The organism is Bacillus sp. VT 712, assembly GCF_001614195.1.
Taxonomy (GTDB): Bacteria; Bacillota; Bacilli; order Bacillales; family Bacillaceae_H; genus Priestia; species Priestia flexa.
Map to the genome: position 1 here is coordinate 1 of NZ_LWBK01000002.1, position 115,343 is coordinate 115,343.

General features: G+C 38.5%; 107 protein-coding genes and 3 pseudogenes (1 of these 110 running past the window's edge). 2 read left to right on the top strand and 108 right to left on the bottom strand.

Going from position 1 to position 115,343, the window contains the following annotated elements:
• Nucleotides 1-38 precede the first annotated feature (38 nt).
• Nucleotides 39-1,208: an IS701 family transposase gene (locus A2U94_RS00745; RefSeq protein ID WP_062954391.1), complete on the bottom strand. Its 1,170-nt coding sequence runs from the start codon at nt 1,206-1,208 to the stop codon at nt 39-41.
• A 250-nt stretch (nt 1,209-1,458) separates the two neighbouring features.
• Here A2U94_RS00745 and A2U94_RS00750 point away from each other — a divergent pair, with 250 nt between their 5' ends.
• Nucleotides 1,459-2,070: a trimeric intracellular cation channel family protein gene (locus tag A2U94_RS00750; RefSeq protein ID WP_025908615.1), complete on the top strand. Its 612-nt coding sequence runs from the start codon at nt 1,459-1,461 to the stop codon at nt 2,068-2,070.
• 30 nt (nt 2,071-2,100) lie between these two features.
• Here the strand turns inward: A2U94_RS00750 and spoVK are convergent, their stop codons facing one another.
• The 3 genes from spoVK to miaA form a co-directional block, all read right to left on the bottom strand.
• Complete coding sequence (gene spoVK / locus A2U94_RS00755) at nt 2,101-3,036, bottom strand: stage V sporulation protein K (RefSeq protein WP_025908614.1); 936 nt, start codon at nt 3,034-3,036, stop codon at nt 2,101-2,103.
• Nucleotides 3,037-3,291: 255 nt separating this feature from the next.
• Nucleotides 3,292-3,516, bottom strand: coding sequence for an RNA chaperone Hfq (gene hfq / locus A2U94_RS00760; RefSeq protein WP_025908613.1), 225 nt, complete (start codon nt 3,514-3,516; stop codon nt 3,292-3,294).
• A 34-nt stretch (nt 3,517-3,550) separates the two neighbouring features.
• Nucleotides 3,551-4,501, bottom strand: a complete 951-nt coding sequence (gene miaA / locus A2U94_RS00765) for a tRNA (adenosine(37)-N6)-dimethylallyltransferase MiaA (RefSeq protein ID WP_025908612.1) — start codon at nt 4,499-4,501, stop codon at nt 3,551-3,553.
• On the opposite strand from miaA, the pseudogene A2U94_RS22275 reads away from it, so the two are divergent.
• Nucleotides 4,431-4,808 (top strand): annotated as a pseudogene (locus tag A2U94_RS22275) (hypothetical protein). The gene miaA and the pseudogene A2U94_RS22275 overlap by 71 nt on opposite strands.
• A gap of 135 nt (nt 4,809-4,943) precedes the next feature.
• Here A2U94_RS22275 and A2U94_RS00770 read toward each other — a convergent pair.
• The 104 genes and pseudogenes from A2U94_RS00770 to sucC form a co-directional block, all read right to left on the bottom strand.
• Nucleotides 4,944-5,462, bottom strand: a complete 519-nt coding sequence (locus tag A2U94_RS00770; protein ID WP_156482207.1) for a hypothetical protein — start codon at nt 5,460-5,462, stop codon at nt 4,944-4,946.
• 238 nt (nt 5,463-5,700) lie between these two features.
• Nucleotides 5,701-7,602 (bottom strand): DNA mismatch repair endonuclease MutL, encoded by a 1,902-nt coding sequence (mutL, locus tag A2U94_RS00775; protein ID WP_025908610.1) that lies wholly within the window; start codon nt 7,600-7,602, stop codon nt 5,701-5,703.
• Between the two features lie 19 nt (nt 7,603-7,621).
• Nucleotides 7,622-10,270: a DNA mismatch repair protein MutS gene (gene mutS / locus A2U94_RS00780; RefSeq protein WP_025908609.1), complete on the bottom strand. Its 2,649-nt coding sequence runs from the start codon at nt 10,268-10,270 to the stop codon at nt 7,622-7,624.
• 136 nt (nt 10,271-10,406) lie between these two features.
• Entirely contained in the window at nt 10,407-10,952 is a 546-nt protein-coding gene (locus A2U94_RS00785) for an outer spore coat protein CotE (RefSeq protein WP_025908608.1), read from the bottom strand.
• A gap of 201 nt (nt 10,953-11,153) precedes the next feature.
• Nucleotides 11,154-11,585: a YlbF/YmcA family competence regulator gene (locus A2U94_RS00790; RefSeq protein WP_025908607.1), complete on the bottom strand. Its 432-nt coding sequence runs from the start codon at nt 11,583-11,585 to the stop codon at nt 11,154-11,156.
• Between the two features lies 1 nt (nt 11,586).
• Nucleotides 11,587-13,116, bottom strand: a complete 1,530-nt coding sequence (gene miaB, locus A2U94_RS00795) for a tRNA (N6-isopentenyl adenosine(37)-C2)-methylthiotransferase MiaB (RefSeq protein ID WP_025908606.1) — start codon at nt 13,114-13,116, stop codon at nt 11,587-11,589.
• A gap of 229 nt (nt 13,117-13,345) precedes the next feature.
• Nucleotides 13,346-14,524 (bottom strand): glycine C-acetyltransferase, encoded by a 1,179-nt coding sequence (locus A2U94_RS00800; protein ID WP_025908605.1) that lies wholly within the window; start codon nt 14,522-14,524, stop codon nt 13,346-13,348.
• 19 nt (nt 14,525-14,543) lie between these two features.
• The gene (tdh, locus tag A2U94_RS00805; RefSeq protein WP_025908604.1) at nt 14,544-15,587 is read right to left on the bottom strand and encodes an L-threonine 3-dehydrogenase; all 1,044 of its coding nucleotides are present in this window, start codon (nt 15,585-15,587) and stop codon (nt 14,544-14,546) included.
• Between the two features lie 449 nt (nt 15,588-16,036).
• Nucleotides 16,037-16,903, bottom strand: coding sequence for a 2-oxoacid:ferredoxin oxidoreductase subunit beta (locus A2U94_RS00810; RefSeq protein WP_025908602.1), 867 nt, complete (start codon nt 16,901-16,903; stop codon nt 16,037-16,039).
• Entirely contained in the window at nt 16,890-18,647 is a 1,758-nt protein-coding gene (locus A2U94_RS00815) for a 2-oxoacid:acceptor oxidoreductase subunit alpha (RefSeq protein ID WP_025908601.1), read from the bottom strand. Before A2U94_RS00815 ends, A2U94_RS00810 begins: the two co-directional genes overlap by 14 nt.
• 179 nt (nt 18,648-18,826) lie before the next feature.
• Nucleotides 18,827-19,741, bottom strand: coding sequence for a dipeptidase (locus A2U94_RS00820; RefSeq protein ID WP_025908600.1), 915 nt, complete (start codon nt 19,739-19,741; stop codon nt 18,827-18,829).
• Between the two features lie 78 nt (nt 19,742-19,819).
• Nucleotides 19,820-20,080 (bottom strand): stage V sporulation protein SpoVS, encoded by a 261-nt coding sequence (spoVS, locus tag A2U94_RS00825; protein ID WP_003181955.1) that lies wholly within the window; start codon nt 20,078-20,080, stop codon nt 19,820-19,822.
• A gap of 234 nt (nt 20,081-20,314) precedes the next feature.
• Nucleotides 20,315-21,112 (bottom strand): 2',3'-cyclic-nucleotide 2'-phosphodiesterase, encoded by a 798-nt coding sequence (gene ymdB, locus A2U94_RS00830; protein WP_025908599.1) that lies wholly within the window; start codon nt 21,110-21,112, stop codon nt 20,315-20,317.
• Nucleotides 21,113-21,171: 59 nt separating this feature from the next.
• Nucleotides 21,172-22,734: a ribonuclease Y gene (gene rny / locus A2U94_RS00835; RefSeq protein WP_163070847.1), complete on the bottom strand. Its 1,563-nt coding sequence runs from the start codon at nt 22,732-22,734 to the stop codon at nt 21,172-21,174.
• 278 nt (nt 22,735-23,012) lie between these two features.
• Complete coding sequence (gene recA, locus A2U94_RS00840) at nt 23,013-24,050, bottom strand: recombinase RecA (RefSeq protein ID WP_025908597.1); 1,038 nt, start codon at nt 24,048-24,050, stop codon at nt 23,013-23,015.
• Between the two features lie 252 nt (nt 24,051-24,302).
• Complete coding sequence (locus A2U94_RS00845) at nt 24,303-25,541, bottom strand: competence/damage-inducible protein A (RefSeq protein ID WP_025908596.1); 1,239 nt, start codon at nt 25,539-25,541, stop codon at nt 24,303-24,305.
• Between the two features lie 13 nt (nt 25,542-25,554).
• Nucleotides 25,555-26,139, bottom strand: a complete 585-nt coding sequence (gene pgsA / locus A2U94_RS00850) for a CDP-diacylglycerol--glycerol-3-phosphate 3-phosphatidyltransferase (RefSeq protein ID WP_025908595.1) — start codon at nt 26,137-26,139, stop codon at nt 25,555-25,557.
• 87 nt (nt 26,140-26,226) lie between these two features.
• Entirely contained in the window at nt 26,227-27,174 is a 948-nt protein-coding gene (locus tag A2U94_RS00855; RefSeq protein ID WP_225002363.1) for a helix-turn-helix domain-containing protein, read from the bottom strand.
• A gap of 12 nt (nt 27,175-27,186) precedes the next feature.
• Complete coding sequence (locus tag A2U94_RS00860; RefSeq protein ID WP_035320247.1) at nt 27,187-27,978, bottom strand: DUF3388 domain-containing protein; 792 nt, start codon at nt 27,976-27,978, stop codon at nt 27,187-27,189.
• Nucleotides 27,979-28,372: 394 nt separating this feature from the next.
• Nucleotides 28,373-28,633: a DUF3243 domain-containing protein gene (locus A2U94_RS00865; RefSeq protein WP_025908592.1), complete on the bottom strand. Its 261-nt coding sequence runs from the start codon at nt 28,631-28,633 to the stop codon at nt 28,373-28,375.
• A 66-nt stretch (nt 28,634-28,699) separates the two neighbouring features.
• Nucleotides 28,700-29,425, bottom strand: coding sequence for an elongation factor P 5-aminopentanone reductase (gene ymfI, locus A2U94_RS00870; RefSeq protein ID WP_025908591.1), 726 nt, complete (start codon nt 29,423-29,425; stop codon nt 28,700-28,702).
• A 70-nt stretch (nt 29,426-29,495) separates the two neighbouring features.
• Nucleotides 29,496-30,779 (bottom strand): EF-P 5-aminopentanol modification-associated protein YfmH, encoded by a 1,284-nt coding sequence (yfmH, locus tag A2U94_RS00875; RefSeq protein WP_025908590.1) that lies wholly within the window; start codon nt 30,777-30,779, stop codon nt 29,496-29,498.
• A complete protein-coding gene (yfmF, locus tag A2U94_RS00880; protein ID WP_025908589.1) occupies nt 30,766-32,061 on the bottom strand; it encodes an EF-P 5-aminopentanol modification-associated protein YfmF in 1,296 nt (431 codons plus the stop codon). Before yfmF ends, yfmH begins: the two co-directional genes overlap by 14 nt.
• Nucleotides 32,062-32,684: 623 nt before the next feature.
• Nucleotides 32,685-33,644 (bottom strand): ABC transporter permease, encoded by a 960-nt coding sequence (locus A2U94_RS00885; protein WP_025908588.1) that lies wholly within the window; start codon nt 33,642-33,644, stop codon nt 32,685-32,687.
• The gene (locus A2U94_RS00890; RefSeq protein ID WP_025908587.1) at nt 33,641-34,702 is read right to left on the bottom strand and encodes an ABC transporter permease; all 1,062 of its coding nucleotides are present in this window, start codon (nt 34,700-34,702) and stop codon (nt 33,641-33,643) included. Before A2U94_RS00890 ends, A2U94_RS00885 begins: the two co-directional genes overlap by 4 nt.
• A complete protein-coding gene (locus A2U94_RS00895) occupies nt 34,696-36,225 on the bottom strand; it encodes an ABC transporter ATP-binding protein (RefSeq protein ID WP_025908586.1) in 1,530 nt (509 codons plus the stop codon). The genes A2U94_RS00890 and A2U94_RS00895 overlap by 7 nt, the downstream gene beginning before the upstream one ends.
• A gap of 128 nt (nt 36,226-36,353) precedes the next feature.
• Nucleotides 36,354-37,433, bottom strand: a complete 1,080-nt coding sequence (locus tag A2U94_RS00900) for a BMP family lipoprotein (RefSeq protein ID WP_025908585.1) — start codon at nt 37,431-37,433, stop codon at nt 36,354-36,356.
• Between the two features lie 128 nt (nt 37,434-37,561).
• Entirely contained in the window at nt 37,562-38,287 is a 726-nt protein-coding gene (locus A2U94_RS00905) for a GntR family transcriptional regulator (RefSeq protein ID WP_025908584.1), read from the bottom strand.
• A gap of 367 nt (nt 38,288-38,654) precedes the next feature.
• Nucleotides 38,655-41,009 carry an FtsK/SpoIIIE family DNA translocase gene (locus A2U94_RS00910; RefSeq protein WP_025908583.1) on the bottom strand — a complete coding sequence of 785 codons (2,355 nt, stop codon included), beginning with the start codon at nt 41,007-41,009 and terminating at the stop codon, nt 38,655-38,657.
• A gap of 137 nt (nt 41,010-41,146) precedes the next feature.
• On the bottom strand, nt 41,147-41,356 hold the full coding sequence (locus A2U94_RS00915; RefSeq protein ID WP_025908582.1) for a YlzJ-like family protein: 210 nt from the start codon (nt 41,354-41,356) through the stop codon (nt 41,147-41,149).
• Nucleotides 41,353-42,096 carry a ClpP family protease gene (locus A2U94_RS00920; RefSeq protein ID WP_174521202.1) on the bottom strand — a complete coding sequence of 248 codons (744 nt, stop codon included), beginning with the start codon at nt 42,094-42,096 and terminating at the stop codon, nt 41,353-41,355. The genes A2U94_RS00915 and A2U94_RS00920 overlap by 4 nt, the downstream gene beginning before the upstream one ends.
• A 324-nt stretch (nt 42,097-42,420) precedes the next feature.
• Nucleotides 42,421-44,082 carry a ribonuclease J gene (locus A2U94_RS00925; RefSeq protein ID WP_025908580.1) on the bottom strand — a complete coding sequence of 554 codons (1,662 nt, stop codon included), beginning with the start codon at nt 44,080-44,082 and terminating at the stop codon, nt 42,421-42,423.
• Nucleotides 44,083-44,234: 152 nt separating this feature from the next.
• Nucleotides 44,235-45,107: a 4-hydroxy-tetrahydrodipicolinate synthase gene (gene dapA / locus A2U94_RS00930; protein ID WP_025910557.1), complete on the bottom strand. Its 873-nt coding sequence runs from the start codon at nt 45,105-45,107 to the stop codon at nt 44,235-44,237.
• Nucleotides 45,108-45,187: 80 nt separating this feature from the next.
• Nucleotides 45,188-46,414 (bottom strand): aspartate kinase, encoded by a 1,227-nt coding sequence (gene dapG, locus A2U94_RS00935; protein ID WP_061784559.1) that lies wholly within the window; start codon nt 46,412-46,414, stop codon nt 45,188-45,190.
• Nucleotides 46,415-46,454: 40 nt separating this feature from the next.
• Entirely contained in the window at nt 46,455-47,498 is a 1,044-nt protein-coding gene (asd, locus tag A2U94_RS00940) for an aspartate-semialdehyde dehydrogenase (protein ID WP_061784560.1), read from the bottom strand.
• Between the two features lie 185 nt (nt 47,499-47,683).
• Entirely contained in the window at nt 47,684-48,277 is a 594-nt protein-coding gene (locus A2U94_RS00945) for a dipicolinate synthase subunit B (RefSeq protein WP_025910560.1), read from the bottom strand.
• Nucleotides 48,277-49,176 (bottom strand): dipicolinic acid synthetase subunit A, encoded by a 900-nt coding sequence (gene dpaA / locus A2U94_RS00950; RefSeq protein WP_025910561.1) that lies wholly within the window; start codon nt 49,174-49,176, stop codon nt 48,277-48,279. The genes A2U94_RS00945 and dpaA overlap by 1 nt, the downstream gene beginning before the upstream one ends.
• Before the next feature lie 230 nt (nt 49,177-49,406).
• Nucleotides 49,407-49,640, bottom strand: a complete 234-nt coding sequence (locus A2U94_RS00955; protein ID WP_035320336.1) for a YlmC/YmxH family sporulation protein — start codon at nt 49,638-49,640, stop codon at nt 49,407-49,409.
• A gap of 390 nt (nt 49,641-50,030) precedes the next feature.
• Entirely contained in the window at nt 50,031-51,275 is a 1,245-nt protein-coding gene (locus A2U94_RS00960; protein WP_025908935.1) for a M16 family metallopeptidase, read from the bottom strand.
• Nucleotides 51,276-51,346: 71 nt separating this feature from the next.
• Entirely contained in the window at nt 51,347-52,318 is a 972-nt protein-coding gene (locus A2U94_RS00965; protein WP_025908936.1) for a polysaccharide deacetylase family protein, read from the bottom strand.
• A 120-nt stretch (nt 52,319-52,438) separates the two neighbouring features.
• Nucleotides 52,439-54,565 carry a polyribonucleotide nucleotidyltransferase gene (gene pnp, locus A2U94_RS00970; protein WP_025908937.1) on the bottom strand — a complete coding sequence of 709 codons (2,127 nt, stop codon included), beginning with the start codon at nt 54,563-54,565 and terminating at the stop codon, nt 52,439-52,441.
• Nucleotides 54,566-54,736: 171 nt separating this feature from the next.
• Complete coding sequence (gene rpsO / locus A2U94_RS00975) at nt 54,737-55,006, bottom strand: 30S ribosomal protein S15 (protein WP_025908938.1); 270 nt, start codon at nt 55,004-55,006, stop codon at nt 54,737-54,739.
• A 146-nt stretch (nt 55,007-55,152) separates the two neighbouring features.
• Entirely contained in the window at nt 55,153-56,109 is a 957-nt protein-coding gene (gene ribF / locus A2U94_RS00980) for a bifunctional riboflavin kinase/FAD synthetase (RefSeq protein ID WP_025908939.1), read from the bottom strand.
• Between the two features lie 28 nt (nt 56,110-56,137).
• Nucleotides 56,138-57,052, bottom strand: coding sequence for a tRNA pseudouridine(55) synthase TruB (gene truB / locus A2U94_RS00985; protein ID WP_025908940.1), 915 nt, complete (start codon nt 57,050-57,052; stop codon nt 56,138-56,140).
• A 101-nt stretch (nt 57,053-57,153) separates the two neighbouring features.
• Complete coding sequence (gene rbfA, locus A2U94_RS00990; protein WP_025908941.1) at nt 57,154-57,519, bottom strand: 30S ribosome-binding factor RbfA; 366 nt, start codon at nt 57,517-57,519, stop codon at nt 57,154-57,156.
• Nucleotides 57,520-57,634: 115 nt separating this feature from the next.
• A complete protein-coding gene (locus tag A2U94_RS00995) occupies nt 57,635-57,913 on the bottom strand; it encodes a DUF503 domain-containing protein (RefSeq protein WP_025908942.1) in 279 nt (92 codons plus the stop codon).
• Nucleotides 57,910-59,952 (bottom strand): translation initiation factor IF-2, encoded by a 2,043-nt coding sequence (infB, locus tag A2U94_RS01000; protein ID WP_025908943.1) that lies wholly within the window; start codon nt 59,950-59,952, stop codon nt 57,910-57,912. Before infB ends, A2U94_RS00995 begins: the two co-directional genes overlap by 4 nt.
• Nucleotides 59,953-59,972: 20 nt before the next feature.
• Nucleotides 59,973-60,281 (bottom strand): YlxQ family RNA-binding protein, encoded by a 309-nt coding sequence (locus A2U94_RS01005; protein ID WP_078989371.1) that lies wholly within the window; start codon nt 60,279-60,281, stop codon nt 59,973-59,975.
• Entirely contained in the window at nt 60,278-60,553 is a 276-nt protein-coding gene (gene rnpM, locus A2U94_RS01010) for an RNase P modulator RnpM (RefSeq protein ID WP_025908945.1), read from the bottom strand. Before rnpM ends, A2U94_RS01005 begins: the two co-directional genes overlap by 4 nt.
• Before the next feature lie 12 nt (nt 60,554-60,565).
• Nucleotides 60,566-61,681 carry a transcription termination factor NusA gene (gene nusA, locus A2U94_RS01015; protein WP_025908946.1) on the bottom strand — a complete coding sequence of 372 codons (1,116 nt, stop codon included), beginning with the start codon at nt 61,679-61,681 and terminating at the stop codon, nt 60,566-60,568.
• A 41-nt stretch (nt 61,682-61,722) separates the two neighbouring features.
• Complete coding sequence (rimP, locus tag A2U94_RS01020; protein ID WP_025908947.1) at nt 61,723-62,193, bottom strand: ribosome maturation factor RimP; 471 nt, start codon at nt 62,191-62,193, stop codon at nt 61,723-61,725.
• A 393-nt stretch (nt 62,194-62,586) separates the two neighbouring features.
• A pseudogene (locus tag A2U94_RS01025) lies at nt 62,587-63,990 on the bottom strand (PolC-type DNA polymerase III); the annotation flags it as partial.
• A gap of 112 nt (nt 63,991-64,102) precedes the next feature.
• On the bottom strand, nt 64,103-65,926 hold the full coding sequence (gene ltrA / locus A2U94_RS01030; RefSeq protein ID WP_062954392.1) for a group II intron reverse transcriptase/maturase: 1,824 nt from the start codon (nt 65,924-65,926) through the stop codon (nt 64,103-64,105).
• A gap of 726 nt (nt 65,927-66,652) precedes the next feature.
• Nucleotides 66,653-69,565: pseudogene (locus tag A2U94_RS01035) on the bottom strand (PolC-type DNA polymerase III); the annotation flags it as partial.
• A gap of 154 nt (nt 69,566-69,719) precedes the next feature.
• On the bottom strand, nt 69,720-71,420 hold the full coding sequence (locus A2U94_RS01040) for a proline--tRNA ligase (protein ID WP_062686202.1): 1,701 nt from the start codon (nt 71,418-71,420) through the stop codon (nt 69,720-69,722).
• Nucleotides 71,421-71,537: 117 nt separating this feature from the next.
• A complete protein-coding gene (gene rseP / locus A2U94_RS01045) occupies nt 71,538-72,797 on the bottom strand; it encodes an RIP metalloprotease RseP (protein WP_025908953.1) in 1,260 nt (419 codons plus the stop codon).
• A gap of 76 nt (nt 72,798-72,873) precedes the next feature.
• Nucleotides 72,874-74,025 (bottom strand): 1-deoxy-D-xylulose-5-phosphate reductoisomerase, encoded by a 1,152-nt coding sequence (gene dxr, locus A2U94_RS01050; RefSeq protein ID WP_025908954.1) that lies wholly within the window; start codon nt 74,023-74,025, stop codon nt 72,874-72,876.
• A 77-nt stretch (nt 74,026-74,102) separates the two neighbouring features.
• Entirely contained in the window at nt 74,103-74,894 is a 792-nt protein-coding gene (locus A2U94_RS01055; RefSeq protein ID WP_025908955.1) for a phosphatidate cytidylyltransferase, read from the bottom strand.
• 17 nt (nt 74,895-74,911) lie between these two features.
• Nucleotides 74,912-75,694, bottom strand: a complete 783-nt coding sequence (gene uppS / locus A2U94_RS01060) for an undecaprenyl pyrophosphate synthase (RefSeq protein WP_025908956.1) — start codon at nt 75,692-75,694, stop codon at nt 74,912-74,914.
• A gap of 139 nt (nt 75,695-75,833) precedes the next feature.
• Nucleotides 75,834-76,391, bottom strand: a complete 558-nt coding sequence (gene frr, locus A2U94_RS01065) for a ribosome recycling factor (RefSeq protein WP_025908957.1) — start codon at nt 76,389-76,391, stop codon at nt 75,834-75,836.
• Nucleotides 76,392-76,393: 2 nt separating this feature from the next.
• On the bottom strand, nt 76,394-77,116 hold the full coding sequence (gene pyrH / locus A2U94_RS01070) for a UMP kinase (protein WP_025908958.1): 723 nt from the start codon (nt 77,114-77,116) through the stop codon (nt 76,394-76,396).
• A gap of 78 nt (nt 77,117-77,194) precedes the next feature.
• Entirely contained in the window at nt 77,195-78,076 is an 882-nt protein-coding gene (gene tsf / locus A2U94_RS01075) for a translation elongation factor Ts (RefSeq protein ID WP_025908959.1), read from the bottom strand.
• 103 nt (nt 78,077-78,179) lie between these two features.
• Nucleotides 78,180-78,899, bottom strand: a complete 720-nt coding sequence (gene rpsB / locus A2U94_RS01080) for a 30S ribosomal protein S2 (protein ID WP_025908960.1) — start codon at nt 78,897-78,899, stop codon at nt 78,180-78,182.
• A gap of 158 nt (nt 78,900-79,057) precedes the next feature.
• Complete coding sequence (locus A2U94_RS01085; RefSeq protein WP_025908961.1) at nt 79,058-79,597, bottom strand: hypothetical protein; 540 nt, start codon at nt 79,595-79,597, stop codon at nt 79,058-79,060.
• 17 nt (nt 79,598-79,614) lie between these two features.
• Nucleotides 79,615-80,379, bottom strand: a complete 765-nt coding sequence (locus A2U94_RS01090) for a FliA/WhiG family RNA polymerase sigma factor (protein ID WP_025908962.1) — start codon at nt 80,377-80,379, stop codon at nt 79,615-79,617.
• A 55-nt stretch (nt 80,380-80,434) separates the two neighbouring features.
• A complete protein-coding gene (locus tag A2U94_RS01095) occupies nt 80,435-80,923 on the bottom strand; it encodes a chemotaxis protein CheD (RefSeq protein ID WP_025908963.1) in 489 nt (162 codons plus the stop codon).
• Nucleotides 80,916-81,575: a chemotaxis protein CheC gene (locus A2U94_RS01100; RefSeq protein WP_025908964.1), complete on the bottom strand. Its 660-nt coding sequence runs from the start codon at nt 81,573-81,575 to the stop codon at nt 80,916-80,918. Before A2U94_RS01100 ends, A2U94_RS01095 begins: the two co-directional genes overlap by 8 nt.
• Nucleotides 81,562-81,993 carry a chemotaxis protein CheW gene (locus A2U94_RS01105; protein ID WP_025908965.1) on the bottom strand — a complete coding sequence of 144 codons (432 nt, stop codon included), beginning with the start codon at nt 81,991-81,993 and terminating at the stop codon, nt 81,562-81,564. The genes A2U94_RS01100 and A2U94_RS01105 overlap by 14 nt, the downstream gene beginning before the upstream one ends.
• A 47-nt stretch (nt 81,994-82,040) precedes the next feature.
• Nucleotides 82,041-84,041, bottom strand: coding sequence for a chemotaxis protein CheA (locus A2U94_RS01110; protein ID WP_025908966.1), 2,001 nt, complete (start codon nt 84,039-84,041; stop codon nt 82,041-82,043).
• Nucleotides 84,042-84,053: 12 nt separating this feature from the next.
• A complete protein-coding gene (locus A2U94_RS01115; RefSeq protein WP_025908967.1) occupies nt 84,054-85,106 on the bottom strand; it encodes a protein-glutamate methylesterase/protein-glutamine glutaminase in 1,053 nt (350 codons plus the stop codon).
• 10 nt (nt 85,107-85,116) lie between these two features.
• Nucleotides 85,117-85,986 (bottom strand): MinD/ParA family protein, encoded by an 870-nt coding sequence (locus A2U94_RS01120; protein WP_025908968.1) that lies wholly within the window; start codon nt 85,984-85,986, stop codon nt 85,117-85,119.
• Entirely contained in the window at nt 85,979-87,058 is a 1,080-nt protein-coding gene (locus A2U94_RS01125) for a flagellar biosynthesis protein FlhF (protein ID WP_025908969.1), read from the bottom strand. The genes A2U94_RS01120 and A2U94_RS01125 overlap by 8 nt, the downstream gene beginning before the upstream one ends.
• Nucleotides 87,055-89,094, bottom strand: coding sequence for a flagellar biosynthesis protein FlhA (gene flhA, locus A2U94_RS01130; RefSeq protein ID WP_025908970.1), 2,040 nt, complete (start codon nt 89,092-89,094; stop codon nt 87,055-87,057). Before flhA ends, A2U94_RS01125 begins: the two co-directional genes overlap by 4 nt.
• Nucleotides 89,095-89,132: 38 nt before the next feature.
• Nucleotides 89,133-90,215: a flagellar biosynthesis protein FlhB gene (gene flhB, locus A2U94_RS01135; protein WP_025908971.1), complete on the bottom strand. Its 1,083-nt coding sequence runs from the start codon at nt 90,213-90,215 to the stop codon at nt 89,133-89,135.
• A 2-nt stretch (nt 90,216-90,217) separates the two neighbouring features.
• Nucleotides 90,218-90,994 (bottom strand): flagellar biosynthetic protein FliR, encoded by a 777-nt coding sequence (fliR, locus tag A2U94_RS01140; protein ID WP_025908972.1) that lies wholly within the window; start codon nt 90,992-90,994, stop codon nt 90,218-90,220.
• A gap of 2 nt (nt 90,995-90,996) precedes the next feature.
• Nucleotides 90,997-91,266 (bottom strand): flagellar biosynthesis protein FliQ, encoded by a 270-nt coding sequence (gene fliQ, locus A2U94_RS01145; protein WP_025908973.1) that lies wholly within the window; start codon nt 91,264-91,266, stop codon nt 90,997-90,999.
• A 9-nt stretch (nt 91,267-91,275) separates the two neighbouring features.
• The gene (gene fliP / locus A2U94_RS01150) at nt 91,276-91,944 is read right to left on the bottom strand and encodes a flagellar type III secretion system pore protein FliP (protein WP_025908974.1); all 669 of its coding nucleotides are present in this window, start codon (nt 91,942-91,944) and stop codon (nt 91,276-91,278) included.
• Nucleotides 91,937-92,569: a flagellar biosynthetic protein FliO gene (locus A2U94_RS01155; RefSeq protein ID WP_025908975.1), complete on the bottom strand. Its 633-nt coding sequence runs from the start codon at nt 92,567-92,569 to the stop codon at nt 91,937-91,939. The genes fliP and A2U94_RS01155 overlap by 8 nt, the downstream gene beginning before the upstream one ends.
• Nucleotides 92,570-92,633: 64 nt before the next feature.
• Nucleotides 92,634-92,996, bottom strand: a complete 363-nt coding sequence (locus tag A2U94_RS01160; RefSeq protein ID WP_025908976.1) for a response regulator — start codon at nt 92,994-92,996, stop codon at nt 92,634-92,636.
• Between the two features lie 22 nt (nt 92,997-93,018).
• Nucleotides 93,019-94,146, bottom strand: coding sequence for a flagellar motor switch phosphatase FliY (fliY, locus tag A2U94_RS01165; RefSeq protein ID WP_025908977.1), 1,128 nt, complete (start codon nt 94,144-94,146; stop codon nt 93,019-93,021).
• Nucleotides 94,143-95,138 carry a flagellar motor switch protein FliM gene (fliM, locus tag A2U94_RS01170; RefSeq protein ID WP_025908978.1) on the bottom strand — a complete coding sequence of 332 codons (996 nt, stop codon included), beginning with the start codon at nt 95,136-95,138 and terminating at the stop codon, nt 94,143-94,145. Before fliM ends, fliY begins: the two co-directional genes overlap by 4 nt.
• Before the next feature lie 30 nt (nt 95,139-95,168).
• Complete coding sequence (fliL, locus tag A2U94_RS01175; protein ID WP_025908979.1) at nt 95,169-95,600, bottom strand: flagellar basal body-associated protein FliL; 432 nt, start codon at nt 95,598-95,600, stop codon at nt 95,169-95,171.
• A gap of 3 nt (nt 95,601-95,603) precedes the next feature.
• Nucleotides 95,604-95,813: a flagellar FlbD family protein gene (locus A2U94_RS01180; RefSeq protein WP_025908980.1), complete on the bottom strand. Its 210-nt coding sequence runs from the start codon at nt 95,811-95,813 to the stop codon at nt 95,604-95,606.
• A 55-nt stretch (nt 95,814-95,868) separates the two neighbouring features.
• On the bottom strand, nt 95,869-96,732 hold the full coding sequence (flgG, locus tag A2U94_RS01185) for a flagellar basal body rod protein FlgG (protein WP_025908981.1): 864 nt from the start codon (nt 96,730-96,732) through the stop codon (nt 95,869-95,871).
• Between the two features lie 25 nt (nt 96,733-96,757).
• Nucleotides 96,758-97,189 (bottom strand): flagellar hook assembly protein FlgD, encoded by a 432-nt coding sequence (gene flgD / locus A2U94_RS01190; RefSeq protein WP_025908982.1) that lies wholly within the window; start codon nt 97,187-97,189, stop codon nt 96,758-96,760.
• Between the two features lie 9 nt (nt 97,190-97,198).
• Nucleotides 97,199-98,386: a flagellar hook-length control protein FliK gene (locus A2U94_RS01195; RefSeq protein ID WP_025908983.1), complete on the bottom strand. Its 1,188-nt coding sequence runs from the start codon at nt 98,384-98,386 to the stop codon at nt 97,199-97,201.
• A 13-nt stretch (nt 98,387-98,399) separates the two neighbouring features.
• Nucleotides 98,400-99,020: a MotE family protein gene (locus A2U94_RS01200; RefSeq protein ID WP_025908984.1), complete on the bottom strand. Its 621-nt coding sequence runs from the start codon at nt 99,018-99,020 to the stop codon at nt 98,400-98,402.
• Nucleotides 99,021-99,028: 8 nt separating this feature from the next.
• Entirely contained in the window at nt 99,029-99,472 is a 444-nt protein-coding gene (fliJ, locus tag A2U94_RS01205) for a flagellar export protein FliJ (protein ID WP_025908985.1), read from the bottom strand.
• The gene (gene fliI, locus A2U94_RS01210; protein ID WP_025908986.1) at nt 99,469-100,788 is read right to left on the bottom strand and encodes a flagellar protein export ATPase FliI; all 1,320 of its coding nucleotides are present in this window, start codon (nt 100,786-100,788) and stop codon (nt 99,469-99,471) included. The genes fliJ and fliI overlap by 4 nt, the downstream gene beginning before the upstream one ends.
• Entirely contained in the window at nt 100,763-101,557 is a 795-nt protein-coding gene (gene fliH / locus A2U94_RS01215; RefSeq protein ID WP_025908987.1) for a flagellar assembly protein FliH, read from the bottom strand. Before fliH ends, fliI begins: the two co-directional genes overlap by 26 nt.
• The gene (fliG, locus tag A2U94_RS01220) at nt 101,550-102,560 is read right to left on the bottom strand and encodes a flagellar motor switch protein FliG (RefSeq protein ID WP_373688722.1); all 1,011 of its coding nucleotides are present in this window, start codon (nt 102,558-102,560) and stop codon (nt 101,550-101,552) included. The genes fliH and fliG overlap by 8 nt, the downstream gene beginning before the upstream one ends.
• A gap of 20 nt (nt 102,561-102,580) precedes the next feature.
• Nucleotides 102,581-104,170, bottom strand: coding sequence for a flagellar basal-body MS-ring/collar protein FliF (gene fliF / locus A2U94_RS01225; protein WP_025908989.1), 1,590 nt, complete (start codon nt 104,168-104,170; stop codon nt 102,581-102,583).
• Between the two features lie 70 nt (nt 104,171-104,240).
• Nucleotides 104,241-104,537, bottom strand: coding sequence for a flagellar hook-basal body complex protein FliE (gene fliE / locus A2U94_RS01230; protein ID WP_025908990.1), 297 nt, complete (start codon nt 104,535-104,537; stop codon nt 104,241-104,243).
• A gap of 11 nt (nt 104,538-104,548) precedes the next feature.
• Nucleotides 104,549-104,998 carry a flagellar basal body rod protein FlgC gene (flgC, locus tag A2U94_RS01235; protein ID WP_025908991.1) on the bottom strand — a complete coding sequence of 150 codons (450 nt, stop codon included), beginning with the start codon at nt 104,996-104,998 and terminating at the stop codon, nt 104,549-104,551.
• Between the two features lie 2 nt (nt 104,999-105,000).
• Nucleotides 105,001-105,393 carry a flagellar basal body rod protein FlgB gene (gene flgB / locus A2U94_RS01240; protein WP_025908992.1) on the bottom strand — a complete coding sequence of 131 codons (393 nt, stop codon included), beginning with the start codon at nt 105,391-105,393 and terminating at the stop codon, nt 105,001-105,003.
• A gap of 479 nt (nt 105,394-105,872) precedes the next feature.
• Complete coding sequence (codY, locus tag A2U94_RS01245; protein ID WP_025908993.1) at nt 105,873-106,652, bottom strand: GTP-sensing pleiotropic transcriptional regulator CodY; 780 nt, start codon at nt 106,650-106,652, stop codon at nt 105,873-105,875.
• Nucleotides 106,653-106,686: 34 nt separating this feature from the next.
• On the bottom strand, nt 106,687-108,087 hold the full coding sequence (gene hslU, locus A2U94_RS01250; RefSeq protein WP_025908994.1) for an ATP-dependent protease ATPase subunit HslU: 1,401 nt from the start codon (nt 108,085-108,087) through the stop codon (nt 106,687-106,689).
• Nucleotides 108,088-108,102: 15 nt separating this feature from the next.
• Nucleotides 108,103-108,645 (bottom strand): ATP-dependent protease subunit HslV, encoded by a 543-nt coding sequence (gene hslV, locus A2U94_RS01255; protein WP_025908995.1) that lies wholly within the window; start codon nt 108,643-108,645, stop codon nt 108,103-108,105.
• Nucleotides 108,646-108,663: 18 nt separating this feature from the next.
• Entirely contained in the window at nt 108,664-109,566 is a 903-nt protein-coding gene (gene xerC, locus A2U94_RS01260; RefSeq protein ID WP_025908996.1) for a tyrosine recombinase XerC, read from the bottom strand.
• Between the two features lie 64 nt (nt 109,567-109,630).
• A complete protein-coding gene (gene trmFO / locus A2U94_RS01265) occupies nt 109,631-110,935 on the bottom strand; it encodes an FADH(2)-oxidizing methylenetetrahydrofolate--tRNA-(uracil(54)-C(5))-methyltransferase TrmFO (protein WP_025908997.1) in 1,305 nt (434 codons plus the stop codon).
• Nucleotides 110,936-111,174: 239 nt separating this feature from the next.
• Complete coding sequence (gene topA / locus A2U94_RS01270) at nt 111,175-113,250, bottom strand: type I DNA topoisomerase (protein WP_025908998.1); 2,076 nt, start codon at nt 113,248-113,250, stop codon at nt 111,175-111,177.
• A 154-nt stretch (nt 113,251-113,404) separates the two neighbouring features.
• A complete protein-coding gene (dprA, locus tag A2U94_RS01275; protein WP_025908999.1) occupies nt 113,405-114,295 on the bottom strand; it encodes a DNA-processing protein DprA in 891 nt (296 codons plus the stop codon).
• Between the two features lie 61 nt (nt 114,296-114,356).
• Nucleotides 114,357-115,259: a succinate--CoA ligase subunit alpha gene (sucD, locus tag A2U94_RS01280; RefSeq protein WP_025909000.1), complete on the bottom strand. Its 903-nt coding sequence runs from the start codon at nt 115,257-115,259 to the stop codon at nt 114,357-114,359.
• Nucleotides 115,260-115,277: 18 nt separating this feature from the next.
• On the bottom strand, nt 115,278-115,343 hold the final stretch of the coding sequence (gene sucC, locus A2U94_RS01285) for an ADP-forming succinate--CoA ligase subunit beta (RefSeq protein WP_025909001.1). Its footprint extends 1,095 nt past the window's final position; 66 of the gene's 1,161 nt are visible here — the last part of the coding sequence; its start codon lies beyond the right edge, outside the window; the stop codon is at nt 115,278-115,280.

Consider the following 115,343-nt stretch of genomic DNA (forward strand, 5'->3'; position numbering starts at 1 on the left):
ATACAAATATTTCCATTCGATTAGAAATGATAGGTACCCTATGCCACTTGGAGCTCATTTTTAATTTGCTCAAGTGACGTTCCATTTGTGGTTTCACGATACACAAACTCAATGATACTGCCGATTTTTTGTTTTCTTATGCACTGAATGGCTAGGTTAAAGGCAGCCTTTCTAAGGTACATCGCAAAAACATAGGTGAACTGGACAATGGTCCAAAAACGCTTAATCGCTCGTTCACTCCGGACTTGATAACCGTTAAAGCCAACCATGCCTTTGACCTGTTTAAAGTAGGTCTCGATGCTCCAGCGTTGACTGTAATACGATAAAATTTGTTCTGTTGTCAGTTCTGTATCGGTGCTTAAAAAACAACGCATATGCTTAGGTTCCATGGGATGTTCTTCCTTCCAGCACATTAATACGACACCCATATCAAGATCGTTTAAGGCACCTTCGTACCGGTAGACTCGATAAGATTCATGACCGATTGTCACTAAATCAGTCTCTTCTTCTCTAATATAACGGGCGAATTCTTTCGCTTGAATTCGAATCCCTTGCGGATAAAGAATACGGTTTGTTTTTAAGGCACCAATCACATGAATCCCTTTTGACAACGCAACGTCAATAATGGAACCAGAGGTGTACCAACTATCACAAAGTAAGTAAACAGATGGCTGAAGCGCTGGAACACATTTAATCATCTCTATGGAGAGTTTAATTTTACTTTCCGTTGTTTCTTTATGGAATAGCTGAAACTCGTATGGATATGCTTGGTCACCGTTTTTCAACATCAGTTGGACGACTTGATGACCCCAAACGCTTTTACCGTCTGTGTGTGAAAAGTGGTACCCGCATGATTCTGTCGGGGTGCTTGCCTGTGACGAAGGCTTGGTCTTTTCACAAATCGTGTCATCCAGTAGTAGAAAAACCGGTTCATCTTGATCCATTTTTTGAAGAATCTGTTCTTGGGTCTGTCGAAGCAGGTAGCCTTCATTCCATGAACCTTTTTTCAAGAAATGGCCAAGAGTCGTACGATGTTTCTTTTGATGACTAAACGAATGAATTTCCGTTAGTTTACCTGTAAACCCCACACTCAACATCCCATCTATAAAGTGGGTTAAGTGGTTGATGACAGGTTTTGAGAAATAAAAGGGCAGCTTCCATTTTATTAAGCCATTGTAGATTTCTTCTTGATGTGATAGTCTATTCATTGGACAAATAACGCTCCTCTGGATGGATGATTGGGTCAGAGCTTTCATTCTAAACCAGGTTTGCGTATTTGTCTTTTTTATTTTATAAGATGGAAATATTTTGAACTGAATTTACTCATTATCAGTTTTAAGAAATTATCCCTAAAAAAACGTTGAAATTCTGCTCAATAGTGGATACAATTTGAATGACTTTATTATTGTAATACTTTCTAACAAACAACGAATTTTTATACATAAAGGAGAAGTTGCGATGACATGGGACGTTTTGAGCATCATCGGCACCATTGCTTTTGCAGTTAGCGGGGCGTTTATTGCAATGGAAGAAGAATATGATATTTTAGGAGTTTACATTCTAGGAATCGTCACAGCGTTTGGCGGTGGCGCCATCCGTAACTTATTAATTGGTGTACCAGTATCTGCTCTTTGGGAGCAGGGATTATTTTTTCAAATTGCGCTATTATCGATTACGGCAACCTTTTTGTTTCCAAACAGCATCTTAAAACAGTGGAAACGTTGGGGGAACTTTTCTGACGCAATTGGGCTTGCGGCTTTTGCCATTCAAGGCGCACTCTATGCTACCAGCATGGGACACCCCTTAAGCGCTGTTATCGTTGCTGCTGTATTAACAGGTAGCGGCGGTGGGATTGTACGCGACTTGCTTGCTCGCCGAAAACCGACCGTTTTAAAAGATGAAATCTATGCGCTTTGGGCAATTCTTGCAGGCTTGATTGTTGGCCTTCAAATCGCAAGCTCTCCGGTAGAGCTTTACGTATTATTTGGTTTGCTTGTTGCATGTCGTATGCTATCTTATATGTACAAATGGAAGCTGCCAATTCGTTCAATTCGCCAACCAAATATGTAATAAAAAAATCCGGCATAAATCCGGATTTTTTTATAGACGAATATCGCTTGATTTAAGCGTTATCAGCTGCTCTTTACCATAGTTTGCTTCTTCTAAAAGCCTCATGGATTGAGCTCGAATGGAGCGTTCTAAAATATTTCGCACATAGCGACCGTTGCTAAAGTCTAGAGGCGTCTGATTGTATTTTACATCCATGAAATGTTCTTTTAACTTTTTATAAGCATCGCCGCTGAATTGATACTGGCGATCATCCATCATCCGGTCTGCAATATCCATTAGCTCATTGACATCATAATCCGGAAAATCAAAGATGAACGGAAACCTTGAACGAAGACCAGGGTTTAAGCTTAAAAAGTTCTCCATTTCGCGTGGATAGCCAGCCAAAATTAAGACAAACTTATCATTTGCATCCTCCATATGCTTCACAAGCGTATCAATTGCTTCTTTCCCAAAATCTTTCTCTCCACCTCGGGCAAGCGAATAGGCTTCGTCAATGAATAAAATACCACCCAACGCTTTTTTCACAAGATCTCGGGTTTTTTGTGCTGTATGTCCAATGTACTCACCCACTAAGTCTGCTCTTTCAGCTTCAATGAGGTGTCCTTTTGATAACACATTCATATTTAAAAACAATTTCCCTAAAAGCCTTGCAACCGTTGTTTTTCCTGTACCTGGATTTCCTTTAAACATCATATGCATCGCTTGTTTTTCTGCCTTCAGACCACTTTCTTCTCTCTTTTTATTAATATATAACCAAGCATATATTTCTTTAATCATTTTTTTTAGCTCATCCATTCCAACCAGACCGCTCATTTCTCTTTCAATTTCTAGCAGTGGTTCATGATTAACAATCGGTCGTTTCACAGGACGTGGAATTGACGTTGTATAGACTCGTTCTTTCTTTGTCTCGTTATTTAAAACAATATTAATTTGCCCATTGTTTTTAAGAGTTATAGGCTGCTCCACACTGTTCACCTCTCGTTTCATCACAGTTACGCTGATGACATTGTATCGCTCTATCTCTAGCTGTAGGACGAACGAATGAAATCATCATTTTCTTTTAGCGGCTTGTATTTTTTCTGTAGCTCGCCATTACCCAAGAAATAAACGCTTATTATAGTTGTATGTGGTAAAACAGTAAACCATGTTAAGAAAAATACTTCTCTCTTTCAACCATAAGAAAAACCAGCCTCATCCCCGCGGATTTGGCTGGTTATCTGACTACTCTAATTCTACAGAGATATTTTTATTTGGAACAAACGTTGAGATTGCATGTTTATAAATTAACTGCTGCTTTCCTTCTGAATCCAATAGAACTGTAAAGTTATCAAACCCTTTAATTAGTCCGCGCAGTTGAAAACCATTTAATAAAAACACAGTGACATAAATATTTTCTTTGCGTAATTGATTTAAAAACTGATCTTGAATATTAACGGATTGTTTCACTATTCGGCCTCCTCATTTCTCTATCTTTACTAGATTAATTCGCTTCTTCTTTCAGCTTTCCTGCTACATAAGTGAAAATTTTGTTGAACTTTTCATGAAAATTGTCAACTTCCATTTCAAACCACGTTACAGGCATCTTATTACGAAACCACGTTAATTGACGTTTGGCATACCTTCTTGAATTCAACTTTAACTGTTCAATCGCTTCTTCAAGCGTGCAGTTTCCGTCGAAATATGTATACAGTTCTTTGTAGCCAATCGCTTGAATTGATTGTACATCACGAACCCCTGCATCGTACAGTGATTTGACTTCTTCTACCAAGCCTTTTTGCACCATAAGATCAACACGTTGGTTAATTCGATCGTATAGTTGTTTACGCTCCATTGTTAAACCAATGAGCGTCACATCATAGAGAAGCTCTTGAGTTTGCTCACGATTATAAACGCTGAAAGGCTTACCAGTCACTTCATACACTTCAAGAGCACGAATAACGCGCCTATGGTTGTTAGGATGAATGGACTCTGCGCCAACTGGATCTATTTCACAAAGTTTTTGATAAAGAGGCTCAATTCCATGCGCTGCAACAAAATGTTCCATGCGCTGTCTGAAGTGTTCGTCGCCTGCTGATTCAGTAAACTGATAGTCATAGATGACAGATTGAATATATAACCCTGTACCACCTACAATAATCGGCAGTTTACCCCGGTCATGAATATCTGTAATCTTCTCTCTTACCATCTCTTGAAATTCAGCCACGGAAAACGACTCAGTCGGCTCTTTAATATCAATTAAGTGATGAGGAATTCCTTCCATTTCATCGCTTGTAACCTTCGCTGTTCCGATATCCATCTTTTTATAAATTTGCATGGAATCTCCCGAAATAACTTCTCCATTTAACAGCTTGGCCATTTCAATGCTCAACTTGGTTTTACCAACGGCTGTCGGACCAATAATTACTATTAATTTTTGTTTCTCTCCCGTCATAACCACACTACTTTCATCTATTACATTTACATCTTCTCATTTTACCCGGAAAACCCATCTTTATTCAAGGCTGATAAAGAAGGAACGTTCTGTTACAGCAATTGAATTAGCGGAGCTCGACTATAAAAGTAGAAACAAAGACTCAATTCGTTTAACTGATGAAATAATAAAAGAATATGAATGGTTTTTAGAAAAAGTCAACTCTTAACCTGAACATACACCAATGACAGTAACTTGGTTGGAAAAGATATTTACTAAAAAAGAAAAAAAGCTGAATGTACATAAAAATTTCTTTACAGGCCTATAAAAAGAAGAGAAACAGGTATTGTTTGAAAGCTAGTTTTGAGCAAGCACGAAACTCCAAAACAATGATGGAGATTCTTTTTTCGCTTTGAAAATTAGCATTCTACATCTGTTCCTCTTAAAAGTTCTACCTTCTGAATTAAAAGAACCGAAAAGGATTCCTTCTACATTGAGAGCGGTTTTCTGATTGTGACTGTACACGATTTCCAGAGCGGTTTTCTGATTCGGATTGTACACGACCTTGAGAGCTGTTTTCTGCTCGACATTTTCTGCCACCACCAGAGCGGTTTTCTGATTCAGATTGTACACGATTTCCAGAAGGATTTTCTGACTGGGGTCGAACAAGAGGTTGGGATTGGTTTCCAGATTGAGGTTGTGTGCCACCACCAGAGCGGTTTTCTGCTCGACATTTTCTGCGACGGCCAGAGAGGTTTTCTGATTCGGATTGTACACGACCTTGAGAGCGGTTTTCTGCTCGACATTTTCTACGACGCCCCGAGCGATTTTGAGATGTTTCTCTTATCTGAGGTATATTAATATTAACGTTAGAGCTTCCACTATTGCTAATAATATTTTTATTTCCCGACTCATTATCTCTATTAGAACCGATATCATGGTTTGAATTGGTTTGTAATCTGTTAAAATCGTTATTCATCATAACTTCCCCTTCACATTATGTTTAATTTCTACCGCTAGTATATGCAATAGAAACTACTAACGTATAGGTAGCTGACTTACAGAATCTACATACACAATAAAAGAAAAACAATCTTTTCTTTTAAAAAAATACCTGCACCACATACCGCTTTGCAATTTTACTTTTAAACACACAATTACGGTGAAAAATGGTGCAGATATAACTTCATCAAATGGGGTAAAACATTGTATAAATCACTTTACATCACGCGCTTAAACATTTTTTCCATTTCATATGTTGAATAGTGAATGATAATTGGTCGCCCGTGCGGACAAGTAAACGGATCGGTTGTTTTTCTTAGCGTTTCAAGTAAAGCTAAAATTTCATCATTTCGAAGGTGATGATTCGCTTTGATTGAACCTTTGCAACTCATCATAATAGCAGCTTCTTCACGTAAGCTTTCTATATCTACACGTTTCATCACAAATACTTGCTGAATCATCTCTTCAATTGTTTCTTTTTCTTCACCTTTTGGGAACCACTGAGGGTGTGCTCGAACGATATAAGCATTTTGGCCAAACGGTTCTAAAAATACGCCGACATCTTCAAGAGCTCTACGATTTTCTTCTAGAATGAGCGCTTCGTTACCTGAAAACTCAAACGTGAGTGGCATTAAAAGTTCCTGCACTTCTGCATCTACTTGACCAAGCTTTTTCTTAAAGAATTCATATTTGATTCTCTCTTGAGCCGCATGCTGGTCAATGATAAACAAGCCGTTTTCATTTTGAGCTAATATATACGTACCGTGCATCTGACCAATCGGATACATGGGAGGAACTCGCTCTGCTTGCACTTCTTCGACTTTCTCATTACCCGATTCTTGCTTTTGTACATCATTTTCTTCCTCATAAGAAAACACTGGTTCTGCATCCTGCTCTTCCAGCTCATCGTATTCAAGCTCATTTTCAACATTTTCTGTCACCATAAAACCTGGCTTTTCTTGCGTTTCGGCAACGTTCTTGCTAAAGAAAGGCTGAGCTTTGCTCGGTTCAACAAATTCCTTCGATAAAGGAAGAGGCTCTTTAGGCAATCCATGATTAAACGTGAAGGTTTGCTGCTCCGTTGGCAGCACTGGTTGTTTAGAGCGAGAAGCTGCTGTCACTTCTGGTATAAGCTGCTGTTTTTTAAACGCAGCTTTAATTGCCTCTTCTACAAGCTCATACAGCTCTGCTTCTTTACTTAACCTTACTTCAAGCTTTGCTGGGTGTACGTTCACATCTACTAGCAATGGATCCATGTTAATAGCTAAAAATACAACCGGAAAGCGTCCAATCGGTAACAGCGTATGATAGCCTTGCTGGATAGCTTTTAAAAGCCCGTAGTTTTTTATAAATCTACCGTTAATTGTCGTAGACATATAGCTTCGAGATGCACGTGTTACTTCCGGCAAGGCAATATAGCCGGTGATATCATAATCTAGCGATTCTACCTTTAACGGAATCATCTTTTTCGCTACTGCCATCCCATAGATAGCGGCTAACACTTGACGCGCATCTCCACTTCCGTTTGTATAGAGAAGCTGACGACCTTGGTGAATTAAACGAATGGATACATGAGGATTCGCCATGGCAAGGCGATTCACAACATCCGTTACGTTTCCTAATTCTGTATTAATTGTTTTCATGTATTTAAGGCGTGCTGGCGTGTTGAAAAATAGGTTTTCTACAATAATTTCTGTACCTTTTCGGCTTGAAGACGGTTCGTGATGCGTTATTTCTCCTCCACGAAGCTTTAAGTGGGTACCGGCTTCATCACCGGTACTTGTCTTAATTTCAAGCATGGATACAGACGCAATACTTGGCAGTGCTTCACCGCGAAAACCTAATGTCCGAATTCGGAACAAGTCGTTCTCAGTCTTAATCTTACTCGTCGCATGTCGACGGAAAGCAGTTAAGCAATCTTCAGGTGCAATCCCGTCTCCGTTATCTAAAATACGAATCTTTGATAACCCTGCTTCTTCTAGTTCAATTTCAATAACTGTGCTATTTGCATCAATCGCATTTTCAACGAGCTCTTTCACAACAGAAGCAGGTCGTTCTACAACCTCTCCTGCTGCGATTTTATTTGAAAGTTCGTCTGAAAGCTGTCTAATTTTACCCACAGACTCACCCCTTTCAAGTCTATTTCTTCTTTAGTAGTTTTTGTAGCTTATACATGGCGTTCATTGCATCAAGCGGCGTCATCTCAAGAAGATCAAGCTGCTTTAATTCTGCTAGAATTTGCTTTTCACGCTTCGATAAACTGGCTTCTTTTACCTGCTGTTCTTTTTCTTCTCCGAAAAATGAAAGTTGACTTTGCTCGGTATCTGTTTTAGTTTCAGCTTTTGGTTGCTCAATTGGCTGAGGTTCAGGTTCAGCTACTGCATCAGCAGTCGGCTTCACTTTTTGCTCTTCGCTCGCGTTCTCAAAATCTGCTAAAATGACGCGCGCACGCTGCAATAAAGGCTCTGGAAGCTCTGCTAGCTCAGCAACATGGATACCATAACTCTTATCTGCTGGCCCTTCTTTAATTTTGTGTAAGAAGACCACCTTATTGTTCTTTTCAATTGCGCTAACATGCACATTACGCAGTGCTGAAAGCTGTTGATCTAATACCGTTAACTCATGATAGTGTGTAGAAAATAGTGTTTTACATCCAATATGTTCGTGCACATATTCAATAATTGCTTGAGCCAGCGCCATTCCATCATATGTTGACGTACCTCGTCCAATTTCATCCAGTAAAATTAAGCTTGACTGTGTCGCATTGGTAACTGCATTTTTCGTTTCTAACATTTCAACCATAAACGTACTTTGACCTGAGATTAAATCATCCGCTGCTCCAATTCGCGTAAACACTTGATCAAAGATGGGCAGCTCTGCTTCTTCTGCAGGAACAAAGCAGCCGATTTGTCCTAAAATGGCTGTTAGCGCTACTTGGCGCATATACGTACTTTTACCCGACATATTTGGTCCTGTAATGAGTAAGATTGAGCTATCGTCAGTCATTTGACAGTCGTTTGGTACATACTCTTGTGCATTCATCACTTTTTCAACAACGGGATGACGCCCATTTTTAATATGAATATCTCCATTAGTAGAGAATGTAGGTTTTGTATAATGACGCTCTTCACTGACCTTTGCAAAACACTGCAATACATCAAGCTCACTTACTTTTTTAGCTAACGCTTGAAGACGAGGAATATATACTTTGACCTCTTCACGAATTTGCGCAAACAGCTCGTACTCAAGCTCAACAATTTTTTCTTCCGCTTCTAAAATAAGCGCTTCTTTTTCTTTAAGCTCAGGTGTAATAAAGCGCTCAGCGTTCGTTAAGGTTTGCTTACGCTCATACATCCCTTCAGGTAGTAAATGCAAGTTGGCACGCGTTACTTCGATGTAGTAGCCGAACACGCGGTTATAACCAATTTTCAACGAACGAATCCCTGTTCTTTCACGCTCTTTCTGCTCTAAAGAAGCAATCCATGTCTTCCCGTTCCGACTAGCATCTCGATATTGATCAAGCTGATGGTTATAATTATCTGCAATAATATCCCCTTCTTTAATTGATAGAGGAGGATGTTCTTTTAATCCTCTTTCCAGTAGCGCAGTTAACCTTTCACATGGGTCAATATCTTCAACGAGTTTAGAAGCATATGGATTATTTAATCGATAAACCACTTCTTGAATTTCAGGAACCTTTTGCAGGGATTTGCGCAGCTGTACTAAATCACGCGCATTAACGTTACCAAATGCTACGCGACCTGCTAAACGCTCTAGGTCATACACTTCTTTTAATAAATCTCGCAGTTCTTCACGTTCAAAAAATTGTTTCATAAGAACGTCAACCATATTTAAACGCTCATCAATTTTCTCTTTGCTTAGAAGCGGGCGGTCAATCCAATTTTTTAATAAACGTCCACCCATTGCCGTGACTGTTTGATCTAATAACCATAAAAGAGATCCTTTTTTACCTTTTGAACGAATCGTTTCTGTTAACTCTAAGTTTCGCTTAGAAAACAAATCAATCTTCATATATTCATTGATTTGATAAAGCTGTACAGGCTGTAAATGTTCAAGAGAACGCTTTTGTGTACGTACTAAATACTGTAAAATACGAGCAAATGTATCTACTAATTTTTGCTGTTGAAGTGATTCAGTTAAATGTAAAAAGGCATCTTCAACCTTTGTACTTTCTTCAAACGAAATAGTGATGGTCATTCTCTCTTTCACTGTTTGCAGCAATTCAGCAGAAAAGCTGCTTGAAACAACTATTTCCTTTGCTTCTTTGGCATAGATTTCAGAAACAACGTCATGGAATGAAGAAATAAGCGTGACGCTATTTTCCCCGGTCGATAAATCCGATAGCGCTAATCCAAACGTGTCATCTGGGAAATGCGTGACCGAGCAAATATAATTATTTTCTTTTTCTTGCAGTCCTTTTTCGTTCATTAAAGTCCCTGGTGAAATGACTTGAATGACTTCACGCTTTACGACGCCTTTGGCTTTTTTAGGGTCCTCTACTTGTTCACAAATTGCCACCTTATAGCCTTTTTCAATTAATCTTTCAATATATGTAGGCGCTGAGTGGTAAGGTACACCGCACATTGGGATGCGATCATCGCCCCCTCCGTCTCGGCTTGTTAACGTAATTTCTAATTCTTGAGATGCAGTCGTTGCATCTTCAAAAAACATTTCGTAAAAATCACCTAATCTAAAAAATAAAAAGGCATCTTGATAGTCTGCCTTGATTTTTAAATATTGCTGTATCATTGGCGTATATGTTGCCATACTATTCCTCCAAAAACTTCTGTTAATCATTTTTTCTACACGTATTATAACATAGGTTGGCAAAAAACTTCATGATTGTAAAACTTGCTAACCACTTTTGGTGCACATAAAAAAACTAGGAAGAAATTCTTCCTAGTTATTCATCGTCACCTAAAATGAAATCTGGATTGAGGTCTTCAAATTCATCGTCATCAACGTCTAAATCAAGTTCATCACCATCATCGCATCCTTTTGGATTAACGGCTACGCATACTTTTGTCTCACCAATTACCTCGGCTAAAAGCTCTCTCTCTACTTGGACAATCGTTTTGTTTCCGTTTGGTGAAATTGTACACTCAAGGCAATTTGGCTGCTGTAGCACTCGTACGATAATTTCGCAATCATCTCCAAAAGCATCGTCATCTTTCTGGCGAAGCTTAATCACATCACGATAGTGAACCGTCTCTGTAAACACTTCTGTTTTTGTATTATCTTTGAAAGAATACCAGACGTTAATATCATATTTGCCGTCCACTTCAACTGTATTTCCGCGCTTTTTAGCATCATACTGATGGTTAATTACCCAGCAACCTAAAATGCTCGTCGGTCGGTTCGGTGGTGTAAGCGTGTGTGATGACTGCGTAAACTTACGCCCTTTACCTACGACTGCTTTTGTAATAATTTCTCTATAGTGTTGTGACATGTGAGCATACCCTCCTCAAACTATCTTCATTTCATCCTATGCAGGTTCTATCGCTTGTTTGCACATTATTTTGTAAAACTAGGTTAAAGACATAAAAAACCTATGTTTCATTGTATGCAACACCTTAGAGAAATGTGACAATTATTCTAGAGAAAATTGTACAACATAAAAAAACTCCCAGCTTCCGCTGGGAGTTTTTTATCAATGGCAGCTTGCCCCCGGAGTGTTACGAACTTTTGAGCCCGTTTCACCACGAAGTACGTCACCATCAGTTGCCACAATAATTTCATCAGTGACCGTATTTGAAATTGTGCTCGCCACAAGTTGAAGCAAATCATTAACGTTAACCTGAGAGTCTTGAAACTGCTGAATAATTGGCAGCTCATCTAACTCAGCTTGGATTCGATCGATTTTTTCTTCCACTTGCTTTAACGCTTCAGTTTTTCCATAGTGCTGAAAGTTAACCGCTTGTTTTTGCAGGCTTTTAATGCTCGCAATTTTTTCACGAACTTTTTGGTTTTCGTTCAGCTGAGCTTCTGCACGCTTGAAGAATTCAACTTCTTCCGTTTCAGAAATCATTTTTGCAAGTTCTTTCGCTCTTGCAATCACATCACTTTTTGTGTACTGCGACATTTCACTTCACCTCTGCTGCTTCTTCTACCATCTCTCCATCTAAAGACCATGTCTTAGCTTTTGTAATTTTCACTTTTACAACTTGACCAATTACTGATTCTGGTGCTACGAAGTTTACAAGCTTATTCTTTTCAGTATAGCCAGCTAACACATTCGGGTTGTTTTTACTTTCACCCTCCACTAATACTTCGACAACACGACCTTCGTATTCCTGCATTTTCTTTGCAGAAATTTCGTTTACAAGTGCATTTAAGCGCTGAAGACGCTCTTTTTTCACTTCCATCGGTACGTTGTCTTTCATTTTAGCAGCTGGTGTACCCTCACGAGGAGAGTAGATGAACGTATAAGCACTATCAAATTCCACTTCACGGTACAATGATAGCGTTTCTTCAAACTGCTCGTCCGTTTCATTAGGGAAACCAACAATAATATCAGTGGTAAGAGATGCTGTTGGAATTGCTTCTTTAATTTTACGAACAAGCTCTAGGTAGTGCTCACGCGTGTATTTACGCGCCATGATCTTCAGAATATCTGAGCTACCTGACTGAACTGGTAAATGGATGTGATCAACTAAGTTTCCACCTTTTGCTAACACTTCAATTAAGCGGTCATCGAAGTCACGTGGATGACTTGTTGTAAAGCGAATACGCAGAACATCAATTTTACGAATCTCATCCATTAAGTCACCTAGACCATATTCCATATCTTCAAAGTCTTTTCCGTATGCATTTACGTTTTGACCAAGAAGCGTAATTTCTTTATACCCTTGAGCTGCTAAATGACGCACCTCTTGAATGATTTCTTCTGGACGACGGCTACGCTCTTTACCACGCGTATAAGGAACGATACAGTACGTACAGAACTTATCACAGCCATACATGATATTTACCCACGCTTTAATGCTGCCTTTTCTTGCACGTGGCAGATTTTCAATAACGTCTCCTTCTTTTGACCATACTTCAATCACCATTTCTTTTGCCATATATGCTTCATTTAGAATATGAGGCAAGCGGTGAATGTTATGCGTTCCAAAAATCATATCAACATGCTGATGTTTTTGTAAGATTTTATTAACGACTGACTCTTCCTGTGACATACAGCCACATACTCCGATCAATAAGTCTGGACGCTCACGCTTTAAAGCCTTTAAATGCCCTAGTTCACCAAATACTTTATTTTCAGCATTTTCACGAATGGCACACGTATTTAATAAAACGACGTGTGCATCTTGAACGGAGTCAGTTGGCTCATAGCCTAAGCTTAAGAAAATTCCTGCCATTACTTCCGTATCATGCTCGTTCATTTGACAGCCGTATGTACGAATATAAAACTTACGGCCTTGTCCCATGCCTCTGAAACGCTCTTCAATAGAAAAGTCGTTATGATAAGCAACCTCTTCTTTACCGCGCTTTTTTGCGTCCTTTAAAGAAGGTGGCATATATACTGTTTGGAAATATTTGCTGTAATCCTTCTCGGATTTTTTGTCCGCTGGAGTTACTTGTCCACTTTCTAAACGTTGTTTTTCGTTCATATAAAAGCTCCTTTCAACGTGCACATTTACTAATTTTTTCATTGTTATGCGTTGCTTTATAAACTCGTTAAAAAAATGCCATTCATGTCTTTATTTTTTGTCCTCATTCATACAAAAAACGAAACGGAATCACATTATATTAGTATATAACTTTCATCTATTGAACACAATAACATACCCTTGAGCTGTAAAAAAGAAAATACTGCAGCCTGCAGTATTTTCTTGACGTTTATACTAAAATCTTCAACTCTTTTCCTACTTTTTCAAAAGCGCTAAGAGAAGCTGTTAATTCTTCCTTTGTATGCTGAGCCGTTACGATTGTTCTGATTCTTGCTTTCCCTTTAGCAACCGTTGGAAACGCAATTCCTTGAGCAAAGATGCCTGTTTCTGCTAGCTTTTCTGAAAACTGATGCGTCAATGCTTCATCTCCAATGATAACGGGTGTAATAGGCGTTTCGCTATGTCCGATATCATAGCCTAACTTAGATAACCCTTGTTTAAAGAATGCCGTGTTTTCCCACAATGTTTCAATGAGCTCTGGCTCTTCAAGCAATACATCGATAGCTGCGCTGCATGCGGCCGTCACTGCTGGTGGATGAGAAGTACTAAACAAAAAAGGTCGACCTTTGTGAATTAAATAATCAATTAATGTCTGGGAGCTCGCGATATAACCGCCAAGAACACCAACTGCTTTACTTAACGTCCCTACTTGAATATGAACGCGTCCGTCTAAACTGAAATGATTGACTGTACCTCGGCCATTCTCACCAAGCACTCCGGAGGCATGAGCATCGTCCACCATTACAAGAGCATCATATTGTTCAGCTAACTCAACGATTTTCGGAAGCGGTGCAATATTACCATCCATTGAGAATACACCATCCGTTACAATAATCCGTTTACGATAGTCTCCTGACTCTTTAAGAGCTCTTTCCAAATCTTCCGTATCCACATGCTTATATACTTTACGAGCAGCTTTTGTTAATCGAATCCCATCAATGATGGATGCGTGATTTAATTCGTCAGAAATAACAACATCTTCATGTGTTAAAATTGATGAAAGCACGCCTTGATTTGTCGTGAAGCCAGATTGAAACACAAGTGCTGCCTCCGTATGCTTGAATTTTGCTAATTTTTTCTCCAGCGCCTCATGCATAGAGAATGTTCCTGCAATGGTTCTCACAGATCCCGTACCGGCACCATATTTTTGAACCGCTTCAATAGCCGCATCCTTCATTTTCGGATGGGATGTTAAGCCTAGATAGTTGTTTGACGATAGCTGAATAAGCGTCTGCCCGTTAATCTGCACTTTTGATCCTTGTTCAGACTCAATTGGTATAAGCTTGCGAAAAGTACCTGCTTTCTTCATTTCCTGTAGCTCTTGATCTAAAAACTCAAATCCTCTCATTTACCCCTTCCCCTTTCAACTACTCTAAGATAAATACAACTTTCCCACATTTTCCTTCCATCATGAGCTCAAAGCCTTTTTCATAGTCTTCTAGTGGCAAGCGATGCGTAATTAGTTCGTTCATATTCAGCTGATTTCCTGCCAATAAATTAGACACTGTATACCAAGTTGAAAACATTTTACGCCCTGTGATACCTTGAACCGTTACCCCTTTAAATACAATATCATTCGTCACATCAATGGAAACAGGTGCCGTTGGTAAGCTTAAAATAGATACTCTCCCTCCATTTGCTACCATCTTAAAGCCTTGATTCATTGCTGTCGGCTGGCCCGACATCTCACAGACAACATCAATACCATTTCCACTTGTCAGCTTATTGATAACCTCTAGAGGATCTTGTTCAAGTGGATTAAGTACAATGTGAGTTCCAAGGTCCTTGGCAAGGCTCAAGCGATACTCATTCACATCCATTGCTATCACTAAAGATGCTCCGGAAGCTTTTGCAACGGCTACGGTCATTAAACCGATAGGTCCGCACCCTATTACTAAGACAGATTTACCCGCAATACTGTCATTTAAAACTGTATGAACTGCATTTCCAAGCGGCTCCTGCAAACACGCAACATCATGTGATAAGTGATTAGGGTTTTTCCAAATATTTTGAGCTGGTACAGCTACGTACTCAGCAAAACAGCCCATTCGGTCAACGCCAATAATCTTTGTCTTTTGACAAATATGAGCATTACCTAACAAGCACTGCATACAGCGTCCGCATACAATATGCGTTTCAGCAGAAACAGAGTCCCCAATCTGTACTCCTGCTACATTTTGACCAATTTGAACAACTTCCCCCGAAAATTCATGACCGAACACGTAAGGAGGATTGACTCGTGAAGATGCCCATTTATCCCATTTATAAATATGAACGTCTGTACCGCAAATTGAAGTTGCTTTCACTTTAATTAATACTTCATCATCGGCAATCGATGGAATATCAACTTCAGCCAAAACAGCTCCAAACCCTCTTTTATCCTTCACCAACGCTTTCATCTTTCCACCCATGGTGCACATCCCCTTTTTATAAAAACGCTTTCATCACAAATATATTAACACCTTTTTAAATACAGGTAAATAACCGAGTCCTCTCCATATATACATATGTCACCAAGGGGGGAAAAATATCAAAAAGAGTTTGGGACATAACAAAATGATTGCTTCTAAAAGACGAACAATAGCTGTTCCAATCTTTTTGGTTTGTCTGAACACGTTCGTTCCATTGCGCTACGGCCACTCGCTTTCCGCGGGGAGGAACCTGAGCTTCCTCGCTGCGCTGCGGGATCTCCGTTTTCCCTCTCTTTCCCGCAGGAGTCGAGTGTCCTACGCTCCATTCCACCCTGTTTCCAACATTGTTTTCACAATCAACAAAAAACCTGAACGATTAAAAGTTATGAACTCTCAATCGTTCAGGTATGGTAGAGGCTGAACTACTTATGTCCCAGCCTCTTTTTTGTTTACATAAATTCAGCTACAAGCTCTTTAAATTTATCTTCTGACATCATTAAATCAGAATCAGCAAGTGGTTGGTCGCTATAACCGTGCACAAGCTGCTGATAAGAAGGTTGGTTAGCATTTTGATAAATTAAGCCGGTTACTAAACCATTATGCTCCATCAATGTCTGCATCGCTTGCATACGGTTTGCTGGATCATAGTTTTCAATTGTTTTTAAGCTTGTTAAATTCTCTTTAAACCAATCATACGTATTCACTTTGTTATACGTTACGCATGGGCTGAATACGTTAATTAAAGAAAACCCTTTATGCTGAATACCCTGTTCAATTAAACTTGTAAGCTCTTTTAAATCAGTTGAAAAGCTCTGTGCCACAAATGTTGCACCAGATGTTAAAGCAAGTTCCATGACGGACAAAGATGATTCAATCGAACCTTCTGGCGTACTCTTTGTCTTAAATCCTACGTCGCTACGAGGAGATGTTTGCCCTTTTGTTAAACCATAAATTTGGTTATCCATTACGATATATGTCACATCAATGTTACGGCGAATTGCATGAACAGTATGCCCCATACCAATGGCAAATCCATCTCCATCTCCACCAGAAGCAATAACTGTTAAATCACGGTTAGCCATTTTCACACCTTGTGCAATTGGTAGAGCGCGTCCATGAATACCATGAAATCCGTATGAATTAATATAACCCGAAATACGACCAGAGCATCCAATACCAGAAATAACCGCTAATTCATGTGGTTCTAGTCCTACGTTAGCCGATGCACGTTGAATTGCTGCTTGAACCGAGAAATCTCCACACCCTGGACACCAGTTAGGTTTTACACTATTACGAAAATCTTTAAACGTTGCCATTAATCAAGCACATCTCCTTACTTTTTGTGTAGACTTCTTGCGGTAAGAATGGGTTTCCATCATACTTTAAGATACTCTGCACTTTATGGTGATTACCGACATTCATCTTTAAAATATTGGCTAATTGACCCGTTGCGTTATTTTCCACTACAATTACCTTCTTCGCTCCATTTACATAAGGAAGAATTTCATCAACAGGGAACGGATGAATCAAGCGAATATGCGCATGGTTGACGCGAAGTCCATCTGCTTCTAAGCGTTCCATCGCTTCTTCAATTGCTCCTCTTGTTGAGTTAAAGCCAACGAATAAAACATCTGAATCAACTTCATCTGAGTGCAGGTGAATTGGTGTTTTAAACTGAATGTTGTCTAACTTTCTCATACGTTTATCCATTTGATTATTACGGTTGATTGGTGACTCAGAAGGCTTTCCTGTTTCATCATGTTCAACTCCTGTTACGTGGTGAATACCGTTTTTCATACCAGGAACAACACGAGGAGAAACGCCATCTTTTGTCACTTCATAGCGCTTATAGTATTCTTTCGCTTCAAGCTCAGGAAGCTCAGCTTCTTGAAGCTTTCCTCGGCGAATTTGAATACGACTATAATCTAAAGGATTCACAGATTGCTTCCCAAGTGAAAGCTGTAAATCTGTCAGCATGATAACAGGACACTGGTATTCTTCAGCTAAGTTAAATGCTTCAATGGTATCATAGAAGGCTTCTTCAACTGTACTTGGCGCCATCACAATTTTAGGAATTTCACCATGGGTACCATAGATCATTGCCATTAAATCTGATTGTTCTTGTTTAGTTGGTAGTCCTGTACTTGGACCTCCACGCTGTGTATCGATGATAACGATTGGTTGCTCTGTAATCCCTGCAAGACCAATTGATTCCATCATAAGAGATAGTCCTGGACCTGCTGATGCTGTTAACGCACGAACGCCGGCATAGTTTGCACCAATTGCCATTGTACATGCTGCAATTTCATCCTCAGTTTGAATAACCGTACCACCAAACTGCGGAAGCTTTTTAATTAAGTATTCCATGATTTCTGATGCAGGCGTAATTGGGTATGCCGGCATAAAGCGAGCTCCACCTGCTACAGCACCTAGAGCAATAGCGTCATTTCCAATCATAAACATGCGCTTTTGTCCATCTGCTGGTTCAAGTCTCATCGTCTCTAAGTTCTCACCAAGCTGCTCACGAATATACTCTGCGCCTCGTTTAATGGCTTCCATATTCTTTTGAACAACCTGTTGTCCTTTGCGACCAAAAATCTCTAATACTACTTCTTCGAATACATCTGTATCAATATGTAAAACAGCGCTTGAAGCTCCTACTGCTACCATGTTCTTCATTAAAGATGTACCAAGCTCAGTTGCAATTTCTGTAAACGGAACGGAATACAATGTTGCCGTTGTACAGCTTTCTGGAAGTGCTGGTTTAAACTTTGCATCTCCAATGACAATTCCACCTTGACGAAGCTCATGTACATTCACATCAATCGTTTCTTGGTCAAACGCTACTAAAATATCTAAATCATCCGATACAGAACGTACTTGCGTTGTACTTACGCGAATTTTATTGTTTGTATGTCCACCTTTAATACGTGAAGAAAAATGACGATAGCCGTATAAATAGTACCCTAATCGATTTAAGGCAGTTGAGAAAATTTCACCTGTACTTTCGATTCCTTCACCCTGCTGACCGCCAACTTTCCATGAAAGCTGCTTTACCATCTAAGCCACTCCTTTTATTCTGTCAAGATTGCTCTTTTTTCTAACGAAATCACTCTAAAAACGAGCAATAAAATACTAAGTTTCTTAATCCGTCTACAATTCTATTCCCACATGTACTAAAATGCAACCCTTTCCACATAATTCACAGATTTATATTTTCAGAGTATTTACTAGGTTCATTATGGTAATCGTTGCACAAAATTTGAAAATAAAAAACGATGCACTTGATCCGCGGAATAGCGCTTATGTAGTTGATTAATTAAATTGTGATAATCTTTAAACTTACCCAGCCCTACTACCGTTTGATCAATACCATCAAAGTCTGAGCCAAATCCAACTGAATACTCTCCTCCTCTGCTACATATATAATCAAGGTGTCTTAACACATCATCCACGGTTGCTTCTTTTTTATCCGTTAGAAACTGTGGGACAAAGGTAATACCAATAACACTCTTTTTTTTCAATAACGCATCAATTTGGTCATCGCGTAAATTCCTCGGGTTGGAACATAAGGAATACACGTTTGAATGAGTCGCAACTACGAAATCTGATTCTTCTATTACATCCCAAAAACCTCGCACTGATAAGTGAGAAACATCTGTCCAGACTTTATAATGATTATTTTCCCTTACAATTTCTTTACCAAGGCTAGACAAGCCGGCTCCACGTGGTTCTAGAATACCATCACACGCCGCGTTCGCATAGTTCCATGTCAGGCCTACTGACCTAACCCCTAAAGCAAATAACGTCTGTAAACGGACGAGATGAACGCCGATGGCATCACATCCCTCTAAGCTCAACATTGCGCCTATTTCACTCTTACCTAAGCGCAAAACATCTTCCTGTGATTGAATCCATTTCACATTCGGAAGACTAATAATATGTTTTTTAAAGAGGTGTACCATTTCAAGAGCTACGTCAAACTGCTGCTCGGCTTGAACAGCTTCTGGTACAAAGATAGCAAATACTTGTACTTTACCACCCACTTGCTTCATTCCATCAATTGTTGTATGAAGGTTTGGGCTATCCTGTACAGATAGATGCTGATTCCACCATAGCTTGGCTAATACATCACAATGTGCATCGAAAATCATTTTCCCTACTCCTTTCAATCTATTATCTGCAAAAAAGACCTGCTAGGTCATACCTAGCAGGTCCCGTCCATTTTATGATTAACGAGGTTCAACAATGAGTTTAATCGCTGTCCGCTCTTCCCCGTCAATTTGAATATCGGTAAAAGCAGGAATACAGATTAAGTCGACACCGCTTGGCGCTACAAAACCTCGAGCTATCGCTACTGCTTTTACTGCCTGATTTAGTGCACCAGCGCCAATCGCCTGAATTTCAGCTGCACCGCGTTCGCGCAATACTCCTGCTAAAGCACCAGCAACTGAATTCGGGTTAGACTTCGCCGAAACCTTTAAAATTTCCATATCTAACTCCTCCTTATTCTTTACAATGTATGATGAGAGATCATTAGACCAATGACTTAATTGATTTCAATGATACTATATTCACGAAATAGTAAACGTATTCCTGCTTGTTTTCTCTAATTGTTCAAAAACTTGTCATTTGTACAGATTCGCTAATCTCTGTTCTTTTTCGCTCAGTAAAACGACAAAAAAAGCGGTATGTCTCCAAAGAAACATACCGCTCTTTCATCTCACTTATTCAAAAAAAGGATGATCGTCATTAATTAAAATTCGGTCAATTTTTTTAGCTTGACCTGTTTTTTCATCAAGGTCAATAATAACTCCACTCAGCTGCGTTCGGCCTTCCTTAGGAACTTCAAAGCGAACCGGAAGCGATGTTAAAAAGCGCTTCATCACTGCTTCTCGCTCCATACCTAAGATACCATCGTAAGGACCTGTCATTCCCACATCTGAAATATACGCAGTACCTTGCGGCAAGATACGATTATCAGCTGTTTGAACATGAGTATGAGTACCCACTACAGCACTTACGCGACCATCTACATACCAGCCAATTGCCTGCTTCTCACTTGTCGTTTCAGCATGAAAATCAATAAAAATAATTGGCGTACGTTGCTTTGCTTGTGCAATCAACTCATCAATCTTTTTAAACGGGCAATCAAGAGGGGCCATAAACGTTCGCCCTTGTAAGTTAATAACAGCTACTTCATATTGATTGTAGGTTACATATGTAATTCCTTTTCCTGGCGTTCCCTCTGGGAAATTAGCTGGACGCACTAAGTTCTTAGCATCATCAATAAAATCAAAAATTTCACGCTTATCCCATGCGTGGTTACCAAGCGTTACTACGTTTGCACCAGCTTGTAAAAATGCTCGATAAATTTTTTCTGTAATTCCTTTTCCAGACGCCGCATTTTCACCATTTACAATCGTTAAGCCTGGGGCGTATTTTCTTTTTAAGCGTGGTAAATATTCTTCTACCATATCTCGACCTGGAGAACCGACAACGTCTCCAACAAATAAAATTCTCATCTTTTAGCTCCTTATTTCTGACTCAAAAAAATAAAGTGGCAATAGCCACTTTATTTTACTTATTTCGCGTATTCAACAGCTCGTGTTTCTCGAATTACTGTTACCTTAATATGACCAGGATAATCTAGTTCATCTTCTATGCGTTTGCGAATATCGCGCGCTAAGCGATGCGCTTCTAAATCACCAATCGTATCTGGTTTAACCATAATGCGGACTTCACGTCCTGCTTGAATAGCAAATGATTTTTCAACACCCTCATAAGACTCAGAGATTTCTTCAAGCTTTTCTAAGCGACGAATGTAGTTTTCTAACGTTTCACTTCTAGCACCCGGTCTTGCAGCTGATAAAGCATCGGCCGCAGCAACTAGAACAGCAATAATTGACGTCGGTTCCGTGTCACCATGATGTGAAGCAATTGCGTTAATAACAACAGGATGCTCTTTATATTTCGTAGCTAGCTCAACGCCAATTTCAACGTGGCTTCCTTCTACCTCGTGGTCGATTGCTTTTCCAATATCGTGAAGTAAACCTGCACGCTTCGCAAGCGTAGCGTCTTCACCAAGTTCAGAAGCCATCAATCCAGCTAAATGAGCAACTTCCATCGAATGTTTTAAGACGTTTTGACCATAGCTCGTTCTGAATTTCAAACGGCCCAATATCTTCATTAAGTCTGGATGCAAGCCATGAACTCCAACTTCAAACGTTGTTTGTTCACCAACCTCACGAATATACTCATCTACTTCACGACGAGATTTTTCAACCATCTCTTCAATTCGAGCTGGGTGAATACGTCCATCCTGAACAAGTTTGTCCAAGGCGATACGTGCCGTTTCACGGCGGATAGGGTCAAAACCTGATAAAATAACTGCTTCTGGTGTATCATCAATAATAAGATCAATACCTGTTAATGTTTCTAATGTACGAATGTTTCGACCTTCTCGACCAATGATTCGACCTTTCATCTCATCGTTTGGTAAGTTAACAACTGAAACCGTTGTTTCAGCTACGTGATCCGCTGCACAACGTTGAATCGCAAGCGAAAGAATTTCTTTAGCCTTTTTATCGGCTTCTTCTTTGGCACGATTTTCTGTTTCTTTCACCATCATCGCAACATCATGGGAAAGTTCATTTTCAACACGATCTAAAATAATCGCTCGTGCATCGTCTCTCGTTAAGCCTGAAATGCGTTCTAATTCCGCTTGACCAGCCTTGACTAATTCTTCAACTTTGCTTTCCATCTCTTCAATATGCTGTTGTTTAACGGTAAGAGAATTATCTTTCTTTTCAAGTGCCGCTTCACGTTTATCAAGTGACTCGTCTTTTCGATCAAGATTTTCCTCTTTTTGCATTAATCGATTTTCTTGTTTTTGAAGTTCTGCTCGACGATCACGAATATCTAATTCTGCCTCTGTACGAAGCTGATGGATTTCATCTTTCGCTTCTAATAAAGCTTCCTTTTTCAAAGCTTCCGCCTCACGGGTTGCATCATCGATAATTTGTTCTGCGTTTGACTTTGCTCCCGCAACCTTAGCTTCAGCAATCGATTTACAAACAAAAAAGCCAACAACTGCACCGACGATTAGGCCAAGCAAAGCGAAGATGATTGTAATTATATCCATCATTTCACCTCCCCTTGCTATAAACTTGTAAGTTTTTAATTTCATGTCGGCATGTATATCGCCTTCACCTTTCAATATACACACAAAGGCTTTTAAACGCTAAAATGTTTTAAAAAGGGAAAATATACATCTTAATTGTAAGTCTGTCCATTTTTATTGTCAAGCCTATGAAAATGCTATGTCACGAAAATCCTTGCCCCTGCTATCACTATGATTAACATTTTTTTCAAAAAAAAGACCCTTTTTTAAAAAAGAGTCTTTTTTAAGCAAAAGAAGTGTTATTAAATTTTCAATTCATCTTGAGCATCGTCTTCAGGCATTTGCTCTGCCGCTTCGTCTAATCCATGATATTCACGAACTTGGCCAGCAATTTCTTGACGAATATCAACATTTTCTTTTAGGAACTGCTTCGCATTCTCACGGCCTTGACCTAAACGTTCTTCGTTATAAGAATACCAAGCTCCACTTTTTTGTACGATATCTAAATCAGAAGCAATATCTAAAATTTCTCCTTCTTTTGAGATTCCTTCTCCGTACATAATATCCACTTCAGCTGCGCGGAATGGTGGTGCTACTTTGTTTTTGACAACTTTAATTCTTGTCTTGTTTCCTACAATATCGTTACCTTGCTTCAACTGCTCAGCACGACGAACTTCAAGGCGCACTGAAGAATAGAACTTAAGCGCACGTCCACCTGGCGTTGTTTCAGGGTTACCAAACATAACGCCAACTTTTTCACGAATTTGGTTAATGAAAACAGCAATTGTTTTCGACTTATTAATAGCACCTGATAGCTTACGAAGTGCTTGAGACATTAAACGAGCTTGTAAACCAACGTGAGAATCTCCCATTTCACCTTCAATTTCAGCCTTAGGCACAAGGGCTGCAACAGAGTCAATAACCAGAATGTCAACTGCTCCACTACGAACTAACGCTTCAGCAATTTCAAGTGCTTGTTCACCTGTATCAGGCTGTGATAAAAGAAGCTCGTCAATATCGACACCCAACTTTTGTGCATACACCGGGTCTAACGCATGCTCAGCATCGATAAACGCTGCTTGTCCACCCTGCTGCTGTACTTCTGCAATTGCATGAAGCGCAACTGTTGTTTTACCAGAGCTTTCTGGACCATAAACTTCAATAATACGTCCGCGTGGATACCCACCTACACCAAGCGCAACATCTAACGCTAGAGAACCACTAGACACAGTTGAAATTTTACGTTCCGTTTGTTCTCCTAATTTCATAATTGAACCTTTACCGAATTGCTTTTCAATTTGTTTTAGAGCCATATCAAGGGCTGCTTGACGATCGTTCACTCGATTTCCTCCTCTATACTTGCTTGCTTTGTTTTATAATTTAAGATTACTACGTTGTAGTAGCAATGACATTTTAATTAACTTTCTATACATAACTATACTCGCTTTTGAGTCATTTGACAAGCAAAAAAGCGAATAAATGTTCGATTTTTTTATTTTAACAGCCAAGACTATATTTTAAAAAAATAACTATTTTATGAAGGAAAAGTCCCTCCTTATTTACACAAGGAGGGACTACACCGCTTCAATATATTACTGTTTCAATAGTTGTAAAAGATAATAAATCCCATAATTCACAGTGCGTTTACGGATACCATCACGACTGCCTGTAAGCTTTAGCGAATACACGCGTGTTTTTTCATTTTTAAAAGCTATACCAATGTAAACTGTACCAACTTCTTTACCTTCTTGCTTAGACGGACCAGCGACGCCTGTAAAGCTAATACCAACATCAGAGCCTGTCAGCTTTTTCACACCAACAGCCATTTCTTCTGCGCATCTCTCGCTAACTGCCCCGTCTTGCTCTAGGGTTTCTTTTGCTACATGTAGCACATTGTGCTTTACCTCAGTGTGATAAGCAACAATGCTACCTTTTACAACATCTCCAGCTCCAGGAATGCTCGTTAGCGTCCCACTAAACAATCCGCCAGTTAAACTTTCAGCTGAAGCAACGGTCACTTCTTGCTCTCGCATTGTAGCAATGAGTTCAGCCTGTAGAGATGTCATATCGTATCCGTAGAAAAACTCCCCTACACGGCTCATAATCTGCTTTTCTACTTCATCAAGCATTCGATGAGCCTCAACCACATCTCCATGCTTAGCCGTTAAGCGAAGCGTTACTTCTCCATCAGCAGCTAACGGCGCAATGGTTGGGTTTGTTTGTGCATCTAATAAATCCTCAATATCTGTTTCTAACTGAGACTCTCCAATTCCAAAGAAACGTAAAACGCGAGATTCAATTTGCTCTTTCATATCTAGCTTTTCTGCTAAATATGCTTGTCCATACGATTCATACATAGGGTAAAGTTCCTTTGGTGGACCAGGAAATAACATGTAGTGAATACCACGCACCGTAATGCCCATTCCTGGTGCCATTCCATAATCGTTTGGCAGTATTGTTGCACCTTCAAGTACAATTGCTTGCTTCCTATTATTAGGCGTCATTGTCCGATTCGTTTTTTCGAAATACGCTTCGATACTTTCAAGCGCTTGCTGATCTATTACAAGTGAGACACCTAGTTCTGAAGCAATTGTTTCTTTTGTAAGGTCATCTTTGGTTGGTCCAAGCCCACCTGTAAACACAATCAAATCCGCACGTTTTTTGGCGGTCAAAATTGCTTCTTTCAATCGGCTTTCATTATCGCCAACTACCGTATGATAATATACGTTAATACCAAGCTCTGCAAACTTTTTAGATAGGTATTGCGCGTTTGTATTGGCAATTTGGCCTAGCAAAAGTTCTGAGCCTACTCCAATAATTTCCGCGTTCATGAAATCATCCCCATTATTTTGAATTAACAAATGCTTGCTTGTTTTTCGCAAAGTAATCCCATCCAGAAATTACTGTAAATACAACAGAAATCCATAGGGCAATTGCTGCAAATGGAAATGACACAAATTCAAAGGGTAAGTTATAAAGTAAAATAGCTGAAATAGCAATAATTTGTGTCCACGTTTTAATTTTACCTAGCATATTTGCAGCAACGACTTCACCTTCTCCAGCAAGAACTAAACGTAAGCCTGTTACTCCAAATTCGCGGCTAATAATAATAATTGCAGCCCAACCTGCACCGGCAATTAAGTCTAAGTCTACAATAGCAATCAAAGCTGCTGAAACCAATAGCTTATCTGCTAGCGGATCTAAAAATTTCCCAAGGTTTGTAACCATATTATACTTACGAGCGTAGTACCCGTCGATCCAGTCTGTTGTAGACGCAATAATAAATAACGCTGCCCCTAATAAATGAGCGATTGGCACGTCCATTCCAGCAGCGCTAACTTCACCAAAAGGTAACGGTGCCATCATTAAAATTAAAAAAAGCGGGATTAAAAAAATTCGAGAGATTGTAATCTTATTTGGTAAATTCACTATTGTTTCCTCCAATTACATACAAAAACGTAAGCCGTGCAAACTGTTGTCGGCACGACTTAACCATTTTTGATACTGCTAAGCTACTTATTGAGCTTTTTCCTGCTCATATTTAATCGTTACAACTTGTCTAACCTGTTGATTTGCATCAAACGGTAAAGAAACATCTTGTCCATTAATTTTCAATTGTACCCCTGGTGAGAATCCAATATTCACTCGAACTTCACTTTCTTTCGTGAAGTCAAACTCTTTTGTCTCACCATTTTTTAACATGGCATTATAAAATGAATTGCCCTTACCATTTTTTACATCTAACCATGTATCAGCTTGAGTAGACGACACTTCTAGCTTAAACTCATCTGTTCCAGATAGCTCATATGTTCCATTGCGGCCTGACTTTTGAACTTCTTTATAAGCTTGCTTTGTTTCTTCTTTTTCTTCATCTTTTTTCTCTTCATCTTCTTTAGCAGCTTTTTCTTTTTCTGCCTTTTCTTTTTCTATTGCTTCTTTTTCTGCCGCTTCTTTAGCAGCTTGATCTTCATTAGATGCTTGCTGCTCTTCAGATTGTTGTACTTCGTTATTCGTTTGTTCAGTATTTGCAGCCTGATCTTCTTGACGCCCGGATACAATATTTTGAGCAATCACCCAAATGATAATTCCGACTACCAGCACACCAGCAACTACTAAAATCGTCGGTAAATAATCTGCTGCTTTTGACGCTTTCGTATTTTGGGGAATTTCTTTTCGACTGCGAACACGAGATAACGGCTGTGGAATATCATCGGTTTGAGTCGTTGGAATATCCGTTTTGTACTGATCAAAAATGTCATCAGGATTCAATCCTACAGCTTCACAATACTGTTTGATAAACGCTCGCACATAAAATTTCCCTGGCATTACATCATAGTTGCCTTCTTCAATACCAATCAAATAGCGCTTTTGAATTTTTGTGTTTTTTTGTAAATCCTCTAGCGACATCCCTTTATTTTCTCGCTCTTGTCTTAACCTTTGCCCTAACTCTGTCAATATTAACACCTACCAATTATGCTAAAAATCAAACATGGATAATCCACCGTTTGGAAACATTTGCGAGCCTTCAATGACTTCATATGTAATCTCTTCATCTGGATCATTTCGTAATTCAATGATATATGCAAAGTCATCCAGCGTATATTCACTATTTTGTACAAATACATCGGGATGCTCAACAATCTTTGTCGCAGGCACATTCATAATTTCACGAACGAGCTGCCAGTGTTTCTCATTCGCCCTTCTTGTTGATACAATACCGTCAATGATAAAGATGTTATTAGAATTATACTCATCTTCAATTAGCTGACTGCGAATCGTTTGTTTTAAAAGCGTTGATGATACAAATAACCATCGCTTATTCGCACAAACACTAGCAGCAACAATCGACTCTGTTTTACCTACACGAGGCATTCCCCTGATACCAATTAACTTATGACCATCTTGCTTAAAAAGCTCTGCCATAAAGTCCACTAGCAGTCCAAGTTCATCTCGTACAAATCGAAATGTCTTTTTATCATCAGCATCTCGTTGAATGTAACGACCGTGACGAACAGCTAAACGATCTCGTAGCTTGGGAGGACGCATCTTTGTCACAACAATATTATCCATTGTTTTTAATATAGATTCAAGCCGCTCAATTTGCTCATGGGAATCACACCTTAGTAATAAACCACGCCTTTTGTCATCTACCCCATTAATTGTAACAATATTAATTGCCAACATTCCTAAAAGAGACGAAATGTCTCCCAATAAACCAGGTCGATTTTTCTGTATTTGATATTCTAAGTACCACTCAATTTTATTCACGAAACCCCTCCTCATCCCATTTGTTCCGTCTAAACCTAATCCAATAATAGAATGAACATATTAAAACGCTCATTCACAGCACAAAAATGCTTGAAGAACGATTAATAAATCACCTCAAACACTACTCGGAGAAGCTGTTATTAGATACGTAAAAAATGCGAGCCTATGAAATGGTACCCGCTGTTATCTTTCCCCTTTTTTCACATAATTTAAATATAAATGATTTTCATTAAATTATAAAGTGTAAAACCTATTTCTTATGTAAATGTTCTTATTGTAAGCGCTGTATTTTTTATCTTTGCTTATCATTGACTTATTTATAAATAAAAAAGAGTCGTTTCTCAAAAAACTTGAGCCGACTCCTTCTTTTGTTCATTTCATTAGCATGGTTATATTAATGAGCAGAACCATTGTTTTGAACAAGCTTCACCATCATATTAGCAATTGCATGTTGCTCTTCTTTTGAAGCAACGCTCCATAAATCTGCTAATACTTTTTCTTGTTCGTTTTTTGCGTCAACTTGGTTCGCTAAGTAGCCACCAATTTGATATGCTAAGTCATTGATTACGTCGTTGTTCATACCCTCGTCTTGAGCATGATGTAAGCGATCGCCTAAAAAGTTTTTCCAGTTATCCCAATTGTCTAATACTGACATGAGTAGCCCTCCTTAAGGTTTATTCATATCATAGTTTGTACACCTTCCTCTTTTTTATTCACGTTATTATGTATGCCAACCGCCATCTACTGATAAAATTTGCCCTGTCATATAAGAAGACTGATTAGACGTTAGATAAGCCACAACATCTGCAATTTCTGACGGCTTCCCAATCCGTCCCATGGGAATTTCTTGCTCCATCATTTCAACATCTTCTTCTGTATAATCGGCTAACATATTTGTTAAAATAGCTCCTGGTGCAATCCCATTTACTCGAACTCCACTTAACGCAACCTCTTTGGCCAATGCTTTGACAAAAGTATTCTGAGCGCCTTTCACCATTGAATACAACACTTCATAAGAAGCTCCTTCTAATCCCCAAATAGATGAGACAACGATAATATTCCCATTTTTCTTCTGAATCATTTTAGGAAGAACAAACTTGGTGATTCGATAAAGAGCCGTTACGCTTAAATAAACCATTTCTTCAATTTGGTTATCTGAAACATCAGTCATTAATCCTGATAAACTTTGACCGCTATTATAAATAAGTACGTCTATCGGAACAGAAAGAGTAGCTAAAAACCGATCTACGCCCTCTTTTGAAGATAAATCTCCTTGCACAACGATAATATTATTTGTGTAGAAGCGAAGTCGGCTAGCAATTTCGTTAACTGAAGCTTCGTTTTGGTGGTAATGCAGAACTACCCCATACCCTTCCTTTACCATTTTCTCCGCAATAGCACTGCCAATTCCGCCACTTGCTCCTGTAATTAGCGCATATTTCTCCATGTTGATTCTCCTTATATTATCCATTAAAAAAGCTGACTCAACGTCAGCTTTTCATATACTATCTTATCACTTATTTTGGTACAACCTCACATACAGTAAAGCTCTCCTCATGGATCATATCATCCATTACGTGCTTCACATCTGCAACTGTCAGTTTCTCAAGCGTATCTACAACATCAAATAAATTCATATCGTTAAACGCATAGCGAGTAAACTGATTGGCAATAAACTCTGGAGAATTTAAAGCTCGCAAAAATTCTCCAATTTTTTTCTTTCTTACTCGTTCTAATTCTTCTTCTTGCAAACCGTTGGATTTCACTTCAAGCAAAATTTCTTTAATGCGAGCATAAAATTTTTCCGGATTTTCTGTATCTCCACCAATTAACGCAAAACCAAAGCCATTTTCTTCAGTATAGTCGTATGAGAATGTCTCATCAATCAGTCCATTTTTATAAAGTTCCTCATAGTAAGAAGAGCTTTTTCCAAACGCAAGGTCAAGTACAATGTTCATTGCAAGCTCATGTCGAAGCATATCTTGCCCCGAACGTTCAGGCTTTCTTGTTTTTAAACCAACCATTGCTTTAGAGGCTTGAACAGGCATATTTAATACCTGCTTTTGTTCCGCTACTGTTTCTGGTTCTTTATCAAAATGACGAGTAATTTCAGGCATATCTTCATAATCTTTTTTAGCTTGATTTTCACGAATTTGAGTCATTACCTTTTCTGCATCAACGGGCCCTACCACAAATAATAACATATTACTCGGATGATAAAACGTTTCGTAGCACGTATAAAGCAAATCCTTTGTAATATGAGAAATGGACTCGATGGTACCAGCAATATCAATTTTCACAGGATGATTTTTATACATGTTTTGAATTGTTCCAAAGTACAAGCGCCAGTCCGGATTATCATCATACATCGTAATCTCTTGTCCAATAATTCCTTTTTCTTTCTCGACTGTCTTTTCAGAGAAATACGGTTCTTGAACAAAGTCTACAAGCGTCTCTAAATTTTGTTCAAAGTTAGACGTACAGCTAAATAAATATGCTGTTCGCGTAAATGATGTAAATGCATTGGCAGATGCCCCCTGCTTGCTAAATTGTTGGAATACATCACCATCTTCTTTTTCAAACAGCTTATGCTCTAGAAAATGCGCAATCCCATCAGGAACTTTAATCATTTTATCTTCCCCAAGCGGAACAAACTGATTGTCAACGGAACCATATTTTGTGGTAAACGTCGCAAACGTCTTGTTAAATTCAGGCTTTGGTAAAATATAAACTTCTAATCCATTGTCCATTTTTTCATGATAAAGCTGCTCTTTCAGCTGGGAAAATTCAATTTTCTCCATTGTTTTCACCGCCTTTTCCTGTTAAGAAATACACTGTATCCATCTGAATATTCTCAGCTACTTTCACAATTTCTTGTTTTGATACTGCATCAATTTGTTTGAGGTATTCATCAACGGAAATACTTTTCCCTGTTAATTCATTATGGTACATAACTTCAACCAGCCCTCGTGGTGTATCCACCGTTTCTAACAGTTGATTATGAATAACTGCTTTTGTTTGAGCGATTTCGCTATCGGTAAACGATCCATTTTTCATTTCTTCCATTTGTTCTTTAATAATGGTTACAGCCTGATCATAGTTTTTCGCATCGATTCCTGACATAACCATCAGAAGACCTTTATGACTTTCAACTCGCGATGCAGCATAGTAAGCTAAGCTTGCTTTTTCACGGACATTGATGAACAACTTTGAATGAGAAAAGCCGCCAAATATACCGTTAAACACTTGAAGAGCAAAGTACTGACGATCTCCGTATACAACGTTTGTACGGTAGCCAATGTTTAACTTCCCTTGCTTTACCTCTTGTTTTTCTACGACTTCATTTACATCGGTAATTTCTTTTTTCGTAATTGAACGTTTGATTTCTTTTGGTTGACGCTGCGGCAAATCAAACGCTTGCTCAACCGTGGTTTTTACTTCTTGTTCATGAAAATCGCCAATGACATAGAGATGAATGGCGTCTTCTTTTAATACATGTTGATAATACTCATAAAGCGTAGCTGCTGTAATCGACTCAATATCATCAATTCGACCATTAACATGTAGAGAGTACGGCTCTTCCTTACACATCTCTTCAACTAAGCGAAGGTTTGCATAGCGCATTTTATCGTCAAAGACTGCTTGAATACGTTGACGCAGAGAGCGCTTTTCTTTTTCCATTGCATCATTTAAGAAAGCTCCCTCCTCCGTTGCCGGCTTCAAGAGAATTTCACCAAGCAGCGTGAGTGCTTTTTGAAGAAGAGGAGTTGAATCTTTTAAATATTTTTCGTTCGCTATATCAATTCGAATGGTTATATCGTGGTTATCACCTTTTTTCGTCAAATCCACCTGCAAAGTTGCACCATAGAGTTCATCTAAATATGTACGCAGCTGTGTTGTCGTTGGAAAAGATTCTGTAGCACTTTGTAATACATAAGGTAAAAGAGCTCGCATCGTCACCGTTTTTTCATTCAATGGAGCATTTAATTTTAAAATAAACGTATTGGTTTTATACTTTGTAGTTGGAATTGTATGTAGCGTTAAGCCATTCAATTCGTGCTTTTGTTCAGTCAATAATTTCATAGAGATACCTCCTTATTAATAGTAAGTTTGCTAAAAACAACACAATACCTTTATTTTTAGTTTATTTTGCCGTTTTTAGTCTTACCTTCACTATATCCAATTAGAGGAAAGATTTTCAAGGAAACAACTTTCGTATAAGTCCTTCTTGAATAAAGAGTAAATAAGATAAGCAATTTGGCTTTTTTGCATAGGTGCAAAATAAATTATATTTCCAATTAACAGTTCACCTTGTATTTGTACATTCACTGTGACAGAAACACTTTCCTTTTTCCACAAACTACATCTGAACTAAGAGAGGCTGGAACATAACTAAATGACCTCTTCTCAAAAACGAATCATGATTTTTCTACAATAGTTAGTTTTTAAAAACAAGTTCGTTCCATTGCGTTGCAGACACTCGCTTTCCATGGGGCGGAATCCCAGCCTCTTTGCTGCGCTGCTGGGTCTCAGCTCTTCCTTTATCTCCCGCAGCAGTCGCGTGTCCTACGCTTCATTTCACTAGTTTTTTAATTGTTTTCCGCACTAACAAAAAATATCCAAACTATCGAAAGGAGTTAACTCGCGATAGTTCGGATAGATCATTAACTGAAATACGTATGTCCTAGCCTCAGAAAACCATTCTATTATCTTTTACCTTTTTCATAAGGCGTACCAAGTGCTTTCGGTGCCTCTGCTCGACCGACAAATCCAGCTAGCGCCAAAATTGTTAAGACGTAAGGAGCAATTGTTAAAATAACAGTTGGAATGTCTTGAATAACTGGAATCTGTGCTCCTGTAATACTTAGGGATTGTGCTAAGCCAAAGAAGAGAGCCGCTCCCATCGCACCAATTGGATGCCATTTTCCAAAGATCATGGCAGCAAGCGCTAAGAAGCCCTGTCCAGAAATGGTACCTGCTGAAAAATTTGTGGCGATTGATGTTGCATATACAGCACCACCGATACCTGCTAACACACCAGATAGCATAACGCCTACATATCTCATTCTGATAACTTTAATTCCCATTGTATCTGCAGCCATCGGATGTTCACCTACAGAACGAAGACGCAGCCCAAACGGCGTTTTGTAAATGATATACCATACAACAAAGGCTAACAAAATTGCTAAGTATGACGTCACTGGAACATTAGAGAAAAATAGCTTACCAATAACCGGGATATCAGATAGAACAGGAATGCTTGTTTTATCAATACGGAATTGAATAAAATCCGTTTGTCCTTTTCCAAAGATTTTCTTGATTAAAAAGATAGATAAACCTCCAGCTAAGAAGTTGAGCGCAACTCCGCTGACTACTTGATCTGCTTTAAGCGTAATACTTGCTACGGCATGAATAAGTGAAAAGATTGCACAAACCCCTGCTGCAATTAAAATTGAAACCCAAGGTGCCCATGCACCCAATGAATCTTGAAGAAGTAGTGTTGAAACAATTCCCGTAAATGCACCAAACATCATAAGACCTTCAAGACCAATATTTACAACACCAGACTTCTCACTGAACACTCCACCTAATGCTGTAAAAATAAGCGGTGCCGCAGAGTACAGCGCAGCTGGAATAATTATAATTAAAACGTCTAAGAAACTCATTGTGCTCCTCCTTTACTTAAACGACCAATAATCCAACGAATAAGGTAACTGGACGCCACGAAGAAAATGATAAGAGCGATAACAATCTCAATTAATTCCGACGGCACTCCCGCCATAAAGTTCATTTGTGGTGCTGCTGTTTGCAACCCTCCAAATAGGAAAGAAGCAAGTAAGATACCAATTGCACTATTGGCTCCTAAAAGAGCAACAGCAATTCCATCGAACCCTGTTCCAGTAAATGACGTAAAAGTATTCATATATTGGAATGTACCAAGGCCTTCCATTGCACCGGCTAATCCTGCAAATGCACCGGATACTGACATGGAAAGGATGATGTTGCGCGATACATTCATCCCTGCATATTTAGAAGCCTGCTGATTAAACCCAACGGCCCGAAGTTCAAAGCCTTTTGACGTTTTGTTCAATAGAAACCACATTACAAAAGCTGCTAAAAACGCGACAATAATCCCATAGTGTAAACGAGAATTGTTCGTTGCTTCAGCTAAAAATGAAGATGCCAATGAAGCTGACTCATGGATGTTGTACGATTTTTCATTTCCTGCATATAAAAACTCACGAATGATACTGCTGGTTGTATACAGTGCAATATAGTTCATCATAATAGAGACAATAACCTCATGAACATGAAAGCGTGCTTTTAAAAACCCAGGAATAAAGGCCCACAATGCACCAGCAACACCTGCTGCAAGGATTGCGAGTGGTATATGAATAACAGACGGAAGTTCAAAAGCGTAGCCTACCCAAACCGCTGCTAACCAGCCAACGAGTAGCTGACCTTCTACCCCAATATTAAATAAGCCTGTCTTATAGGCAAACGCCACGGCAATACCAGCTAAAGCAAGAGGCGTCATTGCACGAATCGTTTCACCTATAACTTTTGGACTACCCAACATACCGTTAAATAAAGAATCATACCCTTTTACCGCATCATAGCCTCCAAGAACCATGATAATTGCACCAGCAAGTAACCCTAAAATTGCCGAGATAACTGGAATTAGAATATGAATGGTTCGCTCATTTCTTAGCCATTTCATGATGTTTCACCTGCTTTCTCGCGCTTTCCGCCTGCCATTAATAACCCAAGCTCCTGCTCATTCGTCTCGTTTGGATTCACAATATCAACGATTTTACCTTCGTAGACAACAGCTATACGATCACTTAAATTCATAACTTCATCCAGTTCTAAAGATACAAGAAGAACCGCTCTTCCTTTATCACGCTCTTCGATTAATTTACGATGAATAAACTCAATTGCTCCCACATCCAATCCGCGTGTCGGCTGAGCTGCAATTAATAACTCCGGACTGCGGTCTACTTCACGAGCGATAATGGCTTTTTGCTGGTTACCTCCAGAAAGGGATCGAGCTTGCGTATACTCACTCGGTGTGCGAACATCATATTCTGCAATGAGTTCTTTCGCTTTTCTATAAATCTCTTTATAGTTCAAAATACCTCTTTTAGACATTGGTTCTTTGTAATACGTTTGAAGTGCGATATTTTCACCAATTGTGTAGTCCAAAACAAGGCCGTGCTTATGGCGGTCTTGAGGAATATGTCCTACACCTGATTCAGTAATTTTACGTGCTGATAGCTTTGTGAGGTCACTTTCATTTAGCTTAATAAAACCTGATTTGATTTTTGTAAGACCTGTGAGGGCTTCAATTAGTTCCGTTTGCCCATTACCATCTACTCCTGCAATTCCTACAATTTCACCCGCTCTGACAGTTAGCGATAGATCATTAACAGCTGCTACTCCGCGGGCATCTTCCACGACTAAGCCATCTATTGTTAACACAGCATCTTTTGGTTCTGCTGTTTTCTTTTCTGTTTTAAAATGCACTTCACGTCCAACCATTAAGGACGCCAATTCATCTGGATTGGTCTCAGAAACCGTCACTGTTCCAATCCCTACACCTTTGCGAATAATCGTACACCGATCACAAACTGCCATAATTTCTTTTAATTTATGAGTAATTAAAATAATGGATTTTCCTTCTTTAATTAAACGCTTCATAATTTCAATTAATTCTGTGATTTCTTGAGGTGTAAGAGCCGCTGTCGGCTCATCAAAGATTAAGATTTCTGCACCGCGATATAAGGTTTTTAAAATTTCGACACGTTGCTGCATACCAACTGAAATATCCTCAATTTTTGCATATGGATCAACAGAAAGCCCGTATTGATTTGATAATGCCTCAATCTCTTTAGCAGCTTTTGCAATGTTAATCTTTCCTGCTTTTGTAGGCTCATTTCCGAGGATAATATTTTCAGTAACCGTGAAATTTTGCACAAGCATAAAGTGCTGGTGAACCATTCCAATTCCTAGGTCATTTGCAATATTTGGATTCGTAATTTTAACAGCTTTTCCTTTGACCTTTATTTCACCTTTTTCAGGTTGATAAAGCCCAAAAAGAACGTTCATCAGCGTTGATTTCCCTGCACCATTTTCACCTAGTAAAGCATGGATTTCTCCTTTTTTCACTTGGAGTGTAATGTTATCATTCGCTATGATACCCGGAAACTCTTTACGAATATTTAGCATTTCAATTACATATTCCACTATGTTCACTCCCTATTTGTATCTAGAGTAAAGTCTATTACTTTGGATTTCTTATCCTCTTAAAGGCTATGAAAAAGGCTAGTGGTTCACTAGCCTTTTTCATATCTATCCTGTTGTGATATGAAGAATTATTTAAGAGTTTTCTCAAATTCTTTATATGCATCATCTGTTGCTGGTACTTTAATTTCGCCATCTAAGATTTTTTGCTTGTACTCTTCAACCGCGGTTTTTGACTCGTCTGTTACATTATCCATAGTTGGAGCAATACCAACCGCATCTTCTTGAAGTCCAAACACTACTTCTTCTCCACCAGGGAATTTTCCGTCTTTTGCTTGTTTTGCTACTTCTTCAACCGCAATATCCACACGTTTTACCATCGATGTTAGCGTTACGTTTTCTGGCATACCTTCTTGGTGTTGGTCACGGTCTACGCCAATTACCCAAACCTTTTCACCTTTTTTCGCACGGTTTTTCGCTTCAGTGAATACTCCGTTACCAGTACCACCTGCTGCGTGATATACAATGTCAGCACCTTGACTATACATTGTTGATGCAATCGCTGAACCTTTTTCTGGAGCGTTGAAGTCTTCCGCGTACTGAACAACTATCTCAGCGTCTGGGTTTACAGCTTTAACACCTGCTTTAAAGCCATTTTCAAACTTTTTAATTAACGGAGATTCTACTCCACCAACAAAGCCGATTTTATTGGTTGCTGTTTGTTTAGCTGCAACTACACCTACTAAGAATGAGCCTTGCTCTTCGTTAAATAGAATGCTTGCAACGTTATCTAAGTTTTCTGACTTTAATGTGTCATCAACTAGTGCAAAATGTGATTCTGGATATTGACCAGCTACTTTTTTAATGTCCTCTTTCAGTAAGAAACCGATACCGTACGTAAGGTTATAGCCTGCTTCAGCAAACGTTGATAAGTTACTTTGGTATTCAGCAGCTTCAGCCGATTGCAGATATTTATAACCTGTACCTTCTTCTAATTTATTTTCTTTCCCGAATTTTGTAAGACCTTCCCATGCTGATTGGTTAAATGATTTGTCATCAACTCCACCAGTATCTGTAACCATCCCTACTTTAAAATCAGAAGCCGCTTTTTCACCGCTTCCGCTTTCTGAGTCACTAGATCCACAGGCACTTAATAATGTACCTGCTGCTAACATAAGTGATAAAGCCATTCCATATTTACGTTTTGTCATTTTATTAACCCCCCAAATAGTGTAAAAGAATCGTAGTTCTACTTCACGTTCGTCGCGCTTGGTATTGAACACCTCCTTAAAAGAATCAGCGCACAATCATTACTAAAATTGCGAAAACTTAAAACCTATTAAACTCTTTTTCTTAATACTTGGAAACTAAATTTATCTGCTTTGAAATAGTTAATGGAATATAAAATCGGTTCATCATATTGGTCATAATGCATTTGTCGAAGTACAAGAAGTGCTGTCTCTGGACTGCATTGTAAAATGGGAGAAACTTTTTCATGGTACCCGATCGGCTCAATATGAGCTACTGCATATGAAATATGTTTGCCAGCCTGTTTTTCAAGAATTTCTAATAAAGACTCTTGCTTATATTCAAAATCTTCAGGTAGTATTGCTTGTGGAACTTTGTCCATGCAGTATACAACCGGCTCATTATTTGCAGTTCTCACACGCTCAACAAAAAGCATTTTTTCATCGATTTGACAGCCAAAACGCTCTATGTCATTTTCTGAAGCCACTTGCACATTTGACGATAAGAAAATGGTACCCGGCTTCATTCCAGCTTGTTCAATCATATGTGTTATACTATTTAATTGCTCAATACCTGAAAGAAACGTTGGCTTAGCATTAACAAACGTACCTACTCCATGTCTTCTGACAATGACGTTTTCTTCTTCTAATATGCGAAGTGCTTCACGCAGCGTCGCTCTGCTTACGCCTAACTGTTTTGACAAATCAAACTCTGATGGAAGTCTCTCTTTTTCTTTAAAAACTCCTCGTTCAATGTTTTGTTTAATGTTATCAATCACTTGTAAATACAAATGTCGATTATCCGCTCGAATAGACATCACACTTCCTCCATACCCTAAACTAGTCATCAGACCTCTGATGTTTGACTCTTTAATCGAAAATAATATATCATTTTTTTCGACATAAATAAATAGGTTATATTAATTTTATGTAAAAAATTTTAATATTTTTTAAAAAATATTGATTTTTTCTATTTGTTGCATGTAAGCATGTCTAACAACCTCATATTTCAATATTTATTTATTAAAGACAAACAAATAATTAATTTTTAAAAATAACATTCGTATTTTACCTAACAAAATATGATAACACATTTTTTTCTAATACCTTTTTATAAAAAAATAACAGCATTTATGACAAAAAAAGACGTAGGGCATATGCTCTACGTCTTCTCTAACCATTTAATTATGTTCCAACATCTTCGTTTTGTTGTGAAACAAGTACTGCTCGAGGTTTACTGCCTTCATAAGGTCCGACAACTCCACGTTCTTCCATTGCATCAATCAGGCGAGCTGCGCGATTATACCCAATTCTAAAGCGCCTTTGTAGCATTGAAACAGATGCTGTTTGCATTTCTGCTACAAGCTGAACTGCCTCATCATACAATTCATCCGCTACTTCTTCCACTTGTTCTGGCGCGTCTGTTGGAATCATTTCTTCCTGGTATTGCGCTTTTTGCTGAGCAATAACGAAATCAACCACTTCTTCAACTTCTTCATCAGATAGAAATGCTCCCTGTACACGTACTGGCTTAGAAGCTCCGACCGGCATAAACAGCATATCTCCACGGCCTAACAGCTTCTCGGCTCCTCCCATATCTAAAATGGTACGAGAATCGGTTTGAGAGGATACGCTAAACGCAATTCGAGACGGAATATTCGCTTTAATAACCCCTGTAATAACGTCAACAGACGGCCTTTGTGTTGCAATAATTAAATGAATTCCTGCTGCACGCGCCATCTGTGCTAAACGAGTAATCGAATCTTCAACGTCTGATGAAGCAACCATCATTAAGTCAGCTAACTCATCGACAATAACAACAATGTAAGGTAGTGTCGGTTGCTTAGCATCCGAGTCATCATTGTGGCGCTTCACAAGATCATTATAGCCTTCAATGTTTCTTGTACCACTGTGTGAAAAGAGCTCATAGCGGCGCTCCATTTCGCTTACAACTTTCTTTAAAGCTTGAGATGCTTTCTTTGGATCAGTAACAACGGGTGCCAGTAGATGTGGAATACCATTATACATATTAAGTTCCACCATTTTAGGGTCAATCATCATGAGCTTGACTTCATGGGGCTTCGTTCTCATTAAAATACTAATGATAATTCCGTTAATACAAACACTTTTACCGCTTCCTGTCGCTCCGGCAACAAGCATATGAGGCATTTTATTTAATTCCGCTAAGACAGCGTCGCCAGATATATCTCTTCCCAGCCCCACTAGCAGCTTTTTATCAGGATCCATTTTGTCTTTGGATTCCAAGACTTCACGAAGCGAAACCATTGCTACCTCTTCATTAGGGACTTCAATACCCACTGCTGATTTACCTGGAATAGGCGCTTCAATTCGAATATCTTTCGCAGCAAGAGCTAAAGCTAAGTCATCGCTTAAATTTACGATTTTACTTACTTTCACCCCAACATCCGGATATACTTCATATTTGGTAACAGCAGGTCCTAAGTGAACCTTGGCAACCGTGGCTTTTACACCAAAGCTTTGAAACGTTTTTTCTAGTTTTTCAGCATTTTTATAAATATTCTTCTTCTCTTTTGCTTGATTACTTTTCTTCGGCATTGTTAACAATCGGATAGGTGGAAGTTCATATTCCATGTTTTCAGCTTCCACAAATGAAATAACAGGCGCCTTTTCTTCTTGTTGAGCTGGGCTTTCTTTCTTTTCCACTGGTTGAACAGGCTTAACTGTTGGCTGTGGCTGAGGTTCTGGCTGAGCCTGAACAGACGCTGGAAGTGAATCAGCTTCTTCTTCATAATCAAAGTGCTCAATAATTGGAGGCTGCTTTGCAATGACAGGTGCTTCTACTTCCTGTTCATCACTCTCCTCCTCTTCTTCCACAGCTGGTTTACGCTTTTTCTTTCCTTTAGATGTTTGCTTCTTTTTAGAAGCCCAATTTGTAATATCTTCCCAACCCTCTTTTAATTCCGTGACTAAAAAGCGTACAATTGGCGTTAATACCTTTCGAAGCGTTTCGTGTAAAGAACGTCCTGTAATTAATAACACGCCAATCACAATTAAGAGGGAAGCAATGAGCTCAGTTCCTAAACTGTCAAATAAATAATAGAACATCGCAAACATAACGGCTCCAACCATTCCTCCACCTAAATCACTGCGATTTACTTCCCCAGTTGCTTCCAGCATGTATAAATCCCATGTATTTAAAATGACTGAAGGATCAGTAAAAGTACCATTCTTAGAAAGATTTTCAAATAGCGTGACGTGACTAAATAATAAAATTGCTAAAATAATTAAATATGTACCAACTAGTTGTCTTGTTATAAACGGTGGCAGTGCCCTTTTCCAAATAATATAGCCTGACAGCACAAGCAAACCGATTAGCATAAGCATGTACCACTCACCAATAAAAAGGCGAACAAGCAGCACAAGCGCCTGACCAACCGCACCAAGCCCTGCCATCGCAATTAATGTAATAGCTAATAATAATAAGCCTATGAGTTCAAATCGGACAATGCGTTTCCATTCTTCTTTCTTAAATTTTCCTCTTCGCTTTTTCTTTGCCATGTTCTCACTCCAATCAACGTCTTCCTATGTTGATTTTCTTATTCATATAAACTGAACAAAAAAGCAGCCATTACTCGGCTGCAACATACTCATTTATTATTATACCATATAGTTTTAGTAAAATTATACTCAAATCCTTACGACAGAATTTGACCAGGATAATATTTTTTGTCTAAATAATGCTGAGGGTCTGTGCTTAAAATACGGACAATTTGCTGTTGATTGTATTCGTTTTCTTCTACAAGCATGGAAATGCCATTATACTGCATCATTTTCTGTTTTGGAAGCTCGGCTTGTGTTGTATCGGGATAAATTAGCTCTTGGGGCATCATTGTATACAAAATCATTGCAATAACTGGTTCTCCTGTTGATGTTGACCCTTCTGTTCAATAAGCTCATTAAGCTTTTTAATAGCTTGACCTACCCCGCCAACTTCATCAATTAATCCGTATTCAACTGCATCGGCTCCCACAACATTTGTTCCAATGTCTCGTGTTAGATTACCTTTTGAAAACATAAGCTCTTTAAATTTTTCTTCGGTAATATTTGAATGATGCGTAACGAAATTGACTACCCGTTCCTGCATTTTATCTAAGTATTCAAATGTTTGAGGTACGCCAATAACTAAGCCCGTCAAACGGATTGGGTGTATTGTCATTGTAGCAGTGCCAGCAATAAAGGAATAATGAGTGGATACTGCAATTGGGACTCCAATTGAATGTCCTCCTCCAAGCACAATTGATACTGACGGTTTTGAAAGAGAAGCAATCATTTCAGCAATTGCTAAACCAGCTTCTACGTCTCCACCTACCGTATTTAAAATAATTAATAAACCCTCAATGTTAGGGTTTTGCTCAATCGCTACAATTTGTGGAATAACATGCTCGTATTTTGTCGTTTTATTTTGAGGCGGTAGCTGCATATGCCCTTCTACTTGCCCTACAATTGTTAAACAGTGAATCTTTGAATCCTGTGGCATCTGTGCAACGTTTGTTTGTCCTAGCTGCTGAATTTTATCCAAAATACCACCTTTAGTATTCTCTTCACCTTTTTCAGGTTGCTGTGGTGCTGTTTCTGAAGAATTCATTTCATTGGGTTCAAACATCATTTTGCTCCTTTCCAACAATAATATTGTTAGTATGAGCTTTTCTTTTTTATTAAATCCATCGCTTTTACAATTCATACTGTTTCTTAATAAAAAGAGTCCAAATGCTTCTTTTTCAAAGGCGAACTCTGACTGTTCTAAACGAGTTAGGTTGAAAGTACAAGTTTACTCCATTGCGCTGCAGCCACTCACTTTCCACTCTTTTTTAAACTTGTTTTCCTACTCACAAAAAAATCCGAGCTATTGAGAGTTAACTCTCAATAGCTCGGATATGTCATTAGCTTTTACCTTCCAGCCTCTTAACTCTTATATTTCCATGATAATTGGTAAAATCATCGGTTTACGTCTTGTTTTTTCATATAAAAACTGATTTAACGCTTCGCGCATTTTTAATTTTAAAGATGACCATTCAATCACTTTTTCTTCCATGCACTTTGCTAAAATCTCTTCAACCACTTTTCCTGCCTCTGTAAGTAGAGCTTCCGATTCTCTTACATATACAAACCCTCGAGAAATAATTTCCGGTCCTGCCACAACAGTACGCTGCTTTTTATTGATTGTAACCACCACTGTTAAAATTCCATCTTGTGATAGCAAGCGACGATCACGTAAGACAATATTACCAATGTCACCCACACCTAGTCCATCTATTAACGTATTTCCTGCATAGATACGTCCTGATGGCTGCATGCGACCGTCTTTATACTCAATTACCTCACCTTTATCAAGTACAAAAATTTCATCATCACCTAAGCCTATTTCCTTTGCAATTTTTTCATGTGATTTTTGCATACGATATTCGCCGTTTACAGGGATTAAGTATTTAGGATTCATTAAATTCAACATGAATTTTAGTTCTTCTTGACTGCCATGCCCAGAAGCGTGAACTTGCTTTTGGCTATGAACGACGTTTGCTCCTAAGCGACTAATAATGTCGATTACTTTTGCAAAGATTACTTCATGGCCCGGAATTGGTGTTGCAGCAATTAGCACCGTGTCGTCTTTTTTCACTTGAATAAATTTATGAGATTGTTTGGCCATGCGATGTAATGCTGCCATTGGCTCTCCTTGATGCCCTGTCGTTAGCACAACCGTTTCGTGCTCAGAAATATCGCGAAGCTTTTGCACAGGGACAATTAAATCTTCGGGTATTGATAAGTGTCCAAGTTCCACTGCGATTTCAATTGTTTTCATCATACTTTTTCCAACTACAACTAGCTTGCGATTGGTTTCATACACTGCCTGAATTACCTGCTGAATCCGCTGAATGTTTGAGCTATATGTCGCTACAATAATTCGTCCTTTTGTATGATGGAACAGCGAAGCAACCTCTTGACCAATTACAGCTTCAGATGTTGTATATCCAGGCTTTTCAGCATTGATACTATCAGATAGCAAGCACAATACTCCTTGCTCACCAATCATCGCCATTTTTCCAATATCAGGTTTTTTTGACAAACGATTTTGATCGAAAATAAAGTCTCCTGTATGTACGATTGCGCCATGTGAAGTATGCAAACAAATGCCTACTGAGTCAGGAATACTGTGGTTTGTTCGGAAAAATGAAACGCTTACGTTCTCAAACGAAAGACGTGTCGATGAACTGATAACGTTTAACAATGAGAAACTATTTAGTCCAACCTCTTTCATTCTTTCTTTTACTAACGCAAGGGTAAATTCCGTTCCATATACGGGCACTTCAATTTTTTTTGAAATAAATGGAATAGCACCAATTTGTTCTTCGTGACCATGCGTTAAGAAAATAGCTTTTACACGTTCCTTATTTTCAATTAAATACGAAATATCAGGAATCACCATATCAATTCCAAGCATATCCCCGCCTGGAACCTTTGCTCCTGCATCTAGTACATAGATATCGTCGTTCACCTCAACGATGTACATATTTTTACCGATTTCTCCTATACCACCCAAAGCTGAAATTTTAATATTTTCTGTCTTTTTATCCAATTCCGTTTCCTCCCAAAATCATAGACCCGTCCATAATCTCATTTGTCTTCATTATAACTGATGACAGAATTGGAATACAAGAAATTTCATCCATGCTTTTCTAATGAATAAAAAAGCCCCCTGCATTCTTTTATGAATGAGGAGGCTTTTTATTATAGCGTGTTAAGCATTTTTCGTAATGATTCACGCTCAGGTTCAGTTAAAGGAACAAGTGGTAAACGTACAGATCCTACGTCTAAGCCTTTAAACTGCAGAGCTGTTTTTACAGGTGTTGGGCTTGGAGCAGAGAAAAGAGCCTTCATAACAGGCAATAATTTACCATGTAGTTGAGCTGCTTCTTTTACTTTACCCGTCTCAAATGCTGATACCATCGCTTGCATCTCGTTACCTAATACGTGAGACGCCACAGAAATAATACCATTACCACCAATTGATAATACCGGCAACGTTAAACCGTCATCGCCACTATAAAGCGCAAAGTCATCAGCTGTATTGTTAATAATAGCTGTCATAGCGTCAAGATCTCCGCTTGCATCTTTAATTGCTACTACGTTTGAAAGCTCTGACAAGCGTACAATGGTAGTAAGCTCCATGTTAATAACAGAGCGACCTGGAATGTTATAAAGCATCACAGGAAGCTTTGTGCTCTCTGCAATTGCTTTAAAATGCTGATATAAACCTTCTTGATTTGGTTTATTGTAATACGGCGCAACGATCATTACAGCATCTACGCCAATTTCTTCAGCTTTTTTTGTTAGCTCAATCGATGCATACGTGTTGTTACTACCAGTTCCAGCTACTACTGGAACACGACCTGCCGCTACTTTAACTGAGTGTCTAAATAGAGCTAGCTTTTCTTCTGTGGATAACGTTGGTGATTCACCCGTTGTTCCAGCAATGATTAAAGAATCTGATCCATTCTCAATCAAATAGTTAATTAACTGTGTTGTTTTTTCAAAATCAATGTTTCCCTTATGATCAAAAGGGGTTACCATAGCCGTTGCTACTTTACCAAAATCAATCATGTCTTCACTCCTTGACGTTCAATTATCTCCATTGGTAAACAACTCCATCAACAATATTTAATTGATGGAGTCTGTTTACTTTATTGAGTTACTTTTGATAAATCAAAAGCACGGTGAAGTGCATTAACTGCTTTCTTCAAATCCTCTTCTTTTACAAGTACCCAAATTGTTGTGTGACTATCAGCTGATTGTAAAATTTGAATTCCTTCGCTTGCAAGCGCCGTTACAATTTTAGCCGTTACGCCAGGCACACCGGCAATCCCTGCACCTACGATAGATACCTTAGCACAATTGCGGATAACAGAAGGCTCGTAACCAAGCTCTTGTAAAACCGCAATCGCTTTATCTGTTGATTCTTCAGTAATAGTGTACACAACACCTTTTGGTGAAATATTAATAAAGTCCACGCTAATCTTTTCCTGAGCCATAGCTTTAAATACTTCAGCCTGCGTGTCGTAATAACCGTCCTTACTGAATACCTTAATTTGTGTCACATTGGATACGTGAGCAATGCCTGTTACAAGACGCTCTTGGACATCGCTTCCACGCTGTTGAGCCGCACTATGGGAAGTCACTAGTGTACCTTCAGAGTCAGCATAGGTTGAACGTACGCGCATTGGTACTTTGGCCTGCATAGCAATTTCAACAGCTCTTGGATGAATAACCTTCGCACCTTGATATGCCATGTTACAAATTTCATTATATGTCACAACCGATAGCGGTCTTGCATCTTCAACAATGCGTGGATCTGCTGTCATTACCCCTTCGACATCTGTAAAAATGTCAATGTATTCAGCTTGTAATGCAGCTCCTAAAGCAGAAGCAGACGTGTCGCTACCTCCTCGACCTAACGTTGTTGTATCACCGCTTTCGTTTGCTCCTTGAAAGCCTGTTACTACCACGACATCATACTCTTCTAATTCTTCTATTATACGGTCACATTTCATTTCAATAATCTTGGCATTAGTAAAATCACTATTCGTGATAAAACCAGCCTGAGCACCATTTAGAGCTGTAGCCTTTATGCCATTTTCGTTTAATAAGTTAGTGAATACAACGGAAGAAATTAATTCTCCACAAGCCATTAACATATCTAACTCTCGTTTATTCACAGAAGCCTTATTACCATTCACAAGTGATAACAGCGTATCCGTTGCATATGGTTCGCCTTTACGTCCCATTGCAGATACAACTACCACTACTTTGTAACCTTCTTTTTGTGCATTTTTCAGATGATGAATAGCACGTTCTCTTCCTTGTTCATTACGAACGGAAGTTCCTCCAAATTTTTGGATGATGATTTTCATACTTACACCTCATTAATACTCTGAAACACGCTAGTTGCGCTTATTTTACTAAGCCAAGCTTAATAAGTGACTCTGCAATTTGTACAGAATTCCAAGCTGCACCTTTTAATAAGTTATCAGATACAATCCACATATGGAAGCCATTTTCGTGATCTAAATCTTTACGGATACGACCAACGAATACTTCACGCTTGCCTACGCAGTCTGCAGGCATTGGATATACTTGATTCTCTGGGTCATCTTGTAAAACGATACCAGGTGCATCAGCTAGTAATTTTTTCACATCAGCTACCGTTGCATCATTGTTTTCAATTTCAATATAAACTGACTCTGAATGTCCTGTAACAACCGGTAAGCGAACACAAGTAGCAGCTACTGGTAGTTCAGGCATGCTCATAATTTTTTTCGTTTCGTTAATCATTTTCATTTCTTCGAATGTAAAGCCGTTATCTTGGAACTTATCAATCTGAGGAATAGCGTTAAAAGCAATTTGGTAATGCTTTTTATCCCCACCAACTGGTAAAATTTCTGGCGTGAATTCTTTTTCGTCCAGGATTGCTTGTGCTTGTTCCTTTAATTCATTAATTGCTGCGGCACCAGCACCTGAAACAGCTTGATACGTCGATACAATCACTTTAGATAAACCGTATTTTTCACGCAGTGGCTGCAGTGCTGCTACCATTTGAATCGTTGAACAGTTTGGATTTGCAATGATTCCATTATGTGCTTTTAGTGCTTCTTCGTTTACTTCTGGCACAACTAAAGGTACGTTTTCATCCATACGAAATGCGCTTGTATTATCAACTACAATCGCTCCACGTTTCACTGCTTCCGGTGCTAACGCCTTGGAAATGCTTCCTCCTGCGCTAAATAAAGCAATATCTACTCCTTCAAAGCTCTCTGGCTTTGCTTCTTGAATGATTATTTCTTCTCCATTATAAGTGACTTTCTTACCCGCTGAACGAGCTGAAGATAATAATGTTAATTTGCCAATTGGAAGATTACGCTCTTGTAGAGTTTTTATCATTTGTTGTCCTACTGCACCTGTTGCTCCTACTACTGCTACATGTAATTCTCTTGTCATTTTAATACCGCCTCCAACAATTTTCAACTACTCAACATTTTTCTGCATATACTGACTATTTTAACATAATACCTTATTTTATTGCGCTAAAGAAGAGAAGATTTTAAAATCTTCTCTTCTTTTTTCACCTTTGACAGAAATATATTCTTAAAATTACTTTATGATGCGGCGCGCTACTTTGTTTCTTAATCGCGAAAACGCTCCACGACAACAGGTTGAATTTGTTTCCCTTCCAATGCCGCATACACCGTATCAGAAAGCATCGGCATACGAGCTACCATTGAGTTTGGCTTTGAAATAGGATCATCTTGACCAAATGGAATAAAGTAAATGTTTTTAGTAGCCATTAGTCGCATTAAGTTTACACCATTTAGACCCAATGCGTCATTGGTTGAAATACCTAAGACAACAGGCTTATTATTACGTAGCGTTGCTTTTGCAGCCATTAGAACTGGGGATTCGGTCATAGCATTCGCAAATTTACTCATTGTATTTCCAGTAATTGGAGCAACCACCATGCAGTCAAGTGGAATTTTGGGTCCTAATGGCTCTGCTTTTACAATGGTATTGATAACAGAGTTCCCGGTAACTTCTTCAATTTTTCGAATCCAATCTTCGCCATCTCCAAAACGTGTATTTGTTGATTGAACAGTATAAGATACCACAGGCATTACTTCTGCTCCTAAATTGACAAGCTTTTCAATTTCTGGCATTACTGCATCGTACGTACAGTGAGAGCCCGTTAAACCAAAACCAATTCGTTTTCCTTTAAGTGACATTATTGTTTCTCCTCCCTTTGATCAGCAGCTTCTTTCAGTAACGTCACAATGACATTGGCAACGATTTGTCCTGCTGTTTTTGGTGCCACGATTCCAGGAAGTCCCGGTGCTAGAATCGCTTTAATTCCTCTTTTTTCAGCGTAGCGAAAATCAGTACCTCCAGGCTTTGATGCAAGGTCCACTACAAGAGCATGCGTTGGAATATTGGCTAAGACACTAGATGTCAAAACCGGATATGGAATCGTATTAATACAAATATCACTATCCGTTATTTCTTGAGCTAAATCGTTTAAATGAAACGGTGTTAACCCCATTTCGCTAATGCGTGCTAAATGCTCTGATTTACGCGCACCAACCTTTACATTTGCTCCTAATGCTGCAAACGAGCGCGCCACACTCATTCCTACTCTTCCTAATCCAAGAACGGATATATTCGCTCCATGTATTGTAAAATCTGTATGTTGAATGACCAGCATAATTGTCCCCTCAACTGTTGGAACTGAGTTGTAGATAGCAACATCGTCACGCTCAAACAGCTGAATGAGTGTTCGATTTGTCTTTTGAACAAGGCTATTTAAATAATCATTACTAATTCCTGAATAAATGGTACAATGCGCAGGAGTACTAGCTAAGATCTCTTCTGTTAAAATTACTTTTTCATTTGAAAAGATGGTATCGACTTGCCCTTCATGATTTGTACCTGGTACAGGCAAAATAATGGCATCGACATCGGAAAAATTTAGTTCATCAATTTGATATTTAGTCGCACCAGTAAAGCCGTGATCAAGCTGATCAAACCCTATAAGCGATGTTTTTGCATCTAATTGGATGAGCTTTCGTATGACCTCAAGCTGTCTTGCATCACCACCAATGACAGCTATGTGCAAATCCGTTAACATGTGTCTGTTCACCTTCTTTAATATTAAATAGAGACGTCTAGTTCTTTAAAATTATAGATATCATAGAATCATTCATTACCATTAGATACCTATTGCATTTTCTTCAACATAGTATGTAAACAACTGAGAATCGGTGAATCTTTCTCCGCATTGTATGACAAATATTCGAGTCCAAAAAAAGCATGGCTACTAACAGCCATGCTTTTCTACTATTCAATCGATGTATTTTCTTATTGTTCTAAATTAACTATAACCATATCGGTTCCTATCTTTTCAATATGAGACCATGGTACTCTTACATCACTACCCTGCTTTCGGAAACCAAACCATTTCATAGAAGGAATTAATAGCGCTTTTATTTGGCCCTGCTCATTAAATTCTAAGTCCGTTTGCCCCAGTACGCCAAGGCGTTCAGCTCGCTTTAAATCCACAATTTCCTTACCGCTTAGTTCACTTAACCTCATAAACCTCTCCCCCTTATAACTAGTTTATCAATGAACATAGTAAAAACATGACAAGAAAATAAAAAAGTGTGGGACAAAACGAAATGTTTCTTTCTCAAAGACGAGTTATGTCTTTTCTAAGGTAGTTAGGTTATAATAACAGGTTCGTTTCGTTCCATTCCGCTACGGACACTCGCTTTCCGCAGGGAGGAATCTGAGCCTCCTCGCTGCGGAGTCTCATCTCTTCCTCTAGTCCCCCTAGGAGTCACATGCCTTACGCTCCATTCCACTAATTCTTTAAAATTAGTTTCCTAATCAACAAAAAATCCGAACTATAAAAGAGTCGTTAACTCTCAATAGTTCGGATAGATCATTGACTGAAATACTTATGTTCCAGCCGCTTTCGTACTCTTATTTTTTATTCAATCCTTTTGGCATTTCACCGCTAGGGCTAATTAAAGATAGTGCAAAATCATCTTTAAAAATAGAACGTGCCAATGAATTAACGCTGTCAATTGTCACATTGTTAACTAGATCTAAAATTTCATCTAATGAGCGATGATGACCCAACATTAGTTCATTTTTTCCGTTACGACTCATACGACTATTTGTGCTTTCTAGACTCAGCATTAAGTTTCCTTTTAACTGCTCTTTACTGTTAGCAAGCTCTTTCGCCGTAATCCCTGTGTCTGTAAGCTCTGTAAGCGTATCTTGAATTGTATCATACAGCACATCAAGCTGATTGCTACCTGTTCCACCATAAATAGTCACAAGGCCACTATCACGGTAGGAAGAATGATAAGAGAAGACCGAATAAGCTAATCCACGTTGCTCTCGTACCTCTTGGAACAAGCGACTGCTCATACTTCCTCCCAATACGTTATTTAAAACGATTAGGCTATACACATCTTTTCCACCAATTGGAAGCCCTTCGAAACCTAAGCATAAATGCGCTTGTTCTGTATCTTTTTTGCGAGCGATGTGATTTGTATGAAAAGCTGGCTGTACATACTGATGGGCATCATATGATGAAGTGTATGTACCAAAATACTTTTCAACTTCTTTAATAAAAGAATCATCTACGTTACCCGCTACTGAAATCACAACATTTTCAGGAATGTACATTTTTTCCATATAGCTACGAAGCGAATCACCGTTAAACGTTTTTAACGTCTCTTCCGTTCCCAAAATTGGATATCCTAACGGATGGTCACCATACACAGCTTTACCTAATAAGTCATGTACGATGTCGTCTGGGGTATCTTCATACATCTTAATTTCTTCGTATACTACATTTTTCTCTCTAGCTAACTCTTCTTCATCAAAAGCAGAGTTAAAGAACATATCTGCTAGCACATCAAGCGCTTGATTGGAATGTTCATCTAACACTTTTGCATAGTAACAAGTATATTCCTTTGATGTAAAGGCATTAACTTGTCCTCCAATTTGATCAAAGCTCTCTGCAATGTCACGAGCAGAGCGTGTCTTAGTACCTTTAAAAAACATGTGCTCTAAAAAATGTGAGACACCATTAATTTCTGGATGTTCACTTCGAGAACCAGTCCCAATCCAAACTCCAATCGCTACCGAACGAACCGTTGGGATATTTTCAAGCACAATTCGCACACCATTTTTGCATGTATGTCGAGTAATCAAGCTAACTCCTCCTTTGTCATTTGCTTCATTTTAATGAGATACGTTTATAAGAAAAATACGCTTGATATCCGTTAATCTTTACGATAACTGACCATTCTTTCTTCATCAAGCAGCATCGTTACCGTCGTAACATCTAACCCTTTTTTCTCAATATCCGTTAACAGCTGATCCAATGAATTCGCTGTAGCCTCAGTAGGATGCATCAGCACGATTGCACCTGGATGAATTTTTTTCATCACGCGATTAATCAGCACATCTTTTGTTGGCTTTTGCCAATCAATTGTATCTACTGTCCACATAATTGTACTCATTTTTTGCTCTGAAGCTAACGTTACTACTTCTTTTCGAAAGCTACCGCTTGGGGGCGCAAACCACTTTACTTTCTTACCAGTAGTAGCCGTAATTACTTCATTCGTTTTCTTTAATTGATCAACAATTTGTCCTGATGATAATGTAGCCATGTTAGGATGCGAGTAGGAATGATTTCCAACTTCATGTCCCTCATCTACAATCATCTTTGCCAACTCAGGGTTATTTTTAACCCATCTTCCTTCTAAAAAAAACGTTGCTTTTGCATCGTGCTTCTTTAAAGTTTGAAGCATATCTGGTAAATATTCATTTCCCCAGGCCACATTTATCGTAAACGATACCATAGGCTTTTCAGGGTGTCCTCGATAGATAGCTTCAGATGGAAGATCATCTAAATGCACCTTTGGCTTTATTTGTTTATAAACCAGCTTGTCTTCATTAAACTTACCGCTTTTTTTCATGTTCTCATAGGAAGCCTTTACATCTACAGCGATTCCATTGTAACCCGGCGTTTTCTTCCAGACTGGGTCAATGGCTGCATTAGAAGGCTTAACGTTATATATCTTTGCTTTCTCGGCAATCTTCTGATATAGGTCGTTTCTTTCGACACCAGCTTGCTCAACCGTTGTCTGAAATGCTTCTACATAATCAGTAGCAAACGGATTATAAATTGATTTATATGTAATTGCAAGTAAAAATAAAAATGCAGTAAATTGAATGATTGAACGTTTCACTTATCCTTCCCCCTTCTCCATACAAAGTATGTAGAAAAAGGACAAGGTAGAACAGCGTCTTCAAGCCAATGTAATAAAACCCCCACATCAGTTAGACTGCGTGGGGGAATAACAAGGCAATTATTTTGTTTCTTTTGCCTGCTCTTCTTTTTCTTTTTGCTCTTTCAGAACTGCTTTCCTTGATAAGTTAACGCGACCTTGCTTGTCGATTTCCATTACTTTTACAAGAATTTCATCACCGATAGCAACAACGTCTTCCACTTTACCAATACGTTCTTCAGCAAGCTCAGAAATATGAACAAGGCCATCTTTACCGCTGAAAATTTCAACAAATGCACCAAACTTCTCGATGCGTTTAACTTTACCTAGATACATTTGTCCAGCTTCAACTTCACGAACAAGATCTTCAATGATTTTCTTCGCTTTTAGGTTCATCTCTTGGTCAATTGATGAGATAAAGATTGTACCATCTTGTTCAATATCAATCTTAACACCAGTTTCTTCAATGATCTTATTAATTTGTTTACCACTTGGTCCAATAACATCACGAATCTTGTCTGGATTGATTGCCATCGTCAAGATTTTCGGAGCGTACTGAGACAGCTCTTCACGAGGTGTATTAATTGTAGAAATCATGTGATCTAAGATCTGCATGCGTCCTTTTTGTGCTTGTTGAAGAGCCTCTTCTAAGATTTCACGAGATAGGCCATCAATTTTAATATCCATTTGTAACGCAGTAACACCTTTTGCTGTTCCCGCTACTTTAAAGTCCATATCACCTAAGTGATCTTCCATTCCCTGGATATCAGTTAAAATTGAGTAATGCTCACCCGATTTAATAAGACCCATTGCAATACCCGCTACAGGAGCTTTAATTGGAACCCCAGCATCCATCATTGCAAGCGTACTTGCACAAATACTTGCTTGAGACGTTGAACCGTTTGATTCTAACACTTCAGATACAAGGCGGATTGTGTATGGGAAATCTTTTTCTGTTGGAATAACAGGCTCTAATGCACGTTCACCAAGTGCTCCATGACCGATTTCACGACGTCCAGGTCCACGCATTGGTCTTGTCTCACCTACGCTGAAAGAAGGGAAATTATAGTGATGCATAAAGCGTTTAGATTCTTCTACGCTTAAGCCATCTAGAATTTGCACATCTCCAAGCGCTCCTAGTGTACAAATGCTAAGTGCCTGCGTTTGTCCACGCGTGAATAACCCAGAGCCGTGTGTACGCGGCAATAAGCCAACTTCAGATGATAATGGTCGAATTTCGTCAATGCTTCGACCATCTGGACGCACTTTTTCTTCTGTAATTAGACGACGCACTTCGCTTTTAACAAGCTTAGATAAGATCTCACTGACTTGACCTAATACATCAGCTTCAACTTGTTGCTCTTCAAACTGCGCAATTACCGCTGCTTTTACTTCGCTAATTGCTTCTTCACGAGCATGCTTTTCTTGAACTTGAACAGCTCGGTTCATGTCTGCTTCTGCAATTTCACGCACTTGTCTTTCTAAGTCTGCATCTACTGTATAAAGTTGCACTTCCATTTTCTCTTTACCAACAGCTGCAACAATTTCTTCTTGGAATTCAATTAACTTCTTAATTTGGTCATGTCCAAACATAATTGCTTCTAACATCACTTCTTCTGGTACTTCATCTGCACCAGCTTCAACCATGTTAATAGCGTCTTTTGTTCCAGCAACCGTTAAATGAATATCGCTTTTTTCTTGGTCTTCTACACCTGGATTTACAACAAATTTACCGTCTACACGCCCTACGATAACCCCAGCAATTGGGCCTTCGAATGGAATATCAGAGATAGAAAGTGATAAAGAAGAACCAAACATAGCGGCAACTTCAGACGAGTAATTTTGATCTACACTCATTACAACACTTACGACCTGTACTTCGTTACGGAATCCATCTGCGAATAGCGGACGAATTGGACGGTCAATTAAGCGGCTAGCTAAAATAGCTTTCTCACTTGGACGACCTTCACGCTTAATAAATCCACCTGGAATTTTACCAACTGCGTATAAACGCTCTTCATAGTTAACTGTTAAAGGAAAAAAATCTACGTCTTTCGCTTGTTTTGAAGCTGTTGACGTGCTTAATACTACTGTGTCTCCATAACGAATCAGTGCTGCTCCGTTAGCTTGCTTTGCTAATTGACCAACTTCAACCTCTAGCCTTCTACCGGCTAGTTCCATGGAGAACACTCGTTTTTCTTGTTCCATATCGACGAGTACCCCTCTCTACATATAAAATATATGTATGTAAATAAATGTGATAGTTTTATTATAAACGAAATACTAAAAAACAATAGCTTTTTTCACATTATGTAGCATCTTTTCAAAACATCTAAATGTACATACTAAAAAAGCGGGAATGCTCCCGCTTTCTTCTTATTATCGACGTAAACCAAGCTTGTTGATTAGATCACGATAACGAGTAACGTCTTTGTTACGAAGATAGTTAAGTAAGTTACGACGTCTACCTACCATTTTTAGAAGTCCACGACGAGAGTGGTGGTCCTTCTTGTGAGTACGTAAATGATCGTTTAGATTGTTAATTTGCTCTGTTAGGACAGCGATTTGAACCTCTGGAGATCCAGTATCGTTTGCATGAGTTTTGTACTCATTAATGATTTCATTTTTACGCTCTTGTGTGATAGCCATCCTATTCACCTCCTTGTTTATAAACCCCAGTTACCGAGCAAGACGTTGGTGAATCGTCATGCCAAGCAATGGTTGTTTTGCATACAAGTGTTATATTACTACTTTCTTTTCAAAAAAGCAAGAAAATCTCTGCTTTTTCTTTTAGTTTATTGTACGTTTTTTGAAACACCTAAAAAGTACTGGTTTGCTTCTTCTTTATCTAATGAAATTTGTTCAATTAGCGCTTCAATTCCAGAAAATTTGCGCTCACTACGAATGAGCTTATGCCAACGAACTCTTACATGCTCACCGTAAATTTGCTTATTAAATGATAGAAGGTGCACTTCAATTGTGGGCTTTTTTAAGTCTTCATGAAATGTTGGTTTATATCCTATATTGCATACTCCTTGATACCATTGATTATTTAGCTCTAACTCCACTGCGTATACGCCTGTTCTTGGCAAGAGATAATCAGCGGCTAAGGAAACATTTGCCGTTGGAAACCCAATTTGCCTGCCTCTTTTTTCACCATGAACGACCGTTCCTTCTACTTCATAATTACGTCCAAGCAGCAATTTCACTTTCTCCATTTCACCATCAGCTAAGAATTGTCTAACTAACGTTGAGCTTACTTTCTCTTCATTTGTTGTTAGCTTATCTACGACCGTCTGCGTAAACTGTGAACGAGAGTGAAAAGGTAACGTTTCCATCGTCCCTTTTCCTAGCTTACCATATGAATAATCGAATCCTGCCACAACATGCTCTACGTTTAAGCCGATAATATACTGATCAACAAACTCTTGTGGTAATAAAGATGCAAACGCCCGATCGAAATGCACTATATATAAAAAGTCAATTCCCAGTTTTTTAATAAGTCGTTTTTTTTCTTCTAAAGGTGTAATCATATCAACGTGCTGAACGTTTTTCCCAAGAATGACGGATGGATGAGGTGTGAAAGTCATCACTGCGCTCGCTACATTTTTCTCATCAGCGATTTGCTTTGCTGTTTTAATCACTTGCTGGTGCCCCAAATGTACACCATCAAAAAATCCAAGAGCTAAAACAGAACGCTGTACAACCTCTCGTCCTAAATGATGTGGATGTCGAATCTCTATCGTTTCCAAAACGCACTTCACCTTTTCCTTAACCAATTCAGTCGATTGCTAAGACTTTTACCGGTTTAATTAAATGTTTTTTTGTGGGATGCTGCGCATAAATCGCCATGCATTTTCCAGCTGAATCCACCATTAGAAATTGCCCCTCGAGTAAAGATTCATCTTCTGGACATGGTAATACCGCACCGTTTCTCACTTTCTCTGCTAATGTATCATTTATTTTGAATTTCGGCAAATGAAAGAGCGCACGCTCAATAGGATGTAAAAGTGATTGAATTGTTCCTTCTTTTACTGCTAGTTCAATCTGTTCAAACGTTAAGCAATCCTCTAAAGAAAACTGACCCGATCCTGTTCTTTTTAAATAAGACATATGAGACGGGTAACCAAGTTTCTCACCGATCATAACAGCAAGTGTTCTAACATACGTTCCTTTACTACAGGTCACACGGAAGCGAAATGAAATGTTTTCGCCCGTAAATACATCTCGGTCATCAAGAAGTTCAAACTGATAAATTTGAATAGTACGCACAGGTCTTTCAATCTCAATCCCTTGCCTTGCGTATTCATATAACTTTTTACCATTAATTTTTACGGCTGAATACATGGGAGGAACTTGTTCAATCGTCCCCGTTAAGGATTTAAGAACCTCTTCAATTTGAGCACGCGTAAACGTCGCATTTATCTCTTTTCTTTCCACCACATCACCAGATGAGTCTTCCGTCGTGGTAGAAAAACCAATAGTGACTTCCCCTTCATACGTTTTTGTTGCACCTGTTAAATACTCTACAATTTTGGTTGCGCGACCGATACAGATGGGGAGTACACCTGTTACATCTGGGTCAAGCGTGCCCGTATGACCTACTTTTTTTGTTTTTAGTAGCTTTCTAACTTTAAAGACACAGTCATGAGACGTCATCCCCGCTGGCTTATTTAAAACTAAAACACCATCCAACTTACTCAACTCCTTTTCCTCCATAAAAAAGGTGCCTCAAAAAGCACATGTACTTGTTGAGACACCCTTTATCATGCTCATTTGAGCACCCTAATCATCCATTAATTATGGTCTTGCTCATCGTTGCTTTCTTTTTTAATTTCATGAAGTAACGACTCAATCCGATTACCATAATCAATTGACTCATCAAATTCAAATGTAATTTCAGGTGTTTTACGTAAGCGAATGCGCTGACCAATCTCTGAGCGAATAAAGCCTTTTGCTTTTGCAAGACCTTTTAACGTATTCTCACGCTGCTCAGCATCTCCTAATACAGAGATATATACTTTTGCTTGCTGCAAATCGCCTGAAACCTGAACGTCCGTAACCGTTACAAAGCCGATGCGTGGATCTTTAATCTTTCGATTTAAAATCTCACCTAGCTCTTTTTTCATTTGTTCACCGACTCTAGTTGCTCTAATTTTCATACTGTGTCACCCCTTTTATACCACTTCAACAGGCTGACTGCTATTAAATCAGCTTGAAAAATCCAATTGGTTCCAACACTTCATCAACAGAAAAATTTTCTGCTTATAATCGGTATTATAACCAATCAAAGGTTGTAATAGTGCGTTCGATTTCTGGAAAAGAATCCATTAGAGCAATTGCTTTTTGTAATTCTTGTTCCGTTGCGACGCGACTAGATGAAACTGCAACTATGCTAATTTTTGTACGCTGCCACACATCTTGAAAATCTGTTTCGGATACCGATACATTATACTTTTGTTTTAGGCGCATTAAAATCCGCTGTAAAACCGCTCGCTTATCCTTTAGTGAGGCCGCGTTATAAATTAAACATTCACATTCCACTAATCCAATCACTTAGGATCGATTTGCTCCATTACATATGCTTCAATAACATCGCCTTCTTTAATGTCATTGAAGTTTTTAATTGTAATACCACACTCGTAGCCTTGAGCTACTTCTTTTGCATCATCTTTGTATCGTTTTAGGGCATCAACTTCACCTTCAAAGATAACGATACCATCACGAATTAAACGGATGCTGCTGTGGCGCGTAATTTTACCTTCTGTGACGTAACCGCCGGCAATTGTACCAATTTTAGATACTTTGAACGTTTGACGAACTTCAACTTGACCAATAACTTTTTCTTCAAACTCAGGATCAAGCATTCCTTTCATCGCTGATTCAATCTCTTCAATCACTTTGTAGATAATACGATGTAGACGAATATCTACTTTTTCAGCTTCTGCCGTGCGTTTTGCACCTGCATCTGGACGTACGTTAAATCCAATTACGATTGCATTAGAAGCTGTTGCTAAGATGATATCAGATTCTGTAATTGCACCTACACCAGTGTGAATGATGCGTACGTTTACGCCTTCAACATCAATCTTTTGTAAAGATGCTGCTAAAGCTTCAACAGAACCTTGTACGTCAGCTTTTACGATTATGTTTAAGTCTTTCATTTCACCTTGCTTGATTTGCTCAAATAAATCATCCAAGCTTACGCGCGTTTTTTCACCACGCTGTTGTTCAAGCTGCTTTTGAGCACGTAGCTCACCGATTTGACGAGCTGTTTTCTCATCTTCAAACACCATGAAGCGGTCACCAGCTAACGGTACATCGTTTAGACCTGTGATCTCAACTGGAGTTGAAGGACCAACCTCTTTCACGCGACGACCGATGTCGTTTACCATTGCACGAACACGACCGAACGTGTTTCCGACAACGATTGGATCTCCAACTTTTAGTGTTCCATTTTGAACAAGTAAAGTAGCTACTGAACCGCGGCCCTTATCAAGCTGTGCTTCGACAACCGTTCCAACAGCACGACGATTTGGGTTTGCTTTTAATTCTTCTACTTCACTTACCAATAGGATCATTTCAAGAAGCTGGTCAATACCTTCTCCTGATAGAGCAGATAGCTTACAGAAGATTGTATCGCCACCCCATTCTTCCGCTACCAATCCGTGTTCCATTAGTTCTTGCATAACGCGGTCTGGGTTTGCTGCTTCTTTATCCATTTTATTAACAGCTACGATAATTGGTACTTCAGCAGCTTTCGCGTGGTTAATTGCTTCAATTGTTTGTGGCATTACACCATCATCAGCTGCAACAACAAGAATTGTAATATCTGTTACTTTTGCTCCACGCGCACGCATTGTTGTGAACGCGGCATGTCCTGGTGTATCTAAGAACGTAATCTTCTTCTCTTCTACCACAACTTGGTAAGCACCGATATGCTGCGTGATTCCACCAGCTTCTCCAGCCGTTACCTTCGTGTTACGGATTGAATCTAATAGCGTTGTTTTACCATGGTCTACGTGACCCATAATTGTAACAACTGGTGGACGAATTTGAAGGTCTTTCTCATCGTCAATGATTTCCATTGCTTCAAAATCAGTTGCGTCTAACACAACTTCTTCTTCCACTTCTACGCCATACTCACCAGCAATTAATTCAATTGCTTCTTTTTCAAGCTCTTGGTTGATTGTTGCCATAACCCCAACCATGAACAGCTTTTTAATAATCTCTGAAGGCTCTTTGCCTAACTCTTTTGCCAATTCAGAAACTGTTAAACTTTCAGAGTATGTGATTTTTTCAGGAAGTTCTTTTGGTTGTGCCGGAGCCGGTCTTCCTTTTCCTCCCTGAGGCTTTCTATTACCTTTTCCACCTTTGTTGGCAGCAGGTTTTGCTGGCTTTTTGTTGCCTTTTTTATCATTATTATTTGGTTTTGAATTATTATTTAGTGCTGCATCTAGTTTTTTCACATGCTCATCCTCTAACGTTGTCATGTGGTTAGACACTTCAACATTCATTTCTTTTAATTTTTCTATAACGTCTTTGCTTGAAATATTGTATTGTTTTGCATATTCATGTACGCGAACTTTACTCAATATTTTCACCCCCAAAAAGATTAATCGAGCATCGTGATTAGCTTTTTGGCAAAGCCACTATCCATCACTGCAACGACAACACGTGCATCTTTACCGATTGCTTCTCCTAAAACGTAGCGATCCACAACGGTTCGAACCGGAACTTGATAATACGTGCATTTGTCGATGACTTTTTTTGTTGTGTTATCTGATGCATCACCGGCTAAAAGAACAAGCTTTGCTTTTTTTTTGCGCACTTCTCCTATTACAAGCTCTTCACCAGAAATTAATTTACGTGCTCGATTTGCAAGTCCTAAAAAAGAGAGCCACTTTTCATTATTCAATGTCATTGCTTCTCCTTCTCTACAAGCGTCAACAATTCATCATAAACTGCATCTTCAATCGGTGCGCTCAAGTGAGTAGATAAGACATTTTTCTTTTTTGCTAATAAAATGGCTTCTTTATCTTTACTTAAATAGGCACCGCGCCCGGACTTTTTACCCGTTAAGTCAACCGAAACTTCACCTTCTTTAGAGCGTACAACGCGTACTAGCTCTTTTTTTGGCATCATTTCACCAGTGGCCACACATTTTCGCATCGGGACTTTTTTACGATTGTTCATTTGGCTCACCTCTTATTCCATGTCATCTTCGTCTGAATCAAATGCATGTTGACTCACTAACATGTCATCACTTTTTTGAATATAAATACCTTCTTGCTCGGCTTCGGATTGACTCTTAATGTCAATTTTCCATCCTGTTAACTTAGCTGCTAAACGTGCATTTTGTCCACGTTTACCGATTGCTAATGACAGCTGGTAATCTGGCACGATAACCGTTGTTGCTTTTTCCTCTTCATCCACCATTACTTCTAATACTTTTGATGGACTTAATGCATTTGCCACAAATTCTACCGGGTCATTTGACCAGCGAACGATATCAATTTTCTCACCTTTTAATTCATTCACAACAGCCTGAACACGTTGACCTTTTGGTCCTACACAAGAACCGACTGGATCTACTTCAGCATATTCTGAGTGAACAGAGATTTTAGAACGATCGCCAGCTTCACGTGCAACTGACTTTAATTCAACTGTACCATCATAAATTTCTGGTACTTCTTTTTCAAATAAACGCTTAAGTAATCCAGGGTGTGTTCTTGAAACGTAAATTTGAGGACCTTTTGTTGTTTTTTCCACTTTTGTGATATACACTTTAATACGGTCATGTGGTTTATATTGTTCGTTGGGCATTTGTTCACTTTGTGGCAATAGAGCCTCAATTTTCCCAAGGCTTACATAGATAAAGCGTGAGTCTTGACGCTGAACAATTCCTGTCATGATGTCTTCTTCACGATCGCTAAACTCAGAATAGATAACGCCACGCTCTGCCTCACGAACGCGCTGTGTTACAACTTGCTTCGCTGTTTGTGCAGCAATGCGACCGAAGTCTTTTGGCGTTACTTCAATTTCTACAACGTCGTCTAATTGAAAGTTAGGATTAATCCCTTGGGCTTCTTCAACTGAGATTTCCAAGCGTGGATCATACACTTCATCTACAACGTCTTTACGTGCGAATACGCGCATTGTTCCTCGATCTAAATTTAAATCAACACGCACGTTTTGCGCTTGATTAAAATTGCGCTTATAAGCAGAAATTAACGCTGCTTCAATCGCTTCAATAATAACATCTTTACTAATGCCTTTTTCTTTTTCAAGAACTACCAAGGCATCTAATAACTCACTGCTCATTTTGGTTAATCCCCCTTTAATATTCACTAGTTGCTAATGCGTTAAAACACAATTGCCAGCCTAGCAAACGCAACTTTTTCATATGGTAATTCCACTGTTTTTGTACGTGTTTTAATGCGAATTGATAACGTTACTGTTGTACCGTCAAATGCTACTAGTTCGCCTTCAAACTCCTTTGCTCCTTCAATTGGCTCATATGTTTTTATGTATACATGCTTACCGATTGAACGTTCAAAGTCTTTGTCCTTCTTTAAAGGTCGCTCAGCACCTGGAGAGGATACTTCAAGAAAATAGTTATGTGTGATTGGATCAACTTCATCCATTTTCTCGCTAAGCTTTTCGCTTACAGCTCCGCAGTCTTCAATATCTACACCCGTTTCAGAATCAATAAAAACTCGAAGGAACCAATCGCGCCCTTCTTTTACATACTCTATTTCCACTAGCTCTAAGTTCATTTCTTCTAAAATTGGTGTAACCATTTCTTCTACTGTTTCTTTTACGCTTTTGCCCATTTCTAATCCTCCTTTCGAGACAACAAAATCTATGTCTCTTATCTAAAAAAGAGTGGACACATTTGATACTGTCCTTTCAATACCTAGTATGAAGCTGGTACATACGCACGATATACTAATGAGTAAGAATGATGAAAATAATAATGAATGTTTTCAATTCATATCGCCGTGATACAGTCCGGTACTTAAGTTTCGATGCTAGAACGTCTCGAGTCAAAAAGCATGCACGTACAGAAAAAACGAATCATGCTAACCGCCGATTCGTTTCCCATACTCCTTACTAGTTCGTAAGTTCATATCAATAAGAAAGAGCGGGTTTCCCCACTCTTTACTCGTCCGTATCCTTAGCATTTCCACATTCACTATATCATAACCGCTTATTTTATGCAAATGTTAGAAAAGTGAAAGTTGGTTTTGATCTGGCAAGCTTTCTAAGCAACCGTGATTGTCTAAATACTCTAGAATTGTCTTTGATACTTTTCCCCTTTGCTGTAGATCTTCTTTTGATAAAAACTCTCCATCCTTGCGAGCTTTCACAATATTTAAAGCCGCATTAGTACCCAATCCTGGAATGGAATTAAATGGTGGAATTAACGATGTACCATCAATAATAAACTCATCTGCACTCGATTCATACAAATCAACTTTTTTGAATGAATAGCCACGCTCACACATTTCAAGCGCAAGTTCAAGCACTGTTAATAAGTTCTTCTCTTTCGGAGAAGCATCAAGTCCCTTACCATTGATTTCTTCCATTTTCGCCCGAATAGCAGTCGAACCCTTAATCATTGTGTCAATATCGAAGTCATCGGCGCGTACTGTGAAATATGCTGCATAATATAAAAGCGCATGATGAACTTTAAAATACGCAATACGTACAGCCATTAAAACGTATGCTGCTGCATGGGCTTTCGGGAACATGTACTTAATCTTTTTACACGAATCAATGTACCAATCTGGCACGCCGTTTTTAATCATTTCTTCTTCGAATTCAGGGGTCAACCCTTTCCCTTTACGAACTGACTCCATAATTTTAAACGCTAAGGAAGGCTCTAACCCTTGATAAATTAAATACACCATAATATCATCACGACAGCCAATTACTTCACTTAGGTTACAAATATTATTACGAATTAACTCTTGCGCATTTCCTAGCCATACATCCGTTCCGTGAGATAGCCCAGAAATTTGAACAAGTTCTGAGAACGTAGATGGTTTTGTATCCTCCAACATTTGGCGAACAAATCGAGTACCGAATTCAGGGATACCAAGAGTTCCTGTTTTACACATAATCTGCTCTTCTGTTACACCTAAAGATTCCGTTCCGCTAAAGATCTTCATGACTTCAGGGTCATCTGTCGGAATGGTCTTTGGATCAATTCCACTTAAGTCTTGTAGCATACGAATAACCGTAGGGTCATCGTGCCCTAGAATATCAAGCTTTAAGAGATTGTCATGAATAGAGTGGAAGTCAAAATGAGTTGTACGCCACTCAGAGTTTCGATCATCTGCTGGGAACTGAATTGGTGTAAAGTCATAGATATCCATATAGTCTGGTACAACGATAATTCCTCCAGGGTGCTGACCTGTTGTTCGTTTTACTCCTGTACACCCTGCTACTAATCGATCAACTTCCGCATTTCGCAAATGCAATTCATGATCTCCAGCGTATCCCTTTACATATCCATACGCCGTTTTCTCTGCAACGGTACCGATTGTTCCAGCACGGTATACGTTGTCTTCTCCAAACAGCACTTTTGTATAGTTATGCGCTCTTGGCTGATATTCACCAGAGAAGTATGATGATAGGTAAGCATTTGAAGTTATCTCCAGCTTTTCCCCCATCTCACACCGTACGTGACCCTTTCAGTGTCATACGGCGTTCCATCGTTAACATTGTCGAAGTTACTCAGCTAAGTTTTGGATTTCCTACTTCCGTTCTTAACTGATTTAGGTTTTTAATTGCTTTTAAATCAAAAGTTTCAAGTATTGCTTTGTACTTTGGATTTGTCGTTGGATTGTTATTATGAATTAACATATGGTAGTCTTTTTTGATAATTATTAGATTATCGTAGTCATCAGTTCCACCTTGGGCAGTTGGTTTCTTGTGGTGACATATTGCGTTAAACGGGGTTAATCTTTCACCCGTTATTCCACAGCAACCTTTCTGGGCAACGTATTTACTTAGACGATTGTCTTCGTATTTTACGCTCTTGGACTTATAAGTACCTTTTCTAAACATTTCAATTTCAGTAACGGATACGTTTTTAATCTCTTTGTGAATGGCTTTTCGGTCTTTAGCATTATAGATTGTAAATTCTGGCTTGCGTTGACCTCGGATATTGTGTTTAACTGCTTCCATCGGATATACTAAAATGCCATTACTTTTAAATCTAGGACATCGGTAACCAGTGTAAAATTTTTCAATCACTTTGTTTTTCTCTTGAGTAAAATTAAAAATATTTCTGTATAAAAGTGATTTAATATTTTTGTGTACTCTATGCCTTATATCATTAAAGTCTTGGGATACTCTTGTAGCTATTTTGTAATAGTTCTGCATTCCAAGGATATTGGCGTTGTACATCATAATCTTTTCTGGTGTAGGACTTTTTCTTATCTTTACTAACTTATGCCTAATTACTTCTTCTACCTTATTTTTAGATTTAGGACACATTTTTGAGTTTACTATATATCCTGTTTTTCCAGTTCCCTTTTTAACGGCTCTGAACCGTACTCCCAAGAAGTCTGTACCATTTTTTCGGATATTTGTGATTTTGCTTTTCTCTTTGCTTGTCTCTAAGCCAAGTCTTTCTTGTAACCATTTTTCGACGGCTATTTTGATTTTCTTGGCATTATTGTATGAATTCGTAAAGATTTTAAAGTCATCCGCATATCTTACTAGGTACATCGGTTTGAGTTTCGTCTTTTTAAGAGCATCTGTTTTGTTTCGTTTTAATTTATAAGATATTTTCGTAGGTTTTGTTTCCCATTGGTTTGATATCCACCAATCTAACTCGTTTAATACAACATTTGCGAGTAGTGGTGATAATATCCCGCCTTGTGGCGTGCCTTTCTCTGGTACTCCAATTCCTTTGACTTCGGCTTTCAGCATTTTCTTAATAATTGATAATACTTTTTTGTCCCGTATCCCGATGGTCCATAGTTGTTTGAGAAGCTTGGTGTGATTAACATTATCGAAAAATCCTTTTATATCTACATCAACCACATAATGATTGAAGCTGTGATTTACTAGATGATAACATCTAGCCAAAGCGTCGTGGGTACTTCTTTTCGGTCTAAACCCAAAACTATTTGAGTTAAACTTTGCTTCCACAATAGGTTCAAGAATTTGCAAAAACATCTGTTGAATTAATCTGTCCTCTATTGTGGGAATTCCAAGTGGTCTCTTATCGCCATTAGGTTTAGGTATCAATACCCTTTTAACAGAATGTGGTTCGTAGTATTTAAGTCTTTTTCTTGTTATTGCAACAAGCTTGTTAATATCCATTCTTTGTAAATGTTTAATGGTATGTCCATTTGTGCCTTTTGTTTTGCTTCCAGTATTACTTTTGATATTTCGATATGCTAATCTAATGTTCTCTTCCGATACAATAAAATCATAAAGGTTTTTAAAGTATCTACCATTTGCGCTTTCTTCATAAAGATTATCCAACCGGTCTTGCATACCAAAGTATTCGTTATTTCTCAACTTTTGTATCATTAAGTCAGTCAACTAATCACTTCCTCTCGAAAGTTTTCGTTTCTTTAAGTCTTACTAGAACCTGACTTTTGTAGGTTTGTTTCGACGTTAACGACTAATGCCCTTCCCTCAAGAGTGTTTTATCCTCCGACTTATTGGTTATTCAGTCATCATAGGCAATCTTGTAAGCGGTACTACGGCATCACTGCCACTTCCATAAATCTATGTTATAGCTGTTACTTTTCCATAGAAACACTTTTAACGAAGTGCAACCTTCTGATGTGTTGGAAGCTTCTCACGTTCCACTATTTCTATCTTTACATAATCTACTTAGGTTCCCCCTAAATCCCGTTGAGCTTGACTGTGCCTGTAACACAGTATGGACTTTCATAACCAAACGTTTACTCATCCACACTCAAAATTCCTATTAGGAACCCATATCATTTCTGATATGTGACATTCACGAGAAGTCAATCGAGGGTTCGTCCCAGTTATTCTACTGATTCTAACCATATAGATTTTATAGACACCAGACCTATCGTTCACAGAAGCTTTATAGCTCCCTTTCCTCAGCCGTACTGTTAGGGTGACCTTCAGCCTACTTTAGCGGGCTTCAGACAAAAGTTGTTTTTGCATTACTTCTTATGCCTGCCGCAGCTTCAGTGAGTGTGTTTCAGGGCGTTACCCCATCATTCCACACTTCGAAATAGTAGTTCTCCTAGCATTATAGCTAGTGGCTAATCTTTTCAATTAGCAACGTGACGCACTCAAATCGATATCCGGTACTTTATCTCCTTTGAAACCAAGGAACGTTTCAAACGGAATGTCATGTCCGTCTTTTTTATACGGAGTGCCACATTCGACGCAACTTTTATCAGGGAGGTCAAATCCAGAACCTACCGAACCGTCATCAAAAAACTCCGAATGCTTACATGAAGGGCAAACATAGTGCGGCGGCAGTGGATTTACTTCGGTAATTTCCGTCATCGTCGCTACAAATGAAGATCCGACAGAACCACGCGACCCAACGAGATAGCCGTCATCTAGCGATTTCTTTACAAGCTTATGAGAAATTAGATAAATAACCGCGAAGCCGTGACCAATGATACTTTTTAACTCTTTTTCCAACCTTGCTTCAACAACTTCAGGCAAATCGTCTCCATAGATGCTTCTAGCCATCGCATAGCTCATCGCCCTCATTTCTTCATCGGCACCTTCAATTTTCGGCGTATATAAGTCGTCTTTAATCGGCTTAACTTCTTCAATCATATCAGCAACTTTTTGCGTATTGGCTACGACAATTTCCTTGGCTTTATCAGCACCTAAAAATGAGAAGCACTCCAACATTTCATCTGTTGTGCGGAAATGAACGTCCGGTAGCTGATGACGATTAAGCGGATTAGCGCCACCCTGTGAACTAATTAATATTTTTCGATATATTTTATCTTCTGGATTCAGATAATGAACGTTTCCAGTAGCAACTACAGGCTTCTCTAACTTTTCACCGAGCTTCACAATATTGTTAATAATGTCTTTTAACGCTCGCTCATCTCGCACCAGCTCTAGTTCGATGAGGTGCTTGTAGTTTTCAGGCGGCTGTACTTCAATGTAATCATAGAATTCTGCCGCTTCTTGCACTTCATCGATACCTTTTTGCATCATTCCTTCGAATACTTCACCGCGGTCGCAAGCAGTCCCGATTAAAATCCCTTCTCGAAACTTTTGAAGTTTGGAACGCGGGATACGCGGTACACGATAGAAATAGTTTAAATGAGAAATTGAAATGAGCTTAAACAAGTTTTTTAAGCCTGTTTCATTTTGAGCCAACATCGTTACATGATACGGGCGTGCGCGCTGGTAAGCATTCCCTTCTCCCATATAATCGTTAAGCTGATTATGATTTAAGATATCACGTTCAAACGCATCTTTTAACATTTTGACTAGTAAATAACCAGTTGTTTCAGCATCATAAATCGCACGGTGATGCTGGACTAGCTCTACATCAAACTTTTTCGCTAACGTGTTCAAACGATGATTTTTCATATGTGGATATAAAAACCTTGCTAGCTCTAAGGTATCAATCACACCATTTTGTACTTTTTCAAATCCAGCTCGCTGTAATCCTGCATTTAAAAAGCCCATATCAAAGCTCGCGTTATGTGCAACTAAAATGTCATTTCCAATCCAATCGCTGAACTTCTTTAAGACCTCTGAAGCATCTGGCGCATCTTGTACCATGTCATCCGTAATACCCGTTAACTCAATTGTCGTAGCTGAAAGAGGGTGATGCGGGTTAGCAAAGCTTTCAAACTTATCAATGATTTCTCCCTCTTTCATTTTAACAGCAGCCAGCTCAATGACCGTGTCATACACGGCTGATAAACCAGTTGTTTCTACGTCAAATACGATATACGTGGCATCTGGAAGCGAAACATCTTGAGGATTATATGCAATCGGCACACCGTCATCCACGAGATTTGCTTCGACACCATATAAAATTTTAATCCCGTTTTTCTTTCCCGCACCGTATGCTTCAGGGAAAGACTGTGCTACAGCATGGTCCGTTACGGCAATGGCTTTATGTCCCCACTTTTTAGCTTGACCAACCAATGTGCTCACCGATGTTACAGCGTCCATTTGACTCATCGGTGTATGGAGATGAAGCTCAACACGCTTTTCGTCATCAGAAGCTTTATCCTGTCTTGTAATTGGTGAAATTTCATTCACATCGTTTCCAATCATAACAAGATCGCGTACAAACGTATCATTTTGTACACTGCCTCGTACTTTCACCCACATGCCTTTTTTAATTGCTTGAAGCAGTGGAATATCTTCTTTATCGCGTGAGAACATCTTAATCATAATGGAATTTGTATAGTCTGTAATTTTAAAGATTAATAGCGTACGGCCGCTTCGAAGCTCTCTTGTTTCAGCATCAAATACATAGCCTTGTACAGCAATTCTCTTCTCTTCATCAACAATGGTATCAAGTGAGACCACTTCATCTTTAATTGTATAACCGATTGTAAGCGGACCTTTTGGTAAATCTGGCCCATCACTTTTATCGTTTTCTTTATTCTGCATTTCAGTAATGGCCTGAAGCACTTTTTCTGTATCTTCCTGCTTGCGCTGCTCAACAAACTGTTGAAAAGCTTCCTCAGAATGCACAACCTCTGTTACCAGCTGCATCTGTGGAAAACCATAGGACGAATACTGGTCGGCAATTAGCTGACCATATTTTTTTCGCAGAGCCGTTCCTTCCGCCTCATGTCTTGCATTTAATACTAGCTTTACACCATTTAGCGTTGGCCTTTGTCCTTGTAAAAGCGACATAAGTAAAGGCGAAATACCTTGAAGTTCACTGATACAATGTTGCCAGTAGCTTTGAATGTCGTCCTGTGTACATTCTTTCGTCTCTGCTGTAATAGAAAAAGAGACGTTTGCTATATGTGAGAAAGCTGACCGAATACGTGTTTGAAAAAGCTCATACACATTAAACGGAAGCACTCGTTGAAATTGAAAGTAAAAGTGCCATTTTTTTTGTTCTTTATTAATGACTACCTTCTCAATTGAGGCTTGGTCAAAATAAGGAACAACTTGGTCACTCGTTAACTCTAACTGCTGCAGCAGTAGCTTAAAACGCTCTTTTTTTCCTAGCGTTTGTTCTCCCAAAACTTCTGCCTCCTTTAAAAAATAATGCACTTCATTTTAACATAAACCTAGCATCGGCTGTTGATGCAATGCTTATAAAATCAAACGAAAATCGCTCAACTGCAAATACGAAACTTGTCATATTTGCATTGAGCGATTTTAAAATTAGCGTAAATTACTTAGCTAACATTTCCATAATTTTTGATTCTACTTCATCAACATGGACTTCAAATGATTCCCCTGTTTGACGCATTTTCACTTCTACAATTCCTTCTGAGGCACGTTTACCAACCGTAACGCGCACTGGAATTCCAATTAGATCTGAATCTGCGAATTTAACTCCTACACGTTCTTGTCGATCATCAAGCAGCACTTCTACACGACGATCTAATAGCTGGTTATATAACGTTTCACCAAGCTTGCGCTGCTCATCATTTTTCACATTTACCGTGATAACATGGACATGATAAGGCGCAACAGCTTGAGGCCACACAAAACCTTTCTCGTCATTAAACTGCTCAGCAATCGCTGCTAATGTACGCGATACACCAATTCCGTAACAGCCCATAATCATTGGCTGAGAACGGCCATTTTCATCTAGGTATGTTGCGCCCATTGCTTCGCTATAGCGCGTACCTAATTTAAATACGTGACCCACTTCGATTCCTTTAGCAAACTTAATAATACCTTGTCCATCTGGAGAAGCGTCTCCCTCTTGAATAAAGCGGAAGTCTTCATATGTTGCTGTAAAATCTCTCTCTGGATTCACGCCTTGGTAGTGAACACCATCTTCGTTTGCTCCGCATACGCCATTTACAACAGCTTTTACTGCATGATCTGCGACTACTTCAATCTTCTCGCTTACTTGAATAGGACCAAGTGAACCAATTTGAGCTGCCATCACTTCTTTTGCTTCCTCTGGCGTTGCAAGCTCAACAACTGTTGCTTCAAAATAATTTTTTACTTTGATATCATTAATCTCATGATCTCCACGAGCTAAGACCAACACAAAGCGATCATCTACCTTAAATAGCAGCGACTTAATGCATGATGATGCTTCGACATTTAAAAACGATGCAACTTCTTCAATTGTGCGCGCATCAGGCGTATTTACTTTTTCAAGTTCAACAGGTGCTTCGTTTGATTTCTTATACTGCGTTACGACTGGAGCCATTTCAATATTTGCAGCATAAGAAGATGTATCTGAATAAGCAATTGTATCTTCACCGATTTCAGATAGCACCATAAACTCATGCGTATCTTTTCCACCCATTGCCCCTGAATCTGCAATAACTGCGCGGAAGTTTAATCCGCAACGCTCAAAAATGCGGCTGTATGCTTCGTACATCTTATCATACACTTCATCTAAGCTTTCTTGTGAAGCATGGAAAGAATAAGCATCTTTCATCACAAACTCACGACCACGTAATAGTCCAAAACGCGGACGTTTTTCATCACGAAACTTTGTTTGGATTTGATATAGGTTTAAAGGTAATCTTTTGTATGATTTTACTTCATCACGAAGCAAGCTTGTAATAACTTCTTCATGCGTTGCGCCTAAAGCGAATTCACGGCTATGGCGATCGTTCATACGCATTAATTCTGGTCCATATGAATACCAACGGCCAGACTCTTTCCACAACTCTGCTTGTTGAAGTGCAGGCATTAGCAATTCAACTGAGCCAGCACGCTCCATTTCTTGTCTTACAATTTCTTCAACCTTTTGAAGCACTTTTTTACCTAAAGGTAAGAAGCTGTATACACCACTAGCATTTTGGCGAATAAAGCCTGATCTCACTAAAAGCTGATGACTTTTTACTTCTGCATCAGCAGGTACTTCTCTTAATGTAGGAATTAATGTTGCACTTTGTCTCATAACCTTGCACCTCTTTACTCACTTCTCTATTTTCATAGTTTATCACGCTTTTACAACCACAGTAAGCCCCTATTTACAGGGGCTTACCTTTGTTCATCACGTATTCCCTATTTGTTTTTATAAAAAGAAACTTTGAATGTCATTCCACGTTACTACAAGCATTAATAGCATAAGTAACGCAAATCCAATAAAGTGAACTACACCTTCTTTTTGACGATCAATCGGCTTACCCCGTACTGCTTCAACTGCAAAGAACACGAGACGTCCACCATCTAAAGCCGGAATAGGTAATAGATTCACGATTCCTAAGTTGATGCTTAAAACAGCCGCCCACTTCATTAGGTAGTAAATACCTGACTGTGCCACTTGGTCAGTAGCTGCATAAATACCAACAGGACCTGAAAGCATATCAAGTGAAAACTGTCCTGTCACTAGCTTTCCTAACCCAGTCACAATTTCTTTCATCCACGTTGCTGTTTCAGTTGCGCCGTTTGTGATAGAGCCAATTACCGACTTTTCAACAGGTGCATACACACCTATTAAACCGATTTTTTCTTCTCCCATTTCACGACTATCCGGTGTTACCTCTATTTCACGCGTTTCATCACCGCGATTAACAGTGAACGTAATCTCTTGCTCTGGATGCTTACGGATGACTTCAACAACATCTTGCCATGTCGAAACAGCTGCACCATCAATTGCTTGTACTTCATCACCTTGTTTCAAGCCCGCTTCAATAGCAGCGCCGTCCTTTGTTAATTCACCAAGTACCGGCTTATCAACTGCATAGCCTTGTGAAATCCCTAGCACCACAAAAATAACGAAAGCTAGCACAAAGTTCATTAAAGGACCTGCAAAGATAGCCATAGCACGTTGTCCCAATGTTTTGGAAGCAAATTGACGACTGTACGGTGCGATTTGAACCTCATCACCATCAACAATAAAGTACGACTCTTCAGCTACTCTAAAGGTGTGTAATCGTTCTTCATCTTCTGATTCATATCCTTTAATAACCATTTCATGCTCTAAGTCTGCATGCTCTACTTCAATCACTCTAGCATCTGGATATTGCTCTTTATTATTAATAATGACTTTTTCTACCTTTTCATCATTATTAAACAGTAAGCCAATAACCTGACCCGGTTTCACATCAATCATTTCCGGATCTTCCCCGGCCATACGTACGAATCCACCTAATGGCAATAAGCGAATTGTATAGACTGTTTCATCTCGTTTGAACGAAAGAATTTTCGGCCCAAAGCCGATAGCAAATTCACGGCATAGAATTCCAGCTCGTTTCGCAAAAATTAAATGCCCTAACTCATGGAAAAAGACAAGAGCACCAAAGATAATAATAAACGCAATGACCGTATTCAATGGGTATGCCCCCCTTCTTATGATAAGGTGAAACGTTAATCAGAAATGTACGCCTTCTTAAGTTATCATACTAACTTTAATTAGTACGAGCTAAAAGGTTTACAAGTTTTCTTGTTTCTAAATCTACTTCTTTTATTGTAGACAAGCAAGGATTTTTTATAACCTGATGCTCATTCATTGCTCGTTCAATCACATCTTCAATCTCTAAAAACGTAATAGCCCCATCTAAAAAGGCCTGAACAGCGGATTCATTTGCTGCGTTTAAAACCGTTGGCATCGTACCGCCTACTTTACCTGCTTCAAAAGCAAAACGCAAACATCTAAAGCGGTCTTGATCCATTTTCGAAAAGTGTAGCTGTCCAATATCAGCCAAGCTTAAACGATCTGTGCCCTGCAGCGGTAAGCGTTTTGGATAGGTTAACGCATATTGAATTGGCACGCGCATATCTGGTGTTCCAAGCTGTGCAATTACACTAGTATCAGCAAACTCCACCATTGAATGAATAATACTTTCTTTATGTAATAATACATCAATTTGTTCATACGGAATATCAAAAAGCCAGCGTGCCTCAATGACTTCTAGTCCTTTATTCATCATAGTAGCTGAGTCAATTGTAATTTTTGCGCCCATCGACCAATTTGGATGATTTAACGCTTCTTGAACGGTTACACCTTTTAACTCTTCTCTTGTTTTATCTCGGAAGCTACCGCCAGAAGCTGTTAAGATTAAACGATCGATTGCTTTATCATCTTGCCCTTGAAGGCTTTGAAAAATAGCTGAATGCTCGCTATCTACTGGTAAAATGTCCACTCCATACTCCTTAGCCGCACTCATAACAATATGGCCTGCTGTAACTAACGTTTCCTTATTGGCTAACGCAATTGTTTTTCTCATTTTAATCGCTTCAAGCGTTGGTACTAATCCAACACTTCCCACAACGGCATTCACTACTACTTCCGTTTCCGGGTGTGTCGCTACCGCCACCAAACCTTCTTCACCATACATGAACGTTACGTTTGGAAACTCCGCCTGCAGTGTTTCACTGTCTTCTTTGTTCATAAGTGAGACAAGAGATGGCTTACATACTTGAATAATCTTGCGTGCTTCTTGTACATTTCGACCAAATGACATAGCTACAAGTTCAAAAGAATCACAGTGAGCTTGAACAACGTCAACTGTTTGAAGTCCAATCGAACCTGTAGCACCTAATAAAGAAAGTTTCTTCAAATATATTCACTCCCATTACTTCAAAGACATGTTTTTACTGAGTAGACAAGCCTTAGCTATTTTTAATTATGGTTCTACTAGAGAGATAAAAGAAACGCCAGAATTGGCATAATAAATAGCAGACTGTCAAATCGGTCTAGTATTCCTCCATGCCCCGGTAAGAGTTTACCTGAATCTTTTACTCCATAATGTCGTTTAAATGCCGACTGTACTAAATCTCCCATTTGTCCAAACAAAGAGATGATGATTCCAATTAAAAGTACTGCGCCCATGGACTGCTCAATGCCCGACGTGACTTTAAAAATAACCGCAACTACTAATGCACATACTACTCCACCAACAAAGCCTTCAATTGTTTTATTAGGACTAATCTCAGGCCACAGCTTTCTCTTCCCCATTGCTCGTCCGATAAAGTAAGCGCCAGAATCAGTTGCCCAAATTAAAAGAAATGCGAAAAATAAATATGTTAACCCATGCTCTGCACGAACTTCAATAAAGTAGTGAAAGCCTAGCCCTACGTAAATGGTCGTTAATAAAAGAAAACCTACGCCATCAAATGTAAATACATTTTTTACAACTACTGTATACATTAATAATAACAGCGTAGCAAATAGAGCTACTTCTACTTTATGTTCACTTACCATTTGAAATGCAACATCTGAGCTATTTGGTAGTAAAAACACCCACGTTAGTAGGAAACTGATAATGCTGGGAAAAGACAATGGTTTGATTTTTTTCATATTTAACAGTTCAACAACACCAATTGTTGCTAACAAATACATTAAAGCAGTAAATGGCATGCCACCAATCATGACAATAGGAACAAACACCGCTAGTGCAACAATGGCTGTAATGATTCTTTGTTTCATGTTAGTTCAACACCCTCTTAGACTCCACCAAAGCGACGCCCACGATTTTGGAACGCCTCAATTGCTTCAATTAAATGATTTTCTTTAAAATCTGGCCATAATACATCTGTAAACCAAAATTCAGTATAAGCTAACTGCCAAAGCATAAAGTTACTTAAGCGCAGTTCACCACTTGTTCGAATTAACAAATCTGGATCTTGTAAGCTCTTACTCATTAAATACGAAGAAAACAATTCGTCATTAATTTCAGAAGGATTTAAATTGTTAGATTCAACATCCTTCGCAATAGCCTGGACAGCCTTAACGATTTCATGTCGACTTCCATAATTAAGTGCAAAGTTCAAAATAAGGCCTGTATTATCTTTTGTTTCATCAATTGCCTTATCAACTGCACGTAATGTATGAGAAGGTAGTTCACTCTTATCTCCCATAATGCGCACCTGAACATTTTCTTCAATCAGCTCCGGTAAAAAAGTCGTTAAAAATTCCTCAGGTAACTTCATAAGGAATTCTACTTCCACCTTTGGTCGTTTCCAGTTCTCTGTTGAAAAAGCATATAAAGTTAGCGCTTTAACGCCCAATTGACTTGCTGCTTTTGTAATTTGTCGAACGACTTTCATTCCCTCATGATGTCCCATCATTCTAGGAAGTGCTCTTTTTTGTGCCCAGCGCCCATTACCATCCATAATAATTGCAATATGTTCTGGTACAGCCTGCTTCTTCACTCGCTCTTTTCGTTCCTCAAAAGACTGTGTGCCTGGATCTTGACTTTTTTTCCATGCTTGAATTTTTTTTAACATGCAAAGGTCCCCCGTTGTATGTTCTCATTGACATTTTGTTCTTTGTCATTCGATATTTTGTCTTACTACACATTATTAACAAAAAAACCCCCTGTAAACAATAGAGGGTCTTTTACAATATATTTTACATTGAAATGACTTATACCGCCATAATTTCCTGCTCTTTATCTTTTGTCACGCTATCAACTTTAGCAATGTGGTCATCCGTTAACTTTTGAATATCATCACTATATCCGCGAAGATCATCTTCTGTAATTTCACCGTTTTTCTCTAACTTTTTAAGGTCATCGTTTGCATCACGACGAATATTACGAACTGCTACTTTCGCATCTTCAGACGCTTTCTTCACTGTTTTAACAAGCTCTTTACGACGCTCTTCTGTTAAAGCAGGAATTGATAAACGGATGATTGAACCATCGCTTGTTGGCGTTAGGCCTAGGTCAGATTTCATAATTGCTTTTTCCACTTCACCAAGCTGTGATTTATCATAAGGTTGGATTACCAACATACGAGCTTCCGGTACGCTAACTTGTGCAAGTTGATTAATTGGTGTTGGAACACCATAATATTCAACCGTCACGCGGTCTAATAATGAAGCACTCGCACGTCCAGCACGAATTGAAGCTAATTCACGACTATATGACTGAAGTGCTTTTTCCATTCTTTCCTTTGCATCTTGCAACACTTGTTTTGCCATCATTATTTCCCCCTTACAATTGTTCCAATATTTTCGCCTGTTACGGCACGTTTGATGTTTCCTTCTTCCGTAATCGAGAAGACGATTAGCGGAATATCATTATCCATGCATAGAGAAGAAGCAGTCGAATCCATTACAGCTAGTCCATCCTTTAAGACATCAATGTATGTTAATGTTTCATACTTTACTGCGTCTGGAACTAGTTTCGGATCAGCATTGTATACGCCATCAACATTATTTTTCGCCATTAGAATTACATCTGCTTCAATTTCAGCCGCACGCAACGCAGCTGTCGTATCAGTAGAGAAGTAAGGATTTCCTGTACCTGCTGCAAAGATTACAACGCGTTTCTTCTCAAGGTGACGAACCGCTTTTCTTCTTATGTATGGTTCAGCAACTTGTCTCATTTCGATAGATGTTTGAACGCGAGTTTGTACTCCAATGTTCTCTAAGCTATCTTGAAGTGCTAGTGAATTCATAACAGTTGCAAGCATGCCCATGTAATCTGCAGCTGCACGGTCCATTCCCATTTCGCTACCAATTTTACCACGCCAAATGTTTCCACCACCAACGACTACTGCTACTTCAACGCCTAAGTCATAAACGTCTTTCACTTGCTCTGCAACCGACTTAATGATAGAAGGATTAATACCAAATCCGTCTTCTCCTGCTAATGCTTCGCCACTTAATTTTAATACAATACGATTATATTTTGCTTGACTCATGCCTAACCTCCATCGTCAACGGTGAGATCCATTTTTTTGAAAAAGGGAACACAGAGTGTTCCCCATTTAATCACATTCTTACTTTTTAACTTGGCTCATTACTTCTTCAGCAAAGTTATCTTGACGCTTCTCAATACCTTCTCCTACTTCAAAGCGTACAAAGCTCTCTACTGTTGCACCTTTGCTCTCAACGAATTGACGAACTTTTTGATCAGGATTTTTAACAAATGTTTGATCTAATAAGCAGATATCTTCGAAGAATTTGCTTAAGCGACCTTCAACCATTTTTGCAACGATTTTTTCTGGCTTACCTTCGTTTAATGCTTGCTGTGTTAATACTTCACGCTCACGCTCAGTCTCTTCAGCAGAAACTTCGTCACGAGATACATATTTAGGGTTGATAGCAGCGATGTGCATTGCAACATCTTTTGCAGCTTGCTCATCAGTTGTACCAGATAATACTGTTAATACACCAATACGTCCACCCATGTGTAAGTAAGCACCAAATGCGTCAGCATCTGTTTTGCTTACTACAGCGAAACGACGTAGAGAAAGTTTTTCACCAATTGTAGCGATTGCTGAGTTAATGTGCTCTTCTACAGTAGCTCCATTTTCCATTTTTTGAGCAACAGCTTCTTCAACGTTAGCTGGTTTGTTAGCTAAGATATGTGCAGCAAGTTCTTTTGTTAACTTCTGGAAACCTTCGTTTTTCGCAACGAAATCTGTTTCAGAGTTTACTTCAAGGATAACTGCTTCGTTACCTTGTGTTTCGATGTAAGTTAAACCTTCAGCAGCGATACGATCAGATTTCTTAGCCGCTTTAGCAATACCTTTTTCACGTAAGAAATCGATTGCTTTTTCCATGTCACCGCCAGTTTCAGTTAATGCTTTTTTACAATCCATCATACCAGCGCCAGTTTTTTCACGTAATTCTTTTACCATTTGAGCTGTAATTGCCATAATAAATAGCCTCCTTATTTGGGTATGTACTCTATATCAATTAATTAAATCTTTTCAAAAAAAGGTGATAAAAGGCTATTCCCTCTTATCACCTTTCGTGGAATTAAGCAGTAGTTGTTTCAGTTTCAACTGCTGTTTCTTCACCTTGTTTTGCTTCTAAGATTGCATCAGCGATTTTAGAAGTTAAAAGTTTCACAGCACGAATTGCATCATCGTTTGCAGGGATTACATAATCAATTTCGTCTGGATCACAGTTTGTATCTACGATACCAACGATTGGGATGTGTAATTTTTTAGCTTCTGCTACTGCGATACGCTCTTTACGAGGATCGATGATGAATAATGCATCAGGAAGTTGTTTCATATCTTTGATACCGCCTAAGAATTTCTCAAGACGCTCTAACTCTTTTTTAAGTTGAACTACTTCTTTCTTAGGTAGTACTTCAAAAGTACCGTCTTCTTGCATTCTTTCGATGTCTTTTAAACGCTTAATACGTTTTTGGATTGTAGAGAAGTTTGTTAATGTACCACCTAACCAACGTTGGTTAACGAAGTACATACCAGCGCGAGCTGCTTCTTCTTTAACAGAATCTTGAGCTTGCTTTTTAGTACCTACGAATAACATAGTACCGCCATCAGCAGCTAATTCTTTAACGAAGCGGTAAGCTTCTTCTACTTTCTTAACTGTTTTTTGAAGATCGATAATGTAGATACCGTTACGCTCAGTGAAGATATATTTCTTCATTTTTGGGTTCCAACGGCGAGTTTGGTGACCGAAATGTACACCAGCTTCTAGTAATTGTTTCATTGAAATTACTGACATGTGTTTTTCCTCCTAATGGTTTTGATTATCCTCCGCTCATTTCATCTTTAGCCAAAACTACAAAGCGTAGCACCAATGACTAAATCAATGAGCGTGTGTATTAACACCAAAAACAAATATAGCACACTCACTTTTCACAAGCAAGCCTAAAATGCAGTTTATTGTTGAAATTTCAATAATAACTCAATTTCAGTTTTCCCTCTATATAGATTTTTCGCAATTTCTTCGATTGTTAAACCTTTTTTTTGCAGAGAAAGCGCAATTTCTTGTACTTCATTTCTAGATAATTTACTAGCTTCTTCCTTTGTCAGTTCGTTTTCACTTCTTTCAACTTCTTCGGTCATCTCTTGTTGAAGAAGTTCTGCAAAAGACTCTTGTGGTTCGCTTTTTAAATCTATTTTTTGATAAGCAATATCTAACTTTTCTTTCCCTTCCTCATCAGAAGGTGGTTTTGTTATAGACACACCTGGCTGTTCAGCTTCTATTCGCTTCATTCTTTGCTGCACCTTTAGTAGAAAAGCATCGTTTTGAGCATCCACTTCCGCTAAATAAGTCGCCATTGTGCTATCCATTTCCTCTATTATTTCACGCTGTTTTTTTTCTAAAGCATTTACCGAATACAGTTGCTGACGCAACCGCCAAATAACTAGAAGCGTCACACTATGTAAAACAAAGCTAATCATTAATAAGATATACATTGTAAAATCCCTCTAACCTACATCATTTTATTTAACGTATTTCTTAGTTTGAACAAAGCTTTTGAGTGTATTTGTGAAATACGTGATGTGGATAAACCTAAAACGTGTCCAATTTCAGTAAACGTCAATTCTTCTTTATAAAATAATGAAATGACAAGCTGCTCTTTCTCATTAAGCTTTTCAATTACCCGAACCAGTTCCGCAAAGTATTCTTCTTTTAAAAGATGGTCTTCAGGAGTAATCATTCTCTCGTCACGGATTGTATACGATTGGTGATCACCTTCATCATGCTCTTTTATTGGTTCTTCAATTGATAAAACATTAGCGAAAAAACCTTCATTCATCACATGAATGACTTCTTCTTCTGTCATCTTTACTTCACTAGCAATCTCTTGAACAGTAACATTTCGTAAATAATGTTGTTCAAGTTTTTCAATCGTATGCTCCACTCTTTTGGCTTTTTCACGTGCGCTTCTAGAGAGCCAATCTTCTTTTCTTAATCCGTCTAAAATAGCACCTCTGATACGGAACGATGCATACGTATCAAATTTCAAATCACGTTTATGGTCAAATTTTTCAAGTGCATCATACAACCCCATTAAGCCAAGGCTTTTTAACTCTTCTTTATGTACATTTCGAGGTAAACCCACTCCAATTCGTTGCACATGGTAATTGACAAGCGGCATATATTGCTTCACAAGCAAATTACCAGCCTCTTCATCTCGTTCTTTTGACCATTTTTCCCACCGTTTCTTTTCATCCATTACATTTACACTTGTCATGACGGCTTCTCCCCCTTCTTTCGTACAATAAATAGCTACCCTTTTAGCTTACTGGCTAGATTTCAACCACACCTTTGTTTACCGTTCGAACCATTAGTCGTGAAGTTGTGGGATCGAATTCAATTGTTCTGCCGTTTGTTCCTCCCACATCTTTTGATATTAACCTAATATGATGCTGTTTTAACTCCTGCTCCACAGCTATAATATTTCGAGCGCCAATTTTCATAAAATCATTATTTGAAGTAAATTGAAACATCTGCGCACCACCTGCTATTTTGGCACATAAGTGTCTTTTATTTACACCTAAATGTACGAGCATTTCAATCAAATCAATAATGGCTGTATCTGCATACTTAGCCCGGTTGAATGACTCTTTCACATGCCGAGAATCCGGCAGCATAATATGAGCTAGACCCGCTACCTTTAAGATGTCATCATATAATACAACTCCTACGCACGAGCCTAATCCTGCTGTGCGAATTAAATCAGGTCCTTGCACAACATTCATATCTGAAATACCAACTTTTACAATATGCTTATCCATGCAATGGTACTCCTAATGCTTGAAATAATGGTTGAATAGAATCGTTGTCTGGAACAAGGAGGAAATTCCCTTTCATAACGGAAGAGTGCGCTTGTTCTTGTAACATTGTTTCAATTATTAAAACCGATTCCATCTGATACCCTTCTTCCAGTAATCCACTCGTCATCGTAGCACCAAGCATATCTACACAAACAGCTGGTAATGAAGGGTAGATATGAAGGCTTGTTAAATCTGCAAGAGCAGTTAAATAGGAGCCACATAAAATATTCCCTATTTCATATAGCGTAGACCGCATTAATTCTGATTCAAGGAAATTCAAACTTTCAATTTCTATTGAAGGTTCATCTAATAAATAGCCTAGTAATGTCTTCGTATCATCTACTGATAATAGAAAAAACAAGCTACCTTGAATATCTCCTTTAATCTGTAATAATAGCTGCACTACTACTCGCTCAGGACCTCCAATTTCTTCAACCGCTTCGTTTATATCAGTAACTTTTACGCTTGGAAGCTGCATCTCAATTCTTTTTTTTACCAAATGAGAAAGGGCCGTGGCTGAATTAGCAGCTCCAATATTTCCTATTTCTCTCAAAACATCTAAATGGATTGCGTCAAACTTCAAATTGTCTAAGTTGGTTTTATTCTTGGTCATCCAAACCTAAAACCTTTCCTAAATTCACTAGTACTATTAAGCGCTCCTCTACTTTTACAACACCGCTTATATAATCAGCTTCAATACCTTCGATGACTTCAGGTGCTGGTTCAATATGGTCATCATAAATATCTAACACATCGTTTGCTGCGTCTACGATTAAGCCAACTTCAATATCGTTTATTATGACAATAATAATTCGTGTATGATCTGTATGAGTTTGCTCTTGCAAGCCAAACTGCTTTCTCAAATCTAGAATTGGAATTACTACTCCACGTAGGTTGATGACGCCGCGCACATATTTTTCTGTTCGAGGGACTCGCGTGATATGTTGCATTTTCTCAATTGATTTAACCTGCTCTACTGCAATTCCATACTCTTCGTTCCCCAGCTGAAATACAATGAATTTTGTCTCCATTTCGCTCTCCTCCACTACGGTTTAAAACGTTGTTTTCCCAAACATTATTATTTAATTAAAGCATTACAATCAATAATTAACGCTACTTGCCCATCACCTAAAATTGTTGCTCCTGAAATGGCAAACGGAGAAGTTAAGTAATTGCCTAATGATTTTAAAACGATTTCTTGCTGACCTATAAACGAGTCAACAATTAAACCGGCTGTCTTATCACTTTTTCGTACAATCACAACAGGATAAACATCTTTTTCCTCAGAAGTTTCCGGTACGTCAAACAGCTTTTTTAGGTTTAATAGCGGTATGATTTTTCCTCGGAAATCAATAACTTCTTGCCCGTGAGCTTTCATAACGTCTTTTTTATTTACAAGTGCTGTTTCAATGATAGATGACAATGGAAGTGCATAGCGTTCATCTTGCATATTAACAAGCAACGCTGAAATGATTGATAATGTTAAGGGTAGTTGGATAGAAAAAGTAGATCCATAGCCTGGTATTGAATCAATTGTCACCGTTCCACCTAAGGACTCAATTGTATTTTTGACAACATCAAGCCCTACACCACGCCCTGAAACATCAGAAATTTGTTCGGCTGTGGAAAAACCAGATGCAAACATAAGATCATATACTTGTTGATCTGTTAAACCTTGAGCACCTGTTTCTGAAACAATTCCTTTTTTCAGGGCTTTTTCTAAAATTTTATCGCGGTCGATCCCTGCACCATCATCTTCAAGGTCGATGAACACATGATTACCACTATGATATGCTTTCAGTCGAACTGTACCTTCCCTCTTTTTCCCATTCTGTTCACGCACGTCCGGCATTTCAATCCCATGGTCTAGCGCATTGCGAAGCAAGTGGACCAGGGGATCACCAATCTCATCAATAACCGTACGATCAAGCTCTGTTTCAGCACCGATAATCTGCAAGTTGATTTCTTTCCCTAAATCTTTTGCCAGTTGACGAACCATACGTGGAAAACGATTAAAAACAGTCTCGACTGGAACCATACGCATGTTTAAAATAATAGACTGCAAATCTCCAGAGATACGTGACATCCGCTCAACAGTTTCCTCTAACTCTTGATTATTTAAGTCTTTTGAAATCTGCTCAAGGCGCCCTCTATCAATAACTAGCTCTTCAAATAAATTCATTAAGCTATCTAAGCGATCGATGTTCACTCGGATTGTTTTATTAATAGGTGCAGTTTTTGCTGGTGCAGTTTCTTTGACATTAAGGTCATCAGCACGCTTTGTATTAGACTGTTGAGGGCGTGACATTTGTTTTTCACTATCGGTTGCTACATTTTCTTTTGGCTCCACAGTATTAATCTGAACATGCTCTACTTCAGAGATTTGCATCAGCTGCTCCTTTAACGAGCTTTCCTCTTCTTTTGATACCAATACAGCCGTAAATTGTTGATCAAACTGTTCTTGTTCTATATCTTGAACTGATGGGTTTGACTTAACCACTTCACCAGCTTGCTCAAACACGTCAAATACCATATATGCTCGCGCTGCCTTTAATAAACAGCGCTCATCTAATGTAACGGTTACCTCATATACAAAGAATTCTTGTTGTAACGCTTGGTTTAGAAGGTCCGTTTCAAATTCATCATATACAATACTAGGTGATACGACTTTACTTTCTGTAGCTGCTGCCACTTCTAATCCTCCGCTTTCTAAAGCCTGGAGTTTCGTTACAATCTCTTGTACATCATATCCTCCGTCACCACCTGTGGCGATTGACTCCACCATGACGTCTAAAGCATCCACTGATTCAAACACTAAGTCGACAACGCGTGTATTTACGCTTAATTGCTGGTTACGAATCGCATCTAGTACATTCTCCATTTTATGAGTAAGGTTCGCTAAATCTTCAAACCCCATCGTTGCTGACATTCCTTTTAACGTATGAGCTGAACGGAAAATTTCATTTACAAAACTAAGATTATTAACATCCTTTTCAAACTCTAACAACTGTTGATTAATATTCTGTAAGTGTTCCTTACTCTCTTCAATAAATACTTCTAAATACTGACTCATATCCATTGAGTGCTCCCCCTATTTCTGCACGTAATGTAAAATACGATTTGCTACATAATGTAATGGCTGTATTTCATCTACTAACCTTGTGGCGATTATAGACTTTGGCATTCCATAAATAATAGCCGTTTCTTCCGACTCGGCAATCGCTATGGTTTGCCCTTTGCTTTTCATATGAATAACGCCTTCCGTTCCATCTGCTCCCATTCCAGTTAATACAACCGCGACTTTTTCATAGTTAGGACAATCTGCAAGCGACTGAAACAAAGTATCAACTGATGGTCGGTGCCCTTTTACCGGTAACAACTGATCCAAAACAGTTATTAATCCTTCTTTAGATTCTTTTACGGTTAGATGGTAGCCTCCGGGTGCAATATACGCACATCCTGGTTCTAACTTTTGATCATCTCTTGCTTCTTTTACCGAAATAGCAGCTAACCGATCTAATCTAGCTGCTAGTGAACTCGTAAAACCAGCTGGCATGTGTTGAACAATTAAAATAGGGACTGGAATCGTTGCAGGAAGCATTGTTAGAACTTCTTGTAATGCTCTTGGCCCTCCGGTTGATGTACCGATGCAAACCACTTTCTTTAACGGCTTTCGGTCTCCCCTTACCATTGATGATTTCACAGGCTTGTCTTTAATTGATTCTTTTGAATTGAAAGGAAGATTTGCTTTGCTCGCAATATAGAGTTTTGTTAATAGCTCATCTTTTACTTTGTCGATATCTAGTGAAATAGCACCTGAAGGTTTGGCAACAAAATCAACTGCTCCATACTCCATCGCTAAAAATGTATTATTTGCTCCTTCAAACGTTGTACTAGACAACATTACAACAGGAGTTGGCTTAATTTTCATTAATTCTTTTAACATCTCTAATCCGTTCATCACAGGCATCTCTACGTCAAGTGTCATAACATGTGGATTCAATAGCACAGCTTTCTTTAGTGCTTCCTCGCCGTTTCGAGCTGTCCCCACTACGTTAAACCTACCGTCTTCCTCTAGTAAACTAGTAATAACCTTTCTCATAAACGCTGAATCATCAACGATTAATACTTTAATTTTATTCAACTAGCAAACCCTACCTTTCGAGAAATAACTTCTTCAGCTTGGCTACAAACCCAACGCTGTGATTTCTGGTACTAGACGATGTTGCATATTGATTTACAATATTCTTAATTCCTTGGCTTGCACTGCCTTTTGGATATTGTAAAATGAATGGAACCTGACTATTTACCGAATGAGAAACGCAGCGGTCTTCCTCTATTGTTCCTAACAATTCAATTGAGCACTTCAAAAACTGTTTAACTGCTTGATTAAAGCGTTCATACGTGTTTACACCTTCTTTAATAGAAAGTGACTTATTTACTACCATCTTAAAAGAAGCATTCACACCATATAAATGTAAGAACTTTAATGCAGCGTAACAATCCGTAATTGATGTTGGTTCAGGCGTAGTAATGAGCACCATGTCATCCATTGCCTTTAAAAAAGCAATGACGCCCTCTGTCATTCCTGCTCCCATATCAAAAATTAAGTAGTCATAATCTTGAGAAACGGAGTTAAATTGATCAATTAGATAATGCAAATCATTTTGTTTCCACTCAAATAAAGAGGTAATTCCAGAGCCTCCTGCAATATATGAAAGACCCTTTGGTCCTTGTTTGATGACACGCTGAATGGGCCATTTATTCTCTAACATATCCACGATAGTGTAGGTCGAAGCAATTCCCATTAATACGTCAATATTGCCCATTCCAATATCCATATCAAAAAGCAGCACCCGATATCCTTTCTCTTGTAAAGACAATGAAAAATTCAGCGAAAAATTAGACTTTCCAACTCCCCCTTTTCCACTAATGACTGCTAATGTCTTAGCCTCCGTCCGTTGATTAGAACCATGTTTGACCGCTGCTACCCTTTTTCTTAAAGCTGCTGCTTGATCATTCATGTTTCCAATCTCCAAACAGATAATCCACTATTTTTTCAGCAGTATATTTCTCTAGATCGTCAGGGACATCTTGTCCAATCGTCATAAAAGAAGCTGGCAGCTGACACTCCGTTAGCACATTAATAATTGGACCAAATGTTGTGGTCTCATCTAGCTTTGTCAAAATAATTGAATCAATTGGTATACTACTAAACTGTTGGTAAACTTTACGTAAATCAGCCATTTTTGCCGTCGCTGCTAACACTAAAAAGGTTTCCATGTGTTCATTAAACGACATCATATTGTGGAGGTCATGAATGTATTGGCTGTCTAAAAAGTTCCGCCCCGCTGTGTCTATGAACACAATATCGTATTCATTAAATATCTGAAGCGCTTGCTGAAAATCTTCATTGTTATAGCAAACTTCAATTGGAACATTCAGAATGGACGCATACGTTTTTAACTGATCGATAGCGGAAATACGATATGTATCAGTTGTAATGAACGCAACTCTTTTATTTTGTTCTAAAATACACGACGCAGCTAATTTTGCTAGCGTTGTTGTCTTACCAACGCCTGTAGGACCAACAACGTTAATATATTTCTTTTGAAATACTTTTGAACGTTCTGAATATGATAGGTAATCTTCAAACCAGCTTTTCAGCCATTCAACCACCTGCTTATCGCCTAGCGAAGGTGTTGTATAATATAACTCCATGACTTTATCTCTTACTTCTTTTAACAATCGTTCTTCGATCTCTTGATGTTGCAAATATGAAATAACTTTTTGAACAAGCAACGGATATTCAACAACAGTATTTCTTAATGGGTGCACCGTTGCAATAAGCTGTTTTAATTCATCAATCTGCTTCATAAGCTGTTCATCTGTACGTTTTTTAACATATTTTTTAGTTTTTTTTACTTGGTCGTCTACCCCAGCAATTACTTCCAACTTCTTTTTAGTAAAGACGCCCATAAATCCACCAACTTTAACAGAACGCGACTTTAAGATCACCGCTTCTGGACCAAGCTCTGCTCGAATAACTTTCATTGCTTCCGGCATTGAAGATGCCACATATTTTTTTACCTTCATGATAAATCAACCACTCCAACGCTCTGAACTTCAATACTTGCTTCTAGTTCGTTATATGATAAAATCGCAACTTGAGGTATATATCTTTCTGTTAGCTGGCGGACATACATCCGTACAGCTGGTGAGCAAAGAACAATCGGTGTTTGATCTTGAAACCCTGCCCCATCAACTTGAGCTACAATATGTTCCACAATGTTTTGGGAAACGTATGGATCCAATGATAAATAGTTCCCATGTTCTGTTTGTTGAACTCCTTCAGCTAGTACTTTTTCAACCTTCCCCGATAGCGTAATGACGCGAAGCAGCTGTTCTCCAGCAGCATACTGGGTGGTAATTTGCCTAGATAATCCTTGACGAACATATTCTGTTAATAGATCCGTATCAGATGTCATCTTTCCATAGTCAGCTAGTACTTCAAAGATAACTGGCAAATTCCGAATCGATACCTGCTCTTTTAATAATTTAGCTAATACTCGCTGGATTTCTCCTACTGAGAGTGGAGATGGGGTAACCTCCTCAATTAAGATTGGATACGACTCTTTTACATGATCAATTAATTGTTTAGTTTCTTGGCGACCTATTAGCTCGTGAGCATATGCTTTAATTACTTCTGTAATATGTGTTGATACCACTGAAGGCGGATCTACTACGGTATACCCAAACATCTCTGCTTGCTCTTTAGTTGCTTCATTAATCCACTTGGCTGGCATTTGAAAGGCAGGCTCAATTGTATCAATGCCTTCTATCATATCGTCACCCATTCCAGGACTAATTGCTAAGTAATGATCGAGCAATAAATCACCTCTTGCCATTTCATTCCCTTTAATTTTTAGCCGATATTCGTTTGGCTGTAGTTGAATATTGTCGCGAATTCTTACAACAGGAATTACTAAACCAAGCTCTAAAGCAAGCTGACGGCGAATCATAACGATACGATCTAACAAGTCGCCTCCTTGATTTGTATCTGCTAAAGGAATAAGACCATAACCAAATTCAAACTCGATAGGATCTACGCTCAATAAATTCACAACGCTCTCAGGACTTTTCATATCATCAGCTGGCACTTCTTCTTCTGATGCGGCTTCTTCGTTTAAAAGAAGTTTTGCTTTTTTAGGAGATAAGTAATAACCTCCTGCTGCTAGTAAAAGTGCTAATGGAAGTGTTAATAAATCATTGATTGGCGTAATGAGGCCAAGAACAGCAATAGTCGCTCCAGTAACATATAGCATTGTAGGAAACGCAAATAGCTGTCCCGTAATATCTTGACTTAAATTCCCTGTAGAAGCTGCTCTTGTTACAATAATACCTGTAGCAGTGGAAATCATTAATGCTGGAATCTGACTGACCAACCCATCACCAACTGTTAATAAAGTAAACGTTTGGGATGCTTCTCCAATGCTCATACCCATTTGCATCATTCCAATAATGATGCCAAATAAAATATTAATTAGTGTAATAACAATACCAGCAATTGCATCTCCCTTTACAAACTTGCTGGCTCCGTCCATTGATCCGTAAAAATCCGCTTCACGCTGAATTTTCTCACGCCTTTGAATGGCTTCTTTTTCGGAAATCATTCCTGCATTTAAATCAGCGTCAATGCTCATTTGTTTTCCTGGCATTGCATCAAGAGTAAAGCGTGCAGCTACCTCTGAAACGCGCTCAGCTCCTTTTGTAATAACTAAAAACTGAATGATAATTAAAATAACAAAAACAACAAATCCTACAAGTGGATTCCCACTGATAACAAAGTTACCGAATGTCTCTACCACACCGCCGGCATTACCTTCACCTAAGATAGCTCTTGTGGTGGATACATTTAACCCCAAGCGAAAAAGTGTCAGCACAAGCAATAACGATGGAAAAACAGATAGCTCAAGCGGCTCTTTCATGTTCATTGATACAAGCAAAACAAGCAGTGCAAGAGATATATTTACCATAATTAACACGCTCAACAACCAAGACGGGAGCGGAATAACAAGCATAACAATAATGAGTACAACACCTATAACAACTGGTAACTCTCTTGCAGACATGAATCATTTCTCTCCTTATTTCTTATAATCTTCAATACTTATACCTTTTTTTGAATGCGATACACATACGCTAAAATCTCAGCTACCGCTTTAAAAAACTCTTCGGGCACCACATCGCCAACTTTCGTTTGTTCATATAAGCCTCTTGCTAAAGGTCGGTTTTCTACCATAATGATTTCATGGCTTTTTGCAACGGCTTTTATCTTTTGAGCTACAAAATCTACTCCGCTTGCCACCACGTATGGAGCATCCATTTTATCTTCATCATATTTTAAAGCAATTGCATAATGAGTTGGATTCGTAATGACAACATCCGCTTTCGGCACTTCTTGCATCATTCTAGACATCGCCATCTCACGTTGTTTCTGCTTAATTTTAGATTTGATGAGTGGATCTCCTTCAACATTTTTATTTTCTTCTTTAATATCTTGCTTTGACATCCGAATGTTTTTTTCAAAATCAAACTTTTGGTACATGTAGTCAAGAACAGATAATAAAAGTAGAACACAAGAGGCTGCAAGGCCCATTTGCAACACTAGTTTTGCTAGCGATACCAGACTGTCTCCGATGCTCCGATGAGATAAAATGAGAACCTCATCAATGTTAATCCATAATACAGCAAACGTAACGGCACCAATTAAGACGATCTTTAACGTTGATTTCAATAGTTCTACAATGGCTCTCATTGAAAAAATTCTTTTAGCCCCTTTAATTGGATCAACCTTCTCCAATTTTGGCTGAAGGGGTTCAGCTGAAAAGAGGACACCCACCTGCATATAATTAGCTGCAAGCGCACCTACCAAGGCAACGAGCATAATAGGTCCGAGTGCATATGCAATTTCAGGAAGAAGGTCTCGTAGCAAAATAAACACACTTTCTTCCGTAACTTCCGTTAGCATATATGTCTGAAAAGATTCCTTTATAATGAGCATCATCTTTTCAAGCGTATGCCGAGCTCCGAATATAAAATAGAGAAAAACAAGAAGTAGCATAATGGCTGTCGTGACGTCTTGGCTTTTTGCTACTTGTCCTTTTTTTCTAGAGTCTTGCCTCTTTTTAGGCGTTGCCTTTTCCGTTTTTTCTCCCGCAAAAAACTGCAAATCTAACCGAACGAGAAACATTTTTATACTCCTCCTAGTAAATGAACCATCGTTCGCATCGCCTCTAGCATGTATTCAAAGATTAGCTGCATCATATAAAACATACTTCCCATAACCACGATTAGAAAAATAAACGCCACGATGATTTTGAGCGGAAATCCTACTACAAAAATATTAAGCTGAGGTACCGTTCTTGCGACGATTCCTAGTGCTATATCAACAAGAAATAACGCGCCAACAACCGGGAGCGACATTTGAACCGCTAATAGGAACATCATGCTAAATGTTTTAATAATTGTCGTCACAAACAGTTCGGTTCCAACTGAAAATGAAAGCTCGTTAATCTTTAATACTTCATAACTATGATAAACTCCATCTATTAACAAATGATGACCATTGGTCGATAATAAAAAGAGCAGGGCAAAAATATAAAGGTACTGACCGGTAATTGGACTTTGAGCACCCGTTTGCGGATCCATCACGTTAGCGATAGCAAAACCCATTTGAAAATCAATTAACCCACCAGCAATTTGAATTGCCATGATTACGATATATGCAATTAACCCCATCGAAATTCCAACGAGACACTCCTTAATGACAAGAAGCAAAAAGCGATCGTCAAGTGGAATAATTGGAAAATCTAGTGTTGTGACTACAACAAGTGATAAAGCTGCCGCTAGCCCTACTTTGTGAAAAGTTGGAACTGTACGATATGAAAAAAGCGGTACCGTAATAAAGAAAGCGGACAATCGTACTAAAATTAAGAGAAATGCCGGATAAACATTGATTAGCTCCACCATCTTTATCCGATATACCTATGTAGGTTTGAAAAGATATTATACGTAAATGACACCATCTTAGATAACATCCATGGCCCAAAAAATACAATTCCTACAAGTACCGCTACAATTTTTGGCACAAAGGCCAAGGTTTGTTCTTGAATCTGAGTTGTCGCTTGAAAAATACTGACAAGCAAACCGACAACGAGTGCTAATAGCAAAAGTGGACCACACACAATTAAGATTGTATATACGCCTTTTTCTGCTAACGAAATGACAAATTCTCCATTCATGTTTTTCACCTATTGAAAACTTATTAATAATGATTTAACGACTAAATTCCAACCGTCTACTAAGACAAAAAGCAAAATTTTAAACGGCAGAGAAATCATCACTGGCGGTAACATCATCATCCCCATCGACATTAATACGCTGGAAATAATCATATCAATGACAAGAAACGGAACAAAGATCATAAAGCCGATTTGAAAGGCTGTTTTTAATTCGCTAATTGCAAATGCAGGAACCAATGCCGTTAATGGAATTTCTTCTACTGAACTTGGTTTATCCATCTCTGCATATTCTAAAAATAACGCTAAGTCTTTCTGCCTTGTATGAGCACTCATAAACTCTTTCATAGGAAGAGATGCTCGATCGTACGCTTCTGTTAAATTAATTTCTTCATTAAATAAAGGCTGCAAAGCTTCTTTATTCACCTGTGAAAACGTCGGTGCCATAACAAAGAATGTTATGAATAAAGCGAGTCCTAACAGTACTTGATTGGGAGGCATTTGCTGAGTGCCTAATGACGTTCGAACAAACGAAAGAACAATAACAATTCGAGTAAAGCATGTCATTAAAATTAAAATACCTGGAGCAATTGATAGAACCGTTAAAAGCAGCAATAATTGGATTGAGGTTGATACATTTTCAGCATCACTAGCATTAAAAATCTCCATCACTTCATTCATGTTGCTTACGGTTCCTTTCTAATTCTTCCAACTTGGTTTTCCGCTTTTTCATCATCTGATTTAACGATTGTGTAAAAGATTTCATACTTTCAACTGAAATAGCTTCCTTTTCTTTTCGTTCAAATAGTGATGGAAGAACCACTTTATATTCACCATCACTGCGTTGATCTTCGTACTTCTTTAACAACTGCTCCTTGTCTTCTCCAACTACTTCTGAAAGCAGCTCAATATTTTCTCCTACACCTACAACGAACAGCTGCTCACCGACCTTAACAACTTGAACCGATTTACTATTCCCAAGGTTAGTTCCACCTAAATTTTCCACCAGCTGATTTTGCTTTAATACATTTCCTTTTGACTTCACAAATTTTAAGACAACTAGCAATAAGCCAATCACAAATGCAAAAGCAACTAACATTTTCACCACTTCACCAGCGGAAATAGTCGCACCTTGATTGGTATCACTATCACCAACTGCGTTAGGGTCCAACTCTTTTTCACAAGCGCTTGGATTTTCTATACATTCTTTCACTGAATCCGATGTTTCTGCCGCTTGCACGCTTATACTATTTTGAAACAACAGACTTCCAGCGATAGCTAAAATAAATACGATATATCGCAGCAATGTTTGCCACCTCTTACCTTTTCATAATACAAAGTGGAGCAGAGCAGCTGCTCCACTTTTTTCTTTATCCTACAGCTTTTGAAATGGCTTCAAGCACACGGTCTGCTTGAAATGGCTTCACAATAAAGTCTTTTGCACCAGCTTGAATTGCATCGATAACCATTGCTTGTTGTCCCATTGCTGAACACATAATTACTTTCGCAGCTGGATTCAGTTGCTTAATCTCTTTTAAAGCCGTAATACCATCCATTTCCGGCATTGTAATATCCATTGTTACGAGGTCTGGCTGATGCTCTTTATAAAGATCGATAGCTTGCATTCCATCAGCAGCTTCCCCCACAACTTCATATCCATTTTTCACAAGAATATCCTTAATCATCATGCGCATAAATGCCGCATCGTCTACAATTAATACTCGTTTACTCATTTTATTTTCCCCCTATATAAAGTTACTTTAATTTATTAATACGATCACGTTGACTAACTATATCCGTCACGCGAACGCCAAAGTTTTCATCAATTACCACTACTTCACCTTTAGCGATTAGCTTGCTGTTAATCAAAATATCGACCGGCTCACCAGCAAGTTTGTCTAACTCAATTATTGACCCCGATGACATCTCTAAAATTTCTTTAACAGTTCGTTTTGTACGCCCTAACTCTACAGTTACTTGAAGTGGTATATCTAACAACATGTCTAAATTATTTGTTTCGGACTGTGATGGTATTTCATTTCCATCAAAAGATGAAAAAGCAACAGGTTGAACATTAACAGGAGCTGCAGGCATAACTGGTTCTTGTTGCAGTGATTCACTCACTTGATTTTGCAAAGGTTGTTGAGATGGTATTTCTTGAACAAGTTCACTCTCTTCTTCTGCGGTCGCAACTGGATTCAGCAGTTCATTTACTAACCCTTTTGCAAAAGGAAGAGATAACAATTGCATAATATTAGAATCGATTAGCGTGCCAACTTTTAGATTGAATGAAACTTTAACTAGCACATCGTCCCCTTCTAATAAGTTCGTGCCTTCTCCTTCTGGAAGATCTAAAATATCAAGGATTGGTGGCGAAATATCTACTTTCTTTTGAAAAATCGTAGACATAGATGTCGCTGCTGAACCCATCATTTGGTTCATCGCTTCTTGAACGGCACTTTGTTTAATTTCATCTAGTAATTCTCCTGGATTTTCACCGTCTCCACCAAGCATTAAATCAGAGATAATAGCTGCATCACTTTGTTTAATAACAAGTAAGTTTCGACCTGAAATTCCTTCTGTATAATGAACTTCTACCGCAACATGCGGATTGGGAAATTCTTCTTTCAGCTCTTCTTTATGAATCAACGAAACATAAGGCGTTGTAATGTCAACTTTTTGATTTAATAAGGTTGACAATGCAGTAGCAGAGCTACCAAATGAAATATTGCCAATTTCACCAAGCGCATCGCGTTCCATCTCTGTAAAGTGTTTACTAATTTCACTTTCTTCTAGGTTGCTATCTGAAGGCATAGGGTCTAATGAAGACGTTCCTTTTAGCAATGCATCGATTTCATCTTGAGAAAGCATATCTCCTGTCATAACGACGTTCCCCCCTTAAACTGATCTAAAATTTGAATCGCCAATTTCCTTTTTAATTGTCCTGGCTGCGCACTAAATTTCGGTACACCTCCAACTTGAACGATGAGAGGTTGATTAACACCTCGGTCCAAGCGAATGATGTCTCCCTTATCTAAAGAAAGGAAATCCTCAATGGATATATCAGTCTGTCCTAGCATCGCAACAACAGGAACGGTTGCACCTTGAACTTGTGTTCGAATCTGCTCAACCTCTAATTCATTTGGCTCTTTTTTAGATGATTGCATCCAATAATGCACTGATAGCTTTGAAATAATAGGCTCCAGCGTAACATGTGGGATACATAAGTTAATCATGCCTGTTTCTTCACCAATTTGTACGCTTAGCGAAATGACTACAACAATCTCATTTGGTGATATAACTTGTAAAAATTGTGGATTAACTTCAAGTTCTTCCATTTCTGGATTAATCACAGCAACTGAACTCCAGGCCTCTTCCATAATATCCAGCGTTTTATCTAACAAATTACGAAGTAGTTTTGTTTCAATCTCTGTTAAATTATCTATTTTTTTATTTCCTGCTTCTCCTTTGCCACCTAAAATACGGTCTAGCATCGCGTATGCAATATTCGGGTTTACTTCCATAATTATTCTGCCATCCAGAGGTTCGACTGACATGACATTTAAGACCGTCATGCTCGGAACCGAGCGAACAAACTCTTCATAAGGAATTTGATCTGCTGATACAACTGAAACCTGTGTGATTGTTCGCAGTTGAGCTGAAAGTAATGTTGTTAATAATCTCGCATAGTTCTCATAGATCCTTGTTAAACTTCTAATTTGATCTTTTGAAAACCGTAAGGCTCTTTTAAAATCATAGGACCTGACGCGATTTTTCGTGTTTTCATCTTTTAACTGCTGCGCATCCATCTCTCCTGTCGACAGCGCAGACAACAGTGCGTCAATCTCGTTTTGAGACAATACATCACCGGCCAAAAACCTCACCTCCTACCTGCCATTTTTCCATTATTGTAGAACCTTGGAGGTCGTATAAATCTTCACCACATGCCCAGTCTCAATCGAGCTATCGATCTGTTTTGAAATTCGCTCTTCAAGCGCTTCTAAACCTTTTTTTCCCTCGAAATCTTCAGCTGTCATCTCCGATAGTTCTTTAATAATAATGTCTTTTACTTGAAACTCTCTTTTCTGTAGTTCTTCAGCTGCTTTTTTGCTATCCATTTGAATTTTAAATGATAGGCTAATATAATTATTGCTTTTTAAATTTGTTTTAATATCAGCAATGTCAACAGATGAATCAATTACTTCATCAATGGAAGGCGCAGCTTCAGCCGCTGGCTCGCTTGCTAACTTTAGCGTGACAATGACCCCAACACTCCCAATCAATGTTAAAGACAATAAAATAATGATCATAGTGCCAACTAACTTATTTTTAAACACAGCTTATTCCTCCATATCGCGCCGAAGTCCTAACACATTAATCGATTGATAATAAGCGCATACCTTTTCATTCACTTCAGCAATCGACTCTTTTACAACCAACTTTTTATTGTTGGTTAATGTAATAGTTGTGTCAGGAAACGATTCCACTTGCTCTATGTAAATTGCATTTAGCGTAAATTGCTTTCCATTTAACCTTGTTAAAGTCACCATAATTGATAAAAAGCCAAGCTGATCAGCTCAGCTTCTTTCCTCCTAGGCTATCAGTTTATCGTTTTAAGTTGACAAGTTCTTGTAAGATTTCATCAGAAGTTGTAATGATTCGAGTATTCGCTTGGAAACCACGCTGAGATACAATCATTTCCGTAAATTCTTCCGATAAGTCAACATTAGACATCTCTAAAGCACTCGATACAAGCGTTCCTGTTCCGTTTACTCCCGGTTCACTTAAATCAAAAAATTCTGTACCATCAACTTTTGCGCTACCTGAATTGGCTGTTTCAGCAAAGAGATTACCTCCTACCTTTTCAAGGCCATCATTGTTTGAGAATTTTGCTAATCGAACTCTACCCGCTATTTGTAAAGCACCGTCTGAATCAACATAATTTACGACTCCATCTTGACCAATGCTAAAACTTTTAGCTGTATCTGGAATATTTATTGCCCCTATAAACTCCGTTTCATTTCCATTAACGTCATAAACAGAACCAATAAGGTAAAGGCCTTCAGCTGTTACAATGTTTCCACCTTCATCTAAATAAAAATTACCTGCTCGTGTATACAGTGGTCTATCAATTGTTTGGCCATCTGCCCCATTAGCTACAGTAAAGAATCCTTCTCCTGAAATAGCTAGATCAAGTGGGCGACCTGTTGGCTGAATGCTTCCAGAAGTATGTATCGTATCAATTGTTCCAATTTGAGACCCAAGCCCTACCTGCTTTGGATTCACTCCGCCTCGATCCGCTCCCGGTGCACTCGCTCCTGCTATTTGCTGACTAACTAAGTCTTTAAACGTTGTACGCCCTTTCTTAAATCCGTACGTATTAACATTTGAAATATTATTACCGATTACGTCTAGCTTGGTTTGAAAATTTTTCATTCCACTAATTCCAGAATACATTGAACGTAACATGTAACTTCCCCCTTATTTATAGTGTTCAACGAGTGACAGACAAAATATCGTCAAGAGTTAAAGTTGTATGAGACTCATCATCTAACATAAAAGTAAGCTTGCCGTCTTTTACAGAAGTGGCTTTCACAACAGCTTCGCTTTCTTTATTCGTTTCATCTACCCAAGAAACCGTCTTACCAATAAGCTCGCTACCTTTTAGAATTGGAGATTCACTTTGAACTACTTGTAAAAATTTCTCCATCGATGTACTCATATTTGTCATTTGTTCTAGTGTTGAAAACTGAGCCATTTGAGAAATAAACTCCTTATCTTCCATAGGACTAGTTGGATCTTGATTTTGTAATTGAGTAATTAAAATCTTTAAGAAGTCATCTTTTCCAAGCGAGCTTGTTCCTGTTTGCTTTTGCTGCACGGGCTGATTTGCCAAATACAAATCAGACTGAACCTTATTTGTCATATACATCACCTACACATTGTAGTTAATTAACGCTTCTTCTAATGAGTGAGAAAAGATTTGATTAGTTTCGTCTTTTTCGTCTTTTTCGTCTTTTTCTTCAACTCGTTTTTCTTGCTGCTTTTGTTCTTGATGTTCTTCGCCGTTAGTCATCCATTGTTCTGCTGTGTGAAAAACGTCAATTTTATCTACTTGCACCTGCTGACTAATAAGCGTTTGTTTCAAAGCCCCTAGCTGAGTATCTAAGAGATCTTTTGTCTGAGCAGATGATGCGATAATACGAGCGACAGTCTCATGGTTTCGCTGCACTAGTTCAATTTGAATGGATCCTAGCCTTTCAGGGAAGAGCTTTAAAACTAGCTTCGTTTGAGACGCATTATGCTGAAAAGAAGCTTTCACTAATAGCTCTTGTACCTGCTTCATCACCTGTGATGCCTGCATATCTTTGGGCAAATTCGTATTTACATGAAACGATAGCTGCTGCAACTTACTCATTTCACCCGGTACAAACGTCGCTTTATCAACAGGAATTTTTTGCTTACCTAACTCATCCGTTTCCATGCTTATTAATTGTCTAGTTGGCAGTGAGTGATTATCACTTGCTGAAGCAATTTTTTGTGTAATCAGTTCAATAAGCTGTTTCATTTCTTTACGAGAAAACTGAACAGATTGTATCTCAGGCTGCTGCAGCTTTTCTTGCAATGCTTTTAGTTGACTGGATTCCACTGGAACAAGCTCTCGCAAGGTTTGAAAAAACTGTTGAAATTCCTTAACGAAATTTTTTGCACTTCCTGGCAATGTGACATCCGCTAAGTATGCCTGCAAATTCGTAGCATTGGAAAGCAATTGCTTCAGCTTAGATTCTTTTACTCCGCTTGTAGGGAGCTGTTGAATAAGATCAACAAAAGGCTTAAACAAAATACTTTGCTCTTCATTTTCTATCTTTTCAACATTCCCTTCTTCTAAATGAAGCTCAAGAAGCGCCAAGAATTCAGCCAAATCTTCGTTATCATCTACGTTCATCATTTGATTGTTCAAAGGCTGACTAATAGAATGACTGTTCGTGCTGAGATTATCAGTCGTTTCCAGCTCTACGAATAGCATTGCTTGAAATAAAAAAGGATGTTCTTTCTTAACTGTACGATCTACGTTTTGCTTCTCATTCATAACTGGAAGCATAGGCTGCATAGCTACCTTCATTCTTTCACCTCCATTACTCACTTAACGGCTCAGCTAGTAAGCTTGTATAGCGAGCTGCAACGGCAGGGTCCATCTTTTCTAAGACTTTCGTGCGTGCATCCGTTTTTAACGCTTTTAGCAGCAAGATTGCTTCATTTTCTTTTAATTCGGTAAAAATGAGAGCTGCTTTCGTCGGGTTCATCTTTTCATAAGTAGAAACAATGTCTTTCTGTTTATCGTCTCCACCGTCTTGTTCTTGACTAGCAACATCTTTCTCATCTTCTGAATCTCTAATCTTAATTTTTAACTCATCAATCTCGCGCTCTTTAGCCGTTATTTTTTCTTCTAAACTTCTAATATTGTCTTCTTTCTTTTGAAGCTTTTCATTCAGGCTCTTTATTTGATTTTCTAACTCTTTATTCGCCTGTTGCTGATTAGTAGATTTTAAGCTTTCATTATCGTCTCCTATTAAAGGAAGAGATGAAGTTACCGACGAGATTTTCTCTTGAACATCGACTCCACTAATTGTTAGACCAATATAAATAGCTGTAATAATAAACAGCAGGGGTATAAAAATAATAAACAAGAAGACTTGCCACTTACTATTTCTTTTTTCTTCTATTTCTTCATATTCATCTTGCTTTTTTCTAGCCATCTTCTCACCTAATTTCTGTGTAGCATAAACTGTTGCAGAGAAATCTCATCCATTTGCTTACTTTCCGCATCACCCTGAGTTTTTAGGTAGCTTGTATAGCTTTTGTCTTTAAGCTTTTCATACTTTTTGCACTCAATATTTTTTTCTTGAAGCTTCAGCTCTTTCATACTCATCTGCTGTCGCGCCAACATGACGTCTCGCTGGAGCCTGGCAATCGTCGCCTCAATGCTTTCAAGCGCTTGTTGAAAAAATTTAATCTCGCTAACCGCTAAACCACTTTTAAGCTTTTTTGCCTGAAGTTCAAGCATTTCTTCTTTCTGCTTGAGCTTATCGTAAAGCCTCTGCCCGACTTGCTCGAAATATTGAACTGATTCATTATATTGAGCCAATAAACGATTTTTTTCATCTTGCTTAACCGTCATGACTTTTGCTAACTTAAACTGATACGTCACGTTCGTTCACCTTTCTGAAAGAGCTGTTTTAGTATCTCTACGCTATCTTTAAGCGTGGGATGTTCACTCGTTTTTTGCTTTAAAAATGAAATAAGTTCTGGATAATATAAAATTGCTTCATCAATTTCAGCAGAGGACCCTCTTTTGTAAGCTCCGATATTAATAAGGTCTTCTGCTTCAATATATGTAGAAAGTAATAACCGTAGCTTTTCAGCACTTATTTTATGATTTGCTTCTACAATATGATTCATAACGCGGCTAACACTTTTGAGCACATTAATGGCTGGATATTGACCTTTATTAGCTAAATTCCGATCCAATACAATATGCCCATCAACAATTCCTCGAACCGTATCAGCAATCGGTTCATTCATATCATCACCGTCAACTAATACCGTATAAAATGCCGTAATAGAGCCTTGTTCAGTAGTACCTGTTCTTTCTAATAGGCGAGGTAATGAAGCAAAAACCGATGGTGTGTATCCTTTGGTTGTGGGAGGTTCTCCCACTGCTAAACCAATTTCTCGCTGCGCCATAGCAACGCGCGTAACGGAATCCATCATCATCATGACGTTAAGCCCTTGACTTCGAAAGTATTCTGCAATAGATGTAGCTGTATAAGCCGCCTTCATTCGTAATAGTGGAGGCTGATCAGAAGTTGCGACAACGACAATTGAATTTCTCAAACCTTCCGAACCAAGGTCTCTCTCAATAAACTCACGGACTTCTCGACCACGTTCCCCTACTAATGCAATGACGTTGATATCTGCATTCGTGTTTCTCGCAATCATTCCCATAAGCGTACTTTTCCCAACTCCACTTCCTGCAAAGATTCCAATCCGCTGACCCTTGCCAACTGTAAGCAAACTGTCGATTGCTCGAACCCCTACTTCAATTGGTTCAGAAATTGGTGGGCGTTGCAATGGATTAGGAGGTTCCTGTTCAGTTAACACTGATGGAAGATAGCTAGGTAAGCTAGTTCCATCAAGTGGATTTCCTAGGGAATCTAGTGCTTGACCAATTAGCTCAGGTCCTACTTTTACTTGAAGCGGTTTTTCAGTTGTTTCCACGATGCAACCAGGTCCAATATATCGAACAGATGTATAGGGCATTAAAATGACATGTTCATCTTTAAATCCAACTACTTCTGCTTGAATTCGCTCACAAGTATCCTTTAAGTGGATATAGCAAACATCACCAATGGAAGCTTGTGGTCCTCGTGATTCAATCATCATTCCAATAACTCGGTTAACTTTCCCATATCGTTTAAACGAAGAGATATGAGCTATCTCAGGAATAAGCTGCTTCACTTTCACTTTGCTTTTCCTCCATTAAACGTAGTTTCAATTTCTTTTTTAGCTCCGTTAACTGACTATCAACCGATGCATCGAGCTTTCCGTACATCGACTCAATAATGCAATGTTCATCTGTCAAATTTTCATCTGCGTATATGAATAAGCTAGCTTCTCCATTCAATATATCGAACAATTGCTGTTTATTTTCACAAACCATTTCATAATGGCAAGGTGCCACAAAGACTCGAAGCTCTTTGCTCTCTCTAACTTCCTTTATTGCATGCTTAACCAGTGATACAAAACTTTTCTCATTTTTATGTTGAATATTCTGCCCAATGACTTTCTCAGCAAGTGTAAAGCCAAGCTCTAAGATAACCTCTTCAGCTTGAGAAAGGTAATCGGTATAATCTTTTTTAGCTACGTTAACAGCCGTACGGGCTTCTTCTATAAGCGATGTATAGTCCTTATATCCAGCCTGTTGACCTTCACTATACCCAGCGTTAAAACCCTTTTTTTTCTCTGCTTCATATAGCTGTATTTTTTCATTCTCCCACTGCTGTCGCTCTGCTTCAATTTGCTGTCTTGCTTCTAATAGTCTTGCTTCAGCTTCTTCATAAAGACGTGTAGACGCTTCTTTTGCTTCAGTAAGAATTTTGTCAGGGCATTCATTCTTTGCTGTCTGACCATTTGAATTGATCAAATTTCTCCCACTAAATAATGGCTTGATTTCGATTGTTTTGGCTGAATCATGTACGTGATTTGCATAGGTAGATTTAATGATACTAGACAATAATATCGTCTCCTCCACCTCTTGCAATGACTACTTCTCCCATATCTTCTAATCTACGAATAACCGCCACAATGCGAGACTGAGCTTCTTCCACATCTTTTAAACGGACTGGTCCCATATACTCCATTTCTTCTGTAAACGTGTCTACCATTCGCTTGGACATGTTGCGGAATATAATATCTTTTACTTCTTCGCTTGCTACTTTTAAGCTCAATAGCAAGTCTTCGTTTTCAACCTCACGAACGACACGCTGGATGGAGCGGTTATCCAACGTCACAATATCTTCAAAGACAAACATACGCTGTTTAATCTCTTCCGCAAGCTCTGGATCTTGAATTTCTAGAGTATCAATAATAATTTTCTCTGTTGCACGATCCACGCCATTTAACACTTCAACCACCGTCTCGATTCCACCAGTATGGGTGTAATCTTGCGTCACCGTTGTCGAAAGCTTTCTTTCTAAAATTTGTTCTACTTCACTGATGACTTCTGGAGATGTGCTATCCATTGTAGCAATTCTTCTCGCAATATCACCTTGACGCTCTTGAGGTAAAGATGACAAAATTTGCCCAGCTTGAGCTGGCTCTAAGTATGATAAGATCAAAGCAATCGTTTGCGGGTGCTCATGCTGAATAAAATTTAAAAGCTGCATTGGTTCTGCTTTACGCGCAAAATCGAATGGTCGAACTTGCAAAGATGAAGTTAAACGATTAATAACCATTATTGCTTGTTCAGGACCTAAAGCTTTTTCCAACACTTCTTTCGCATAAGTAATGCCGCCTTTTTCAATATAATTCTGAGCAATTGTCATTTGCTCAAATTCTTTTAAAACGGCTTCTTTAACCGCAGGCTCTACCTTTCGCATTGAAGAAATCTCAAACGTTAGCTGTTCAATTTCGTCTTCGCTTAAATGCTTATAGACGGAAGCGGATGCATCAGGACCAAGGGAAATTAATAAAATAGCTGCTTTTTGCTTACCTGTTAATTCACTTTTACTTACCACTTTCGCCACTATACTCCCTCCTACTCCTCACTAATCCACGTGCGCAATAGCTTTGCGAATTCATCTGGCTGCTCACCTGCAAGCTCTTCTAGACGTTTTCTTGACTGCTGCTCTTCACTTAGGACAGGAGGCTTTTGAATGGTTTCAACTGAATCTTCATACTCTTCTTCATATTCATAGAACTCTTCTTCAGAATCTTTTCTACGCTTTAACAATAAGAATAGTAGTGCAAGAATAACTAGTAATAAGCCACCACCTACAAAATATAGCCATGTTGGGATTCCGCTTTGCTGTTGATTAGCGGCTACTTTCTGTTCTTGGAATGGCTGTACGGAGACTACAATTTTGTCTGCAACCTGATTATCAGTTAACTCAGCACCTTGTTCATCCTTTGAAATTGACGTACGAACAATCGTGCTTAAAACTTGCTGAATGTCATCCTCTAAATTCTCTGCTAGTTCACCTTCACCGTTTGCATTAGAAGGGTCAATCATTACTTGGATTCCTAAGTCACGAACTTTATAAGGACTCTCTACAATTTCTTTACGAATTCTATTTACTTCGTTGTTGATTCGTTCTTCTGCCTTTTCATAGTCTCCACTGTCGGTACTTCCACTTTCTACATAGTTGGTTGTATCTTCTTCACCGGTCCCTGCAACCCCACCATCTTCAGGTTTCTTTCCCGTAAACGTTTCATTGATTCGCTCCACGCTTACTGCGATTCCTTCCATGTTTTCTTTATCTACAGGTTCCACTAAATTTTCTTCTCGATTTTCCTGTGTAAAGTCAACATCAGCTGTAACTGAAACCATTACTTTGTCTTGTCCAACTAATCTACCTAACATTTGTTGAACTTGGCGCTGAACATCACGTTCAATTTCCTTTTTAATACCATGCTGAGTAGCAAAACTAGATGAATTAGACATTTCGTCACTGCTTTTTAAGTCAAAATATTCAAAGTTTTGATTCATAATTACGATATTATCAGTAGGTAAATTTGGAACACTTTTTGAAACCAAATGATAGAGAGATTTTATTTGTCCTTCATCAAATTTGTAGCCTGGCTGTGTATTTAAAACAATTGATGCTGAAGCTTCTCCTTGCTGATCCTTCACCCAAACACTTTCTTCTGGCAAGGTAATCATCACGTTCGCATTATTGACACCTTGGATATTTTTCATCAGATTAGCTATTTCGGTTTGCATAGCTTCCAATTTAACAACGTTAAACTCATTGTCCGTCATACCAAATCCAGCATTTTGCCCAAAGAAAGAATAATCAATGCTCCCACTGTCTGGTATACCTTGTGCAGCAAGATCCACCTTTAATGAGTCAACATGTTGTTCCGGTACTGAAATAACCGTTCCATTTTCTGAGATTTCAGAAGGTATTTTTCTTGTATCCAGCTCCGCTTTAATTTGACCCGTTTCCTGTACAGATAAATTGCTGTAAAGGGGAACAAACTTCTCATTGGTTGCTACTAAAGAAATAGCAATAAGGGCAATTAGCAGCGCCAAGGGGCCGCCGATGATCAAACCTTTTTGAACCTTAGTGCGCTTTGACCAGAACGCACCTATTTGATTTTTATAGAGTGCTAGTTTTTCATTCATTACAATCCTCCGGCTATTGCTTGTTTTCTATCTAGGGATGAAATAACCGCTTTTTAGCTAAAACCGTTTACTACATTTGCATACGCATCATTTCTTGATATGCTTCAACAGCTTTATTACGTATTTCAATTGTCGTCTGCATCGCAATACTGGCTTTTTGTGATACAATCATGACATTATGTAAATCAATTTTTTCTCCACGAGCTAACTTTTCTGTGGCTAGATCTGATGCCTTTTGTGCGTTGTTTACTTGGTTTAACGACTCCTTTAAAAAAGTTGAAAATTGACCGTGAGCTTCTTTAACGGTTCCTGTGTTCGATATTTTCTCAGTTAGTACAGGCATTTGATGTTGAATCCCTTGAATCATACTGCTTCACCTTACTTTCCTATTTCCAATGCTTTCAATAATAAATTTTTATTTGCGTTTAACACCGTAATATTTGCTTCATAGGATCTTGTTGCACCAATTAAATCTGTCATCTCTTTTAATGGATCCACATTGGGAAGCTGAACATACCCATCTTCATTTGCGTCAGGATGCGTTGGGTTATACACAAGCTTAAAAGGAGATTGATCTTCTGTTATGGACTTAACTTTCACACCGCCCGCTGACCCTTTACTCATTTCATTTTGTAGCAATGAAGAAAAACTTGGACCACCGTTTGATTGGAGCGAAACCACTTTTCTGCGATACGGCTGCCATTCTCCATTTACAAGTTCACTTCTTGTTGTTTCGGCATTCGCCATATTAGAAGAAATAACATCCATTCGTAGTCGATTAGCAGTTAAAGCTGACCCAGATATGCTGAGATTTTGAAATATTGACACCTCTACTTACCTCCTCTAATGACAGTTTGTAGAGAATTAAATTTACCGTTAAGTCGATCAATTAATGCTTCATAGTAAATTTGATTTTCTGCCATTGTCGTCATTTCTTTATCTAAATCAACCCCATTGCCGTTTTCTTGGTATGTATGACTTGTTCTTGAAATAACAGCTGCTTGTTCGGATGATTTTGAGAATTCAATATGTTTTTCGTTCGTACGGTATGCTTTCAATGAATATTGAAGCTCTGATTGAAATTGATTCTTCCGAGATACATCTTTAGCCTTATAGTTTGGCGTATCTACATTTGCAATGTTTTGAGAAATTGTTTGCTGCTTAAGCGTTGAATAATTCAGACCTTGCTCTAATGACTGAATTGTTCCTGAAAATAAACTCATATAGGACACCTACTTACCGCGTTTAATTTTCTGACAAATTTCGACTTTTCTACCATAAAGCCTATTGTAAAAAAAAGTATGCTTCTTGTCTATACCTAATAAGCAACTTTTGTACTACATTACTAAAATTTATCGTTGAATTTACAAATCTATTTTAACACCTTCAAAATAAATCCGGGCGCTTTTTTCGACAAAATACACTAAATATAATTAATAAGTCTCTAATAAATGACATTAAAAGTAATTTAATTAATTCTTAAACACTAAAATAATCAAAGTTAATCTTTTTTTGTATAGTCTTAAAGAATTATATTTATTCAAATTAACTAGTTCTTTATGGACTATTTATATTTTAATTAAAAATGGTAATAGTTCTATTAACTCGCATTTTATATAAAAGAGGTACTTTTTTAGGATGGCGATCTTAACAAAAAAAAGAGACCTTTGACTGCTAATCAAAGATCTCTTTTTTCTAACGATTAGTTTGATTTTAATTTTGCTAATTCAACAAGAAACTTGCTGTTTAATACTTTAATGTACGTTCCTTTCATTCCTAAAGAACGCGACTCAATTACACCCGCACTTTCAAGCTTACGAAGTGCATTTACAATTACAGAGCGTGTAATCCCTACACGGTCAGCAATTTTGCTTGCTACTAATAAACCTTCATTACCGTTTAGCTCTTCAAAGATATGCTCGATTGCTTCTAATTCACTGTACGATAGTGAACTAATTGCCATTTGAACAACCGCTTTGCTACGCGCTTCTTCTTCAATCTCTTCTGCTTTCTCACGAAGAATCTCCATACCGACTACAGTTGCACCATATTCAGCTAGAATTAAATCATCATCTGCAAAGTTACGATCTAAACGAGCTAATACTAGCGTACCTAATCTTTCCCCTCCACCGATGATTGGAACGATTGTTGTTAAACCAGCTTCAAAAAGCTCTTTGTTTTCAACAGGGAACGCTGTGTATTCACTATTAATATCTAAGTTTGAAGATGTTTCAGAAATGTTGAATAAGTTTTGTGTATACTCTTCTGGGAATTGACGCGCTTCTAACATGCCTTTCATGCGGTCATTTTCAATCTGTTGCTTAACTGCGATTCCTAATAACTTACCGCGACGACTAACAACAAATACATTCGATTCAATAACTTCACATAAAGTTTCAGCCATTTCTTTAAAGTTTACGGGCTTACCCGCAGCCTTTTGTAACATCGCATTAATCTTTCTAGTTTTTCCTAATAAATCCATTATCTTTGTTCCTCCTGAAATCTCTATTCTATACCTATAAAATAAATTGACTTAAATCTTTATTTTTTGCAATCTTCTCTAACTTACTTTCCACGTATTGAGGAGTAATAACAATCTTTTCTAACGTAACTTCTGGCGCTTCAAATGATAGGTCTTCAAGCAGTCTTTCCAGAATAGTATGAAGTCTTCTTGCCCCAATGTTATCCGTGTCTTGGTTAACTTGAAAGGCAATTTCTGCAATCTTACGTATAGCATCGTCAGAAAATTCAATTTGTATACCTTCAGTTTCCAATAATGCTACATATTGTTTTAATAGTGCATTATCTGGTTCAACTAAAATACTCATAAAATCTTCTACCGTTAGTTTTGTCAACTCAACACGAATTGGAAAACGCCCTTGTAATTCCGGAATTAAATCCGAAGGCTTGGAAACATGGAACGCTCCTGCAGCAATAAATAAAACATGATCTGTCTTAATTGCTCCATACTTTGTTACAATTGTAGAACCTTCTACAATTGGTAGAATATCACGTTGTACACCTTCACGTGATACATCCGCTGAAGATGAGTTACCGCTCTTTTGAGCAATTTTGTCAATTTCATCAATAAAGACAATTCCATACTGTTCTGCACGATGAATTGCTTCTTGCGTTACTTCATCCATATCAATTAGCTTTTGAGCTTCTTCGTTTGTTAACACTTTACGAGCTTCTCTCACCGTAAGTTTACGCTTTTTCTGTTTCTTTGGCATAAAGTTACTTAAAGCATCTTGCATATTCATCCCCATCTGTTCCATACCCGAACCTTGCAGCATATCAAACATAGAAGGCTGTTGTTCTTCTACCTCAATTGTTACATAATGATCCTCAAGTTCTCCAAGGGCTAACTGATGGGCAATTTGCTTGCGCTTTGTTTCAACATTTACTTCTTCTTCTTGTTCTGCTTGAGTATCGGCTTGCTGTGAATTATTGGAGAAAATCATTTCAAATGGATTCTTAAATGTCTGCTGCTTTTTCTTGCTTGGAACTAAAAGCTCAACAAGACGCCTATTGGCATTTCTTTGAGCACTGTCGGATACAGAAACCATTTTTTCTTCCTTCACTAAACGAACGGATGTCTCAACTAAATCACGAACCATCGATTCTACATCACGACCAACGTAGCCAACCTCTGTAAACTTTGTTGCTTCTACCTTAACGAAAGGTGCACCAACAAGCTTTGCAAGCCTGCGCGCAATTTCTGTTTTACCAACACCAGTTGGCCCAATCATTAAAATATTTTTGGGAACAACTTCGTCTTTCAAAGCTTCGTTTAATAAACTACGTCGATAGCGATTCCTTAGCGCAACCGCAACCGCTTTTTTTGCACTTGTTTGGCCAACAATATACTGATCAAGCTTTTCAACAATTTGTCGAGGCGTTAAATGAGAATTCATAGAAAATCCCCTTTCCTACAGTTCTTCTACAATAATTTGATTATTCGTATACACACAAATCTCACTTGCAACATCCAAAGCAGCTTTTGCAATTTCTTTTGCAGTTAAATGTTCTCCAGCATGCTGTTTTAATGCACGGCCAGCCGATAATGCATAATTCCCACCAGAACCGATAGCTAAAATCCCATCATCAGGCTCAATGACCTCACCTGTTCCCGAAACCAATAGTAAGCTATCTCTGTTCATCACAATCAGCATAGCTTCTAGTTTGCGTAAAACTTTATCACTTCGCCATTGTTTTGCTAATTCAACTGATGCGCGCTGTAAATTGCCGTTATACTCTTCTAATTTACTCTCAAACATTTCAAACAGTGTGAACGCATCAGCAACTGAACCTGCAAATCCAGCCAAAACCTGTCCTTGAAATAAGCGACGTACTTTTTTAGCTGTATGTTTCATCACAACAGCATTTCCAAACGTCACTTGCCCATCACCTGACATAGCACATTGACCATTATGTTGAACGGCAAAAATCGTTGTAGCATGAAATGTAGACATAATAACTAACTCCTCCTTCTATGCACGAGGATGATGATTCATATATACTGTTTTTAACCGATCCTTCGTTACATGCGTATATATTTGAGTTGTGGATAAATTTTCATGACCAAGTAGCTCTTGAACCGTACGTAAGTCGGCTCCTTCATTTAATAAATGCGTAGCAAAAGTATGACGTAAAACGTGAGGACTAATATGTATGTTCTCTGCCGTTTTATTCATGAGTTTTTCAATAACTAAGCGAACACCTCTATCCGTCAATGTTGTTCCGCGATTATTTAAAAAGAGCGCATTCGTATTGGTAGCGCTTTTGCTTTTCAACTGCACTCGCCCATTCTGTATATATGTATGAAGAGAGTCTTTTGCATATTTACCAAATGGAACGTAACGCTGTTTTTTTCCTTTTCCATGCACAAGAAGCGTTTGAAGTGAAAAGTCAATATCACTAAGCTGAATGGCTGCGCATTCGCTCACACGAATTCCCGTAGCATACATTAATTCAAGGAGCGCTTGATTACGCTGGCCAAGCGGCGTAGTAAGATCATTTAACTCAAACAGTTTCATCAGCTCTTCCGCATAAAGAAAGCGTGGCGTATACTGATCTTTTTTCGGCAATGAAACAAGCGCAAACGGATTTTCAACCACTATTTGTTCACGATACAAATATCGATAAAAACTTCGTAAACATGAAATCTTTCTCGACATTGATTTTTTTGAATATGACTTTTCATATAACCTTGTTAAAAACAGTCTTGCATCTGCATATGTAACATCTTGTAAATTTTGTATTTGTTCTGCTTCTAAAAAAGAGATGAATGACTCAATATCTTTTTCATAGCAATCAACTGTATATTGTGAATAGTTCTTTTCAATTTGTAAATATTCTAGGAAGGAATTTAAAGAAACTTTAACAAATTCCACTCATATCACCTCACAAGGGCTACTAAATATTATCACAATTCAGTAGCCCTTGCAAACAATTTCGTTATTTTGTTGTAAAATTCTGAATAGTTTCTAATGCTCTTGTAGCGAGCGCTTCATTTCGCTCTTTTTTGTTTTTAATACGGACTTCTAGCTCTTTAAACAAGCCAAAGTTTGCGTTCATCGGCTGGAAATTTTTAGCGTTTGTATGCGTGATATAGTGAGCCATACTTCCAATTGCTGTTTCTTGAGGTAGGACAACTAACTCTTCTCCTAAAACGTAACGGGCTGCATTCATTCCAGCCATTAGACCGCTAGCAGCAGATTCAACATAGCCTTCTACTCCCGTCATCTGACCAGCAAAGAACAAGTCTTCACGTTCGCGATATTGATAAGTTGGGCGAAGTAGTTTCGGAGAGTTAATGAACGTATTGCGGTGCATTACTCCATAGCGAACTACTTCAGCATTTTCAAGGCCAGGAATTAAGCTTAATACCTCTTTTTGAGCTCCCCACTTTAAGTGCGTTTGGAAACCAACGATATTATAAAGCGTTCCTGCTGCATCGTCTTGGCGTAATTGTACAACAGCGTAAGGTCGTTTACCGGTTTTGGGATCTTCTAACCCTACAGGCTTAAGTGGTCCAAACAACATCGTTTTTTCTCCACGCGCTGCCATTACTTCAATTGGCATACAACCTTCAAAGTAGATTTCCTTTTCGAACTCTTTTAAAGGTACCACTTCAGCATCAATTAATGCTTGGTGAAACTTCGTAAACTCTTCTTTTGTCATTGGGCAGTTTAAATAAGCTGCTTCACCTTTATCATAACGTGATTTTAAATATACCTTGTCCATATCAATGCTGTCTTTTTCAATGATTGGAGCCGCCGCGTCATAAAAATAAAGATAGTCTTCACCTGTTAAAGTACGTAGCTGTTCTGATAAATCTTTTGATGTCAATGGACCTGTTGCAATAATTGTTGGGCCTTTTGGAATTTCCGTAATTTCTTCGTGTACAACTTCGACATTCGGGTGGTTTTTTACACTTTCCGTTACGCGCGCTGCAAACTCATGACGATCTACAGCTAAAGCGCCACCTGCCGGAACTGCGCACGCATCTGCTGATTCAATAATAATTGAGTCTAGCTTACGCATCTCTTCTTTTAATACTCCAACTGCATTTGTTAAAGTATTGGCACGAAGTGAGTTACTACATACTAATTCAGCAAATTTATCTGTATGATGCGCTGGTGTCTGCTTTACTGGACGCATTTCATAAAGTCTTACTTTTAATCCTCTTTTCGCAATTTGCCAAGCGGCCTCGCTTCCAGCAAGACCAGCACCAATTACGTTAATTACTTGTTCTGTCATGTTCAATCCTCCAACTAAAATATCAAACAAAGAAGTATTATAACATACCTTTTTTCTGTTTGTTTAATCGTTTATCTCCACTCGCTGCTACTTTTTTCTCAAAAAAATACGACGCCATGTAAATGAGTCGCTAAGAACGTTTCCATTTTAGCACACTACCTCATGTCGTCGCACTTATATCCTTCATAATAATCAATCATTCATCGTTACAATTTATTCTAAATAACTAACCGCGCTTCTTATTGTTGCGTTTCTTCCTTATAATCACAGCTTGTGCAAACTACTTGCGTTCCTTTTTTCTGCTTTTTCTCTACAAGTAAGCTCTCACACTTTGGACACTTTCTAGCAATTGGCTTATCCCAAGAAATGAATTCACAGCTTGGAAAACGATCACAGCCATAGAAAGTACGTTTTTTCTTGGACTTACGTTCTACAATGTTCCCTTCTTCACACGTCGGGCACTTTACGCCAATTTCTTTGACAATTGGCTTTGTATTACGACATTCTGGAAAGTTTGAACATGCCATGAACTTTCCATAGCGCCCCATTTTAAATACCATTGGTGATCCACAAGCTTCACAGTCTTCTCCAGCAGGTTCGTCTTTGATCTCTACTTCACGCATTTCTTTTTCTGCTTTTTCAAGCCTCTTTTCAAAATCGCGATAAAATTCGTCAATAACCTTAACCCACTGTACGCTTCCTTCTTCCACCTTATCAAGGTCCGTTTCCATTTTAGCTGTGAATTCAACATCTAAAATTTCAGGGAAAAATTCTAAAATAAGTTCTAGCACAATCCCACCAAGTTCCGTTGGTACAAAGCGCTTGTTCTCTAAAGCAACATATCCGCGTTTTTGAATCGTATCAAGCGTTGGTGCATAGGTGGATGGTCTTCCTATCCCTAATTCTTCAAGCGTTTTAACTAATCTCGCTTCCGTATAACGCGGTGGTGGCTGTGTGTAATGCTGCTTTGGCTCAATATCTTTTGAATAAGCTGTTTCCCCTTCTTCTAAGTTTGGAAGCTGCTTTTCTTTTTCTTCGACTTGGTCATCGCTACCTTCTACATATAGCTTCATAAACCCAGGAAACTTCACTTTTGACCCATTTGCTCGAAACGTTACGTCACTATTTTTTAAATCAACAGCCATTGTATCCATTACGGCCGAAGACATTTGGCTTGCTAAGAAGCGTTCCCAAACAAGCTTGTATAAACGAAACTGATCTCTTGATAAAAATTCCTTCACATCTGCAGGTTTACGCATTGCCGAAGTAGGACGAATTGCTTCGTGAGCATCTTGTGAGTTGGCTTGCTTCTTTTCTTTTTTCTTTTCTTGTGCTAAATAGTCATTGCCATATGCGTTTAAAATGTACTCTTTTGCTTCTTCTTGCGCTGTTTCAGAGATACGGGTTGAATCGGTACGCATGTACGTAATTAAACCAACGGTTCCTTCTTTCCCTAAATCAATACCTTCGTATAGCTGCTGAGCAATCATCATTGTTTTCTTTGCTCTAAAATTCAGCTTTCGTGCTGCTTCTTGTTGAAGAGAAGAAGTTGTAAAGGAAGGAGCTGGATTTCGTTTTCTTTCTTTTTTTGTTACTTTTGAAATCTTAAACTCGTTACCTTCTATCGTTTGAAGAATGGCTTTTACTTCTTCTTCATTGGAAAGGTTTGCTTTCTTCCCTTTGTACTCAATTAGCGATCCTTCAAACTGATCGTTATCTTTTTGGAAAGTTGCTTGTACCGTCCAATACTCTTCCGGCTCAAAGTCCGTAATTTCTTTTTCACGATCAATGATTAAGCGTACTGCAATCGATTGAACACGTCCAGCGCTTAATCCTTTTTTCACTTTCTTCCATAGTAATGGACTAATGTTATATCCCACTAATCGGTCCAAAATACGTCTTGCTTGCTGCGCATCAACTAAATCCATATTGATTGCACGTGGATGTTTAAAAGACTCTTTAATTGCATCTTTTGTAATTTCATTAAATACAACGCGACAGTCTGATGCAATATCTACATCTAGGCTATGAGCCAAGTGCCATGCAATGGCTTCACCTTCACGATCTGGATCGGCTGCTAGATAAATCTTTTTCGCTTTTTTAGCTGCTGTTTTTAAATCTTTCAGTACCGGTCCCTTACCACGAATGGTAATATACTTTGGATCATAGTTATGTTCAGTATCAATGCCCATTTGACTTTTGGGTAAATCACGAACATGTCCCATCGATGCTTTCACTTTATATTTTTTTCCTAAATAGCGTTCAATTGTTTTGGCCTTAGCAGGCGATTCTACAATTACTAGGTAGTCAGACATCTATTTGCTCCTCCTCAAGAGGTAAAATAAAACCTTCATTATTATTAATTAATCTTTTTTTTATCATATTGTATCAAATACTTTTCTCTAAATTTCGTTATGTTTCAGTAATACTCTTTCATCTTACAAATCATACATCTTTCCAAATAAAAAATTACCTATGACTTTGGAATCGATGTAATTCATTTATTATATCTGTAGGGTTCTGTACAAGCTTCGCACCCATTTGAATCAGTTTGTTTACTCCTTTTGAAGCATCATCTGTAATAGGGCCAGGTATAGCAAATACTTCCCTTCCTTGTTGAAGTGCTTGATCAGCTGTAATAAATGAACCACTTCGCTCTTTAGCTTGAACCACAACTGTACCACTTGTCAAGCCACTAATAATTCGATTCCGCTTTGGAAAGTGCCACTTGGCTGGTTTAGTCGGTGGCGGATACTCTGACACCAATAAATGGTTATGAGCAATTTCATTTGCTAATGGAAGATTATGCTTTGGATAGATATTATAAAAGCCACTTCCTAAAACTGCAATAGTTTTTGCTTGTTTAGCAATGGCTAGCTGATGAGCAGCTGTGTCAATACCCAAAGCTAATCCGCTTACAATTACAAATTGATTATGAAGCAACGGAGCTAAAACCGATTGTATAGCATCATATCCATACTGAGTAGGCTGTCTTGTTCCAACCACGCTTAAACAATCTTTATACTGAAATAATGAAAAATCTCCTTTACAGAACAAAACCCAAGGTGGATCATAGATATTTTTTAATAAATGGGGGTATTCATCATCAATAATTGTTATACAGTAAATACTTTGCTCTTCATATTTATTTAGAATATCTTGTATTGGAATAGTTTGCAAATATTTTTTCACTTGACATGCTCGATTGAATGGAACCTGAAGGATTTGCTGAAGGTCATTCGGAGAATAATTGTACAGATGTTGAAGAGAAGAATCATACTGAAGAAACGAAAAGATTTGCTTCCAAGTCAATAGCTGACAATGCGATAAGTGAATTATTTTTTTGCGCAACTCATCCATATCATCGACTCCTTTTATGGCATAGAAAATAGTCCTCAGCAAGGAGGACCATTTTTATGCTTTAATGAGTTTTACATTTTTCTAATAAACCTTGTTCTTTTAACACACTAATTAATGTCTCACCCATTACAGACGGCGTTTCAGCGACTTTGATACCGCATTCATTCATTGTTTTGATCTTTTCAGCAGCCGTTCCTTTTCCACCAGAAATAATGGCACCAGCATGGCCCATACGTTTCCCTGGAGGTGCTGTTTGCCCACCAATAAACCCTACAACAGGTTTTGTCATGTTTGCTTTAATCCATTCTGCAGCTTCTTCTTCCGCTGTACCACCAATTTCACCAATCATAATAACAGCATACGTCTCTTCGTCTTCATTGAAGGCTTTTAGAACATCAATAAAGTTTGTACCATTAACCGGGTCTCCACCGATACCAACAGCTGTTGATTGACCAATTCCTGCTTCAGAAAGTTGATGTACTGCTTCGTATGTTAACGTACCAGAGCGTGATACGACACCAACATGACCTTTTTTGTGAATATATCCTGGCATAATACCAATTTTACATTCTTCTGGCGTAATAACACCTGGGCAGTTTGGTCCTACAAGTCTAGTCTTTTTGCCTTCCATATAGCGCTTTACTTTTACCATATCTAATACAGGAATACCTTCTGTGATACAAATAACAAGATCTAACTCTGCATCAACTGCTTCAATAATTGAATCAGCCGCGAACGCAGGTGGCACGTAAACAACAGAAGCTGTAGCACCTGTTTTTTCTTTGGCTTCTAATACCGTATTAAAAACGGGAACGCCTTCAACTTCCATACCACCTTTACCTGGCGTTACACCACCGACGATTTGTGTGCCGTACTCTAACATCTGCGTTGTATGGAAAAGACCTACTCCGCCTGTTATACCTTGTACAATTACTTTTGTGTCCTTATTAATAAATACGCTCATTCCTATCCCCCAGCCTTTCTATTTCACTAGTGAAACGATTTTTTGTGCGCCGTCTGCCATTGACTCAGCTGCTGTGATATTCAG

Excerpts from the sequence above, each read along its gene's own strand:
- fliR (WP_025908972.1), bottom strand. The coding sequence starts at position 90,994 with ATGGTGGAGCTAATCAATGTTTATCCGGCATTTCTCTTAATTTTAGTA.
- A2U94_RS00885 (WP_025908588.1), bottom strand. The coding sequence starts at position 33,644 with ATGAGTTTCTTAGACGTTTTAATTATAATTATTCCAGCTGCGCTGTAC.
- fliP (WP_025908974.1), bottom strand. The coding sequence starts at position 91,944 with ATGAATGAAGTGATGGAGATTTTTAATGCTAGTGATGCTGAAAATGTA.
- pyrH (WP_025908958.1), bottom strand. The coding sequence starts at position 77,116 with ATGAGTCAAGCAAAATATAATCGTATTGTATTAAAATTAAGTGGCGAA.
- dprA (WP_025908999.1), bottom strand. The coding sequence starts at position 114,295 with ATGGATGAGTTGCGCAAAAAAATAATTCACTTATCGCATTGTCAGCTA.
- flgB (WP_025908992.1), bottom strand. The coding sequence starts at position 105,393 with ATGAGTTTATTTTCAGGAACAATTCAGTCATTAGAGCAAGGTCTGAAT.
- pnp (WP_025908937.1), bottom strand. The coding sequence starts at position 54,565 with ATGGAACAAGAAAAACGAGTGTTCTCCATGGAACTAGCCGGTAGAAGG.
- flhA (WP_025908970.1), bottom strand. The coding sequence starts at position 89,094 with ATGTCTGCAAGAGAGTTACCAGTTGTTATAGGTGTTGTACTCATTATT.
- ymdB (WP_025908599.1), bottom strand. The coding sequence starts at position 21,112 with ATGAGAATTTTATTTGTTGGAGACGTTGTCGGTTCTCCAGGTCGAGAT.
- flgD (WP_025908982.1), bottom strand. The coding sequence starts at position 97,189 with ATGACAAATAAGGTTCAGTCTGATTTGTATTTGGCAAATCAGCCCGTG.
- rnpM (WP_025908945.1), bottom strand. The coding sequence starts at position 60,553 with ATGAACAATCGTAAAAAAGTCCCGATGCGAAAATGTGTGGCCACTGGT.
- dapA (WP_025910557.1), bottom strand. The coding sequence starts at position 45,107 with ATGATTGATTTTGGTAAAGTAGCAACGGCTATGGTAACCCCTTTTGAT.
- rimP (WP_025908947.1), bottom strand. The coding sequence starts at position 62,193 with ATGGGCAAAAGCGTAAAAGAAACAGTAGAAGAAATGGTTACACCAATT.
- A2U94_RS00945 (WP_025910560.1), bottom strand. The coding sequence starts at position 48,277 with ATGTCACTTAAAGGAAAACGAATTGGTTTTGGTTTAACGGGCTCTCAC.
- yfmH (WP_025908590.1), bottom strand. The coding sequence starts at position 30,779 with ATGGAGAAAATTGAATTTTCCCAGCTGAAAGAGCAGCTTTATCATGAA.
- uppS (WP_025908956.1), bottom strand. The coding sequence starts at position 75,694 with ATGTTAAAAAAAATTCAAGCATGGAAAAAAAGTCAAGATCCAGGCACA.
- rbfA (WP_025908941.1), bottom strand. The coding sequence starts at position 57,519 with ATGAAAATTAGAGCAACTAGAGTCGGTGAACAAATGAAAAAAGAGCTA.
- rny (WP_163070847.1), bottom strand. The coding sequence starts at position 22,734 with ATGATGGATATAATTACAATCATCTTCGCTTTGCTTGGCCTAATCGTC.
- fliY (WP_025908977.1), bottom strand. The coding sequence starts at position 94,146 with ATGACAGGAGATATGCTTTCTCAAGATGAAATCGATGCATTGCTAAAA.
- rpsO (WP_025908938.1), bottom strand. The coding sequence starts at position 55,006 with ATGGCTATCACACAAGAGCGTAAAAATGAAATCATTAATGAGTACAAA.
- A2U94_RS00745 (WP_062954391.1), bottom strand. The coding sequence starts at position 1,208 with ATGAATAGACTATCACATCAAGAAGAAATCTACAATGGCTTAATAAAA.
- A2U94_RS01120 (WP_025908968.1), bottom strand. The coding sequence starts at position 85,986 with ATGAATGATCAAGCAGCAGCTTTAAGAAAAAGGGTAGCAGCGGTCAAA.
- miaA (WP_025908612.1), bottom strand. The coding sequence starts at position 4,501 with ATGACGGGAGAGAAACAAAAATTAATAGTAATTATTGGTCCGACAGCC.
- A2U94_RS01180 (WP_025908980.1), bottom strand. The coding sequence starts at position 95,813 with ATGGTGACTTTAACAAGGTTAAATGGAAAGCAATTTACGCTAAATGCA.
- rpsB (WP_025908960.1), bottom strand. The coding sequence starts at position 78,899 with ATGTCAGTAATTTCAATGAAACAATTACTAGAAGCTGGTGTACATTTC.
- A2U94_RS00910 (WP_025908583.1), bottom strand. The coding sequence starts at position 41,009 with ATGGCAAAGAAAAAGCGAAGAGGAAAATTTAAGAAAGAAGAATGGAAA.
- yfmF (WP_025908589.1), bottom strand. The coding sequence starts at position 32,061 with ATGAAATTATTGACTGAACAAAAGCACGAATTGAATGGCTTAACGCTA.
- hslV (WP_025908995.1), bottom strand. The coding sequence starts at position 108,645 with ATGTCTACATTTCATGCTACAACGATTTTTGCCGTTCAACATAATGGT.
- A2U94_RS01100 (WP_025908964.1), bottom strand. The coding sequence starts at position 81,575 with ATGACCAAGAATAAAACCAACTTAGACAATTTGAAGTTTGACGCAATC.
- tsf (WP_025908959.1), bottom strand. The coding sequence starts at position 78,076 with ATGGCAATTACAGCTCAAATGGTAAAAGAATTACGTGAAAAAACTGGC.
- fliF (WP_025908989.1), bottom strand. The coding sequence starts at position 104,170 with ATGAATGAAAAACTAGCACTCTATAAAAATCAAATAGGTGCGTTCTGG.
- asd (WP_061784560.1), bottom strand. The coding sequence starts at position 47,498 with ATGACAAGAGAATTACATGTAGCAGTAGTAGGAGCAACAGGTGCAGTA.
- A2U94_RS00915 (WP_025908582.1), bottom strand. The coding sequence starts at position 41,356 with ATGATTTTGTATACAATGATGCCCCAAGAGCTAATTTATCCCGATACA.
- nusA (WP_025908946.1), bottom strand. The coding sequence starts at position 61,681 with ATGAGCAGTGAGTTATTAGATGCCTTGGTAGTTCTTGAAAAAGAAAAA.
- fliQ (WP_025908973.1), bottom strand. The coding sequence starts at position 91,266 with ATGAATGGAGAATTTGTCATTTCGTTAGCAGAAAAAGGCGTATATACA.
- spoVS (WP_003181955.1), bottom strand. The coding sequence starts at position 20,080 with ATGGAAATTTTAAAGGTTTCGGCGAAGTCTAACCCGAATTCAGTTGCT.
- A2U94_RS00785 (WP_025908608.1), bottom strand. The coding sequence starts at position 10,952 with ATGTCACAACACTATAGAGAAATTATTACAAAAGCAGTCGTAGGTAAA.
- flgG (WP_025908981.1), bottom strand. The coding sequence starts at position 96,732 with ATGTTACGTTCAATGTATTCTGGAATTAGTGGAATGAAAAATTTTCAA.
- A2U94_RS01125 (WP_025908969.1), bottom strand. The coding sequence starts at position 87,058 with ATGAAGGTAAAAAAATATGTGGCATCTTCAATGCCGGAAGCAATGAAA.
- hslU (WP_025908994.1), bottom strand. The coding sequence starts at position 108,087 with ATGAATTCTCATTTAACGCCTCGACAAATTGTTGAAAAGCTTGATCAG.
- A2U94_RS01195 (WP_025908983.1), bottom strand. The coding sequence starts at position 98,386 with ATGAAGGTAGCTATGCAGCCTATGCTTCCAGTTATGAATGAGAAGCAA.
- A2U94_RS00810 (WP_025908602.1), bottom strand. The coding sequence starts at position 16,903 with ATGGCAACGTTTAAAGATTTTCGTAATAGTGTAAAACCTAACTGGTGT.
- A2U94_RS00770 (WP_156482207.1), bottom strand. The coding sequence starts at position 5,462 with ATGATGAATAACGATTTTAACAGATTACAAACCAATTCAAACCATGAT.
- tdh (WP_025908604.1), bottom strand. The coding sequence starts at position 15,587 with ATGGGTGGAAAGATGAAAGCGTTGGTGAAGGATAAAAGAGGGTTTGGA.
- trmFO (WP_025908997.1), bottom strand. The coding sequence starts at position 110,935 with ATGACAGAACAAGTAATTAACGTAATTGGTGCTGGTCTTGCTGGAAGC.
- A2U94_RS01200 (WP_025908984.1), bottom strand. The coding sequence starts at position 99,020 with ATGGCTAGAAAAAAGCAAGATGAATATGAAGAAATAGAAGAAAAAAGA.
- fliE (WP_025908990.1), bottom strand. The coding sequence starts at position 104,537 with ATGATTCAAGGGATTCAACATCAAATGCCTGTACTAACTGAGAAAATA.
- A2U94_RS01055 (WP_025908955.1), bottom strand. The coding sequence starts at position 74,894 with ATGAAACAAAGAATCATTACAGCCATTGTTGCACTAGCGGTGTTTGTT.
- A2U94_RS01085 (WP_025908961.1), bottom strand. The coding sequence starts at position 79,597 with ATGTATATCTTATTAATGATTAGCTTTGTTTTACATAGTGTGACGCTT.
- A2U94_RS01095 (WP_025908963.1), bottom strand. The coding sequence starts at position 80,923 with ATGGATAAGCATATTGTAAAAGTTGGTATTTCAGATATGAATGTTGTG.
- A2U94_RS00790 (WP_025908607.1), bottom strand. The coding sequence starts at position 11,585 with ATGTCGCAGTACACAAAAAGTGATGTGATTGCAAGAGCGAAAGAACTT.
- flhB (WP_025908971.1), bottom strand. The coding sequence starts at position 90,215 with ATGTTTCTCGTTCGGTTAGATTTGCAGTTTTTTGCGGGAGAAAAAACG.
- topA (WP_025908998.1), bottom strand. The coding sequence starts at position 113,250 with ATGTCTGACTACCTAGTAATTGTAGAATCGCCTGCTAAGGCCAAAACA.
- A2U94_RS00800 (WP_025908605.1), bottom strand. The coding sequence starts at position 14,524 with ATGAGAGGATTTGAGTTTTTAGATCAAGAGCTACAGGAAATGAAGAAA.
- sucD (WP_025909000.1), bottom strand. The coding sequence starts at position 115,259 with ATGAGCGTATTTATTAATAAGGACACAAAAGTAATTGTACAAGGTATA.
- dapG (WP_061784559.1), bottom strand. The coding sequence starts at position 46,414 with ATGAAAATCATCATCCAAAAATTTGGAGGAACTTCCGTTCGTAATGAA.
- ymfI (WP_025908591.1), bottom strand. The coding sequence starts at position 29,425 with ATGGAGAAATATGCGCTAATTACAGGAGCAAGTGGCGGAATTGGCAGT.
- A2U94_RS00955 (WP_035320336.1), bottom strand. The coding sequence starts at position 49,640 with ATGAGGTTAAGTGAACTAAGCGGTAAGGAAATTGTGGATTTAAAGCGA.
- A2U94_RS00750 (WP_025908615.1), top strand. The coding sequence starts at position 1,459 with ATGACATGGGACGTTTTGAGCATCATCGGCACCATTGCTTTTGCAGTT.
- codY (WP_025908993.1), bottom strand. The coding sequence starts at position 106,652 with ATGGATTTATTAGGAAAAACTAGAAAGATTAATGCGATGTTACAAAAG.
- miaB (WP_025908606.1), bottom strand. The coding sequence starts at position 13,116 with ATGAACGAAAAACAACGTTTAGAAAGTGGACAAGTAACTCCAGCGGAC.
- A2U94_RS00845 (WP_025908596.1), bottom strand. The coding sequence starts at position 25,541 with ATGAACGCGGAAATTATTGGAGTAGGCTCAGAACTTTTGCTAGGCCAA.
- A2U94_RS01110 (WP_025908966.1), bottom strand. The coding sequence starts at position 84,041 with ATGGATATGAGTCAGTATTTAGAAGTATTTATTGAAGAGAGTAAGGAA.
- A2U94_RS01040 (WP_062686202.1), bottom strand. The coding sequence starts at position 71,420 with ATGAGACAAAGTGCAACATTAATTCCTACATTAAGAGAAGTACCTGCT.
- A2U94_RS00920 (WP_174521202.1), bottom strand. The coding sequence starts at position 42,096 with ATGAATTCTTCAGAAACAGCACCACAGCAACCTGAAAAAGGTGAAGAG.
- A2U94_RS00820 (WP_025908600.1), bottom strand. The coding sequence starts at position 19,741 with ATGATTTTCGATGCACATTGTGATGTATTAGCCAAGCTATGGTGGAAT.
- A2U94_RS01090 (WP_025908962.1), bottom strand. The coding sequence starts at position 80,379 with ATGACAAGTGTAAATGTAATGGATGAAAAGAAACGGTGGGAAAAATGG.
- A2U94_RS00865 (WP_025908592.1), bottom strand. The coding sequence starts at position 28,633 with ATGTCAGTATTAGACAATTGGGATAACTGGAAAAACTTTTTAGGCGAT.
- A2U94_RS01105 (WP_025908965.1), bottom strand. The coding sequence starts at position 81,993 with ATGGAGACAAAATTCATTGTATTTCAGCTGGGGAACGAAGAGTATGGA.
- frr (WP_025908957.1), bottom strand. The coding sequence starts at position 76,391 with ATGGCAAAACAAGTGTTGCAAGATGCAAAGGAAAGAATGGAAAAAGCA.
- A2U94_RS01005 (WP_078989371.1), bottom strand. The coding sequence starts at position 60,281 with ATGACATTGAATAATGAAAAGTGGCTCTCTTTTTTAGGACTTGCAAAT.
- mutS (WP_025908609.1), bottom strand. The coding sequence starts at position 10,270 with ATGGCAACATATACGCCAATGATACAGCAATATTTAAAAATCAAGGCA.
- A2U94_RS00815 (WP_025908601.1), bottom strand. The coding sequence starts at position 18,647 with ATGGTAAAGCAGCTTTCATGGAAAGTTGGCGGTCAGCAGGGTGAAGGA.
- A2U94_RS00900 (WP_025908585.1), bottom strand. The coding sequence starts at position 37,433 with ATGACAAAACGTAAATATGGAATGGCTTTATCACTTATGTTAGCAGCA.
- dpaA (WP_025910561.1), bottom strand. The coding sequence starts at position 49,176 with ATGTTAACGGATTTGCACATAGCTGTCATTGGTGGTGATGCAAGACAG.
- A2U94_RS00905 (WP_025908584.1), bottom strand. The coding sequence starts at position 38,287 with ATGTCTATTCGAGCGGATAATCGACATTTGTATTTACAAGTGATTGAT.
- A2U94_RS01160 (WP_025908976.1), bottom strand. The coding sequence starts at position 92,996 with ATGAGTAAACGAGTATTAATTGTAGACGATGCGGCATTTATGCGCATG.